Here is a 99,486-nt window from a genome sequence, read left to right as displayed (position 1 = left end):
TGATGGCCTCAGACACCAGCACCACACACGGAGGTCTTCGTCGTGATCAACCCGACGCGCCGCTCAACCGTCAACAACGTCCATGGTCACTACAACTAGCGCCCGGTGACCGGCTGCGGGCTGGCTGCGTGGTCTGCCCGGCGTCGCGGGGATGTCATGAAGGGTCGTTCCTGTCGTCTGGCGAGGTGAACGACTCTTTCATGACATCGCGGATGGGCGGATCAGCGTTGCCCCGCCTTTGCCGGGGGCATGACTGACTCGAGGCTGGTCAGGCGCCGCTCGCCGCGGGGTGCAGGCCGCGGCGGTCGAAGACCAGCTCGCGGGCCGTGCCGAGGGCCGTCGCGATCGCGCCCGCCAGGACCGCGTCCTCGCCGAGCTGGCCCGCCACGATGTCCGGGACCACCGGGATCGTCGCGGCCAGCGCGCGGCGCATCGGCTCGGCCAGGAGGTCGGCGTTGCCGCCGATACCGCCGCCCAGCACGATCAGGCGGGGGTCCAGGACCGCCGTCACCGCCGAGACGACGTACGCGAGCTTCTCCGCTTCCTCCTCGACCACGGCGAGCGCCCGCGAATCTCCCGCGCGGGCCAGCCGGAAGACGTCCTTCGCCGTACGCGCCTTCGCCAGGCCCCGCGCGCGGGCCGCGTCGACCACGGCCTGGCCCGCGGCCGCCGTTTCGACCGGGCCGGGGCGGCGGGCGGCCGCTCCTGCCGGCAGCGGGCCGTAGGGCAGGTCCGCGATCTCGCCCGCCGCGCCGTGCGCGCCGCGGAACAGCTTGCCGTCGACCAGCAGGCCCATGCCGATGCCGGTGCCGATCGTCAGACACACCAGGACGTCGACGCCGAGTGCCGCGCCGAGGGCGTGCTCGCCGACCGCGCACAGGTTCGCGTCGTTCTCCACCACCACGTCCGAGCCGGCGACGGCCAGCGCCGCGACGAGCTCGTGCAGCAGCCCGCGCCGCTCCCAGCCCGGCAGGTTGGGGGCGCGGTGCACCGTCCCGGACGCCGGGTCCGGGACGCCGGGCGTGCCCACGACCGTCGACACGACTTCGTGCGGCCGCAGCCCGGCCGCGGCGACCGCGCGTTCGACGGATTCGCTCACCGTGCGCACCAGCGCGCTCGCCGAGCGGCACCGGTTGGGCTCGTCGAGCCGGGTGACGATGCTGCCTTCGAGGTCGGCCACGGCGATCCGGATCGCGCGCCGCCCGATGTCGACGCCGACGACGTGCCCGGCGTCCGGCGCGGCTTGGTAGACGACGGCCGCGCGCCCCGGCCCGGACAGGCTGCGTCCAGTGGTCCGGACCAGTCCGTGCTGCTCGAGGTCGAGCAGCGCCTGTCCCACCGTGGGTTTCGAAAGTCCCGTGTCCGCCGCGATCTGCGGCCGCGTCGCCTCGCCGTGGCCGCGCAACCGATCCAGGACCAGGCGCTGGTTCAGCGCCCGCATGTTCGCCGGGGTTCCCACCTGCGGCCCGTTTTGCCCCACTGAATCCTCCTGTGTTGCCGCAAGTTTATCCACGGAACCCTTTCGACTCCGCTCGTTCTATGTTAAGAAACTTTACTAACTACTAGCCGGAGGCACGCCGTGAGTTCACCCACCCGTTCCGGGGCGCCGCAGCCGGCCCTTGAGCGCAAGATCGGCCCCCTGCAGGCCACCGCGATCAACATGACCCAGATGTGCGGTATCGGCCCGTTCGTCACGATCCCCGCCATGGTCGCCACCATGGGCGGCCCGCAGGCGATGTTCGGCTGGATCATCGGGGCGATCGTCGCGCTGGCCGACGGGCTCATCTGGGCCGAACTCGGCGCCGCCATGCCGGGCGCCGGCGGCACCTACCTCTACCTGCGCGAAGCGTTCCAGTACCGCACCGGCCGGCTGATGCCGTTCCTGTTCGTGTGGAGCGCGGTGCTGTTCATCCCGCTGATCATGTCGACCGGCATCATCGGCCTGGTCCAGTACCTCGGCTACCTGGTCCCCGGCGTCACCGGCGACGCGGGCACGACGCCGCTGGGCAAGATCATCGGCGTCGGCATCACGCTCGTCATCGTCGCCGCGCTGTTCCGCAAGATCGGCCAGATCGGCAAGCTCACGACGGTGCTGTTCGTGGTCATGCTGATCGCGGTGCTCACCACCGTCGTCGCCGCGTTCACGCACTTCAGCGGCGCGCAGGCGTTCGCCTTCACCCCGGGCGCGTTCAGCTCGGCCGGTGAGGGCACCTTCTGGGGCGGCCTCGGCGCCGGCCTGATCATCGCGATCTACGACTACCTCGGCTACAACACCACCGCCTACCTCGGCGGCGAGGTGCGCGAGCCGGGCCGGACGCTCCCGCGGTCGATCCTCTTCTCCATCGTCGGCATCATGAGCCTCTACTTCCTGCTGCAGGTGGGCGTTCTCGGCTCGGTTCCCCTCGAAGAACTCAAGACCGCCACCTCGGTCGCCTCCACGGTGCTCGAACAGGCGTGGGGCACCGTGACGGCGAAGGTCGTCACCGTCTTCATCGTCGTCGCGGCCATCGGCTCGGTGTTCGCCGGCCTGCTCGGCGGCTCGCGCGTGCCGTTCGAAGCCGCGCGCGACAAGGTGTTCCTGCCGATGTTCGGCAAGCTGCACCCGAAGCTGAACCTGCCGACCGCGGGCGTGCTCACCATGGGCGCCATCACGATCATCGGCTCGCTGTTCACGCTGACCGACGTCATCAACGCCGCCGTCGCCACCCTGGTCATCATCCAGTCGCTGGCCCAGGTCGTGGCCATCTGGACGCTGCGCCGCCGCCAGCCGGGCCTGAAGCGGCCGTACCGGCAGTGGCTCTACCCGCTGCCGACACTGCTCGCGCTCGTCGGCTGGGTGTACATCTACGTTTCCGCGTCGTGGCTGTCCATCGGGCTGTCGCTGGGCTGGATGGTGCTCGGCGCGCTCGCGTACCTCGTCTACGCCAAGGCCGAGAACACGTGGCCGTTCGGGCCCAAGGAGATCAAAGAGGCGTTCGCCGCCGACCCGGAAGGGGCCAGGGCATGACCCGGAAACTCGCGGCGGTGGCCGCGCTCCTGCTCGTCCCCGGCGTGCTCGCCGTCGCCGGACCGGCCGCCGCGCAGGACACGCAGGCACTCTCGGAACCGCACGGGCTCACCACCATCGGCACCCAGGGCTGGCAGGTGCTGAGCACCGCGAACGTCAAGGACGGCGGCGAAAAGGTCTCCACGCCCGGGTACGCCACCCGCGGCTGGCTGCCGGTGCGGCCGGACGACGCCGGCGCGCCCGGCACCGAGATCACCGCGCTGGTGCAGAACGGCAAGTGCCCGGACGTCTTCTACTCCGACAACCTGCGCAAGTGCTTCGGGTACGTCGGCAAGCTCGGCCCGGTCGTCACGAAACCGTTCGCCGACCCGTGGTGGTACCGCACCGACTTCACCCCGGCGATCCGGGCGGGCCAGCACGCGAAGCTGACCATCCCCGGTATCGTCGGCGAGGGCGACGTCTGGGTGAACGGGAAGCTGGTCGCCGGCAAGGACATCGTCAGCGGTGCCTTCGCCGGGCACACCTTCGACGTCACGAAGCTGGTGAAGCCGGGCCGCAACACCCTGGCGATCAAGGTCTACCCGAACGACCCGCTGAAGATGTACACCCTCGACCAGGTCGACTGGGGTCAGATCCCGCCGGACAACAACACCGGCATCCAGTTCCCGCCGACGCTGCAGGTGTCCGACGCGCTGAGCGGCGACAACGCCCACGTCGTGCAGGACAACGCGCCCGACCTGTCCAGCTCGAAGCTGACGGTCAAGGTCGACGTCACCAACGACGCGGATGCGCCGCAGGCCGGGGACGTGGCCGCGACGATCTCGGCGCCGTCGGGTGCGCCGGTCGTCGTCAGGCAGCGCGTGACGATCCCCGCGCACACCAAGCGCACGGTGGCGTTCGCGCCGGTGACGATCGCGCACCCGCGCGTGTGGTGGCCGTATTCGATGGGTGACCAGCCGCTGTACACGCTGACCACCGCGGTCTCGCAGGACGGCGTGCTTTCGACGTCGTCGAAGAGCACCTTCGGCATCCGCACGGTGACCTCGCGCCTGGTCGGGAAGTCCGCGGCGCTGCCGGAAGGCGCGCGGCAGTTCACGATCAACGGCAAGGACTTCGTGTTCCGCGGCGGCGGTTTCGCGCCCGATCTGTTCCTGCGCTACGACGCCGCCGACACCGCGCACCAGATCGCGCTGATCAAGAACCTGGGCCTCTCCGGCGTCCGGCTCGAGGGCCACGACATGCCGCAGGACTTCTACGACCAGGCCGACCGCGCCGGGCTGCTGGTCATCGGCGGGTTCCTGTGCTGCGACGCCTGGCAGCCCGAGGACGCTTCGAAACTGACGGAGCGCGACTACCGGATCATGCACGACTCGGCGTACACGATCGCGCAAATGGAGCGGAACCACCCGAGCGTCTTCAACTACGGCTGGAGCGACAACGAACCGGTGCCGCGCCAGGAGTCCGAGACGCTGAAGGCGTTCAAGGAAGCCGACTTCCAGGTCCCGGTGATCGCTTCGGCGGAGTACAAGAGCACGCCGACGCTCGGCCAATCGGGGGAGAAGGAAGGGCCGTACGACTGGGTTCCGCCGTCCTACTGGTACGACGGCTCGCATTTCGACGCTTCCGATGACAGCCGCACCAACGCCGGTGGCGCGTGGGGCTTCGCGAGCGAGCAGAGCGCCGGGCACACCGTGCCGACACTGGACTCGATCAAGCGGTTCCTCTCGCCCGCCGAGCAGGCGAAGCTCTGGCAGGACCCGGCGTACAACCAGTACCACGCGAACTTCGAGCCGGGACACGGCGGTTACGCGTTCGGCACGTTGTACACATTGGACCAGTCGATCAGGCAGCGGTACGGGAAGTGGACCTCGCTCAAGTCCTATGTGGACCTGGCGCAGATCGCGAACTACGAGAACACGCGGTCGCAGTTCGAGGCGTTCCTGCACCACTCGACGGACAAGAACAGCCCCTCGACCGGCGTCGTCTACTGGCAGCTGAACAAGGGCTGGCCGACGCTGCTGTGGTCGCTCTACAACGACGACGGCGACCAGGCGGGCGCGTTCTTCGGCGCCAAGAAGGCGAACAAGCCGCTGCACGCGCTTTACGGCTACGACAACGGATCCGTGACGCTCGACAACCTCGGCGCCGGTACGCAGTCGGGGCTTTCGGTGCAGGCCCGGGTGCTCGACACCGCGGGCAAGGTCCTCGACGACCAGACGGCTTCCGGGCTTTCGGTCGCTTCGCAGGGCGTGCGCACCGGGGTCCTGAAGCCGAAGGTGCCCGCCGAGACGAAGGCGCCGGCTCCCGCGAAGGTGTACTTCGTCGAGCTGCAGGTGAAGCAGGGCGGGAAGGTCGTCGACCGGAACGTCTACTGGCTTTCGACGCAGAAGGACGTCGTCGACTGGGGCAAGACGCTCGGCAACCCGCAGGCGACGCTGTCGCAGTACAGCGACCTGCAGGCGTTGCAGAACCTGCCGAAGTCGCAGGTCGGCGCGGTGGCGTCGACACGGCGCAGTGGCGGCGATCTCGTCACCACGGTGACCGTGACCAACACGGCGAAGACGCCGGGCGCGGCGTTCTTCCTGCGGGCCGACGTCCGCCGCGGGACGCCCGACGGCCGTGAGGCGGCGGGGGACAACCAGCTCGCGAACGCGACCTGGGACGACAACGACATCACGCTGTGGCCGGGCCAGTCGCAGACGCTGACCGTCACCTACCCGGCGTCGGACCTGCGGGGTGCGGCGCCGGTGATCAGCGTCGACGGGCTGAACACGGGCCGGATCGTGGTGCGGGGGAGCGGCGCGTGAGCGGGGATCGGATACTCGGCATCGACTTCGGCGGCACGAAGGTGGCGCTGGGGCTCGCCGGCCGCGACGGCACCCTGCTGGCCACGCGCCGGCTGGACACCGACGCGCACGCGGGCGCCGAACAGGTGGTGGTGCGCGCGCTCGCCGCGGCCCGGTCGCTGCTGGCCGAGTCGGGGGCCGCGCCGGCCGCCATCGGCGTCGTCAGCCCGGGGATCGTGCTGCCGGACCGGATCCTGCTCGCGCCGAACGTGCCGGGCTGGGAGCAGCTGCGCCTGGCGGAGCTGGTGGCCGCGGAGTTCCCGGACGTGCCGATCTCGGTGGGCACGGACGCGAAGGCGGCGGCGCTGGCGGAATGGCGCTGGGGCGCGCTGGCCGGCGCCGACCCGGCGGTGTTCCTGTCCCTGGGCACGGGCATCGCGGCGGCGGTGCTGGTCGGCGGCCGGGTGCTGACCGGGGCCAACGGAGCTGCCGGCGAGATCGGGTACAACCTGCTCTCGCCGCAGGACACCGAGGGTTTCGCGAGCGGAGCGGCGCCGCTCGAGGAAGCCGTCGGTGGGCGTGGGCTGGGCGGCCGGGCGAGCGAACTGCTCGGCCGCCCGGTCACCGCCGGGGAGCTGTTCGCACTGGCCAAGGAGAACGTCGAGGCCAAGGAACTGGTCACGGCGGCGCTCGACGAGCTCTCGATGCACGTGGCCAACCTGGCGATTTCCCTGGACCCCCAACGCATCGCCGTCGGCGGCGGCCTGGTCCGCTCGGCGGACGTCCTGTTCCCGGCGTTGGCGGACCGGCTGGCGCACGCGGTCCCGTTCCCGCCGGAACTGGTGTCGGCGCGGTTCGACCAGGACGCGTCCCTGCTGGGCGCGGTGGCGCTGGCGCTGGGCGAGTAGCCGTCCGGGTGACGCGCCGGTGCCCCGACCCGGCGCGCCACCCGGCACCACGTAACAGCGGCCGGGTTCCTCGCGACCTTCCCGGGCAGGACAGCCCGAGGGAACCATGGACGCGATCAACGAATCGATCTTCCCCGGCATCGTGCTGACCCTGTTCCTCCTGCACGGCTTCGTCACGTCGTGGCTGGACGTCGGCAAGAAGACGATCAAGGCGGCCCGCGCGGCGAAGGAGATCGGCGACCGGATCACCAGCACCCCGCGCGGCCGGCTGGGGGCCGCGCTCGTGGTGAGCGCGCTGGTGCTCGTCCTGGAAGCGGCGTGGGCGTTCGCCGCCGTCGTGATGGGCAACATCCTCTACTACGCCTACTACAAGGCGCCTGCCGAGTTCCCGGACCCGCAGCGGAACTTCCTCAGCCTGCCGCCGCACGAGCTCTTGTACCGGATCGACTGGCTCGGCTACAGCTTCTTCAGCTCGATCTACGCGCCGCTGCTGCTGGTGCTGCTCGTCCTGACCGTGGCGTGGCCGGCGTGGATCGGCAATCTCGGCGTGTGGATCGCGAACCTGCCCATGGTCGTGCTGGTGGTGACCACGGCGTTCGCGGTCTTCATCGAGCTGGTCCTCGACGTCCGGTTCGGTGGTGCGCCGATCGCGGCCGTCTTCGCGCTCGCTTCGCTCGCCGCGTTCTCGGCCGCGGCCCGGCTTCGCGGGCAGTGGTCGGTGCTGCTCGGCAGCCCGGCCTAAGCCGCCGCCAGTTCCTCGGTCCGCCGGAACGCCGCCGGCGAAAGCTGGAACCACACGAGGACCGCGCTCAGCGCCTGCACCGCGGCCACCACCACCCAGACGCCCCGCAGGCTCCAGTGCGCCGCCACCAGCCCGCCGGTCAGCGCGCCCAGCGGCGTCAACCCCCAGGCCAGCGCCCGGTGGCTGGTCAGCACCCGGCCCAGGAGCGGGGCCGGGGTGAAGCGCTGGCGGCTGGACTGCGAACAGACGTTCCAGACCAGCACCGTCGAGGTCAGGAACACCAGCACCACGCCGATCAGGGGCGGCCACGGCGGCAGCACCGCCAGCAGCAGCGGGGCCACCGCGCCCAGGCTCTGCGCCAGCCGCATCGACCACGAGTAGCCGAGGCGGTCGACGATCCGCTGGACCACGAACGACGACACCACCCAGCCGACGGCGAGGCAGGCCAGCAGCAGGCCGTAGCCGACCGAGCCGACGTGGAGGATCTGCGTCGCGTACAGCACGAACATGGAGTTGCCGGCACTGGCGGCGAACGAGCCCAGCGCGACGTTCAGCGTGATCGACCGCAGCAGCGGCGTCCGCACCAGGTGGGTGAGCCCGGCCGACAGGTCGCGCAGCGGGTGGGTGCGCGCGGCGACCACGGTCGTCGACGGGATGCGCCGGGTCAGCAGCAGCGCCAGCAGCGCGAACGCCGCCGCCAGCCACGCGGGCGCCCCGGCGCCGACGGCGACCAGGAAGCCGGTCAGCGGCGGCACGACGAACTGGACCACGCCCCGGTCGATCACGGTCAGCCGCGCGTTGGCGTGGGCGAGGCGGTCCGGGGTGACCAGCTCGGGCACGAGCGCGCCGCTGGCCCCGTCGCCGAGCACCTGCGCCGTGGTGACGACGAAGGCGACGACGAGCAGCACGGGCAGGCTCAGCAACCCGGCCGACGCCACGGCCCCGAGCACGAGCGCCGCCCCGACCTGCACGGCGTAGGCCCAGGCGAGCACGGCGGTCCGCCGCACGCGGTCGATGAGCACCCCGGCGAACAGCGACAGCAGCAGCCACGGCGCCTGCCCGGCGACGTTCACCAGCGAGATCTCGCGCGGATCGGTGGTGACGGACACGGCGAGCAGCGGCAGCGCGGCCAGCATCAGCCCTTCGGCGGACGAACCGGACACCGCGACAGCCTGCAACCGGATCCATCTGCTCGCCATGATCACCACCCTGCCGAAGGCGGGCCGGTGACCCAAGCGATTTACCGGCGGCGCCCCCGCCCGAGGCGGTTCGCCAGCGGCGCCGACCCGATCCCGTGCAGCACCACGCTGCCCAGCACGCACACCACGGTGATGGTCAGCACGATGTCCTCGTCCCCCGTGGCCAGGCCGTTGAGCGCGAGCAGCCCGAAGACGATCGACGTCGTCCCGCGGGGGCCGAGCGCGCCGATCAGGAAGCGGTCGCGGCCCGACAGGTCCGTGCGGAGCAGGGAGAGCACGACCGGGCCGATGCGCAGCACGGTGAGCGCGGCGAGGCAGAACACGACGACCTGCCAGCTCAGCCCGAACTGGACGACCAGCACGCTGATCGCGCCGACCACGAACCACATACCCATGGTCAGCAGGCCGGTGACCTCTTCCAGCAGCTGCAGCTCGGCGGTGGGATCGGTCAGGATGTCGCGGGCCCGCTCCGGGACCTTGCGGATGTAGGAGGCGGCGCTGCCGCGGAAGACGTAGCGGAACGCGATCCCGCAGACGAACGACGCCACGAAGCCGTTGCCGCCGACGGCGACGGTCGCCGCGTAGGCCAGCAGCGGGGTCGTCAGGACGGCGACCCGGCGGCCCTGCGCCGACGTCCAGCCCGCGCGGGCGGCCAGGAACAGCAGGAGCCCGATCACCGCGCCGGCCGCGGCGCCCATGACGATGGCCTTGATGGCGAACGGCAGTGCCGTGGCCAGCGCGTCCTCCGCGGTGTTCTGCTGGTTGTCCGTCCGCGCCAGGATCAGCGCGAACAGGAACACCGGCGAAACCAGCCCGTCGTTGTAGCCGCTTTCGATGTTGAGCACCCCGCGCACCGGCGCCGGCAGGTTGCGGTCGCGGACCACGCGTTCGGCCGCGGCGAAGTCGCTCGGGATCACGATGCACGCGATCAGCAGGAGCAGCGGCCACGACAGGTCCGGCAGGAGCACGGCGCCGAGCAGCACCGCCAGCGCGATGCTCAGCGGCATGGCGATGAGCAGGACGCGCGCGACGAGGCCGGGGGAGCGGCCCCACAGCCGGCCACCGCGGACCTCGGTGGCGTCGACGAACAGCAGCATCGCGAGGATCAGCTCGGCGACGTGCTGGGCGATCTCGGTGTTGAACACCTCGACCAGGGCGTCCGGCGCCACGGTCAGCGCGGCCGCGGCCCCGCACCCCACCATGAGCACCGGGGCGGCGATGTTCCACCGGTCCAGCCGCGCCGCCAGCAGCGAGCGGAGCAGGAAGGCGGCGGAAAGCACCAGGAGTGCGGGGATGAACATCGGTCCGGCTCCCCGGCTCGCTCGTCAGGACGCCGCCAGCCTACCGTCCGATGTGGAGGGACGCGTGGCTCACCGCCGCGGGGTCTCCGTGTGCCGGTCGACGAGGGTGGTGGCGATGTCCGCGAGCTTGACGTTGAGGTCCTGGGACGTCCGGCGCAGCACTTGGAACGCCTGCTCGGCCGTGAGGCCCTGCCGGGCCATCAGGATGCCCTTCGCCTGGCCGATGACGTCGCGGGATTCGATCGCGCGGCGCAGGTGGGTGTGCTGCAGTTCGGCGACCTCGGCGGTCCGGGTGCGGGCGAGCGCGAGCGAGCCGTGCGTGGCGAGCAGGAGAGCGCGGTGGCGGTCGTCCTCGGTGATGCCCTCGCGGTGGCTGTAGACGTTGAGCGCGCCCCGGACCGCCGCCGGTTCGCCGGCCGGCTGCAGGGCGGTGGACAGGACCGAGCCGAAGCCGTGGCGGGTGGCCACGGCGGCGAACTGCGGCCACGGCGTACCGCCCGAAAGGTCCTGGACGAGGGAGTAGCCGGGGCCTTCGGGCCGGGCCGCGTCGACGCAGGGGCCGCCGCCGGCTTCGTACTGGACGCGGTCGAGCTCAAGGGCGACGGCGTCGGTCTCGATCGGCGTGAAGAACCGGCCCGCCTGTTCCCGCAGGGTGATGCTGACCAGCTCCGAGTGCGGGATGACCACGACGGCGGCCGAGGCGACCTGCCGCAGCGCCTGCTCGACGGTGGCGGCGTCCAGCAGGACGCGGGTGAGCGCGGCGAGCTGGTCGCCGAGATCGTCGGCGGGCCGCTCCGGCGACGGCCGGGCCGCGAGGGCGGCGTCGGTCGTCGGGTACACCGGCAGCAGGGCCGCCGGGATCGCGGCGCGCACGATCCGGGCCACCGGCTGGGCGCGGTCGAGCACCGCCGCGGAACGGACGCCCTGCTCGAGGTGGCGTTCCGCGAACCGGCCCAGCGTCCGCGCGCCGTCGGCCGACAGCCCGGTCACCTCGCGCAGGTCCAGGACGATGAACCGGGGTGGTGGCAGGGCGGCGGTGTCGTCGGCGAGGTCCTGCGCGAACTTCTCGGCCTCGGGGCCGACGAACTCGCCGCTCAGGCGCAGGACCAGCGCCGATTCGAGGGTGCGCAGGCTGACCCGCAGCTCGTCGTGCGACATCACGGTCCCCTCGTGCTCCGGCTTCCGGTCTCGGCGAAGGGGTACCCGCGCCCGCCGGGGCGGCAAACGGCGCTCAGGGGACCACCAGGACCGGCCAGTGGCCCGCCCGGATCAGCTTCGTCGCGACCGAACCCGCGAACCGGTGCCCGGCCTTCTGGGAGGCGCCGACGACCACCGTGTCGGCCTGGCAGCGGTCCGCGGTGTCGCGAAGCGTCGCGTACGGGTCGCCGAACGACGTCACGAACGTGACGGGCACCCCCAGCTCCTCGGCGGCCTCGCGCATCTGGCCGCGCAGCTCCGCGGAGAGGTGGGTGGTCGTGTCGTGGTCGATCAGGGTCGCGACCGCCGGCCGCAGCGGCAGCAGGGGAGCGTGGCTGCCGACGAAGGCGACGATCAGCCTGCTGCCCTGGCGGCGGGCCATGCCGAAGGCGAACGCCGCCGCGCGCATGGCCGTGTCGGAACCGTCCACCCCGGCCAGGATGGCCCGCGCCGCCGGGTCGCGGCGCGGGCCGAAGTGCTCCACGGTGGATTGGAACGCCCCCTCCATCGGGTCCGTCCCTACCGCTTGGCCGGTTCCGGCGCGGCCGGTTCGCCGGTCTCCGCCAGGTCGATCGTGGTGCGCAGGGTGATCGGCTTCAGCAGCAGCGCCGCGACGACGCCGACGACCGCGACGGCCGCCGAAATCAGGAAGATGTGCGCGGTCGCGTCGCCGTACACCGTGTGCACGACCGTCTGGACCTGCGGCGGCAGCGCCTTGAGGTTCAGCGCGCTGGTCCCGCCGGTCGAGGCCTGCCCGGCCGGCACGTGCAGCGCCGCGGCCAGGTCGGCGGAGACGCGGTTGGCGAGGACGGCGCCGAGCACCGAGACACCGATGGTGCCGCCGAGGGACCGGAAGAACGTCACCGACGCGCTCGCCGCGCCGAGGTCGCGCAGCGGGACGTCGTTCTGCACGGCCAGCACGAGGTTCTGCATGGTCATGCCCACGCCGATGCCGACCACGGCCATCGCGATCCCGATGAGCCACAGCGGCGTGGCGTGGTCGACCGTGCCCAGCCCGAGGAACCCGAGGACCAGGATGATCGTGCCGGCCACGATGTACGGCTTGATCTTGCCGGTGCGGCTGATCAGCCGTCCGGAGACGGTCGAGGACACCAGCACGCCCGCCATCAGCGGCATGGTCAGCAGGCCGGCTTCGGTGGGCGTGTAGCCGCGGCCGATCTGGAAGTACTGGCCGAGGAAGACCGCGCCGCCGAACATCGCCATGCCGACCGCGAGGCTCGCCAGGATCGCCAGCGCGGGCGTGCGCTGGACGACGATCTTCAGCGGCACGACGGGTTCGCGGACCTTCTTCTCCACCAGCACGGCGAGCGCGAGGAGCACGAGCCCGCCCGCGACCATGACGGCGGTCGGCCAGGAGAGCCAGTCGAACGAGTTGCCGACGAAGGAAACCCAGATCAGCAGCACGCTCACGCCCGCCGCGATCAGCCCGGCGCCGAGGTAGTCGACCTGCACGTCGTCGCGGCGCACGGTCTCCAGCTTGAGCGTCCGCTGCAGCACGACGAAGGCGAGCACGGCGATCGGGACGCCGACGAAGAAGCACCAGCGCCAGCCCAGCCACGGCACGTCCACGATCAGGCCGCCCAGCAGCGGCCCGCCGACCGTGGCGACCGCCATCACGGCGCCGAGGTAGCCGTTGTACCGGCCGCGCTCGCGCGGCGGGATGATCGCCGCGATCACCACCTGGACCAGCGCCTGCAGGCCGCCGACGCCGATGCCCTGGAACGCGCGCGCCGCGATCAGCTGCCCGGTGTCCTGGCTGAACCCGCTGATCATCGAACCGGCCACGAAGATCACGATGGCGACCTGGACCAGCGTCTTCTTGTTGAACAGGTCGGCGAGCTTGCCCCAGATCGGGGTGGTGGCCGTCGCCGCGAGCAGCGTGGCCGTGACGACCCAGGTGTACTGCGTCTGGGTGCCGTTCAGCGAGCCGATGATCAGCGGCAGCGACGTCGACACGACGGTCGAGCTGATCATGGCCACGAACAGGGCCAGCAGCAGGCCGGACAGCGATTCGAGCACTTCGCGGTGCCGCATCGCCCCGGACGGGTCGGTGGGTTCGGACTTCATGGCATCCCTTCACACGATCCGGGCAAGTATTGCTCATTGGGCAAACTTGCACAATGAGCAACTTATTCCCGTCGCTAGGCTGCCCGCATGGACATCCCGGGCTCGCTGCGCGACCGCAAGAAGGCGGCGACGCGGCAGTCGCTGCACGAGGCGGCGCTGCGCCTGGCGATGGCGCACGGGCTCGACGGCGTGACGGTCGAGGACATCGCCGACGCCGTGGGCGTGTCGCGCCGGACGTTCTCCAACTACTTCGCGAACAAGGAGGACGCGGTCCTGCACGCCGACCGCGAGCGCACGCGAGAGCTGGTTTCGCTGGTCGAGGGCCGGCCGGCCGGAGAGGAGCCGTGGCCGGCGCTGCGCGCGGCGAGCCGTGCCCTGAACCGCGCGGGGGCCGTGCCCGACCGCGAGTGGGTGGCGCAGCTGCGCCTGCTGCGGCGGCACCCGTCACTGCTCGCCCGGCAGGCGGGGGACCAGATCACCCTGGAACGGGACCTGGCGGCCGTGCTGGTGGCGCGCGGGCCCGGCCTGGACGAGGGGACGGCCCGCCTGATGGCGGCGACGTTCCTCGCCGCGCTGCGCACCGGGGCCGTGCTGTGGCTGGAAAGCGCGGACGACCGCCCGCTGGCCGAGCTGGTGGACGACCTGCTGGGCCGCGTCCACTTCGGCTGAACCGGGCCCGGCCCCCGGTGGCCGGAGGCCGGGCGGGGCTCAGGGCAGCGGCAGGGGCGGGTAGATCCGCAGCCGCTGGACCGGCATGTCGTAGCTGCCCGGTCCGGCGATCGGGGGCACGAGCACGGCCTCGCCCCGGAGGGTGACCTCGACGGCGGTGCCGGGATCGGCTTCGAGGGTGGCGACCGCCTTGTCGTCCCACGGCTGACCCGGCGCGCTGGAGGGCAGCTGGTACCCGGTCACCTTGCGCAGCTCCGAAGCGGGCGGGTCGGCGTACCCGTCGTTGCGCAGGACGTACCCGCCGGTGCGGGCGGCGACCGCTCCCGGGCGCAGCGGCATGCCGCCCGCGGTGAGCACGTGCAGGGCGGGCCCGCCGCGCTTCCACGGGTCGCCGAGGTCGGCCTGGCGGTCGGCGAGGGTCTGCTTGAGGACGTTCAGGCGGTGGTCGAGGCAGATTTCGAGGCCGAACGTCGCTTTCGCGTCGATTTCGAACAACCGCTCCCGGACGAACGCCGCTTCCGAGTAGGCCTTTTTCACCAATGGGTCGGTGGAGCTCCCGACGGCGGACTGGGCCGGTATTCCGTCCATGTCGGAGGCCAGCTTCTTTTCGATGCGCCCGGCCTCGCCGCCGCCGGTACCGCCGCGCAGGTACAAAACGCTGTTGTAGTAGATCGGCGCGTTCTCGCCCATCATCTTCGAATGCCACAGCACCGAGCCCGGAACGATCAGCCAGTGCTTGAGCCGCGCGGTCCGGAACATCTTTTCCAGCGCGTCCCAGAGCGGCGGGAACTCCTCCGCCGGGTAGGTGTGGCTCGTCGCGGGGTCGGCGGGCCGGAGGTAGAACTCGGGCGCCACGAACACCTTCAGCGTGTCGGGGTCGTCGCCGCCCAGGTTCGCGAGCGCGATGTTGACCACCGCGGCCAGCCGCCGCAGCCGGATGAACCAGTCCGTGCTTTCGGGCGCTTTCGGCACGGTGATGTCGGCCACCGGGTCGCACAGCTTGCCGGGCGGCAACCCCGCCAGCGGCTTCACCGCCTGGCCGAGGCGGTGGGTGGCGGTCGGTACTTCGTAGGCGATGTAGCGGAAACGGGTGTACGGCACGGTTCGGCCTTCCCCTCGGGCGGTGGACCGGCGGCCGACGTTACCCCCTTTCCCGTTCCCCGGCTTTCGGCCGAACGGGTACGCGCAATTCCCGGTGGTGCCACCGGCGGAATTGCGCTGGACCGGAAGGTCGAGCAGATCTTTTCGCCGGGACGCGGAAAATGGTTCGTGCGCCGGTGCCCGGCGGGGTTACCTTGCCGCCGTGGCCGACATCAACGGGAACTGCGACGAGAAGTTCGACAAGGTCCGCGAGGCGCTGGGGGCCTCGCTGGACGACGGCGACGTGGGCGCTTCGGTCGCCGTCGTCGTCGACGGGGAGCCGGTGGTCGACCTGTGGGGCGGCCACCTCGACGCGGCGCGCACCACGGCGTGGGACCGCGACACGATCACGAACGTCTGGTCCACCACCAAGACGATGACGGCGCTGTGCGCGCTGGTCCTGGCCGACCGCGGCGAGCTGGACCTGGACGCGCCGGTCGCGGCGTACTGGCCCGAATTCGCCGCCGCGGGCAAGGAAACCGTGCTGGTGCGGCACCTGCTCGGGCACACCGCCGGCCTGCCCGACTTCGAGGGGCCGATCGCCGTCGAAGACCTCTACGACTGGCCTGCCGTGACGGCGCGGCTGGCGGCGCAGGCTCCGCGGTGGGCGCCGGGCAGCGCGGGCGGGTACCACTCCGTCACGTTCGGGTTCCTCATCGGCGAAGTCGTCCGCCGCGTCACCGGTCGCAGCCTCGGCACTTTCTTCGCCGAGGAGGTCGCCGGCCCGGCGGGCGCCGACTTCCACATCGGACTGGGTGCCGAGCACGACCACCGGGTCGCGCCGCTGCTCGCCGATCCGTCGGGCGACAAGCCGCCGGGTTTCCTGCTCGGGGTGTCGGATTCGCACCCGGTGGCCTGGCGGCGCGCGGAACTGCCCGCCGTCAACGGTTACGGCAACGCGCGGTCGGTGGCCGTCCTGCAGTCGGCACTCGCGTGCGGGGGAGTGGCCGGCGGCGTCCGGCTCCTGTCGGCGGCCGGCGCCGAGCGCGTTTTCGAGGAGCAGTTCCACGGCGTGGACCGCGTGCTCGGCACCCCGATGCGCTACGGACTGGGCTACCGCCTGGAAGGCCGCACGTGCTCGTGGGGCGGCTGGGGTGGTTCGGTGGTGCTCGCCGACGCCGACCTCCGGATGACGGTGGCGTACGTGATGAACCAGGTCCGCTGGGAGGACGGGTACGCCCGCGGGCTCGGGCTCGTGATGGCCGCCTACGACGCGATGCTGGCTTAGCGGCCGAGCCGCACGGTGTTTTTGTGATATCCTCATGGCGTCCGGACACTCGGTTCCCGAATTCCCGCCCCGACGATTCTTCTGCTCGGCGATGTGAAGGGGAATGTCCATGAGCGACATCGTTCTGGCCCAGACAACCAACATCAACCCCGGCCTGGCGGCCATCGGGTACGGACTCGGCGCGATCGGCCCGGGAATCGGCGTCGGCCTGATTTTCGCGGCCGTCATCAATGGTACCGCGCGGCAGCCGGAAGCGCGCGGGAAACTGCAGACGATGGGTTATTCGACGTTCGTGCTCTCCGAAGTGCTCGCGTTGATCGGCGTCGTCATCTATTTCATCACGTATTCGAAGTGAGCCCGCGGGCGGCCGGTAGCCGCTCGGCTGCGGGTTTTCCGCGCCCTCGTAAGCGAAGCGGCGTTCGACCTTCCCGGTGCGGTCCGGGATTGCGGTGCACCGCTCAGGAATTGCGGTAGGCCGACGGGCGGGCGCCGGTGTGCCGCAGGAAGGCGGCCGGCAGCGGACCGGGGCCGGCGAACCCGCACCGGGCGGCGATCCGGTCGAGCGCGAGGTCCGTGCCGCGCAGCAGCCGCTTCGCCTCCTCGACCCGCAGCCGGGTGAGGTACCGGTGCGGCGTCTCGCCGGTCGCCGCCTTGAACACCCGGACGAGGTGGATCTCGGCGGCCAAGTCGGCCAGGGTGACCGGTTCGGCCAGCCGCGCTCGCCGGGAAGACGCGCACCCGCGCGTCTTCCCGGGCGGGCGCCTGCTCCGCGCGCCGGCGTGCGTGCCGGGTGAGGAGGTGCGTGGTCAGGAAGGCGGCGGCGGATTCGGCTTCCTCGAGCAGGGCGTCCCCGGCGGCCAGCGACGCGGCCACCCTACCGCTCCCGCGGCACACCGGCGCAGGGCTGGAGGTCGAACCGGGCGGAGTCGAACACCACGATCCGAGGCTATCGGCGAATCCGGGTCGATTCGCGGACGACCAGTTCCGGGGTGAACACCACCGCCTGGCGTTCGACCGTCGTGTCCGCCGTCTCCGCCAGCAGGAGTTCCGCTGCCGTGCGGCCGAGGCGGCGGGCCGGCTGGCGGACCGACGTGAGGGGGACCGCCGCGGCGCCGGCGAACTCGATGTCGTCGTAGCCGACGATCGCCATCTCCTCGGGGACGCGGACGCCCGCGCCCACCATGGCCTGCAGCACGCCGAGGGCGAGGAGGTCGTTCGCGCAGAAGACCGCCGTGGGCCGGGGGCTCGTGCCGAGCAGGCGCGCGCCCGCGTCGCGGCCCGAGGTGACGTCCAGGCCGATCGCCTCCAGCACCGTCAGCTCCGCCGCCGAGCCGGCGAGGGCCGTGCGGACGCCCTGTTCGCGGTCGCGGCACTGGGCGAGGATCGCCGGGCCGTTGACGAACGCGATCCGCCGGTGGCCGGTCTCCAGCAGGTGCCGGGCCGCGAGCGCGCCGCCCGCGATGTCGTCCACCGCCACCGAACTCGCCTCCGACGCCGGTGCCTTGCGGTCGACGAAGACGTACGGCGTGCCGCTGCGCCGGAACGCGCGCAGGGCTTCCCCCGACGTGGCGACCGGGCTCAGCAGCACCCCGCGGACCCGCTGTTCGGCGAACATCGCGAGGTACGACGCCTCGAGGTCGGAGCGCTGGCCGCTGTTGCAGGTGATGATGTTGAGGCCCTCGGCGTGCGCGGCCTGCTCGGCCCCGCGGGCGACGTCGACGAAGAACGGGTTCCCGAGGTCGAGCACCAGCAGCCCCATGATGCGGCTGCGCCCGGCACGCAGCTGCCGCGCCGACTCGTCCCGGACGTAGCCGAGCTCTTCGATCACCGACAGCACCCGGTTGCGCGTGGCCGTGGCCACCACTTCCGGCCGGTTGACCACATTGGACACCGTGCCGATCGAGACGCCCGCGCGCTTGGCGACGTCCTTGATGCCGACCACCGCACCCCCTCGCTGAGAAGGCGTGAGCCTACCACGATCTGAAACGTTTCAGAGGCTGATTCCCGCCGATAGTCGGATGATCGCGCGGCTAGGCTCCCTGCCGGGTGAACCTGCCGCTGGGAGGAGTCCGGGTGCGGATCTTCACGATCGTCGTGTCACTGGTGCTGGCGTGGGTGCTCTCCGGGGCCGTCGCCTCGGCTTCGCCTGTCGTGGAGGGGGACACCGACGACCCGGTGACCGCCGCGCCCGCCGTGACGCGGCCCGATACCGCGCACTGCACCGTCACCCTCGCCGACGCCTTCCGCTCCAACGCCGCCGACGGCACGCCGCGGTTCTACGAGGGCACGCTCGCGCCGCCCAAGGCCTGCCCGGGGCCGTGGGCGAAGGTCGTCATGGACCAGACCGTCACCGTGAGCGGGCGGCAGTACGACCGGATCGGCGATCTGCGGATCGGCGGGACCGAGGTCTGGTGGGGGACGACCGAGGAGCCCAGTGGTGAGGGCCGGCGCGCGATCACCTACCACTTCGACAAGGACCTCACGCCCTACACCGCGCTGCTGCGCACGCCGCAGCCCTTCCACGGCGGCATCGAGAACTACAACTCGCCGATCTACACCGGCGTCTACGCCCAGACCGTGACGCTCACCTACTACCAGGCCGACCCCAGGCACCCCGCGCCCGAGGTCGCCGACCACGTCGCCGGGTTCGGGCACGCCGACGCGACCCCCGCGGCGCCCACCGTGCACTTCACCGCGAAAGACCTGCCGCGCAACATCACCCGCGCCTACCTCGAGGTCACCCTCGAAGGCCACGCCTGCGACGAGCAGTGGTTCGACGACGTCCCCGACGAGGTCTCGGCGAAGTACCCCGCCGCCGGGTTGTGCGGCAAGGGGCCGTACCGCGAAGCGAACTTCGCGATCGACGGGACGCCCGCCGGCAGCGCGTTCACCTTCCCGCACATCTACTCCGGCGGGATCGTGCCGCAGCTGTGGCGGCCGATCGTGGCGATCGACACCTTCAGCCTGCACGCCGAAACCTACGACGTGACGCCGTTCGTCGGCCGGCTCGTGGACGGCGGGACGCATGACTTCTCCTTCTCCTTCCCTGACATCGGCGGCGAGTTCACCGTCGTCCCGACGCTACTGCTCCACACCGACAAAAACGCGGCGCGCACGTCCGGCGCCGTCACCCAGCACGACGTGGCCGCGGCGCCGGACCGCCGGACCGCGGTGAAGGACATCGACGGCGGCGTGAACGTCACCGTCACCGCGAAGCGCCACGACGTGACCGCGGGCTACGTCGACACCTCCGCCGGCCGCGTGTACACGCGCGTCGAGCGCACCCGCGACTACCGCAACAGCGACGACGTCACCGGCGGCGGCTTCACCCAGCACGTCGTGCAGGCCGACGCGGGGCAGCAGACCTCGGTGTCCACAGTGGACGGCCGGGTCCGGTCCGCCGCCCGGCACACGTGGTCCTACCCGCTGACCACCGACGCCACCGCGAACATCACCGACGACCAGAACCTGCGGATCTCCGGCGCGGCCGAGATGACCAAGGTGCTCGGCGACCTCACCGGCGACGGCCGGAGCTGGCGGCCGGTGCGCGCGTCGCGGGAGTGGCTGAGCTCCTCGGGCGTGCTGGCCCGGACGAACGGCGTCAACACCGAGGCCGACGGGCGCTCGAAGACGTCGTTCGCCGGCGCCGACGACTCCGGCCGCCCGTACTTCCACTACGCCGCGAGCGAGCACGGGCTGATCACCGCGAACCGGGAGGTCCGGGGGTGAGTCCCGTCTCGCCGTCGGTCACCCGATCGGGCTAGTGCGGTACTGTCGGGTGCATGGGGAGTCTCCGCTCACGGGTACTGGGCTGGGTCGGCCGCCGGTACCTCGCCCGGCAGTCGAAAAAGGGTTTCGACCTCGAGAAGATGTCGTCGCTCCTGCCCGATTCGGCGCTGCTGCCGCTCAAGCGCGACGGGCTCGACCCGGTCGCCGAGCTGGCCGCGCGCCGGTCCGAGGCGCCGATCGGCAAGCTCGACCTGCCCTTCGGGATGAACGCCTGGCTGGTCACGGGTTACGACGAGGCGAAGGCCGTCCTCGGCAAGGTCTCCGGGTTCTCCAGCGACTTCGGCAACCTCGTCGGCAACGCCGGGGTGACCGCCGACCAGAACCCGGGCGGCCTCGGCTTCGCGGACCCGCCGGTGCACACGCGGCTGCGGAAGCTGCTCACGCCCGAGTTCACCATGCGCCGGCTCGGCAGGCTGGCGCCGCGGATCGACGAGATCGTCGCCGAGCAGCTCGACGCCATGGCCAAGACGGAAGGGCCGGTCGACCTGTGGCAGGCGTTCGCGCTGCCGATCCCGTCGCTGACCATCTGCGAGCTGCTCGGCGTGTCCTATGAGGACCGCGCCGAGTTCCAGCGGCTGAGCACCGCCCGCTTCGACCTCTTCGGCGGCGCCGGCGCGTCGCTCGGCGCGATGTCGGAGTCGCTGACCTACCTGCTCGACATCGTCAAGAAGCAGCGCGAAGAGCCCGGCGACGGCCTGCTCGGCATGCTGATCAAGGAACACGGCGACGAGATCGACGACCGCGAGCTGGCCGGCCTCGCCGACGGCGTCCTCACCGGCGGCCTCGAAACGACCGCGAGCATGCTGGCGCTCGGCGCGCTGGTGCTGCTGCGCGACGAGAAGGCCCTCGAAGCCGTCCGCGGTGACGACGAGTCCGTGCACCGCTTCGTCGAGGAGCTGCTGCGCTACCTGACCGTGGTGCAGATGGCGTTCCCGCGCTTCGCCAAGCAGGACATGGAAATCGCCGGCGTCCACATCGCCGAGGGTGACATCGTGCTGGTGTCGCTGTCGGCCGCGGACCGCGACCCGAAGCTGGGCGCGGGCATGGAGGAGTTCGACGCCACCCGCGAGCCGACGTCCCACCTGGCGTTCAGCTACGGCATCCACCGCTGCATCGGCGCGGAGCTGGCCCGCATGGAGCTGCGCACGGCGTACCCGGCGCTGGTCAAGCGGTTCCCGAACCTGCGGCTCGCGGTGCCGGAGCAGGACCTTTCGTTCCGCCAGGTGTCCATTGTGTACGGCCTGGACGAGCTGCCGGTCCTGGTCGACTGAGCCTCAGTGCGGGATGGCCCGCCGCGGCCGACGCGGTCGCGGTGCGCTTCGATGACCATCGCGACCTCGAGGGCGGTGTCCGTGGTGGCGAGCTCCGCGAGGTAGCCGACCTCGGCGGCCAGGATCGCCAGGTCCGCCGAGAAGTAGACGCCCATCAGCGGGTTCACGAACAGCTCGCTGCCCGCGGTGCGGGTGGTGGAGTGCACGTCCCCGAACTCGCCCCGCAGCGCGGCGGCGATCTGCCCCTGCACGATGCTCGGCCGGTCCGGGGTCGCGCGGTTCGCGTCCGCGACGGCGTCCAGGTAGGCCGCGGCTTCGGGGGAGGCCGACGGGATCGACAGCGCGCCCAGGTACCCGCCGGCCCGGTCGAGGGCGGCGAGGTTCTCCAGCACGTGGGCGTGGCAGACGCCGTGGAAGGCGTCGATGCCGAAGCCGAGGCTGACGACGACGCGGTCGGGGCCCTCGAGCGCGGCCACCGCGGCGAGGCTCGCCATGTCCTCTTCGGGCGTGCCGAGCCCGGACTCGTCCCCGCGCAGCAGGATGTCCGTGCCGCCGTCGACGAGCACCACCGCGTCCACGCCGAGCAGGCCGGCGAGATCCTCGTACGCCGCCCGCAGCGGCCGGGCACCGACGCGCGGGAAGGCGTGGACGACCGCGGGCCACCCCTGGGTGCCGAGCCAGCGGGCGAGCGTCCGCTCGGGGAAGTACGCGTCGTCGCCCGCGCTGCCGGGGTGCACCCGCGCGACGCCCGGGGCCGCCCAGTCGTCGAGGTCGAGGCGGTTCAGGTCGCTGAACGCCAGGTTCGCGAAGTGCACGTCCTTGCCCTGGCCGCGCAGCGCGACCGCCAGCGGGATGCCGGCGTAGACGTCGAAACCGCCGCCGGCGCCCGAGACGAGCACGCTGCGCGCGGAGCCGAGACGGCTGAAGAGGGGTGGTTCGGCGAGGGTGTGCACCACGCCATGCTACGGGGCCGCCGCGCTGTCCACTGTGGACTCAGCGCACCCCGCGCGGCCGGAACTGGATGCTGATCCGCGGCCCGACCGCGCGGCTCGTCTTCGGGATCGCGTGTTCCCACGTGCGCTGGCACGAGCCGCCCATGACGATCAGGTCGCCGTGGCCGAGGGCGTAGCGGTGGGACTCGCCGCCGCCGCGGGGGCGCAGGGCCAGCTGGCGGGCCGCGCCGACCGAGACGATCGCGACCATCGTGTCTTCCGTGCTGCCGCGGCCGATCGTGTCGCCGTGCCAGGCGACGCTGTCGCGGCCGTCGCGGTAGTAGCACAGGCCCGCCGTGCGGAACGGCTCGCCGAGTTCGCCCGCGTAGTGCTCGCTCAGCGCGGCGCGCGCCTCGGCCAGCACGGGGTGGGGGAGCGGAGCCGCTTCGCCGTAGAAGCACAGCAGGCGGGGCACGTCGACGAGCCGGTCGTACATCCGGCGCCGCTCGGCCTGCCACGGGACGCCGGTGACGAGGTCGGTGAACACCTCGCCGGCGCCCTCGAGCCAGCCGGGCTGGACGTCGATCCACGCGCCCGAGCCGAGTTCGGTCCGTCGTGGTGCTAGCGCGTGCAGCGTGACGGGACCGGATTCGCCGAACAGCGATGCCTGCAGTGCCGGGGTCGTCATGGGTCCGACCGTACACGATGTTCGAACAGATGTTCTACTTTGGCGGGATCTGCGACAAGGATTCCGGCGAAGTCATGACGGCGCTCGCGGCCCGGTGACGACGGCTCCGTCCTGCCTTGCCGCGTCGTCAGCCCGGCGTCGCCGGGATCGGGATGTCGTGAAAGGGTCGTTCATGTCGTCTGACGAGGTGAACGACCCTTTCATGACATCGTGGATGTTCGAACAGATGTTGTACGTGAACCTTCGGCCGGACCGCGACCCGTCAGCGCACGAACTCGTACACCAGCTTCTGGATCCCGTTGCCGTAGGACGCGCTGTCGATCAGCTTCAGGTTCTGCTTGTCCTTGTCGGTCTCGCTGAACAGCCGCTTGCCGGCGCCGAGCAGCACCGGGAACACCAGCAGGTGCAGGCGGTCGATCAGGCCCGCGTCGGCCAGCGACCGGTTCAGGGTGGCGCTGCCGTTGACGATGATCGGGCCGCCTTCGGTCTCCTTGAGCGCGGCGACGTCGTCCAGCGACCGCAGGATCGTCGTCTCGCCCCAGTTGTCCACCAGGTCCGCCTCCTGGAGCGTGGTCGACACGACGTACTTCGGCATCGCGTTGTAGCCGGCGAACTCGACGGTCATGGTGGGCCAGATCGGCGCGAAGGCCTCGTAGCTGACGCGGCCGAGCAGGAGCGCGGTGGACTCCTCCTGCTCGGTGCCCTTGATCTCGTACGCGGCGGGCTCGAACTCCACGTCCTTGAAGGTCCAGCCCGCGTTGCGGTAGCCGGACTCGCCGCCGGGCGCTTCGACGACGCCGTCGAGCGAGACGAACGAGGTGGAGATCAGGGTGCGCATGGGTGCTCCTCGGAGAATCGGTGGTGCCTTCACGAGTCTGTCGAACGGGCACGGCCGGATTCGACACGGCCCCGGAAACTCTTGTCCGTGACGGCGCGGGCTCGTACAGTCACACCACCGCCGCCTCGAGTGACCCAGGAGGTCGACGGTGCGCAGAATTCACGGTGCGGGTGTGGTCGTGGCGGTCGCGGCAGGGCTCGCGATCCTCGCCCCCGCGGCGAACGCCCAGGTCGGGACGGGTCCGTGGACCCCGGAGTCGCCGGGCTACTCGGAGCAGGAACGCGGGTGCGGCCAGGTCTCCGGCCTCACCTTCCAGCTCACCTGCTCGACGGCCAGTGGTGACCAGCGCGCGGAACGCCGCTACACCACCTACACCGGCGGCACCCACCAGTTCGAAGGCTCGTTCAAGATCACCAGCATGACCGGCTCCCGGATCAGTCTCAAGCAGACCTTCCGCGACGGCTCGAACGCCGGGCCGTACTTCATGCTGGCCGTCGAGAAGGGCGGCCGGCTGTACGCGGTGGAGGGCGGGGCGACGCTCGGCAGCGGCGCGACCGTCGGCACGTCGGTGCGCGTCAACACGATCAACCAGGTCGGCAGCTCGCACAAGGTGTACCTCAACGGCTCGCTGAAGCAGACGATCTCCAGCGCGAGCGGCAGCTACTACGACAAGTTCGGCAGCTACCGCACCGCCAGCGGCGCGGGGCCGATCACCGTGCAGTGGAGCGGCGTGAAGTTCTGGCGCAAGTGACGCGACGGCGGCGCTCCCGGATCACGCCGGGGGCGCCGCCCACGCGTCGAGGTCGTCCCAGGCGGACAGCCGCAGCCCGCTGGTGAACCGCCGCGGTGTCCCGGTGACCGGGTCGTCGAAGGCGAGCACCTTCGCCAGCAGCTGCAACGGCTTCGTGAAGTCCCCGAGCGGTTTTTCCCGCAGTTCCGGGTAGAAGTCGTCGCCGAGGATGGGGACGCCGAGCCCGCTGAGGTGGACGCGCAGCTGGTGCGTCCGGCCGGTCGACGGCCGCAGCCGGTACCGCCCCAGCCCGTCGCGGTGTTCGAGCAGCTCGACGTGCGTCTCGGCGTTCGGCTCGCCCGGCTCCTCGCGCGCGGCGAGCACCCCGCGTTCCTTGACGATCCGGCTGCGCACGGTTCGTGGTAGCTCCAAGGCGGCGCGGAAAGGCGCGATCGCCTCGTATTCCTTGTGGACCTTCCGGTCGCGGAACAGCGTCTGGTACTTCCCGCGCAGCTCCGGCGTGATCACGAACATCACCAGGCCGGCGGTGACCCGGTCGAGCCGGTGCGCGGGGGACAGGTGCGGCAGGTCCAGCTCGCGCCGCAGCCGCACGAGCGCCGTCTCGAGGATGTGCTGCCCGCGCGGGATGGTCGCCAGGAAGTGTGGCTTGTCGACGACCAGCAGGTGCTCGTCGCGGTGCACGACGCGGACGTCGAACGGGACCGGCACCTCGTCGGGCAGGTCGCGGTGGAACCAGATGAACGAGCCGGGCTCGAACGGCGTGTCGACGCCGAGCGGGCCGTCGAGGCCGTGGATGCGCTCCTCGCGCAGCATTTCCTCGATGCGGGAGGGCGCCACACGGGGCAGCCGGTCGACGAGGTGCGCCAGCAGGGTCGGCCACTCGCCCTCGGCGGGGAGCTTGAGCCGGGCGGGGTCCAGCCCGTGGCGCGGCGGGATCGGCGGCCGGAGCTTGCGTCTCATCGTCCCCCGACTCTAGCTAACTCTCCGGCGACGTCCGGTAGCGCGCGAGGTAGCGGGCGGTCGCCTCGGCGTTCTCCGCCTCGGCGGCTTCGGCCCGGAGGCGGCGCCCGGTGTTGTGCGGGAAGCCCTGCCTGCCGAGCCGGTGCTCGATGCTCTCCTCCATGTACGCGCAGGAGTAGAAGTACGCGACGAGCGCGGCCATGAGGACCAGCGAGAGCCGCAGCCAGATCGAGCCGGGCAGCAGCAGCCACACCGCGCACAGCGGCAGGATGCCGACCGAGCGCTGGAGCACGTACCGCGCGCGCCAATGCTTCGACGTCGCATCGTGCAGCACCCAGTCGTTGAGGCGCTCGGGGAGCCGCACGCCCACCGCGTAACCGAACCAGCGGAGCACACTCGGTCGTTCCATGAGTTGGATAGTACACTAATGCTTAGTGCGCTAATCATTAGCGCGATCGACGACACAGTAGGATCGGCGCCATGATCGACCTGGGTGAGGACCCCCTGAAGCTGGACCGGCAGGTGTGCTTCGCGCTGTCGGTGGCTTCGCGCAGCGTGATCGCGATCTACCGGCCGCTGCTCGAGCCGTACGGCCTGACCCATCCGCAGTACCTGGTGATGCTCGCGCTGTGGGAACGCTCGCCGCGTTCGGTGAAGGACCTGGGCGCGTCGTTGCGGCACGAGCCCGCGACGCTTTCGCCGCTGCTGAAGCGGCTGGAGGCGCTGGGGTACGTGACGCGCGCCCGCAGCCGGGAGGACGAGCGGCAGCTGACCGTCGAGCTGACGGAGCAGGGCCGCGCGCTGCGGGCGGAGGCGGAGAAGATCCCGTACCAGGTCGTCGAGAAGCTGGGGATGGACCTGCCCGAGCTGGAGGCGCTGCACGCGGCGCTGAGCCGGGTCATCGCCGCGACCGGCTGAGGAATTCCCGGCCGCCCGGCGCGTTGCCCCTGGAGAGCCTTCCGGGAGGAACCGTGCTGAAGATCAGGCTGGGCGTCGCGCCGTCGGCGGGAACGGGACCCGGCGAGTTCGCCGGGCTGGCGCGGCGGCTGGAGGACGCCGGCGTCGACTCGCTCTGGCTGTCCGAACTCGTCTATTCGCCCGAAGTCGATCCCATGATCGGCATGACGCACGCGCTCGCCACGACGGCGAAGCTCAAGGTCGGCACCGGCGTGGCGATCCTGCCCGGCCGGCACCCGGTGCTCGTCGCGAAGCAGCTGCTCACCCTGGCCGGTCTTGCGCCCAAGCGGGTGCTCCCGGTCTTCGGGCTGCGCCCGGCCCGCGCCGCCGAGCACGACCTCTTCCCGGTGCCCGCCGGGCGGCGCGCCGCGGTGTTCGACGAGTCGCTGACCCTGCTGCGGCGGCTGCTCGAAGAGGACGACGTCTCGTTCGACGGCGAGTTCTTCCAGGTCGACGGCGTCCACCTCGGGCCGCGCCCGGCCAAGCGGCTGGACGTCTGGCTCGGGGGAGCGGCGCCGGCCGCGCTGCGCCGGGCCGGGCGGCTCGCCGACGGGTGGCTCGGCAGCTTCCACACGCCGGCCCAGGCGCGGGCCGCCCGCATCGCGATCCAGGAGGCGGCAGCGGAAGCCGGGCGCGAGATCGAAGCCGACCACTTCGGGCTCAGCCTGGCGGTGGCCGACAAGGGCGTGCCGGACCAGCTGCTGGCCGCGGCGGCGAAGCGGCAGCCGGGCGTGCCGGTCGAGGATCTGGTCGCGACCAGCTGGTCCGAGGCGCGCCGGCTGGTGGAGCAGCACATCGAAGCGGGCCTGACGAAGTTCGTCATCCGGCCCGGACACGGCGACTTCGAGGAGTTCCTGGCGCACTTCCAGGCGGACCTGATGCCCCTGCAGAACTGACTGTACCTACTGGTATGTACACTCGGCTGCGTGGACACGAGGGAGCGCCTCATCGAGAGCACCCGCACCCTGTTGTGGGAGCGCGGGTACGTCGGGACCAGCCCGAAGACCATCCAGCAGCTCGCCGGCGCCGGCCAGGGCAGCATGTACCACCACTTCTCCGGCAAGGAGGAGCTGGCACGCGCGGCCATCGACCGCACCGCCGAGGAGCTGCGCGCGGCCGCCGAAGCGCAGTTGTCCGGGCCCGGCACCGGGCGCGAACGCATCGCGGCGTACCTCCGCCGTGAGCGCGACGTCCTGCGGGGCTGCCCGGTCGGGCGGCTGACACAGGACCCGGACGTCATGGCCGCGCCCGCGCTCCGGGCGCCGGTCGAAGAGACGTTCTCCTGGCTGCGCACCCGGCTCGCCGAAGTCGTCGCGGAGGACGACGGCGGGCTCGACCCGGCGGCCACCGCGGCCGCCATCGTCGCGACCCTGCAGGGCGGCTACGTCCTCGCCAGGGCCGCGGACCGCACCGAGCCGTTCGAGCAGGCGATCGAGGGGATCCTCGCGCTGCTGAAGACCCGCTGAAGGGGAATGCCGTGCCGACCGAACCGCTGAGCCGCGTGATCGTCCTCGACCAGGAACTGCCGGCCCCGCTGGCGACTTCGCGGGTCGAGATCCGGCGGATCACCATCGCCCCCGGCCACGCCGCCGGGCTGCACGTCCACAACGGACCCGTCTTCGGCAGCATCGAAACGGGCTCGGCCGTCTACCAGATCGAGGGCGGCCCGGAGACCGTGCTCGGGCCGGGAGACGTCTTCTACGAGCCGGAAGGCGTCCGGATCGCCCGGTTCGACGCGCGCGACGACGGCGTGACGTTCCTCGGCTACTTCCTGCTCGCCGACGGGATGACCGCCGAACTCGTCTTCCCCGACGCTTAGAACTCCAGCTGCTCGGTCTTGCGCGGCATCAGCAGCAGCGCCAGCACCGACAGCACCGCCACCGCCAGCAGGCCGACGAACACGTACTGCGTCGCGTCGTTCAGCGCGCCCCGGACGAACGTCGCGACCGGGGAGTCGGCGTGGCCGCCCAGCACCAGGCTCGTCGCGTCCACCGACGGCGGCAGCTTGCCCGCGACCTCCGCAGGCGGGTTCGCGAACCGCGAGGCCAGCGTGGCGTTGGCGATCGCGCCGAACACCGCGGCGCCGACCGCGCTGCCCAGCGAGCGGCTGAACAGGTTCGTCGCGGTGACCACGCCGCGGCGGTCCCAGCCGACGACGGACTGGATCGCCACCAGCGTCGGGCTCGCGGCCAGGCCGAGGCCGATGCCGAGGACGAACGCCGCGATCGCGGCCGACCAGATCGACGACGTCGCGCCGAGCGTGGCCACCAGCACGCCGCCGGCGATGATGAACACGCTGCCGATCAGCGCCGTGTCGCGGAAGCCGATGCGCAGGTAGATCTTGCCCGCCAGGGACGCCGAGATCGGCCAGCCGACCGTCAGCGCCGCCACCGCGAACCCGGCCACCAGCGCGCCCGCGCCGAGCACGCCCTGCGCGTACGTCGGCAGGTACGACGTCAGGCCCATCAGGACCGCGCCGACCACGACCGCGACCAGGTTGCCGCCGACCAGGATCCGCCGGGTGAACACCCACAGCGGCAGCACCGGCTCGGCCGCGCGCTTCTCCACCAGCACGAACGCCACCAGCAGCGCCGCGCCCACGACGAAGATCGCCACGCTCGGCAGCGAGCCCCACGCCCACGCGACGCCGCCTTCCAGCAGGCCCAGGATCACCAGCGAGCAGCCGATGGTGAGCAGCGCGGCGCCGGTGTAGTCGACCTTGTGCGGCTTGCGCTCGACGCGCTCGGCGAAGTTGCGGTGCAGCATCAGCGCGGCGATCGCGCCGAGCGGCAGGTTGATGAAGAAGATCCACCGCCAGTCCAGGTACTCGGCGAACACGCCGCCGAGGGTCGGGCCGACCACCGACGCGACGCCCCAGACGCTGGCGACGTAGCCCTGGACCCTGGCGCGTTCCTCCACCGTGTAGAGGTCGCCGATGATCGTCATCGACATCGGCTGGATCGCACCGGCGCCGATGCCCTGCACCGCGCGGGCGGCGATCAGCACCGGCATGCTCCACGCGGCGCCGCACAGCACCGAGCCGACGAGGAACGCCGCGATCCCGAAGAACATCACCGGGCGGCGGCCGAGGACGTCGGCGAACTTGCCGTAGAGCGGCACCGTGACGGCCTGGGTCAGCAGGTAGATCGAGAACAGCCACGGGAATTGCGAAAACCCGCCGAGGTCGCGCACCACCGACGGCACCGCGGTCGCGATGATCGTGCTGTCCAGCGCGACCAGCGCGGTGCTGAGCATGACGGCGACCAGCACCGGGCCGCGTTCCGAACGGAAGCCGACCCCCTTGACGCTGGTGGCGGCGGTTGTCGTCATCGGCGGGCTGCTCCTCGGGGCGGTCATGTCCGGGGTCAACTACTTTGCAGTCCTAAGCATTCCACCGGGAGGCACCGCACCCCAGCGAATTTCCGTCGCCGCGCTCATCGCGCAAGATGGGAGGGGTGAGCGACTGGATCCGGCCGATCGGGCGGGGCTGGGTGGTCCGCGACGCGGTCCCCGGCCCCGACGTCGACGAGTTCGCCGAGCCCGACCGGGTGATCGACGCGCTGGCCGCGCCCGGGGCCGGCGACACCCTGCTGGCCGTGCAGCACCCCGCGCGCACGCCCGCGGCGCTGGCGCGGGGCCTCGACCTGGCCGCCGCCGTCCCGGTCGCCCGCGCGGCGCTCGAACGGCTCCGCAAGCGGTCGTACCGGCCGGTGCGCGAAGTCGTCGCGCCGTACCGGATCGAAGGGCCCGACGGCGTCGCGCTCGGCCTGCTCTGCCTGGTCGACCCGGCCGCGGTGACCGACGACGGCACCGCGCGGGTCCGGCACACCGAGGACGTCTACCCCGACGTCGTGACCGAGCGGGCGGCCGTGCTCGCCGGGCTCGGCTGCGCGACCAGCGCGGCCCTGCTCGTCCCGGCCGCCGGCGGCGACCTGCTGACCGCCGAGGTCGCCCGCGCGTGCGGCGCGCTCGGCCTGCCCGATCTGTCCACTTCGGACGCCGCCGGGCGGCGGCACGACCTGTGGGTGGTCCCCGCCGGACCGCTGCAGCACCGCCTGCTCGCCGCGGCCGGCGCCGCGGAACTGCTGGTCGCCGACGGCAACCACCGCGTGGCCGCGGCCGCGGCGGCCGGGCACGGCGGCCTGCTCGCCCTGGTCACCGCGGGCCCGGAACTGCGGATCGGCGCGATCCACCGGGTCCTCACCGGCACCGGCTTCGGCCCGGAGGACCTGGTGTCCCGCTGGTCGGCGGCGGGCCTCGACGTGCGCTACGACGAGCACGCCGTCCCGGTCACCGGCGAGGCGGTGGTGCGCGCGGGCACGGCGGTGCTGCGCGTCGTGCTGCCGAAGCCCGACGTGCCGGCCCCGGTGATCGACCACGAGATCGTCGAGCGGGTGCTGTTCGCCGAGGCGCTCGGGATCGACCCGGACGGACCGTGCATGCACCCGCTGCCGGAAGGCCGCCCGGTGCCAGCGGACGCCGACGCGGTGGTGCTGCTGGCCCCGGTCAGCCACGCGGACGTCCTCGCGGTGCACGCGGCGGGGCGGCGGATGCCGCGCAAGGCCACGTACTTCACGCCGAAGCCGCGCAGTGGGCTCGTGCTCGCGGAGCTTTAGCGCTGCGTGAAGTGGTCACCGGGCTTTCGCGCCGAGCGCCCCAAGGTGGCCGGTCGGCTGCGGCTGCGCTCGCGTCTTGAATGACTCATTAAGGTCTTCGGAGGTCCTGAATGACTCATTCAAGACACCGCAGGGCCGCCCGGCGCCACTCGACGCGGCCGCCATTGGGGCGCTTGCCGCGGAGCTTCAGCGGGCGTCCCACCAGTCCAGGACACGCGTCGCGAAGAACGTCAGCCACTTCGACGGCTCGCCGGCCGGGACGTCCACCGGGAACCACACGCGCCCGGTGTCGGTCCGCTGCTGCAGCCACGTCCCGTCCGGCTGCCGGGCCGCGCGGATCAGCTCGATCGCCGCCGCCATCCGCTCGTCGCGCCGTCCGGCGTCGCGAAAGTACGAAGCCGCGTTGAGGACGTCGTAGTGCCAGCGCATCGGGTAGCCGAACTCACGCACCCACGGCGCCAGCTCCGCCCCCGTCGACAACCGCCGGAACAGCCCGCGTTCCAGCAGGTACTCCTCGCCGCCGCGGCGGGCTTCGCGCGTTTCCGCCGTGCCTCCGGTCGCCTTCTCGTGCGCCAGCAAGCCTTTGAGGGAATTGAGTGTCGAGTGGACGGACGAGCGCGTCGAGCCCTCGACCCACTCGCAGTTCCAGCCGCCGTCCGGGAGGCGGTGGGTGGCGAACCAGTCCGCGATCCCGGCGACGTCCGCGCCGAGCCACACCCCGTTGGCCAGGGTCCAGGCGTTGATGCAGCAGTCGACTTCGCCGTCCCAGTAGGGCAGGTCGTCGTACTCCCAGCGGCAGTTCGCGGCCAGCCGCCCGGCCGTGTCACCCAGTACCGCGGCGTCGAGACCCCACTCGCGCAGGGCGTTCAACGACCACGTCGTCGCCGTCCACGGCTGGGGCTCGTCGCCGCGGAAGCCGGCCGGGAAGAACGCGCCGCCCGCCCAGCGGCCGTCCGGGTCCTGCGCCGCGAGCAGCCGCGCGCCGAACCCCTCCGACGCGACCCGGGCGCGCGTCGCTTCCCAGACTTCCGGTGGGGCGCCCGCGAGGTCCCGCTCGACTTGCCAGCGCAGGGCCGGGTCCGAGTCGAGCAGCCACGCGAGCACGTCCACTAGGCCCCCGTGACGCCGTCGATCGCTTCCCGGATGAAGTCCGCGTGGCCGTTGTGCCGGGCGTATTCGTGGATCATGTGCAGCATCACCAGCCGCAGCGACACGTCCTCGCCCCAGCGCGGCTGGTGGCCGGTGACGTCGAGGGACTCGGCCGCTTCTTCGATCTTGCGCGAGTGCTCCACTTCTTCCTGCCACGCCGCGAAGGCTTCCGCGCGCGTGGAGGAACTCGCGTCGTAGGCGGCCTGGAAGTCGCCTTCGGCCGACCACCGCAGGGGGATGTCTTCGGCGTTGATCACCCGCCGGAACCACGTGCGCTCCACTTCGGCCATGTGCCGGACGAGCCCGAGCAGCGACAGCGTCGACGGCGGGCTGGCGGCGCGGCGGAGGTCCTCGTCGGACAGTCCGTCGCACTTCATCGCGAGGGTGGCGCGGTGGAAGTCGAGGAACGTGCGGAGCATTTCGCGCTCGCCCCCGGTCAGGGGCGGTGCGGGGCGTTCGGTGGTCACGAGTCAGTGTGTATCACGCCCAGAAATGTCGTACCCGTGTTTTAAGCTCGCGCAGTGGACTTGCCCGTGATGCCGCCGGTGCGGCCGATGCTCGCGAAAGCCGTGCACGAGGTGCCTCGTGACCCGGGGCTGCTGTACGAGCCCAAGTGGGACGGCTTCCGCTGCGTCGTGTTCCGCGACGGCGACGAGGTCGAGCTGGGGTCGCGCAACGACCGCCCGCTGACCCGCTACTTCCCGGAGCTGGTCGAGCTGCTGGCCGCCGCGCTGCCGCCCCGCTGCGTCGTGGACGGCGAGATCGTGCTGGTCACGCCCGCGGGGCTCGACTTCGAGGCGCTGCAGCTGCGGCTGCACCCGGCGGCCTCGCGCGTGCGCAAGCTCGCCGAGGAGACGCCGGCCAGCTTCGTCGCGTTCGACCTGCTCGCCCTCGGCGACACCGACCTCACCGAGGTGCCCTTCCGCGAGCGGCGCAAGCAGCTGGAAAGCATCCTCCGCACCGACGCCGAAGGCCTCCAGCGCGTCCACCTGACCCCGCTGAGCGACGACCCGGCCCAGGCCGAGGACTGGTTCACCCGGTTCGAGGGCGCGGGTTTCGACGGGGTCATGGCCAAGCCCGCGGACCTGCCGTACGAGCAGGACAAGCGGGTGATGCTGAAGGTCAAGCACGAGCGCACGGCCGACTGCGTCGTGACCGGGTTCCGCTGGCACAAGGACGGCGCCGGGGTCGGCTCGCTGCTGCTGGGGCTGTTCGACGACGAAGGGGTGCTGCACCACGTCGGGGTGGCGAGCAGCTTCACCAAGGTGCGGCGGGCGGAGCTGGTCGACGAGCTGGCGCCGCTGCGGGAGAACGCGCTGGAAGGGCACCCGTGGCGGTCGTGGGCCGAGTACGAGCCCCCGGCCGGCAGGCAGCCGGGCGCGATGAGCCGCTGGGCACCGCAGAAGGACCTCTCCTGGGAGCCGCTGCGGCCCGAGTGGGTGGCGGAGGTCCGCTACGAGCACCTGCAGGGTGGCCGGTTCCGCCACGGCGGGCGGCTGGTCCGGTTCCGGCCCGACCGCACCCCGGAGTCCTGCACGTACGCCCAGCTCGACGAGGCGCCGCCCGCCGAGCTCGCCAAGCTGTTCGGGGAGGCGCGATGAGCGAGGCCGTGCTGCTCGACGTCGACGGCGTCGAGGTCAAGATCAGCAGCCCGGACAAGGTCTACTTCCCGGAGCGCGGCGAGACGAAGCTCGACCTCGTCGAGTACTACCGCGCGATCTCGGAGCCGCTGCTGGCCCGGCTCGGCGGGCGCCCGCTGCTGCTGGAGCGCTACCCGGACGGCGCGGGTGGCAAGAACTGGTTCCAGAAGCGCGTGCCCAAGGGCGCACCGCCGTGGCTGAGCACCACCGTCGTCTCGACGCCGAACGGCACGACGAGCGACGCGCTGGTGGCGAAGGACCTCGCGCACATCCTGTGGGCGGTGAACCTCGGCTGCCTCGGCTTCCACGTCTGGCCGTACCGCGCGGGCACCCCGGAGGTCACCGACGAGCTGCGCGTCGACCTCGACCCGTCGCCCGGCATCGGCTTCGACGAGCTGCGCGAGGCGGCGGTGCTGACCCGGGAGTTCCTGGCCGAGCACGGCATCGAAGGCCACCTGAAGACGTCGGGTTCGCGGGGCCTGCACCTGTACGTGCTGCTCGAACCGCGCTGGGACAGCTTCCAGGTGCGCGCCGCGGCGGTCGCGCTGGCCCGGGCGCTCGAACGCCGTCACCCGGAGAAGATCACCGCGCAGTGGTGGAAGGAGGAACGCGGCTCGCGCGTGTTCGTCGACTTCAACCAGAACGCGCCGCACAAGACCGTGTTCGGCGCCTGGTGCGTGCGGCCGCGGGTGGGCGGCCAGGTGTCGACGCCGATCGGCTGGGACGAACTGGACACGGTGGAGCCGGACACGCTCACCTTGAGCACGGTGCCCGCCCGGGTGGCCGGACGCGGCGACCCGTGGGCCGGCGCGGGGGAGCGGCCGCAGTCGATCGAGCCGCTGCTCGCGATGTCCGAAGCGGACATGGCGAACGGCCTGATGGACGCGCCGTGGCCGCCGGTCTACCCGAAGATGCCCAACGAGCCGCCGCGGGTGGCGCCGAGCCGCGCGAAGAAGGCGTGAAGTGGCCACCGTCGCGGAGTGCCCGGCCGACGACGGGTTGCTGCTCGCCTTGATGACGGCGATGACGGCCGAGCTGATCGTGGTCTACGACCTGCCCCCGGACGCCCAGCCCCGCCCGCTGGGCCCGGCCAGCCGGTACCTCCTGGCCCGCGACGGGCCCCGCGCGATCGGCTGCTGCGCGGTCGAACCGGTCGAGCCGGGCCTGTCCGAGCTGAAGCGCATGTTCGTCGCCCCGGACGCGCGCGGCACCGGCGTCTCGGGCGCGCTGGTCGCGGAGTCCGAACGCCTCGCCCGCCACCAGGGTGCGCACCGCCTCCGCCTGGAAACCGGAGTCCGCCAGCCGGCGGCGATGCGCTTGTACGAGCGGGCGGGGTACCGGCGGGTGCCGAACTTCCCGCCGCACGAAAGCGACCCCGAGTCGGTCTGCTACGAGAAGGCGCTCAGCTAGGGCTGTGGTCCTGGGGCTTCGGCCGACGCGGCGGCAACGGCCCGGCGGAGCAGGGCCAGCCCCTGCTCACCGGCGGGATCCCCGATCGCGGCCGCGAGCTGGTACCACTCGGCCGCCTGCGCCACGTCGCCGACGAGGGCGTAGAGACCTGCGGTGTGCGCGAAGGCCCGGGTGTGCCGCTGGAGCGAGGCCTGCTCGGCCCACTTGATGGCTTCCCCGAGGTTTTCGCGCCCCAGCTCGTAGCTGCTCAAAGCCAGCATCGCTTCCGGCTGCCCACCGCGAGCAGCGTGCTGGTACAGCTTCACCGCGGCGGCGACGTCGCCCTGTTTCTCCAGCCACACCCCGAGGTTCGTGGTGGCCAGCAGGTTGCCGCCGGCCGCGGCCCGCTTCCACCAGAGTGCCGCTTCGGCGGGTTTTTCCTGACCCAGCAGGATGTTGCCGCAGTCGTAGGCCGCTTCGGCGCTGCCGGCTTCCGCGGCCCGGGTGAACCACGACATCGCGCGGTCCGGGTCGTTCCGGGCCAACGCCCGACGGGCCAGTAGCGACATCGCCGGTACGTCGCCGTGTTCGGCGGCGCGGGTGTACCACAGCTCGGCTTGGGATTCGTCCTGCTCGGCGTCCGCCGCGCGGCCCAGTTCCACCATGGCGTCCGGGTCGCCCAGGTCGGCCGCCAGCCGCAGGAACTCCTTCATCCCTTCGGTGTCCCCGGCGTAGCGGCGGAAGACCGCGAGGTTGACGAGGGCGTCGACGTCCGACTGCGCCGCGGCGAGGGTGAACCACTTCTCCGCCGCGGCCGGGTCGTCTTCCTCCAGCGCCAGCTCGCCGAGCACGACGAGGGCGTCGACCTCGCCGGCCTCCGCGGCGCGGGTGTACCACTCCTTCGCTTCGGTCTTCTGCCGGTCCTTCACGAGCTGAGCCGCGAGGTGGGTCATGGCCACCGGCAGGCCCGCCGCCGCACCCCGCCGGAGGACCGCTTCGGACTCCGCCTGCTTTCCGCGGCGGCGAAGGATCTTCGACAGGTTGACCACGCAGCCGCCCATGACGAGGTCTTCCAGGCCCGCCGCGCGTGGCTCGGCCTCGAGCTGCGCTTCGATCACTCGCCGGTACCACTTTTCGGCTTCGGTGTAGCGGCCGCTCGTGTGCAGCAGCGACCCCAGCGCGGCCATCGCCGCCGGCTCGCCGTCCACTGCCGCCGTGCGGTACCAGTGCTCGGCGCCGGTCGCGTCCCCGCGGGCGAACAGCCGGATCGCGGTGATGGTCATCGCGCTGCGGAAGCCCTTTTCCGCTGCTTCCCGGTACAGCCGGTCGGCCTCCGCGTCGTCGTCGGCCTGGCCGGCGAGCCAGGCCAGTGCTTCGCCGTCGCCGTCTTCGGCGGCTTCGCGGAACGCCGCCTCCGCGCGGCTTTCTTCCCCCAGCTTCAGCAGGACGGTGGCGAGCCGGGTGCGCGCGTGGGGAGTCTTCAGCTCGGCCGCGATCGCGAACCATTTCGCGGCCTCCCGCAGTTCGTCCTTTTCTTCGTGGACGAACGCGACGCAGAAGGCCGCGAAGGGCTGCCCGAGCCGGAAGGATTCGCGGAACATGCCGAGCGCCTCGTCCAGCCGGCCGGCCCGGCGGTACAGCTCCCCGAGCCTGGAGAACGCCCGCGGTTCGCCGTGTTCGGCAGCGGCCCGGAAACGCTCTTCCGCCGCCGCGGCGTTCCCCGCCTCTTCGTCGACGCAACCCAGGCGGTAAACGGCTTCGGGGTCGCCGAGGCCGGCCGCGCGGTGCCACCACGCCAGCGCCGTCTCGCGCTCGGCGCGCTTGTCGTGCACGACGCCGAGGTTGACCATCGCCGAGGTGTGCCCGCGGGCGGCCGCCTCCTGCCACCACTTCTCGGCTTCGCCGGCGCGCTCGTCGTGGTGGCAGAGCACGCCGAACGCCGTCATCCCCGCCAGGTGCCCGTCTTCGGCCGCGGCGCGGAACGCGCGCTCCGCGACGTCCCGCCTGCCGCGCAGGTACGCCGTGACGCCCACGGCGTACGCCCGGTCGGGAGCCGGGTCGTCGAGCACCGCGTCCCACACCGCGTCCGGCACTTCGCGGCCGTGGCCGGGCGGGCCGCCGCGGTCGGCGTGGTCGACCAGGTAGTCCATGGCCATCAGCGTCCCGTCCCGGTACGGCTGCAGGCACGAACTCGCCTGGAGGACGGGCCGGCTCGCCCAAGCGGCCGCCTCCCCGGCCGGTGGCAGGTCGCCGCGGTCCCGCCAGGCCGGATCGACGAACTCGCGCGCCAAGGCGGCCAGCAGCTCGAGCGGCAGCGGCTCCTGCACACCGGCCCGGCGGCATTCGACGGCGGCCGTGATCAGCGCGCTCCCCACCTGGAACAACGGTCCTTCGCCGACCGTCCAGCGGGCGACCATGGCCGTCCCCGCGGCCAGGTACTCGGCGAACCCTTCCCGCGCCGCCAGGGCCTGGGCGATCCGCCGGTCGCGCCGGGCGAGCTGCCGGGCGCGCTCGCGCTCGCCGTCCGTCAGCTCGCGGGCGACCGGGATCCGGCGTTCGTCGGTGATCTGGTCCAGCAGGTCAGCCGCGGCGAGCGGGATGCCGCCCGCGGCCGGCTCGCCGGCGGCGAGCCGGGACGCCTGGGTGAACCGGGCGAGTTCGTCGTCGCGCAGGGTCGCGAGGACCACGACCGCCGGGTCGAGCCGTTGCAGCAGCGCGAGGTCGAGGCCGCCCGGCACCAGGAAGCGTTCGAGGTCGTCGAGGAAGACGACGCAGTCGCCGGGCACCAGGTCCAGCTCGGCCAGCTCGCGCAACCGGGGGCCGTCCGCGGGGATCAGCAGCGGCCGGTCCGGGAACACCCGCCGCAGCGCTTCGGCCGCGGTCCTGGTCTTGCCCGCGGCGGCGGGGCCGTGCAGCAGCACCGCGCCGCCCCGCCGCAGCTGCTCGTCGAGCGCGTGCTCGAGGTCCCGGGGCAGGTGGGGCGGGGCGTGGCGGTCGGCGCCCGACGGCGACGCGATCGCCCGCTTCACGCGCAGCTGCCCGAGGGTGGTGTGCCGCGGGGTCGGCAGCGCACCGGACACCAGGTGCAGGGCGCGGCCCGAGAGCCCCGGCGGCTTCCGGCGCGGCCCCCGGATGCCCTGGCCGGCCCACACCGCGACCGCCACCACCGGGGTGCCGATGGCGAAGACCCAGCTGAACGCCTCGACGACGTCGCGCGTCTTCGCCGACCACGAACCGATGAACGGCGTTCCCCAGACGACGACCGACACCGACGCCGCGAGCAGCACCACGGCGCCCGCGAGCCACCCCCACCGTCTCTTCACCGCGCCGGCTAGACGCCCAAGTCGAGTGCCAGCTGGGCGCGGTCCTCGCCGTCCGCGGGCGCGCCGGACAGCGTCGCGACGCAGCCCGGGCAGGGGGTGAGCTCCGCCGTCGTCAGGTCGACCGGTTTCCAGCTGCGGGATTCGCGCTCGCCGCAGGCCGAGCGGCGGTAGCGGAGGTCGCCGGAGCGGGTCATCAGGTGGGCCAGGGGGACGTCTTCGGGCAGCACGCCGACCCGGTACCAGCGGGGTGTGCTCACCGCGGTGGTCGTCATGGCCGACAGTGTCCGTCGGCCCGGGCGGGTCGGGAGCGCATTTGCCGGTCGTCGGCGTGTCAGGCCTGGTCGGGGAGGTAGCGGAGGATGTGCAGCAGGCCGCGCTCGTCGACGACCGACGGGTCCGGGGCCACGCAACGCTCCAGGTCGGCCAGCACGGCGTCGGCGTCGAGGCCGGCGCCGATCAGCACCAGCTCGGTCCGGCGCGGCTCACGCGCGGGCCACGGCGACCGCGCCAGCTGCACGAAACCGCCGACCGTGTGCAGGTGGAAGCGCGCGTCGATCCCGAAGTCGGCCTGGCCCTTCATGCGGTAGAGCCCGGCCGGGCGGCGCTCCAGGAAGTCCACGAACGCGCGCGGTGCCAGCGGCGTCTCGGCCGTGAACGTCACCGTCTGGTAGCTCGCGTGCAGGTGCTCGGCGTGGTCGTGGTCGTCCTCGCGCAGGTCGTCGAACGACAGCTGGCCGACGCGCTCGCCGCGGGGTTCGGGGTCGAAGAACAGCCTCGGGTCGACACGGCCGTGCTCGGTGACCAGCAGGGGACGGCCCGGCGCCAGCTCTTCGACGACCGCCGTGAGCTTCGCGAGCGCTTCGGCGGACACCCGGTCGGCCTTGTTCAGCACCACGAGGTCGGCCAGGCGCAGGTGGTCGGCCAGCTCGGGGTGGCGCTCGCGGGCGGCTTCGAACTCGGCCGCGTCCACGACCTCGGCGAGCCCGCCGTAGCGGATGTCCGGGTTCTCGCTGGCGATCATCAGCCGGATGAGGTCGCGGGGTTCGGCGATGCCGCTGGCCTCGACCACGATGACGTCGATGCCCGCCTCGGCCGAGGAGAGCCGCGTGAGCATCGCGTCGAGCCCGCTCGCGTCGACGGCGCAGCACAGGCAGCCGTTGCCGAGCGAAACCATGGTGTCGACCTGGCCGGCGACGGCGAGCGCGTCGACGTTCACCTGGCCGAAGTCGTTGACCACGACGCCGACCCGGGCACCCTCGCGGTTGGCGAGCAGGTGGTTGAGCAACGTTGTCTTGCCCGCGCCGAGGAACCCGGCGACGAGGACCACGGGAATCCGGCTCACGCACGCGACTCTAACGTCGCGCGCGAGCGCGCTGATACACGGGGGACCGCGGCCCGGAAAGGCCGTTCGGCGAAAGCCCACGAAAAGACGAAAGGCCGCCACGGGGAAAGGATCACGGTGCCCGTGGTGTCCGCAGTGATCGATTGACCGGAAATGCGCTGCGCCATGTCCGAATGACGCTTGGTAGCAGTTTTTTCTCCGGGGTTTTCCCTGGCCGAAGCCGCATTCGGGGATTGCCGGGATGGAATTCACGATCGGGGGAGTGCGACGCCCGGATCGTGGAGTACTCTCCCCCGCCTGGCCGGAGGTGCCGGGGGCGGCGGTACCTCCAGGACCGGCTCGTCATCGGCGACCATCGGAGGAACGGTGAACCTTTTCGTCGGGGTGCAGATCACGATTCCGGAGAGTAGGGAGACGCGGTGACCGTTGCACCTGAGCGGGTGACGGCAGCGCTGCCGCTTTACCCCCAGCGCGTCTCGGAGGAACAGAGCGTCAATTCCGCGGAAGCGGAAGAATTCCTGGACCGGGTGTACGCCGAAGGTGCCGCGGAAGAAGGCACGCGGTTCGAAACGCGCCTCGCCGAGGTCCGCGCGGAAATCGCCGAAACGGGCACCTACCGCCACACCGCGGCCGAGCTGGCGTACGGCGCGCGCCTCGCGTGGCGCAACTCGGCCCGCTGCATCGGCAGGCTGTACTGGCGCAGCCTCCGCGTCCGCGACCGGCGGCGGGTCACCGACCCCGCGGCGATCGCCGGCGAGTGCGTCGCCCACCTGCGCCAGGCCACCCGAGGCGGGCGGATCCGCCCGACGGTCACCGTCTTCGCGCCGGACGCGCCCGGCAAACCGGGGCCGCGCATCCACAATGAGCAGCTGATCCGCTACGCCGGGTACCGCCTCGACGACGGCTCGGTCCTCGGCGACCCCCGGTACACCGGGTTCACCGAACGGGTGCGAAGACTCGGCTGGCGCCCGCCGGAGCGGCGGGGGTCCTTCGACGTCCTCCCGCTGCTGGTCGAGGCGCTGCCGGGGGAGCCGCGGCTGTTCACGCTGCCGCCGGACGCCGTGCTGGAGGTCCCGCTCACGCACCCCGACCACCGCTGGTTCGCCGGTCTCGGCCTGCGCTGGCACGCGGTGCCGGCGATCAGCGACATGCCGCTGGAGATCGGCGGTGTCACCTACCCCGCGGCGCCGTTCAACGGCTGGTACCTCGGCACCGAGATCGGCGCCCGGAACCTGGCCGACGAGCAGCGCTACGACCTGCTGCCGGTCGTCGCCGAGCTGATGGGCCTGCCGACGTCGTCCGAGCGCACGCTGTGGCGCGACCGGGCGCTGGTCGAGCTGACCCTGGCGGTCCAGCACTCGTTCGACGCCGCCGGCGTGACCATCGCCGACCACCACACGGAGTCGCGGCGGTTCCTGGCCCACCTCGAACGCGAGGAGCGGGCGGGCCGCCGGTGCCCGGCCGACTGGAGCTGGATCGTGCCGCCGGTCTCCGGTGGCCAGACCGCGGTGTTCCACCGCTACTACGACGAGCCCGATCCCGCGCTGCGCCCGGCGTTCTTGCCGCCCGCGAACACGGGCGAGTGAACGAGGGACCCGCGAGCCCACGAAGAGCAACGCAGGTGCGCCCGTATGGCGGATCGTGACCGGCCCGCGCCGCGGTCCGGTCCGCCAGGGCCGACAATGGAACGATGTCCCTGGTCCTCGTCGCCTACGCCGGGCGCCACGGCGGAACCCGGCAGATCGCCGAGGTGATCGCCGCCGAGCTCGGCGGCACCGGCCTGACCGTGGACGTGCGCGACGCCGCCGACGTCGCGGGGGTGGAGGACTACGCCGCGGTCGTCGTCGGCAGTGCCCTGTACTACGGCCGGTGGCGGCCTGAGGCGGTCCGGTTGCTGGAGCGCAACGCCCGGGCGCTGGCCGAGCGCCCGGTCTGGCTGTTCCACAGCGGACCGTGCGGGCCGGACGCCGCCGGGCGGCAGGTCAGCCTGCCGCCGAACGTCGCGCTGCTGGCCGCGCGCATCGACGCCGAGCGCACCGCGACCTTCGGCGGCCGTCTCGACCCGGCGACCGTGCGCGGCATCATCCCGCGCCTGTTCGCGGCCGGGCGGCGCGCCGGCGACTTCCGCGACTGGGACCGGATCAAGGCCTGGGCGCGCGACGTCGGCCGCCGGGTCCGCACCCGCGTCGCGCTCTGACCCTTGCCCGCGCCCGGCGGTGGGTGCTACACCGTGCCTGCGGTCTTCCGGTGAAAAACCGACGGGACGGGGCAAACGTGACGGAACGCCAGGCGGCATCGGCGCCAGCCAAGAAAGCGCTTACATCCGATCAGCGCAACGCCTTCCTCGCGGCGCTGCTCGGCTGGAGCATGGACTCCTTCGACTACTTCCTCGTCGTCTTCGTCCTGGCGGACATCGCCAAGGACAAGTCGTTCGGCGCGACGGCGACGCAGCTGGCCTTCATCACCACCGCCACGCTGGTGATGCGCCCGGTCGGCGCGCTGCTGTTCGGCCTGTGGGCCGACCGGGTCGGACGGCGGATCCCGCTGATGGCCGACGTCCTGCTGTACTCGGTGGCCGGCCTGCTCTGCGCGTTCGCCCCGAACTACACCGTGCTGCTGGTCCTGCGGTTCGTCTACGGCATCGGCATGGGCGGCGAGTGGGGTCTCGGCGCGGCGCTGGCGATGGAGAAGATCCCGGTGGCCCGCCGCGGGTTCTTCTCGGGCCTGCTGCAGGTCGGCTACTCGATCGGCTACCTGCTCGCCGCGCTCGCGTACCTGCTGTTCCACTCGCTGCTCGACCTCGAATGGCGCTGGATCTTCGTGCTGAGCATCTTCCCGGCGCTGATCAGCCTGCTGATCCGGGCCCGCGTGCGCGAGTCGGAGGTCTGGGAGGTCGCGCGGGAGAAGCTGCGGGTCACGCGGACGTCGGTCAAGGACATCCTGCTGAACCCGAAGGTGATCCGCCGCTTCGGCTACCTGATCCTGCTGATGACGGCGTTCAACTGGATGAGCCACGGCACCCAGGACGTCTACCCGAGCTTCCTGAAGGCCCACGAGAACGGCGGCGCCGGGCTCAGCGCCTCGACCAGCACGTGGATCGCCGTGCTGTACAACGTCGGCGCCATCATCGGCGGCCTGACCTTCGGCACGCTGTCCGAACGCCTGGGCCGCCGCCGCACGATCGTCACGGCGGCGGTGCTCGGCCTGCCGGTGATCCCGATCTTCGCGTTCGACCACGGCGCGGGGCTGCTCGCGCTCGGCTCGTTCCTGATGCAGATCATGGTGCAGGGCGCGTGGGGCGTGATCCCGGCGCACCTGACCGAGATGTCGCCGGACGCCATCCGCGGCTTCTACCCGGGGGTGACCTACCAGCTGGGCAACCTGCTGGCCGCGCTGAACCTGCCGATCCAGCAGGCCATCGCGGAGGCGCACGGGTACACCTCGGCGCTCCTGTGGACGGTGGTCCCCGGCCTGGTCGCGGTGGCGGTGCTGACGGCGCTCGGCAAGGAGGCCAAGGGGATCAGGTTCGGTGAGTCGGCGGTGGCCACGGCTCCGGCGGCGAAGTAGCGCCGGCCGCCCGCAGCCGGGTCAGGATCCCGAGCCACTCGAGCGCGTCGGCCACGGTGGGGTGCAGCGGCAGGAGCGGGCCCAGCCGGAGGGTCTCGATCGCCCGGAGCACCACCGCGGGACAGCCGGCGAGGGCGAACGGGATCCCGGCGCGGTGGGCGCGGCCGGCCACCTCGTGCAGCAGCGCGACGCCGCGGGCGGAACAGTGGCGCACCCCGCCCAGGTCGAGGACGAGACCCCGCGGGGCCAGCCCGATCTCTTCGGCGAGCCGGTCGCGCAGCCGGTCGCCGCAGGCCAGGTCGATGTCCCCGGTGACGGCGACGACGGTGGCTTCGGCGGTCGCGGTGAGCACCAGCGACGCGGCGGGCGGCGGTGCCGGCCGGCTCTCGTAGTAGCGGTCCAGCAGCGCGTCGATGTCGAGCTTGGCGGGGTAGGGCACGGAATCGACCTGACGGGCCCACTCCCGCAGCGCCGCGACCAGTGCGCGGTGCCGTTCGTCATCGGGGCGGGTCATGTTCGTTACATCGCTTCCCGGGGCCCCGGTGCAACACCCGGGCTCAGGGTGTGACGAGCCCCGCTTCGTAGGCGAAGATCGTGAGCTGGACGCGGTTGCTGACGTCGAGCTTCGCGAACGTGCGCGTGATGTGCGTTTTCACCGTCGCTTCGCTGACGAACAGCTCCGCCCCGATCTCCGCGTTCGGCTTGCCCCGCGCGACCGCCGTGACGATCTGGCGTTCGCGCTCGCTCAGCAGACCCAGCTTCGCCTGAGCGAGCGCCCGGCGCGGGCTCACGCGCGTCGCGACGAACTGGCCGATCAGCTGTTTCGTCGTGCGCGGTGACAGCATCGCGTCGCCGTTCGCGACCACCCGGACGCCCTCGATGATCTCCTGCGGCGAGCCTTCCTTGAGCAGGAACCCGCTGGCGCCGGCCGCGAGTGCTTCGAAGACGTACTCGTCGAGGTCGAACGTCGTCAGGATCAGCACCCGCGGCGGGCGCGGCTGGGCGAGCACCGCCGCCGTCGCCGCGAGGCCGTCCATCCGGCGCATCCGGATGTCCATCAGGACGACGTCGGGTGCGTGCCGCGCGACCTGCTGCGCCGCTTCGTCGCCGTCACCCGCCTCCGCGACGACGGTGATGTCGGGCGCGCTGCCGAGGATCATGGTCAGGCCGGTGCGGACCAGCGGGTCGTCGTCGACGAGCAGAACGCGGACGCTCACCCGCACATGCTAGGGGGCCGGGGCGGCGGCCGGTGCCCAGGGCAGCCAGGCGCGCAGCGCGAACACCCGCTCGCCGGCCGGCCCGGCCGTGAGCGAGCCGCCCAGCAGGGCGACGCGCTCGCCGACACCGGTGAGCCCGGTGCCCGAACCCGGCGAGGCCACCGGGTGCGGCGGCAGCGCGTTGACGACCTCGAGCACCAGGCCGGGGCCGGGCCCGCCGCGCACGGTCACCTCCGCCGGCGCGCCCGGCGCGTGCCGGAGCACGTTGGTGAGCGCTTCCTGGAGGATCCGGTAGGCGGCCGTGCCGAGCGGGGCCGGGGCCGTCGCGGCCTGGTCGAGCAGGATCGTCACGTTGGCGGTGAGCCCGGCCTGCCGGGCGCCGGCGATCAGGCCGGGGATGTCGGCCAGCGTCGGCTGCGGCGGTTCGGCCGGGCCGCCGGCTTCGCGGCCGGCGAACCCGGGCCCGCGCAGCACGCCGATCACCTGGCGCAGGTCGTCGAGCGACTGCCGGGCGGTGGTCCGCACGGTCTTGGCCGCCGCCGCGGTGTCCGGTGCGGTGGTGGCGGTGACTTCGAGGGCGCCCGCCTGCAGCGAAAGCAGGGACAGCCGGTGCCCGAGGACGTCGTGCATCTCGCGGGCGATGCGGGCCTGCTCCTCGCGGCGCGCCATCTGCTCGCGCAGCGCCTCCTGCTCGGCGATCCGACGGCGTGTCTCGGCCAGGCTGTGCCGCACCACCCCGACGGTGACCGGGACCGCGGTGAACACGAGGGCGGTCAGGACGACGCCGGTCAGCTTGCCCGCCGTCGATCCGGTCGACATCCAGGCCCCGGCGATCGTCACTTCGGAGAAGCGGCTCGCGTCCCGCCACACCGCGAGCGCGGTCGCCGCGGCGACGAGCACCGACGCGCCCCACCGCCGCCACCCGACGTGGTGAGCGGTGAACGCGGCGAGGGCGATCAGCGCGGCCAGCGAATCGCCGGGCAGCAGCAACGGCGGCACGAGCGCGATCCCGGTGACGAGCAGCGGCCACCGGTGCCGCCAGACCAGCATGACGGACGCGCCGATCCCGGCGAACCAGGCGAGCACGCCCAGCACCGTGATCAGCGTGGCCGACGTACCCGGCAGGGCGCTGGCCAAGGCGGCGTAGATCGTGCTGCTCAGCACGCCGGTCGCGACCGCGAGCACGGTGTACACCACCCGAAGCACGGACCCCATGCGGTGAGCCTACGAGGCGCCCGGGGGACGTCCATCAGCTGTTCGGCTTCTCCGGGGCCCGCCGGTTGACGACTTTCGTCGTACCGGGTCGAGGCTCGCGGACGACGCGGCGCCACCCGGGGCGCTGGTTTCCTGCTCGCCGTCAAGCGAAGGCGAAAGGACACGACCCCGATGACCGACTACACCCCGATCCAGCAGCAGTACCCGGCTCCGCAGGCCGCGCCGCCCCGCAACGGCCTCGGCACGGCGGGCTTCGTCCTCGGCCTGGTCGGGCTGGTGTTCTCGCCGATCCCGATCGTCGGCGTGATCGCGTGGCCGCTGGTGGTGCTCGGGCTCGTCCTGTCCGCGGTCGGCCTGGCCAGGGTGCGGGCGGGCAAAGCCACCAACAAGGGGCTCGCGATCGCCGGCATCGTCGTGTCGGTGCTCGGCCTCGTCGTCAGCATCCTGTGGGTGGTGGTGCTGGGCAAGGCGATCGGCGACGTCAACGAGCAGGCGACCCAGCACCACACGATCGTCTACTCGGTGACCGGCGACGCGAAGACCGCGGACGTCGACTACAGCACGTTCGACCAGGCGGGCTCGGTGAAGACCGAAACCGGCGCGACCGTGCCGTGGACGAAGACCGTCGAGGCCACCGGCGTCCTCATCGGCGCGTTCACCGTGAGCACCGGGGAAGCGGGCGGCACGGTGACGTGCAAGGTCGTCGTGGACGGCCAGGAGGTCAAGACGGCGACCGCCTCCGGCGAGTTCGCGCTCGCCAGCTGCTCGGGTTTCTGACGGCGACGGAACGAGGGGACCCGGCCCGGGTCCCCTCTTCCCCGTGTCAGCTGCAGTGCTCGAACTGGCTGTCGTAGGACTGGCCGTCGGCCGCGCCGCCCCACTTCACGCACTTGTCCGCCGCGGCCGCGGAAACCGGGCCGGCGAAGTAGGAGAACGCCCCGGAGTCGGTGACCCGCGCCGAGCCCTGGACCTCCAGGTAGGCCGAGGTCTGCGTGGCCTTCCCGGCGTTGGCGCTCTTCATCGCGCTGACGCAGTTCTTGCCGGTAGCGGCGTTGTAGGACAGGTAGGCCGTGCCCGCCGTGCCGAGCGGTGCCGAATCGATGACGCCGTAACCGAGTCCGCAGGCCGGCGCGCCCAGCGCGGCGTCGGTCACCGTGGCGTAGCGGATCGTGTCGTTCGCGTGGAACTCCGGCCCCGCTTCGAACAGCACGCCGACCGAGGACTGGGACAGCTGCACCATGTCGGAGTACGCCGCGTCCTGGCCCCACACGAGCAGGCTGCCCGCGGTGCCGGTCCAGTTCGCGCCCTCGTCGAAGGACGAGTGCACCCGCAGCTCCTTGCGACGGTCGCAAGTGGACGGTGCGGCGAACACGACCCGGTTGTACTTGCCGCCGGTGTCGGTGGCGCTCATCCGGGCCGTCGAACCCTGGACGGTCGGCGCGACGAGGTCGGTGGCGAAGGCGAACTTGGCGCTGAAGCTCGCGCCGCCGTCGGAGCTGATCGCGAAGGCGCGGTTGCGCGTCCCGCCTTCCAGGCACTTGTTGCCGTCGTTGGCCTGGTTGCGGGCGGCGGCGTACACGCGGCCGTCGAGCAGCTCGGTGACGCTGATTTCCTGCGGGTTGATCGCGCTGGTGGGGGAGTCGGTCGCGCCGCGGTGCCAGGTGCTGCCCTGGTCGTCGCTGTAGACCAGCGCGCCGGTGTTCGTGCCGCTGATGGTCCAGCTGACCCCGGCGACGAGCCGCCCGGCGTGCGCGCCGCGCGTGAGCACGATCCCGTGCGACGGCCCGGTGGCGAGCCAGCCCGGGGGGCTCGCGAACCCGAGTTCGCTGGTCAGCACGCGCGGCGCGCCCCACGTCTTGCCGTTGTCCTCGCTGATCGACACGCGCGGCACGCGGCCGCACGACGGGTTCGTGTAGCACTGCATGGTGGACAGCAGCACGATCCGGTTGCTGCCCGGGATGACGATCGGCGCCGGGTTGCCCTTGGTGTCGCCGTTGGCCTTGATGACGGTCTGCAGCGCGCTCCACGTCTTGCCGCCGTCGGTGGAGCGCTTCATGACGAGGTCGATTTCGCCGAGGTCGTTGCAGAAGCTGGCGCCGCCGTTGCGGCCCTCGGCGAAGGCGAGCAGGTCGCCGTTGTTCGCCTTGACGACGGTGGGGATGCGGTAGCAGTCGTGGCCTTCGGTGTTTTTGTTGAACACCAAGGTGCTGCTGACATCGGCCTGCGCGGTGGCGGTGCCGACGGCGGCCACGGCGGCGCACCCCAGCAGCCCGGCCAGGAGGCCTCTGGCGATCCGGGTGAGGTTCACGGTTTCTCCCTGTTCGTTCTACGTCCTACGTCTCGGCGGTAGCGTCGGCGCGGTCCGTACAAGACCCGTACAACCCGGCGTATAACGAACTATTCATGGCCGGGAGGGAAATTCCTGGTGAACGCGGGTGGGGAGTTGCTGTCGATCGAACGGCGATATATCGTGTGAGTGTCGGCGATAGGGCTACCTGAGGAGAGCGCATGTCAGCGGGAGCGGGACGGATGTTCGGCGGCTTCGGTGGTGGGCACTTCGGGCACGGGCCGGGTGGGCACGGGATGCCGGGGCTGCACGACGTGCCGGGGCACGAGGACTGGGACGGCGGACCGGAGCTGGCGCGCGGGGGCCCGCCGGGCGGGTTCCCGCCGCACCCGCCCCAGCCGCCGCAGCCACCGGGCTTTCCCGGGTTCCCGGGCGGCCCCGGCTCGTTCGGCGGCCCGGGCGGCTGGGGCGGTGGCGGCCCGTGGCAGCGGGTCCGGGAGTTCCGCGGCGGGCGGCCGCCGGCGCGTCCGGTGCGCCCGGCCGTGCTGGCGCTGCTCGCCGAGGAGCCGATGCACGGCTACCAGCTGATGCAGGAGATCCGCCGCCGCACGAACGAGCGGTGGCGCCCGAGTCCCGGCTCGGTGTACCCGATCCTGCAGCAGCTGGAGGACGAAGGCCTGGTCCACACGGTCGAGACGGGCGGCCGCCGCGTCGCCGAGCTGACCGATGCGGGCCGTGAGCACGTCGCCGGGCGGGAGGCGGAGTTCGCCGAGCTGTGGGGCGAGCCCGAGGAGGAGCCGAACGCCGATCGCTTCGCGACGCTGTGGCACGCACTGGGCGAGCTGTCCGGCGCGGCGGCCCAGGTGGGGCACAGCGGCACCGAGGCGCAGGTGGCGGAGGTGAAGAAGATCCTCGCCGACGCCCGGCGCCGGGTCTACGCGGTGCTCGCCGACGCAGGCCTGGAAGACGAAGAAGCCTGACGCCGGGGTCGTGACTGGTAAGTCGGTTAGGGCCAATGGTCATTTGGCTACCTACGGCGCGGGGAGTCGGCGGCGGCCGGGAACGCACCCAATGTGGCGTTCGGTGCGTCAGACGCACCGAACGCCACATTGGGTGCATCCAGACCCGGCACACCGGCCACGGCGGTGAGTTGGCTGGTCCTGCCCCGACTGACGCGCGGGTCGTGAGTGTTCAGTCGGGTTCTAACCCGACTGAACACTCACGACCCGCGGCGCCGGCTCCTAGGCTCACCTCCCATGGAGGAAAAGGACTTCGCGGCGCACCTGACGGCGACCATGACCGGCAGCGCGCTCACCATGCTGATCGGCGTCGGCCACCGCACCGGGCTCTTCGAGGCCGCCGCGCGGGGGCCCGCCACCAGCGCCGGGCTGGCCGAACGCGCCGGGCTGCACGAGCGTTACGTCCGGGAGTGGCTCGGCGCCATGGTCACCGGCGGCATCTTCACCCACGACGCCGGCGAATACGCCTTCCCGCCCGAACACGCGAAGTTCCTGCTCGGGGAAACGGCGTCGAACCTGATGCCGTCCCTGCTCACCCTGAGCGCCTTCACCGGCATCCTCCCCGAGCTGGAACGCGCGTTCGCCGAAGGTGGCGGCGTCCCGCGGGAAGCGTACGGGCCCTACCTCGAGACCCTCGGCGCGAAAACCGGCGACAGCTGGAAGCACATCTACCGCGAACACCTCGTCGACGGCTTCTTCGGCGCGGTGCCCGGCCTGAACGAGCGGCTCACCGCCGGGGTGCGCGTGCTCGACCTCGGCTGCGGCACCGGGAACGCCGTCGCCGTCGCCGCGCGGGCGTTCCCCGCGTCGCGGTTCACCGGGCTCGACATCAACCCCGGTGTCGTCGAGCAGGCCCGGGAACTCGCCCGCGACCTGCCGAACGCCGAGTTCGCCGTCGGGGACGCCGCCGAGCTGGCCGCCGATCCGCCGTACGACGTGATCACCGCGTTCGACGCCGTCCACGACCAGGACCGGCCGGACGTCGTGCTGCGGCGGGTCCGGGAAGCCTTGGCCGGCGACGGCCTGTTCTTCATGGTGGACACGAACTTCTCCAGCGACGTCGCCAAGAACGTCGGCAACCCGCTGGCCGCGCTGTGCTACTCGATCAGCCTGATGTACTGCACGACGACGTCGCTGGCCGAAGGCGGCGCCGCGCTGGGTGCCATGTGGGGCACCGAAAAGGCCCGGGAAATGCTCGCGGACGCGGGGTTCCGGCACGTCGAAGTGCTCGAATCCCCGCGTCCGCAGAACTGCGTTTACGCCTGCCGGCCCTGAACTACTGCTGGTACGGTGCCGCCGCGGCCTTGGCGGCGGTGATCAGCGCGCCCTTGTTCTTCGGCCAGAACGTGCTGTCGACGCAGGTGTACTTCGGCAGGAAGCCGCCGCAGGTGCCGCTCGAGCCGCCGACTTCGAACGTCACGCTGGCGACGCCGAGTTCGCCGTAGGTGAAGTCGTCGGTGGTGCCGGTCGTGTCGTAGCCGACGGTTTCCTCGTTGGTGCCGACGAGGTAGCCGTTGGACGCCGAGTACTTGGCGCCGAGCTTGCGGTACTGCGCGTCGTTCGGCGAGGTGGCCTGGGTGAAGCCCCACGGGATGATGATGTCGTTGCCGTAGCTGTGCAGCGTGATCATCGTGCCCTTGGCGGTGGCCGGCGCGGGGTCGTTGTTCCCGGTGCCGCGCTGGTCCGGGAAGATCGCGCGGGCCAGCTTCTCCAGCGCCTGCACCTCGGGCTCGGACCCCGCGCTCACGCCCTGGTAGGTCTCCGAGCACGCGGAGTTCGAGTCGCCGCCCCACTTGAACGTCGAGTTGCGGTTGAGGTCGACGCCGATGTTCGTGCCGGTGCAGCCGCCGCGGGAGTTGTTCGCGTTCTTGCGCTGCAGCTTGGGTGAGTTCCCGCCGGAGGCGACGATGTCGACGCCGTCGGGGTTGGCGATCGGCACCACCCACACCTCGGTCGTGTCCAAAATGGACTTCGCGGTGGCGTCGGTCGCGTAGCCGTCGGCGAGGTAGTCGATCCAGCGCCAGGCGAGCTCGCCGGTGGACAGCTCGCGCGCGTGGATCTGGGCCATCAGGAAGAACTTCGGCTTCGGCGACGTCGTCGACAGCGTGCAGTCGCCGGCCTGCTTCTTCGTCAGGCAGAGCGCCTGGACGTCGTGGCCGCCCTGGCCCTTGGTCTTCTTCCACGACTGGCCGATCGTGTACTTCGTGGCCAGGTCCGGGTGCGTGGAAGCGACCTGCGCGAGGTGGTTCTCGTGCGCGGTGACCGTCCGGTACCCGCCGTAGTAGGTGTCGGCCGCCAGCGCGTTCCCCTGCGCCGGGAGTTCTTTGTAGACGGTGTCGAAGAACGACGGCCGGAAGCCGCGCGCCCGCAGCTGGTTCGCGACGCCCTGGCCGCCGACGACGTAGACCGCACCGGCGTCGCCTTCCTCGACGTCGAAACCGGCTTCGGTCAGCGCCTGCGCCTGGGCGGCGGTCGCCGGCACGCGCCAGAAGACCGGCGTGTCCGCCGGCTGCGCGGTGGCGGTGCCGCCGAGCAGGGTGGTGAGCAGGACCCCGGTCGCCGCGAGGGCGAGCCGGGACAGGGACCTTGACGCCATCGGGGGAGCTCCTCACGCCGCACGGATGGAGGTCCGGCGGGAACCCTTGGTCACCGCACCGGCACGCACAGTGTGTCGGTGCGGGCAAACCCGGCACACCCCCGAAAGTCGCGAGTCAGGAGATCCGCCCGGCGCGCGGCGGGGCCGCACTTTCACGTGAAAGTGCGGCCCCGTCCGGAACGAGCTACTTCTTCAGGCCGTGCTCGATGGCCTCGATGATCCGCGGCCGCAGCTCGGCCGCCGAGATGATCGCGTCCACCGAGCCGACCTCGACCGCGCGCTGGATGCTGTGGACGCGGTCGAACTCCGCGGCCACTTCGCTGACCTTCTCCGCGCGGACCGACGACTGGAGCTCGGCCAGCTGGGCGTTGAGCGCCGCCCGCTCGGCGCTGCCCGCCGCCGCGGCCCGGGCCTGCAGCTCGGCCACCCGCGGGTCGTTCGCCGTGCGGTTGTTGACTTCGCCGGCGAACACCACCGCGGCCGCCGGGGCGCCGCCCAGCACCGACGCGAACGAACCTTCGAGGGCCAGCACGGTCATGTTCGGGTTGAGCGTCTTGGAGAACACCACGAACGCGCCGCCGTGGTACCGCGAAATCACGGTGAACACGATCGGGCCCTCGAAGTTGACGATCGCCCGGCCGATCTCCGCGCCGTACTCCAGCTGCAGCTTGCGCAGGGACTCCGGCGAGCCGTCGAAGCCCGACAGGTTCGCCAGCACCACCAGCGGCCGGTTGCCCGACGCCGCGTTGATCGCGCGGGCCGTCTTCTTCGACGAGCGCGGGAAGAGCGTGCCCGCGGTGTAGGTGTCCGGGCCGTCGGTGGGCGGGAAGCCGCGGCGGGGCACCGACCGCGACTCGATGCCGATCAGGCAGACCGGCCGGCCGCCGATGTGCACGTCCTGCACCGCCGAGGTTTCCGCGTCCGCCATGCCCGCCCAGCGCTCCAGCACCGGGTGGTCCTGGTCGGACAGCGCGCGCATCACGGTGCGGATGTCGAACGGCTTCTTGCGGTCCGGGTTGTGCTCGGCCGAGAAGATCTCCCCGACGGTCGTGAAGTCGCTGCCGACGACGGCGTGCGGGAACGTCGAGACGTCGCGGCTGACGGGGTCGGTGGTGGCCACCTTCCGCGGCCCGGACTCGCCCGGCGCGATGTAGGTGTGCTCGTAGTGCGCCATCAGGACGTCACGCGCGGCAGGCAGGTTCGGCGCCCAGTACTGCGCCTGGCCGTTCGGGCCCATCACGCGGTCGTAGCCGCCGATGCCGAAGTTGTCCTCGGCCGACACGCCGCCGGAGAAGTCCAGCGCCTGCTTGCCGGTGAGCACCATCGCCGAGTCCGGCGTCATCACCAGGATGCCCTTGGTGTGCATGAGCATCGTCGCTTCGGCGTTCCAGTACGGCTGGGCGCCGACGTTGATGCCGTTGACCACGATGTTGATCTCGCCGCCGTCCTGGGTGAACGTGACGATCCGCTTGAGCGCCGCGGCGACCCAGTCCATGTTCTCGGTGCCCGAGGACATCGAGATCCGCGCGCCCGAGGAGAGGGCGAGCCACTCCAGCGGGACGCGCATCCGCTCGGCCAGGTCGAGCGCCGCGATGACGCGGGAGCACTCCGGCTCCGACAGCGCGCCCAGCGACTTCGTCGGGTCGCCGAGGAGCACGACCCGCGTGACGCCTTCGGGGTGCCGCTCGGTCGGCGTGGTGACGACGCCCGCCACGAGCGCGGCGGTGTTCTTGCCCTTCGGCCGGTCCACCGGGACCAGCGCGCCGGAGGAGTCGAGGTCGTGTTCGGTGAACGTGCCGCCGGGGCCGGCGAGCAGGTCGGTCAGCTCGTACGGGTACACCGTCCCGCGCCGCGCGGCCCGCAGCACCTTCAGGCGGTACTCGTCCAGCGGCTTCACCGGCTCGGTCGACGGGTGGTCGACGTGCAGCCGCGCGCCGTGGCCGGGGTCGAAGGTGATCCGGACGGCGAGCTCGGTCAGCTTGCCCGCGTCGGTGCGCCGCCGCGCCAGGAACTGGACCTCCTCCAGCCCGGCGCCCACCGACGTCGGCAGGATGCGCTGGACCAGCGTGTTCAGCTCGTCGGTGGTGAGCTCGGTCGGCGGCCAGACGTACATCATGATCCGGTTGGTGTCGAACCGCTTGTTCTGCGGCCGCTGCGCCTGGATGTTCCGGATCGCGTCGAGGCAGGCGGTGACGGCGTCCTCGAGCGCGGGCAGCGCGACCAGGCGGCCGTCGGCCTCGCGCAACGGCGTCAGGTCGCGGACCTGGCCCATCGCGATCAGCCGCTCGTCGGCCGGGTTGGTCTTCGCGACGGCCTTGAAGAGGTAGATCTCCTCGTCCGCCGACGGCAGCCGGGTGAGGTCGAACTCGCGCAGGCGCTGCAGCTGCAGGCGCTGCGCGATCTGCGGGTGCAGGCCGCGGATCAGCCGGTCTTCGGCGAAGGCCTCGCCGTCGCGCTCGAAGGTGAAGTGGTGGTGCATCACCGCGCCGCCGGTGCCGGCCACGGTGACGACGACCCGCCGCACGCTCGCGGGCACCGGGTGCTCGGCCAGCAGCTCGCCGAGCCGCGCGGCGGCCGCGTCGACGTCCGGCTGGTCCTCCCAGCGCAGGTACAGGTCGGCGACGGCGCCTTCGGTCGCGACCTCGCCGAGCGCGTCGAGGGCCGCGGGCAGGGCGGGGAAGTCGACGGCGGTGGTGACCAGCGGCAGCACGCCGTCGGCGGTGTCCAGCCGGGCGGTCAGCCACCGGGAGCCGCCGGCGTCGCGCACCGCGACCCCGGACAGCCGCCGGTTGCCGTAGTAGCGGCGGGTCAGCACTTCCAGCAGTGGCGCGTGGTCGCGGCCCGGGCGCCCGATCCGCTGGCCGACCAGCCGGACGAGGGGCTGGGAGCCGGTGATCATCGCCTGGATCCGGTCGGCGCGGTCCGGCGCGTCCGGGTGCTGGTCGAGGTAGCGCAGCTCGGTGCGGACGGCGGCGTACACCTCGGCGCGGTGGCGGCGCAGCAGCGGCTGGGCGAACCAGCGGAACACGACACCGCGGGCGAGGTCGGACACCGCGGGGAAGCGCACCTGCGTGGCCTCGACGAGGTGCTCCAGGGTGAGCCCGGCGCGCTCGCTCAGCGCCTCCGCCGGCGGGGCGCCGGTCAGCCACTGCCGCAGCAGCTCCGAAACGACGGCGACGTCGGCCGCCATCCGCTGCTGCGCCAGGAAGATCCGGAAGACCGCGGCCTCCAGCTCCGGCGTGCGGTCGAGGTCGGTGACGCCGTAGTGGGCGAGCACCTGGCGCAGCCGGGCCTGGAAGCCTTCGGTGACGCCGGCGCGTTCGACGTCGAGGCTCTGCAGGTAGCTGTGGAAGAACTCGCGCGAGCTGTGCACGGCGCTGTTCGCCTCGGTGTCGAGCTCGCCGCCCGGGGTGTTGCGGCTCAGCTCGGACAGGTCGGCGAAGACGGTGAGCAGGTCGAGCTCGCCTTCGACCGGGCGGTTGCCCAGTTCGGTGCGCGCCTCCAGGTAGGCCGCGACGAGCCGCTTGCGCTCGGCCGGGTCGACGTCGAAGCCGAGCAGCAGGCTCTTCAGGTCCTGCAGGCCGCGCTCGACGCGCTCGGCCGCGGAAACGCCGTCGGGCACGGACGGGAGTTCGATCTCGACGGTCTCGGTCTCTTCGGCCGCCTCGTCCTCGGCGCCGTCGGACAGCGGTTCCAGGCGCATCAGCGGGGCGCCGGTCTCGACCTGGCTGCCGACGGACACCGGGCATTCGCGGACGCGGGCGCGGAACGGCGCGCGCAGCACCGTCTCCATCTTCATGCTCTCCAGCACGAGGATCGGCGCGTTCGCCTCGACCTCGTCGCCGACGGACAGCGGCGTCGCGACGACCAGCGCGGGCGCCGGCGAGCGGACGACGCCGCCTTCGTCGCGGCTGACGCGGTGGGTGACGCCGTCGACCTCGACCAGGTGGATCGGGCCGTGGGTGGCCGACACCAGGCGGAACCGGCGCCCGTTGACCCGGATCTGGCCGCTGTGGGCGTCGAAGCGGTCGATCTCGACCTCGGCGTGGTGCACGTCCGACGCGCCCGCCGAGACGCCGACGCGGAAGCGCTTGCGCCCGGCGCGGGCCACGCTGACGCGGTAGCCGACGCCGCGGAGCTTGAGGTCGAGCGGGCGGCCGCTTTCGTGCTGCACCTGCGGGCGGCCGCCGTGCGCGGTCGAGAGCAGGCGCTGGACCGAGATCTCTTCCTCGTCCTGGTAGGCCTCGATGGCGGCCGCGGCGAGCGCGATCGCGGAGTGCCGGTGGGTGACCAGGCGGCCTTCGGCGCGGACGCGGTCGATCCAGCCGGTGTCGGCGCTGGCGTCGATCACCTCGGGCTGGTCGAGCAGTTCGAGCACGAAGCTCTTGTTGGTGGCGCCGCCTTCGATGATGACGGTGGTCTCGGCCATCGCGCGGCGCAGGCGGCCGAGTGCCTCGTCGCGGTCGCGGCCGTAGGCGATGATCTTGGCGATCATCGAGTCGAAGTCGGCCGGGATGGTGTCGCCTTCGCTGACACCGGTGTCGACGCGGATGCCGGGGCCGGCGGGCAGGGCGAGGCGCGCGATGCGGCCGGGGGAGGGCGCGAAGTCGCGGTCGGGGTCTTCGGCGTTGAGGCGGGCTTCGACCGCGTGGCCGAGCTCGGCGGGCTGGGTGCCTTCGAGCTTGCCGCCGCCCGCGACGTGCAGCTGCAGCTTGACCAGGTCGGTGCCGGTGGTGATCTCGGTGATCGGGTGCTCGACCTGCAGGCGGGTGTTGACCTCGAGGAAGGCGAACAGCTTCTCGCCAGGGTGGTACAGGAATTCGACGGTGCACGCGCCGCGGTAGCCGACCTTGACCGCGAGCCGCTCGGCCGACGCCTTCAGCTCGGCGGTCTGCTCCGGCGCGAGGACCGGGGAGGCGGACTCTTCGATGATCTTCTGGTTGCGGCGCTGCACCGAGCAGTCGCGGACGCCGAGCGCCCACGCCGTCTCGCCGTCGGAGATCACCTGGACCTCGACGTGCCGGGCGCCGGTGACCAGGCGCTCCAGGAACACGACGCCGGAGCCGAACGCGCGCAGGGCTTCCTGGCTGGTGCGCTCGTAGGCCTCGGCGAGGTCTTCGGCGGAGGCCACCATGCGGATGCCGCGCCCGCCGCCGCCGGCGGTGGCCTTGAGCATCAGGGGGTAGCCGATCCGGTCGCCGGCTTCCAGCGCGGCTTCGAGGGTCGCGACCTCGCCGCGGCTCCACGGCGCGACCGGCACGCCGACCTCTTCGGCGATCAGCTTCGCGCCGATCTTGTCCCCGAGCTTGCGCATCGCGTCGGCGCTCGGCCCGACGAAGGTGACACCGACCTTTTCGCACAGTTCGGCGAAGGCCGGGTCCTCGGCGACGAAGCCCCAGCCGACCCACGCGGCGTCGGCCTTCGTCTCGACGAGCGCCTGCTCGAGCTTGGCGAGGTCGAGGTAGGGCCGGGCCGAAGCCGGACCGAGGTCGTAGGCCAGGTCGGCCTCACGGACGAACGTGGCGGTGCGGTCCGCGTCGGTGTAGAGGGCCACCGTCTCGATCCGCGTCCCGGTTTCCGCCGACAGGTCCCGGACGGCGTGGATGAGCCGCATCGCGGCCTCTCCGCGGTTGACGATGGCGACACGACTGAACACCGGCTGAGCCTCCCAAGTACCCACGCACAGAAGGCGACGCACCTGTCCTGGAGCGTCGCCTGCACCTGTCTACACCCTGCTGGATTACCGCGGGGTAGACCAATGTCCGCCATGGCGCATGCCAAGGCGGCTGCGTTGTGGGAACCCCACAAAAAGCGACCCGCGCCACACTGCCGGGACCGCGTTTCTCGCGAGGGCTGCCACAAAGCACGGTGCGCAGCCTACGGCGGGTCCGACCCGGAAAACATCCGGATCCGCGAAAGTAGGGGCCCCGGTCAGGAAGCCAGCAGGGCGGCCGGATCGAGGACCTGGCCCAGCTCCCGGCGTTCGGCGTCCGACAACGGAACGGCGGCGACCTCGCACCGCCCGTCCGGCCCCGGCGCGGTGGTGATCGCCAGCACCGGGCGCCCGTCGACCTCGCGCAGCGTCACGCGGCCACCGCACGAGAGGTCGACCGTGACGCCCGGCTGTTCACGGTGCCGGCCCAGCCAGCGGCCGACGAAGTCGAAGGTCATCGCGGTCTCCCCTCGGTACGCGCTCCCCGTGGAAATCAGGTGTCCGTTGTTAATGCCCCGGATACACCCGGTTCACACGTCCGCGTCCCCGCCGGTCTGCGGGCACGTGGTCCCGCCGGGCTGAAGGGGACCTAGTGTCGTGCGTCCGAGGTCCGTTGACAGCGGCCCACCGATGCGCCCCAATGTGGCGTTGGTTGCGTTGGACGCACCGAACGCCACATTGGGTGCGTTGGACGCACCGAACGCCACATTGGGGCGCTCGCCCCGAACGTGGAAGGCAACTTGCGACGCGCGACGCTAGCTCAGCGCGAGCCGGTTCACGCGTCCGCGTCGCCGCCGGTCTGCGGGCAGCGGACGGGCCGGCACCCCCCGACTGGGTGCCGGCCCGTCCCGTCTCGGCGGTGGCTCACCGCAGGGGCGCCTCCAGCACGTACCGCTTCGCCAGGCCCTCGCCGCAGTCCACTTCGACCGTGCGCCGGACGCACGGCGTGCCGTCGTCGCCGCGCAGGGCGTAGCCGACCGCCGTCGAGTCCGGGACCTCGCGGACCTCGGCGGGCACGCGGCCACCCGCCGAGAGGCGGCGCAGCAGGCGCTGCAGCCGCGCGTCCAGTGCTTCGTCCACAGTGGACGGCTCACGGACCGGCTCGCGCGCGGACGGCGGTGCCGCGGGCGCGCCGGCGGTCAGCCGGTCGACCTCGCGGGTCGCGTCGACGATCGTCGTCACGGTGCCGCCGCCGTCGATGCTGACCCGCACTTCGCCGAGGCCGGGCGTGACGACCGGCCGGCCGTCGACCAGCTGCGTGAACACCACGTGGGTCTCGCGCACGCGCGGTTCCGCGATCTCCTCGGGCGTGCCGCCCGCGTGGTACTGGTGGCGCACTTTGTCCGCGACGAGGTCGACGCGGTCGGCCAGGCCGAACGTCTCGACGGCGTCCTGGGCGATCCGGACCGCTTCGGCCGCGCTCGGCGCGTCCCGGCCGCTGCCGTCGGCCTCGGCGAACGTGATCTCGCGAACGCCGCGGTGGTCCACGCTCAGCCGCGGGCCGCCCTGGTCGGCGCCCAGCACGACGCCGTGCGGGCCCATCGCCTCCGGCAGCCCGCCGCCCAGCCGGACGCCGTAGTGCCCGGCCAGCTCACCCAGCTGCGCCGGCGAGAGCCGCCGCGGCGCGAACCGGGCCGTCTGCGCGGCACCGGGCAGCTCCAGGCGGGCCTCGCGGATGCTGCGGGCGGCGTCGTACCACGTCCACCACCACCAGTTCTTCGACGCGGCGGTGGTCCAGAAGGTCCCTTCGTTCCACAGCCGGTCCTGCGCCTCGGCCTGCGTCGCCCCGCACGCGACGGCCGACGGGGCCTGGTGGTGGTCGATGTCCCAGGACGCGTCCAGCCACGCCTTGCTGAACTTGTGGCCGTTGCCGTTCCACTTGTTGAAGAAGTACGCGCCGTAGTTCGGGCTGTCCACGCTGGTGGACTCGAACCCGAAGATCATCCGCAGGCCGAGGTTCGCCGCGTCCCACGTGCGGATCGGGCTGTTGCCGTCGCCGATGCGCAGCGAGAGGCACGTCGAGAAGAACAGGTAGCGGGCGACCTCGTTGCCCAGCCGCATGTCGGCCGAGCTCGCCCAGGCCGAGCCGCCCCAGGTGCCGCCCATCGGCATCCAGAACACGCCGTTGCCGTCCATGGTCCCGTGCCCGGAGTGGTACTCGGCGACGCAGGCGTCGAAGCCGTACGTGCCCTGCCAGTCGTCGTACTGCTCGCCGTAGATCCAGGACAGCACGCCGCCGTCGGTGTACCAGAAGTTCGGCGCGGTGAACTGTTTGACGTAATTGTAGAAACCGCCGGCGTCCTCGTGGGTGTAGGAGAGGTCGGTGATTCCCGGCGGGAAGTCTTCGATCGAGCAGACGCCGTACCGGTTCGCGCCGCGGTCGGCCGCGATCCCGGTCGCGGCGAACGGATCGGCCGAGGTCAGCGTCCGCGCCGCGGCGGGCACCCCCGGTGGTGCCGTGCCGGCGCCGTCCTTCAGCAAAGCCATGGTTCCTCCCCGCGGACCGAACGGATTCGTGCGGTGCGAAGCTACCGCCGAATCCGGTGAAAGCTTTCGGATACATCTTTTTGCCACACCTTCAGCGCAATTTTTTCAGCGCTGCACCGATTCCGTGGGCGATTCCCGCCCGGCGCCGCCACCCGGTCAGCCGGAACCGGCCACAGTGGACAGCCCGGCCCTGCGGTGTCTTGAATGACTCATTCAGGACCTCCGAAGACCTGAATGAGTCATTCAAGACGTCGGCGAAGCCGCCGCCGGGCAGACCGCCGCGACTTTGCCGGGACCCTGGCCCGGAGGGAGGTGCGCGCGGCCGCGCGGTGCGGCCAGGATGGCGGGATGGAACTGGGGCAGCTGGCCGCGTCGGCACGGGACCTGTTCTCCGCGAAGCTCGTCTACGGCGAGCCCGTCGAGCGGGACGGCGTCGTCGTCATCCCGGCCGCGGCGGTGTTCGGCGGCGGGGGCGGTGGTGGCGGCGACACCGGCGCGCTGCCGGTGCGGGAAGGCGCCGGGTTCGGGGTGTTCGCCCGGCCCGCGGGCGCGTTCGTCGTCCGGGGCGGCGGCGTGACGTGGGTGCCGGCGACCGACGTCACGCGGCTGGGGCTGGCCGCCGCCGTCACCGTCGTCGCGCTCGCGAAGATCCTCACCCGGCGCGCCAGGTCCTGACCGGACGCGGGCGTCCCGCGCCGAAAGTTCACCGCCGGTTCTCGTTCGCGTTCGCGTTCGCGGCCTAGCGTCGGGTCGTCTTTCGATGCGGAGGTACGCATGAGTTCTGGGGACCTGAGCCGCCGCGCGCTGCTGCGCGCGAGCGGCGTGGCGGCGGCCGGGGCGGCGATGGGGATGCTGCCCGGCGTCGCGTTCGCCGACCAGCCGGGCGGCGCCGGCAGCCAGACCCGGACCGTCACCGGCACGCTGAAGCCGGACGTCCCGGACTGGTACTACCTGCCCGTCGACGTCCCGCGCGGGGTGCGGCAGATCGACGTCGTCTACTCCTACGACAAGCCCCCGGTCCCGGCCGGCACCCGCGGGAACGCCTGCGACATCGGGATGTTCGGGCCGGAGGGCCACGAACTGGGCAACGCCCGCGGTTTCCGCGGCTGGTCCGGCGGCTTCCGCGACCGGTTCTCGATCAGCGCGTCCGAGGCCACGCCCGGCTACCTCGCCGGTCCGATCAAGCCGGGCCGCTGGCACGTCATCCTCGGCCCGTACACCGTCGCGCCGCAGGGCTTGAACTACCAGGTGGACATCACGCTCACCTTCGGGCCGGACGCCGCGCCGTTCGTCCCGAAGCCCGCGCCGGAGACCGCGCCCGCCCGGGAGCGCGGCCGCGCCTGGTACCGCGGCGACGGCCACCTCCACACCGTCCACTCCGATGGCCGCCGCACGCCGGAGCAGCTGGTCGCCGACGCGCGCGCCGCCGGCCTCGACTTCATCGTCTCGACCGACCACAACACGTCCAGCTCGCAGCTGGTCTGGGGGCAGTACGCCACCGACGACCTGCTGATCCTCAACGGCGAAGAGGTGACGACGCGGTCCGGCCACTGGCCCGCCATCGGCCTGCCCGCGGGCACGTGGATCGACTGGCGTTACCGCGCGGCCGACCCCCAGGACTTCCGCCGGTTCACCGACCAGGTGCACCGCGCGGGCGGCCTGGTCACCGCGGCGCACCCGTTCGCGAACTGCTTCGGCTGCACCTACGAGTTCGCGTACGAGATCGCCGACCTCGTCGAGGTCTGGAACGGCCCGTGGACCCAGGACGACGAAGCCAGCGTCATCCACTGGGACGGCCTGCTGCGCGGTGGCCGGTTCATCCCGGCGATCGGGGACTCCGACGCGCACAACCCGGACCAGCGGGTCGCGCTGCCGCACACGGTCGTGCTCGCCGACCGGCTGCGCCGCAAGGAGCTCCTGGCCGGGCTGAAGGCCGGGCGTTCGTGGCTGGCCGAGTCGGCCGCGGTCCAGCTGGACTTCACGGCGTCCGGCGGCGGCCGGACCGCGGGCATCGGCGACCGGCTGCCGCTCGGCACCGGGGAGCCGGTGACGGTGCGAGCCGTGGTCGGCGGCGTGCCCGGCACGACGGTCACCTTCCTCGACCAGCTCGGCCCGGAGCACACCGAGACGGTCGGCGACGCCGGCGCGGCCACGGTCACCTGGACGACGTACCCGCGGTACTCGCGGTGGGTGCGCGTCGAGGTCCGCCGCCCGTCCGGTGGTCCGAACACGACGGTGCCGAACGCGATGGTGGCGCTGTCGAACCCGATCTTCCTCGGCGCCTGAACCTCCACCCGGCGTGCCGCGTCCTGCTTTTGGCAGACTGGTGCGAACGGGTGAAGGCGAGGCAGGGTGCGCGGGTGTGGCCTGAAGGTGGCGATCTTCCTGGGGGCGGTCGTGGTGCTGACCGCGGGGATCGTCGTGGCGGTGGTGCTGACGCGCAGCCCGGTGCGGACGCCGGGCTGCACGGTGGCGCAGCCGGGGCAGAACGGCTACACGTTCACGCCGGAGCAGATGAACAACGCGGCGACGATCTCGGCCGTCGGCACGAAGCTGGGCCTGCCCCCGCACGCGGCGACCGTCGCGCTGGCCACGGCGTTGCAGGAGTCGAAGCTGCGCAACCTCGAGGGCGGTGACCGCGACTCGGTCGGGCTGTTCCAGCAGCGGCCCAGCCAGGGCTGGGGCACGGTGGCGCAGCTGCGCGACCCCGTCTACGCGGCGACGGCGTTCTACGAGAAGCTCGACAAGCTGCCCGGCTGGGAGACGCTGCCGATCACCGAGGCCGCCCAGGAGATCCAGCGGTCGGGGGTGCCGGACGCCTACGCCCAGTGGGAGTCGCAGGCCCGCGCGATGGCGGCGGCGTTCACCGGCCAGTTCCCGGCCACGCTGACCTGCCGCAACCTGACCCTCGCGGCCCCGGCCGACCTCGCCGCGACGGCCACCGCGGAGCTGGGCACGGCGAAGCTGAGCGGTGCCCACCCGGCCGCGCAGGGCTGGACGTACGCGAGCTGGCTGGTCGGCCGGGCGGAGGCGCTGGGCGTGGACAAGGTGAGCTTCGCCGGCCAGACGTGGACGGCGGAGTCCGGCGCCTGGACCCAGGACTCCGCCGCCGGCACGGACCTCTCCCTGCACCAGGCCCCGCCACCCCAGCCCAGCGAGTAGCCGTCACTTTCGTAGGGAAAGTGATGTGGAGGGGCACACTCCGGATCACTTTCGTAGGGAAAGTGCGGCCTTTGGCCGGACCGGGCGCGTGGCCTCGGCCCAGCGGGCCGCCGGGCCCATCGCCCAGCCCGCGGCGAGGAAGAGCGCGCCCAGCAGCAGCCAGCCCGGCAGGCCCCAGCCGATCACCACGGTGGACAGCAGCACCGGCCCGATCGCGCGAGCCACCGACACCCCCGTGCCGAAGAAGCCCTGGTACTGGCCCTGCTGGTCGGGCGGCGCCAGCGCGAAGCCGATCTCCCACGAGCCCGCCGACTGCAGCATCTCGCCGGCCACCTGCACCAGCGCCCCCACGACCAGCACCGCGAACGCGATCCACGGCGACGTCCCCGACGCCGACACCGCGAAGGCCACGCAAGAGGCCAGCAGCAGTACCCCGGACCGGCGGACCATCCGCGCCGCCGAGCCGATGCTCGCCAGCCGACCGGCCACCCGGACCTGCAGCAGCACCACCACGACGGTGTTGAGCACGAACAGCGCGGACACCGTCCAGCCCGGCGCGGCCGTGCGTTCGACGATCCACAGCGGAATCGCGACGCTCAGCAACGGCATACGCAGCAACAGGATCGCGTTGAGCAGCGTCACCAGCGCGTACGGGCGGTCGCGCAGCACGGCCAGCTTCGGCTCGCCGGTGCGCGGCGCCGACGGGGCCACGGCGGGCAGCGCGAGCAGGAGTCCCGCGGTGACCGCGAAACACGCGGCGTCGAGCACGAAGACCGTCAGGTACGCCGACGCTGTGTCGGCCGACAGCGCGAGCCCGCCCAGGCCGGCGCCGACGGCGAGCCCGGCGTTGCCCGCGGACTGCAGCCGTGCCCGGATGCGCGTCCGGCGTTCGGGGTCGGCGAGCGCGGCCAGCAGGGCCTGGCGGGCGGCGGCCAGGCCGGTCTGGCAGCTGCCGTAGAGGCAGGCGGCGAGCACGAACAGCACCGGCGAGCGGACCAGCAGGAACGTCAGGATCGACGCGCCGGTGGCCAGCGCCAGGAGCACGGCCGAGCCGCGCGCGCCGTGCCGGTCGGCGAGGTGCCCGAGCGGGACGCCGGCGACCGAGCCGACCGCCCAGCCGAGGGTGAGGCCGAGCCCGACCTGCGCCGGGGTCAGGCCGGCGATCCGGGTGAAGAACAGCACCGAGCACGTCAGGAACGCGCCGTCGCCGAGCGAGCCGGCCAGCTGGGCGGCGGCGAGCAACCGGTCCGGGGTCTTCGTCATGGAACTGACGGTAGAGCGAGCTTTGGCTCGATCCCAGATCCAATTATGACCTCGTGCGTTGGGCCAATGTAGGGTCGGGCGATGGACTTCCACGTCAGCCTGGCCGGGCGTGGCGACCTCAGCGTCCGGATCTACCGCCAGCTGCGCGACGCCGTCCTCGACGGCAGGCTGCGGGCGGGGGAGCGGCTCCCGCCGACCCGCGAACTGGCCCGGCGGCTGGCCGTCTCCCGCAACACCGTCGCGGTGGCCTACGACCGCCTCACCGCCGACGGCTTCCTGACCGGCCGCGTCGGCGCCGGGACATACGTGTCCGATTCGCTGCCGGCACCTCGACGTCGTTCGGCACCCTCGGCGGCGGGACCGCGCCCGAAGCCGGTCTGGCGCGCGCTGCCGCCCGCGGTCGCCGCCTTCGCCGAGGCGCCGCGGTTCGACTTCCGCGTCGGCATCCCCGACGCCGGGCTGTTCCCGCTCGAAACGTGGCGGCGCTTCCTGGCGCGCGAACTCCGGGCCGGCGTCGCCCACTACGCCGACCCAGGAGGCCACCCGGCCCTGCGCTCGGCGATCGCCCGGCACGCGGGCGTTTCGCGTTCGGTGCGCGCGGCGGCGGACGACGTCCTCGTCACCCAAGGCGCGCAGCAGGCATTGGACCTGCTGTGCCGCGTGCTGCTGTCGCCGGGCGACCGCGTCGCCGTCGAAGAGCCCGGCTACCGGCTGGCGAAGCTGCTGTTCGCCTCGCACGGCGCCGAAGTCGTCGGCGTGCCGGTGGACGGCGAGGGCCTCGACGTCTCGGCGCTGCCGCCGCGCACGAAGCTGGTGTACGTGACGCCGTCCCACCAGTTCCCGCTCGGCACCCCGATGTCCCTGCCCCGCCGCGCGGCCCTGCTGGCGTGGGCGTCGCGCGCGGACGCGCTCGTGGTCGAGGACGACTACGACAGCGAGTTCCGGTTTTCGGACCGGCCGCTGGAGCCGTTGCAGAGCCTGGACCGCGACGGGCGGGTGGCGTACGTGGGGTCGTTCTCGAAGACGCTGCTCCCGATGCTGCGCCTGGGTTTCCTGGTGGCACCGGCGTCGCTGCGGGAAGCGTTGTGCCACGCTCGGCAGCTTTCGGACTGGCACGGCGACCTGGCCGCGCAGGCGGCGCTGGCCCGGTTCGTCGACGAGGGCTTGTTCGCGCGGCACCTGCGGCGGGCGACGAAGGTGTACGCGGAACGGCACGAGCGCCTGGTGTCCACTTTGGACCGCCGGTTCGCGGACCGCCTGCGGGTGGTCCCGTCGGCGGCGGGCCTGCACCTGTGCGCGCTGGCGGACACCGACCTGGAGCCGATCGCCGCCCGCGCGTCCGCCGCGGGGGTGGCGGTGCAGACGCTTTCCGATCTGTGCGGCGGTTTTCCGCAACCCGGGTTGGTGCTCGGTTACGGCTCGATCCCGGTGGAGAGGATCGACGACGGGCTCGCGGCACTGGACGGGGCTTGGGGCTCCGCGTAGTGGTCCGTGCGCCGCCGTGCCGCGATCAGCAGGCCGCCCGCGCCGGTCGCCGCCGCCGTCGCGACCACCACCAGCCACCCGTGCCGGAAGTCCGCCAGGTCCGGTGTCCCGGCGAACACCGCCACCAGCACCGCCGTCCCCAGTACCGTGCCGACCTGCCGCAGCGTCGTGACCATCGACGACCCCGCACCCCACCTCGACGGCGGCAGGACCGTGCCCACCACGCCCGACAGGCTCGGCAGGATCAACCCCACGCCCACACCCGTCAGCAGCTGGCCGGGCAGCATCGACGCCGCGTAGTCCGGGGTCGCGTCCATGCGCAGCACCCAGATCAGCGCCCCCGCGCCGAACGACACCGCGCCGAGGGCGACCACCGGGCCCGGGCCGAAGCGGTGGACGAAGCGGCCGCCGAGGATGGACACCGGGACCACCATCAGCGGGCCCGGGGCCAGTGACAGGCCCGCGACCAGGATCGAGTCGTGCCAGATCGAGGTCAGGAACAGCACGTTGCCGAACAGCATCGCCGCGAAGCCGGCCGCGAACACGCCCGTCGTCGCGCACGCCAGCCACAGCGTCGGGACGCGCAGGGCGGGCAGGTCCAGCACCGGCACGGCGTGGCGCGCCGAACGCCACGGGACCCACGCCAGTGCGAGCGCCGCCACCGCGAACGCCGTCAGGACGCCGGCCGACCCCCAGCCGTCGTCCGGGGCGGTGACCAGCGCGTAGGCGAGGGCGCCCACGCCCACCAGCAGGCCGGCCGCGCCGAGCAGGTCCGGGACGCCGGTCGAGGTGTCGCGCGACTCACGCAGCACCCGCGGGCCCGCCAGCAGCGTCAGGGCGCAGATCGGCAGGTTCACCAGGAACACCCAGCGCCAGGACGCCTCGACGAGCAGGCCGCCGACCGGCGGGCCGAGCGCCGCGGCCGCCGCGCCCACCGACGCCCAGACACCCACCGCCAGCGGCCGCCGGTGCGGCGGGAACGCCGTCAGCAGCAGCGCCAGCGACGTCGGCATCACGAGCGCCGCGCCGACCGCCTGCACCGCGCGGAACAGGACGAGCACCGGGATCGACGGCGCCGCCGCGCAGGCGGCCGAGGCCAGCGTGAACACCGCGACCCCGGCGAGGAACAGCCGCTTGCGGCCGTAGCGGTCGGCCAGCCGCCCGGCCGGGGCGAGGCACGCGGCGAACAGCACCGTGTAGCCGTTGAGCACCCACGACAACGTCGCCAGGTCGTCGCCGGGGAACGCGGCCCGGATGCCGGGGAAGGCGATGGTGACGATGAACGTGTCGAGGCTGGCGAGGAACGCCGCCGTCGAGACGACCAGCAGCACGAGGCCGGGCTTCGGCGCGGTGTCGGTCATGTCCCTCCTAGGTTCGAAAAAGCAACCTAGCCGGAGAACGTGAGTTTCAACAAGAGACTGACCTGTTCGGAGCGACCCAGCTCACGCGGCGGCGGCCTGCTCCTCGGCCCGCGCCTTGAGCGCCGCGAGGGTGTACTCGATCGACTCGGCGTTGTACCCGGGCCGGTCGGCGCGGCCGGTGACCCGCGGGCCCATGAACTTCCGCACGATCCAGCTGCCGATCCGGTACCAGTTCTCGGTCACCACGCAACCGCCCGGCGCCGGCGTCAGCACGTACTCCCAGCGCGAAACCCGCGAACCGAACGGCGTCCGCACGTCGAAGGCGAACCGGCGCTCCGGCTCGAACACGACCACCCGCACCCGCGTCCACCACCGCAGGGCGCCGTTTTCGTTGCGGCCGCGGAACCGCGCGCCGAGCGCCGGGCCGGTGCCGTCGAGCCAGCGGCCGCCGACGTTCTCCGGGCTCAGCTCGCCCATCCGCGGCAGGTCGGTGACCCAGGACCACACCGTGCCCGCGCCGGCCGGGACGGTCACGCTGCGCGAAATCGTCGGTTCCACCCCCCGACGGTGACAGCGCTCCCGGCGCCCGGGCAAGGCATCCCGGCGTTGTCCGCAGCCCAGGAGAGCCCGCCTTGAAAAAACCCCGCGCCGAACCGGGTTGCGGTCCGGACATTCTGGGTACCTGGCGCGCGGAGGACTCTTGACACGGAGGGTGCGGTGGTCAGCGTGATCCCGATCGAGGTCGTGGGGATGGCCGTTCCGGTGCCGGGGGAGGCGCCCCTGATGTTGCTCCGGGAACCCGACGGCGCCCGCCGCTGGCTCGCCATCATGATCGGCTACGGCGAGGCCGAAGCACTGGTGCGGGCGCGGGAACAGATCGCGCAGCCGCGCCCGGGCACGATCGAGCTGCTCGGCGACGTGCTCGCGGCGTTCGGGCAGGGCGTCGCCGCGGTCGAGCTGACCGAGGTGCGCGACGGCATCTTCTACGCCGACCTCGTGCTCGCCTCCGGCACCCGCGTGTCGGCCCGCCCCAGCGACGCGGTCGCGCTCGGCCTGCGCCAGGGCGCGCCGATCCGGGTCGCCGAAGAGGTGCTCGACGTCGCGTCCGTGCAGCTCGAGGTCGAGCAGGAGGCCGAAGGGCCGGCCGCCGACGTGCTCGACACCGAGGCCGAGGTCGCCCGGTTCCGCGCCGAGCTCGACGGCCTGCGGCCCGAGGACTTCGACGACCTCTGAGCGCTCGCGCCCGCCCCGCCGGTAGATTTCCCGGCGGGAGGGACGCCGATGCCGGACTTCGCCTTGGCCGCCGAGCCGTACCGCCGTGAGCTGCTGGCGCACTGCTACCGCATGCTCGGCTCGGTGCACGAGGCGGAGGACCTGGTGCAGGAAACGCTGGTTCGCGCCTGGAAGGCGTGGCCGCGCTACGACCCGGCGCGCGCTTCGGTGCGCACCTGGCTCTACCGCATCGCGACCAACGCGTGCCTGACCGCGCTGGAAGGCCGGGCGCGGCGGCCGCTGCCGTCGGGCCTCGGGCGCCCGAGCGACGACCCGGCCGCGCCGCTGACGCCGTCGTTCGAGATCCCGTGGCTGCAGCCGTTCCCGGACGCGCGCTCGGACGACCCCGGCCGGGGCACGCTCCGGCTGGCGCTGCTGGCGGCGATGCAGCAGCTCCCGCCGAAGCAGCGCGCGGTGCTGATCCTGCGGGACGTCCTGGAGTTCAGCGCCGCGGAGGTGGCCGGGTTCCTCGGCACCACCCCGGCGGCGGTCAACAGCGCGCTGCAACGGGCGCGCGCGGGCCTCGGCGGGGTGACGGTGGAGGAGGTCGCCGAACCGGCCGACGCGGCGGTCGCCGCGGTCCTCGACCGGTACGTGGCGGCGTTCGAACGCGCCGACGTCGCCGGGCTGGTCGAGCTGCTGGCCGACGACGTCGTCATGGAGATGCCGCCGGTGCCGCTGTGGTTCCGCGGCCGCGCGGACTACGGCCGGTTCCTCGAGCGGCTGTTCGCGATGCGCGGCCCGGACTGGCGGATGACGCGCACGACGGCCAACGGCCAGCCCGCGCTGGTCGCGTACTGCCGCGACGACGCCGGGGTGTACCGGCTGCACACCCTGCAGGTGTTCACCGTGGCGAAAGCGGGCGTGGCGCACAACGTCGTGTTCGCCGATCCTGCCGTGCTGGCGTTGTTCGACCTGCCCGCGGCTCAGCCGGCCGCGCGGGCCTCCGACGGCCGGCCGTAGGCGCCGCCGTCGTTGCTGCGCTGCAGCAGGCCTTCGTCGATCAGGTAGCGGCGCAGGGTGGCGTGGTCGTCGTGGACCATCACGAGCTTCTCGCGCACGTCCTGCTCGGTGTAGAGGCGGCCGGGCTCGAACCGCTCGGCCAGCGTGGCGAGCAGCAGCTGCCGCCGCTTGCCCGAATGCGGGATCGCGACGAGCCTGCCGTGCCGGAACAGCCCGTCGAGCGGGTCGGCCGGGCCCTTCGCGAGCGCCTCGCGGAAGACGCCCGGCACCGCGCGGTAGTGGTCGCCGTCCGCCGTCACGAGGCCCGCGTCGGTCAGCCGTCTGACGAGCTTGGCCGGGACCTCGCCCGCCGCGAGCCCCTCGGGCGCGGCGCAGATGCGGGCGAACAGCAGGAGCCGTTCGGGGTCCGAGAGAGCGGAGACCAGTGCTTCCGGAGCGGCCATGCCCGGAAGGTACCGGAAACCCCGCGCCTCGCGCCGCAGAACTCCGTGTACCGCAAGGCGAATCCCGCCGGCGTCGCCGCGTCCTCCGGTCTGCCGCGCACGCTTGACCCGCACCGCGGCGGCCGACGGGCCGCGCGGTAGGTTCCGCTGCGTGCCCCGTCCGACCGCGCCGGTGACCGTGCCCGAGGACGTCCTGCGCGTCTCGATCGTCGAGCGGCTCTTCGCCCGCGCCGACGACCCCCGGCCGCTGTACACCCACCAGGACCACACCCACGCCGCCGAGCACACGCTGACCTGGGCCGAGTTCGCCGCCAGGGTGCGGGTCGTCGCGGGGGAGCTGCGGCGGGCCGCCGAGCCGGGGGAGCGGGTCGCGGTCCTCGCCGGCCAGGAGCTGGCCTACCCGCTCGCGTTCTTCGGCGCGCTCGCCGCCGGGCTCGTCGCGGTCCCGCTGATGCCGCCGTCGAACGCCGCGCAGGCCGAGCGGCTCGCCGGGGTGCTGGCCGATTCCGGCGCGCGCGTGTGGCTGACGTCGTCGGCCGTGGCGGGACGGCTGCCCGCGCACGACCCCGTCGTCGTCGTGGACGAGCTGACCGGGCCGGGCGCCGATCCGGTGTTCGCCGGCCCGGAGACGCCCGCCTACCTGCAGTACACGTCGGGGTCGACGCGCGAACCGGCGGGCGCCGTCATCCCGCACCGGGCGATCGTCGCCGCCTGCTGGCAGGGCGGCCGGGCGTACGCCGTCGACGAAGGCACGACCTGCGCGGGCTGGATCCCGTTCTTCCACGACATGGGCCTGATCCAGCTGCTGTGCCTGCCGGTCTTCGCCGGCGGCCGCGCGGTGTTCATGTCGCCGGCGGAGTTCGTGCACCGCCCCGCGAGGTGGCTGCGGCAGCTGGCCGACTACCCCGCCGTCTTCACCGCGGCCCCGAACTTCGCCTACGACCTCGCGGCCGACGCCGGCGCCGAGGACGGCCTCGACCTCTCGGACGTGCGGGTCGCGCTCAACGGCGCCGAACCCGTCCGCCCGGCCACGGGGGAGCGCTTCCTCGCGGTCTTCGGCCCGCACGGGTTCCGGCGCGAGGCGTACCGGCCGTCCTACGGGCTCGCCGAAGCCACCGTGTACGTCGCGAGCGCCGGGCCGGAAGGGCCGCGCGGCGCCGTTTTCGACCGCGAGGCCCTCGCGCAGGGGCACGCCGTCGAAACCGTCGACGGGCAGGAGCTGGTGTCCGTCGGTCGGCCGGTCGGGCAGCGGGTGCGGATCGTCCACGACGGACACGAGCAGCCCGACGGCGCCGTCGGCGAGATCTGGGTCCACGGCCCGAACGTCGCGACCGGGTACTGGGGCCGCGGCGACGCCTCGGCGTTCGGCGCCACCCTCGACGGGCTCGATGGCTGGCTGCGCACGGGCGACCTCGGCGTCGTGCACCGCGGCGACCTCTACGTCACCGGGCGGCTCAAGGACCTCATCGTCATCGACGGCCGCAACTTCCACCCGCAGGACATCGAGGCCGCGGCCGGGGAAGCCCACCCGGCCGTCCGGCGCGACCGCGTCGCCGCGTTCGGCGTGACCGACGACGACGGCGAGGGCGCGGTGGTGGTCGCCGAATGGGCCCGCGGCGCCGAAGCCGACGTCAAGGAAGTGACCCGGGCCGTGCTGCGCGCGGTGTCCGCCGAGCACGGGCTCACCCTCCGCAGGGTGCATCTGGTCCCTTCCGGTGGACTTCCGCGCACCTCCAGCGGGAAGGTCGCCCGGTCGGCCGCGAAGGCACGTTATGGTGGCGACCGTGGGTGATCACCGCGCCGAGGTCACGAAGGTCGTCAGCGAGACCTTCCGGCTGGACCCGGCCCTCGTCGAGCCCGACGCGCCACTGGAGGAGCTGGGCATCGACTCGAAAGGCCGGATCAAGCTGCTGGCGGCGCTGGAGGTCTACTACGGCGTGACGATCGAGCTGGACCAGCTCGACCGGTTCACCGACGTGGGATCGGTGGCCGCCGTGCTCGCGGAAGCCCTGGGAACTGGCGGAGCTACAGGAGAGGCGCTGAAATGAGCGGCGGGGGGTACACCGCGACGACCGAGGCGTTGTCGACGGCCTCGAAGACGATCGGTGACCTGGCGGAACACCTGCTCGACGACAACCCGGACCTGCAGAATTCGCAGGTGACCGCGGAGAAGTTCGGCCGGGCGCACGGCACCCACGCGACGAAGTACACCGCGGGCGCGCAAGCGCTGTGGGCCGCGGTCTCCGGCTACAGCAGCACGCTGGGGTCGTTCGGCACCAACCTCGGCACCGCCGGGTCGAGCTACAGCGCCAACGAAGACAACCAGTCCGGCGCGATCACCAACGCCGGGGGCAGTCTCTGATGGCCGACGAGAAGAAGAAGTGGTCCGACGTCAAGGCGCTGCTGGACGATCCCAGCGTGCCCGCCGCGCAGAAGAGCGCGCTGATCAGCAGCTGGCTGCGGGAAAACCCGCCACCGCCGCCGTTCCTGGCAGACCAGGAACCCGACGAGATCAAGCAGAAGCGGCAGGAAGCCGAGAAGTACGCGACCGCGTACAACGCCAACCCGCTCTTCGCGGGGCAGTCGGTCGACGAGGCCTTCGACAAGGCCAAGCAGAGCGGCGACCAGAACTCCTACAACGAAGACCAGGAAAAGAAGGCCGTCGACGAGGGCAAGGGCAAGCTCGACGGCACCCAGCCGCCCGCCGCCGGTGACGACGGCACCACGAGCGGGACGAAGACGTCCGACGAGATCTTCGACGCCGCCGCGCCCGCGCTGAAGCTGTTCGAGACGTTCGGCTCGCTGCTGGCGAAGATCCCGGACGACTGCCGCGGCAACACCCGCGCGCTCGACCTCGACAAGGACATCCGCGCGCCGTTCGACGAGCAGCGCGGCATCAGCTTCGCGGACTTCGTCGCCGACGCCGCGCACTTCAAGCGCGGTTCGGAGACGGTGGACCGCACGGTGCAGGACACCGGCTCGCAGCTGGGCACGCTCTACCAGACGTGGAGCGGCGCGGGCGCCGACGCGGCGTCCGACACCTACAACGACAAGATCCAGCCCAAGGCCGCCAAGCTGGCCCAGACGCTCGGCAACGCGAGCGAGGCCACGAAGAACACCGCCACGACGGTGTTCCAGCTGTGCAAGGGCAAGGCCGACGCCGTCATCGGGATGTACACCGACCTGGTCGGCAAGGCCGACTACACGATGGCGCAGAAGGTCGTCGCGGTCGCCAGCGGCGAGCACGGCAACGAGGAGGACCTGGCCCAGATCGCGGGCTGGATGGACCTCAACTTCGGCACCAACCTGGTCAAGACGCTCAACGACCAGGGTTGCTGCGACGGCGACGAGATCAAGAAGCACGGCCAGGACCTGGCCAAGCAGTGGATCCAGAACCAGTTCAACCCCGACATGTGGGACCGGCTGTACAAGGGCTTCGAGAAGACCTGCAAGGACACGAAGGACCTCGTCGACCAGGCCTACGACGCCCTCGACAAGGTCATGGGCGGGATCAAGAACGAGTTCGAGGGCATGTCGCTGCCCGGCGGTTCGGGCACGGGTGGGCCTGGTGCGACCGGTGGCACCGGCGGCGGGCCGGGTGGCTCGGGTTCCGGTTCCGGGTCGGGCGGCGGTTTCGGTTCGGGTGACGGCGCGGGTGGCTCGGGCGGTGGGGCCGGATCCGGCTCGGGCGGCGGTTTCGGCTCAGGTGACGGCGCGGGTGGTTCGGGTGGCGGCTCCGGGTCCGGCTCGGGCGGTGGGGCCGGGTCGGGCTCCGGCGGCGGGTTCGGTTCGGGCGACGGCGCGGGTGGCTCGGGTGGCGGGTCGGGCGGTGGCTCGGGTTCGGGCTCCGGTGGCACGGTGCCGCCGATCCCCGACACGGGCTCGGGGTCCGGTGTGCCGGGCGGCGGCTCGGGAACCGATCTGCCCAGCGGCGCGGAGGGCTCAGGCGGTGGTTCGGGGAGCGGCTCCGGGGGCGGCGGGCCGATCCCGTCCATCCCCGACGGCTCCTCCGGTGGCGGCGGTTCCGCCGGCGGCGGCTCCGGCTCGGGCGGCGGCCAGGACGACGGAGCGGCCCAGGCGGAGGCGGCCAAGCAGCAGGCGGCCCAGGCCGCGGAGGAAGCCAAGCAGAAGGCCGCGGACGCGCTGAAGCAGTTCAGCGGTCCCGGGATCCAGACGGAGTCCGGCGAAGGCGCGGGCGGCCTGGGCGGCGGCTCGGGCTCCGGCGACACTTCGCCGTCGTCGTCCGCGGGTGGTCAGGACGCCGCCGAAGCGGCCAAGCAAAAGGCGGCGGACGCGCTGAAGCAGTTCAGCGGCCCCGGCATCGAGACGGAGTCCGGCGACGGTGCCGGTGGCGATTCAGGCGCGGACGACGGCAAGGAGGCGGCCGAGAAAGCGGCGGAGGACGCCAAGAACAAGGCGGCCGACGCGCTCAAGGGCCTCGACGGCGACCCGATCAAGACCGAGCCGGGCGACACGGGTCTGGACACCGACGGCGACGGCAAGCCGGACAGCCTCCTCGGCGACAAGGACGGCAAGGGCGACGACGACCCCGACGTCCTCAAGGTCAAGCAGGGCGACAAGACCTTCGAGATGACCGAGCCGGACCGCGACGGCAAGATGGACATCAAGGTCGGCGACGGACCCGGCGACCCGAAGGACTTCAAGCTCGACTGGTCGGACGGCGGCAAGTCCACCGACGGTCCACAAGGGACGGACGACGACTGCTACCGCCCCGGCCCGGACGGCAAGATCCACATCCAGGACGGCGACCTGAAGATCACCGCCGAGCGGCCCGACGGCGCGGACGGCCCGACGGTCGTCACCGTCGACGACGGCACCGGCAAGCCGACGACCTACACCCTCGGCGAGGACGGCAAGCCCTCGGACGCGCTCGGCGACACGCCGTCGAAGAAGCTCGACGACGACCTGCCCACCCACCGCGGCACCCTCGACGACCTCAAACCGCACGGCGGCGACGGCGACGGCGCACACGGCGGCGGCGGGCACGGCGGCGACAGCGGCGGCGGCCACGGCGGCGGCGGGCACGGTGGCGGGGGCAGCCCGTCGCCCGCCGGGATCGGCGGCGGCTCGCACGGCGTCACCGGCGCGGGCTTCGACGCGGGCGGCCCGGGGCTCGGCGATTCGCCGGTGTCCGGCGGCGCCCACACCGGCATCGGGGCCGCGCAGCCGCAGCCCGCGGCGGCGTTCGCGCCCGCGGCCGCCGGGGCGAACGGGGCTCCCGGCTCGTCGATGAGCGGCATGCCGGGCATGGGGGCCATGGGCGGTCACGGCGCCGGCGGCGGAGACACCGAACGCAAGTCGCCCGCCTACCGGATCGAAGGCGCCGTCTTCGACAACCTCGGCGAGCCCGGGCGCCGGATCATCGGTTCCCTCAACGACGACGAAGACCCGCCGTCCGCCCGCCGGACCTGGTAAGGAGACGCATGAGCGACATCGCCGGGATGAAGGCGGAGCTGGACGCTCTCGTCCGCGAGCAGGCCGATCGGCGTGCCCTGCGCGAACAGCAGGGCGAGGAGATCAAGGCCCGCTCGCAGGAGTACATGACCAAGCAGGTCCAGGCGGCCGAGCGGTACGTGCAGCACATCCGCGAAGTCGCGCAGCGCAAGACGAAGTCCGGCTGGAGCACCGACCGGTCGCACGCCGAGCCGGCGTCGGCCTTCGACGCGGAGGAGTACCCCGGCCCCGGCGGGTTCGCGCCGCCGCCGGGCCCGGCCCCGCGGCCGGTCCGGGACGAGCCGCGGCCCGCGCGCCGCCCCCGTGCGGCCGTCGAGGAAGACGAGGACTTCAACAACCCCTGGTGACCGGCGACCAGACGTCGACGGCGATCTCGCGGAACCGCTCGGTGAACGGCCCACGCAGCAGCTGCCGGAGTTCCGCTTCGAACTCCGGCAGCCGGTCACCGAACAGGTGGGGTGCCGCGCTGGACAACGAGAAGACGCTCGCGACGACCTCGTCCGCGGTGCGGGTGACCGCCCGGCCGGGGACCTCGAACCGCCGCGGCCCGGTGAACCCCGCGGCGCGGTAGATCTCCGCTTCACCGCCGGCGGTCCCCTCCGGCAACGAACCCCGGCCCGCGCGCCGCACCGGGCCGAGGTACTTGCGGATCAGCTCGGTGATTTCGGCCCGTGGCACCGATCCTTCGGCGCCTTCGTGCGTCGTCGCGTGGACGTGGGCGAGGACGCCGCCCGGTGCCAGCATCCCGCGCGCCGCCGCGGCCACGCGCGGCCGGTCCAGCCAGTGGAACGACTGGGCGAACGTCACCAGCCGGAACTCCCCGAGCCCGGCCGGCAGCTCTTCGGCGCGCCGGTGCACCCACCGGCAGTTCCCGGGGCCGCGCCGCGCGGCTTCGCGGAGCATGTCCGCGTCCGCGTCGAGCCCGACCGCTTCGGCGAAGTACGGCGCCAGCACCACGGTCAGCGAGCCCGGACCGCAGCCGACGTCGAGCAGCCGCCCGGAGCCGTCCAGCCCCAGCTCGGCGGCGAACGCCGTGCCGAGCGCCGCCGGGTACGGGAGCCGGCCGCGGACGTAGTGCGGGGCGCTGCCGGCGTACAGGGTCGCGTCCCACTCCCAGGTCACCCGCCGAGCGTAGGCCACCGGGTCCCGGATACTCGGTGCCATGGACGCGAATTGGTGGCGGGACGCCGTGGTTTACGAAGTCTACGTACGCAGCTTCGCCGACTCGAACGGCGACGGCACCGGCGACCTCGCCGGGCTGCGCTCCCGGCTGGGGTACCTGGCCGAGCTCGGGATCGACGCCGTGTGGACCACGCCGTGGTACCGCTCGCCGATGGTCGACGGCGGGTACGACGTCGAAGACCACCGCGAAGCCGACCCGCTGTTCGGCAGCGACCACGACGTGCCGGAACTGGTCGCCGAAGCGCACCGGCTCGGGCTGCGGGTGCTCATCGACGTCGTGCCGAACCACACCTCCGACCGCCACCGCTGGTTCCGGGCCGCGCTGGCCGCCGGGCCCGGCTCACCCGAACGCGCGCGCTACCACTTCCGGCCCGGCCGCGGCCGCGGTGGCGAGCTGCCGCCGACCGACTGGCGCAGCGTCTTCGGCGGCCCCGCCTGGACCCGCGCGGCCGACGGCGAGTGGTTCCTGCACCTGTTCGCGCCGGAGCAGCCCGACCTGAACTGGGACCACCCCGAGGTCCGGGCCGAATTCGAAGACCTGCTGCGGTTCTGGTTCGCCCGCGGCGTCGACGGCGTCCGCATCGACGTCGCGCACGGCCTGCTCAAGGACCCGGCGTTCCCCGACCTCGGCGCCGATGAGGAGGAGATCGCGCAGCCGCCGGACCGCAGCGGGCACCCGCACTGGGACCTCGACGGCGTCCACGACATCTACCGCGCGTGGCGGAAGGTGGCCGGCGAGTTCGGCCCGGACCGGGTGTTCGTCGCCGAGGCGTGGGTCGACCGGCCGGACCGCCTCGCCCGGTACGTCCGCCCCGACGAGCTGCACACCGCGTTCAACTTCGACTTCCTGCGCTGCGACTGGGACGCCGCCGCGCTGCGCGAGGTGATCGACCGGACGCTCGAAGCCCTCGGCGCGGTCGGCGCGCCCGCGACCTGGGTGCTGTCCAACCACGACGTCGTCCGGCACGTGACGCGCTTCGGCGACCCGCGCCGGGCCCGCGCCGCGGCGCTGCTCATGCTCGCCCTGCCCGGCGGCGCCTACCTGTACCAGGGCGAGGAGCTGGGGCTGGAGGAGGTCGAGGACCTGCCCGAGGAGGTGCTCGCCGACCCGACGTGGGAGCGTTCCGGCCACACCCGGCGCGGCCGCGACGGCTGCCGCGTGCCGCTGCCGTGGTCGGGTTCGGCGCCGCCGTTCGGCTTCACCGCCGGAGACGCGCCGACGTGGCTGCCCCAGCCCGCCCACTGGGCGGAGCTGACCGCCGAGGCGCAGGCGGCGGACCCGGGTTCGATGCTCGGCCTGTACCGCGCGGCCCTCGCCACGCGCCGGGAGCACCCCGCGCTGGGCGACGGGACGCTGACGTGGCGGCCCGCCCCGGACGGCGTGCTGTCCTTCACGCGCGAGCCGGGGTTCGGCTGCGTCGTGAACCTGTCGGCGGAACCGTACGAGCTGCCCGGCGACGTCCGGGTGCTGCTCGCGAGCGGCCCGCTCGACGACGGCCGCGTGCCGCCGGACGGCGCGGTGTGGCTCGCCAGGAGTTGAACGGGCACCACCGGAAAGAGTGGGGTGTGAAGGCGGGTGCGGCGGGGTAACCGGTCGCGTCCGACGTACCCGACCGAGCCGGAGGTCCCCCGATGCCCGTGCGCACCGCCGCCCCGCCCGCCACCGACGTCGTCGGCCTGGCGCTGGAAGTCCTCGCGGCCCAAGGGTTGAACCGGACGACCGCGCACGCGGCCCTCGTGGCGATGGCGCGGGAGCGCGGCCTGTCGCTCACGCGCTGCGCGGAACTCGTCGTGGCCGCCGTCGACGGGCAGGTGGGCTGATGGCCGTGGCCGGCGGGTTTTCGAGGAGCGGGAACGGCGAAGCGGCGTCGGTCGGCGGGGGCGTGCTGCTCGCGGTCGGGCTGGTGGTCGCGTTCTTCGGCTGGTTGTCGTGGTGGACGGCGGCAGGGATCGCGCTGGCCGCCGCCGGTGCGCTGTGGCTCACGGTCGCGGGCCGGCGCGAGTAACCCGCCGGTTCCGGGGAAAGCCTGCCGCAACCGAGTGAAGGAGGCTTTCCGTGCCGGACCACGAAGAAGACGTCATCGAGCTGCTGCAGCGCCAGCACCGGGAGATCCGCGAGCTGTTCGCCGGGCTGGAAACGGCCGAAGGCGAGCTGCGCCATGACCTGTTCCGCGACCTCGTGCGGCTGCTCGCGGTGCACGAAACGGCTGAGGAACTGGTGGTGCACCCCGAAATCCGCGACCTCGAGCCGGCGGCCGGGCCGGTCGTCGAGGCGCGGCTCGGGGAGGAGCACCGGGCCAAGGAGCTGCTGACGACGCTGCAGAAGATGGGGCCCGAGGCCGACGGCTTCGACACGCTGCTCGTGCAGCTGCGCGCCGACGTGCTCGCACACGCCGAGCACGAAGAGCGCGAGGAGTTCCCGCTGCTGCGCGCCCACCGGCCGCCGGAACGGCTGCGCGCGATGGCCGCGACCGCGAAGCTGGCCGAAGCCGTGGGGCCGACCCGGCCGCACCCCGGCGTCGAAAGCGCGACGGCGAACCTGCTGCTCGGCCCGCCGGCGGCGATCATGGACCGGGCGCGCGACCTCATCCGCGGCGCGCTGAGCTGACCCCGGACTGGGTACTCCGTCGGCATGGCAGCCGCCCCGAGCCGCAAACTGCGGCGTTACCAGGAGATGCGCGACTTCGAGCGCACCGCGGAGCCGTCCGGCGGGACTTCGGCCGCGCCGGCCGGGCACCGGTTCGTCGTGCAGCGCCACCGCGCGCGCCGGCTGCACTACGACTTCCGGCTCGAGCTCGACGGCGTCCTGGTCAGCTGGGCGGTGCCGAAGGGACCGACGCTGGACCCGAAGGCCCGCCGGCTGGCCGTGCACGTCGAAGACCACCCGGTCGAGTACGCCGACTTCGAAGGCGTGATCCCGCACGGCGAATACGGCGGCGGGGACGTCATCGTCTGGGACCGCGGCGAGTGGCGGCCGGTCGACGCCGACCCCGCGAAGGCGATCGAGGACGGCACCCTGCACTTCGACCTCGACGGCGAGAAGCTGGCCGGCCGGTTCGTCCTCGTCCGCACGAACCGCGGCGAGAAGGACCAGTGGTTCCTGCTGCACAAGCAGGACGAGCACGCCCGGACCGGCTGGGACGCCGAAGACCACCCGCGGTCGGTGAAGAGCGGCCGCACCAACGACGAGGTGGCGGCCGCGCCCGACGCGCTGTGGCACGGGGACCGGCCGGCGGGCGAGGCCGAGGAGGCGGTCGGGTTCCCGGCCGCGACCGACGAGGAGCTGGCCGCGCTCGACGCGCTCGGCGCGAAGGGCAAGTGGTCGGTCGGGGGCCGGGAGCTGGCGCTGACGAACCTGGACAAGGTCCTCTTCCCGGCCGCGGGCGAGCCGGTGACGAAGCGGGACCTGATCCGCTACTACGTCACCGTCGGGCCGGTGATGCTGCCGTACCTGGCCGGCCGCCCGCTCAACACGCAACGCTTCCCGCAGGGCGTCACCGAACCCGGGTTCTGGCAGAAAGAAGTCCCGCGGCACGCGCCCGAGTGGCTGACGACCTGGCACAACGAGCGCGCCGAGCCGGGGGAGAGTCGGCGCTACGTCGTCGCGGACAGCGTCGCGACCCTGGCGTGGCTGGCGAACTACGGCGCCCTGGAGCTGCACGCCTGGACGTCCCGCGCCGCCGACGTCGACCACCCGACGTGGGTGCTGTTCGACATCGACCCCGGCACGGAGACGACGTTCGCCGAGGTCCTGGAGCTGGCGCGGCTGCACCGCACGGCGCTGGAGCACTTCGGCCTCACCGGGCGGCCGAAGGTGACCGGGCAGCGCGGGATCCAGGTGTGGGTGCCGATCGCGCCGCACTGCACCTACGAGCAGACCCGCGCGTGGGCCGAGACGGTGTCGAAGACGATCGGGCGGGTGCTCCCGGACCTGGTCAGCTGGGCGTGGACGAAGGACAAGCGCCGCGGCCGCGCCCGGTTGGATTACACGCAGAACGTGTCGAACAAGACGCTGGTCGCGCCGTACAGCGTGCGGCCGCGACCGGGCGCGCCGGTCTCGGTGCCGCTGGAGTGGGACGAGCTGGACGACCCGGAGCTGGCCCCGGACCGCTGGACGATCCGGGACGTCCCGGCCCGGCTGGCCGAGCGCGGCGACCCGTTCGCGGCGCTGGTCGGGCTGGAGCAGCGGCTGCCCGGTCTGTAGCCAGACGTCTTGAAGGACTCATTCAAGACCTCCGGTGACCGGGCTCCGGCGAGTGGCGCCGGGCGGCCCTGCGGTGTCTTGAATGAGTCATTCAGGACCTCCGAAGACCTGAATGAGTCATTCAAGACGTCGGCGAAGCCGCCGCCGGGCAGACCGCCGCGACTTTGCCGGGGCCGGGCGGATCAGGCGTGGACCGTCTCCAGCCGCCGGGGCTGCAGCCGGTCCAGGTCGGGGCGGGACAGGCAGGGGCGGCCGCCCGGGTGCTCGCTCGTCGCCGCGGCCGCCGCGACGGCCAGGCTCGCCGCCGTCTCCAGTGGGTGGCGGCGGGTGAGGGCCGCGGTCAGGGCCGCGACCAGCGCGTCCCCGGCGCCGGCCGGGTCGACGACGTCGGTCTCGACGTGCGGCACGAACCAGGTGCCCTCCGGCCCGGCGAAGAGGTTCCCTTCCGCGCCCACCTCCAGCACGACCAGCGACGGCCCGCGCCGCCGGAGCGCGGCGGCGGCCCGCACGGCTGCGGCGACGCCGGGGACTGGCTGCCCGGTGAGGCGCTCGGCGTCGTGGCGGTCCGCGCGCACGACGTCGGCGAGGGCGAGCAGGTCCGGGGTCAGCTCGTCGTCCCGCGGCGCGCCGTCCAGCACCACGCGGGTGCCCGCGGTGTGCGCCAGCCGCGCCGCCAGCAACGCGACCGCGGCGGGCTGCCGCAGCTGCACGATGAGGGAGCCGGCGGCCGAGATGGGCGCCGACGCGGCGAAGACGTCGGCCTCGGTGAGCAGGGTCCCGGCCGGGACGTCGCCCAGCCGCGCGGTTTGGGTGCCGGGGCGGCGGACGACGTACGACGTGCCGATCCGGCCGGCTCTGGCCTGCGCGAGCAGCGCGTCACCCGCGCTGTCCCGGCCGACGACGCCGAGCAGCGCCACCGACGTCCCGAGCTGGCTCAGCGCGAGGGCCTGGTTGGCGCCCTTCCCGCCGAGCAGTTCCTGGCGGTCGCGGGCGATCTGCCCCGCGACCACGACCTCGCTGAACATCACCGGTACCGCCGGTCGGTCATGGTGCCCTCCTCGGGTCCACTGTGCGGCTACCCGCCCGCGCGTGGGCGGAAAACCGCTCGTTCGGGTTGTCCGGCGCCCCGGTGCGTCCGGCCGATGGATGTGAGGGCGGACGTCTTGCGGTAATCAGGAAGCGGACACGAACGGAGGTGTCGGTGACCGAGACGTTGTCGAACGCGGCCGACCGGTGGAAGCCGCTCACCGAGCTGCTGCACGCGCTGCTCGAACGGATCGCCGTCGAGGTGCCGGGCTGCCTCGGCGCGGCGCTGACCGTCAGCCAGGGCGACCGGTCGCCGCGGGTGCTGGCGACCGCGGGCGTCGCCGAGCGCCTCGTGCCCGCGCACCTGACCCACGGCGGCCCGGTCGCCATCGCGGCCGCCACCGGCGAACCGGTCACGACGGACGACCTCTTCGGTGACCCGCGCTGGCCGGGGCTGACGCGGGACACCCTCTTCTCGGACGTCCGGTACGAGGCGGTCCGTGGCGCGGTCGCGCTCCCGGGGGACTGGGACGACAACGGGACGTTCGTGCTGTCGGCGACGCTCGACCGCGCGCCCGGCGCCGGCCCGCTCGCGATCCTGCGGCGGTACGCGAAGCTCACCGAAATGACGCTGGTGGTGGCCGAGACCGCCACCGCGGGCGACCCCGGCCAGATGCTGGAACTGCTGGCTTCCCGCGCCGCGATCGAACAGGCGAAGGGCGCGATCATGGCCGTCCGCCGGTGTCCGCCCGAGGAGGCCTGGCAGACGCTGCGCCGGGCGAGCCAGGAGTTCAACGTCAAGGTCCGCGAGCTGGCCGTCGCCCTGGTGGAGCACGTCGGCGGCGGGGTCGCGGCGCAACCCGAGGGCACGCCCGAGATCCGGCCGGGCGAGCCGGCCCACCACGCGGCCGAACGGCTCTGGGCGGCGTTCGCCGCGAAATAGGGCGTTTCCCATCCGGGCGTTTGGGTACCAAGACCCCGTCGTTGATCACCCGTCGCGTCGCCGGCCCGCCCGGCGCGGAAGGCCTGCCGAACCCGTGTCCCCCACCCCACCGGTCCCGACCCGGTCCGCGCCCCTCACGGCGCGCCGGACGGCGTACCGCCCCGGTCTCCTCGTGCTGACCTTCGCCGGCGAGATCGACGCGCTGACCCTCCCGATCCTCGAGCGCGAGCTGGGCTCGGCCCCACCGGGAACGACGGTGGCGGACCTGACGCACGTGGCCTTCGTCGGCCTGGCCGGCGCCCGCGCCCTGGCGGCGGCCGCGGCCCGCGCCGATGCCGATGGCCGCCGGTTCTGCGTGGTCGCGAACAGCCGCACGCTGGCCCGGCTGTTCCGGGTCACCGGGCTGGCGGCGGGTGTCCCGATGTTCGCGTCCCTGTCCGACGCACTGCGCGAGCTGCTGGCCACGGGCATGCACGGCGCGACGGGCTGAGCGCGGCCGCTCGCTTCGGCGAGGCACCCGGCCAGGGCGCGGCTGGCTGAGCGCGGCCGCTCGCTTTGGCGAGGCGTCCGGCGGCGGAGCGGTGGCCCGGCGCGCCGCGGACCTCAGCGAGGCAAGCGCACGGCCGAACCCCAGCCGGGGCAGCCGCCCGCTTCAGCGAGGCACCTGGCCACGGTGCGACCGGTTGAGCGCGGCCGCTCGCTTTGGCGAGGCAACCTGGCCACGGCGCGACCGGCTGAGCGCATCCGGCGGAGCGGTGGCCCGGCGCGCCGCGGGCCTCAGCGAGGCAAGCGCACGGCCCGAACCCCCGCTGCCCGCCTCAGCGAGGCACCCAGCGCGCGACCAGCACCCCCACGTCCCGCCGCAGCTCGTCGCCATGGCCCAGAACCGCGCGAGCAAGCCGCCGGGCGATCTCCGGCGGCAGCTCGCCCGCCCCAGCCCCCAGCTGCTCCGCGATCCGAGCCCGCCCGAACGCCTCCCCGCCCGCGTCCCGCGCGTCGCCGACCCCGCGCGAACACAGCACGATCAGATCCCCAGGCTCCAGCCGCGCCTCCGCCACCGAAGCACCAGCCCCGAACCCAGGCGCCGCGGCACCCGCCACCGGCAGCACCTCGCCGTCGCGGACCAGCAGCGGTGCGGGATGCCCGGCCGCCAGCCAGCGCACCACTCCAGTGCGCACGTCCACCTCCGCCAGCACCCCGGTGACACCGGACCGCTCCCCGAGTTCGGCGCCGACCGCCGCGAACTGACCGGCCAGGGCGGTCCCGTCGTGGCGGGCGGTCCGATACGCGGCGAGGGCCGTCACCACGTCGGTGTGCGCGCTCGCGTCGAACAGCGCGAGCTGCGCCCGCTTCTCCGAGAGTGCGTAATCGAACACCGTGCCGCGGAGGTCGTACGCCGGCTGGACGCTCGCACCCACGACGACGCTCTCCGTGGCGCCGGTGAGCGGCGGCAGGCTCTGCCACAGCAGCTCGGCGGGGGAGCTGCGGTGCCGCCGTCGTCGCCGTGCGTCGAGGCCGTCGCCGTACTGGGTCGTCACGGTGACGAGGTGGCCGAGCAGCGTCGCCAGCCAGCGGCACTGCTCCCGCAACGCCGCGTCGTCCAGGTCGGCGCCGTCCGCCGGGACGATCTTCAGCACGCCGAGGCGTTCCACGCCGTCGAGCAGGATCGTCCACAGCACCGGCGCGGACCCGTCGCGCGTCACGGTGGTGCCGGCGTGGCGGAACACCTCGCCGGCCGGCGTGGTCTCGATGTCCAGCTCGTCCGCGCCCGGCCGCAGCGGCACGAGCGTCCGCTGGTCGTAATCGGTCAGGTAGACGTCGATCGCCAGGTCGAGCGCGCGGCCCGCTTCGGCGACGACGGCCGGGAGCCGCTCGGGCGGGGCCCGGTGCGCGCCTTCGAGCAGGTCGACCAGCGCCCGCAGCGGGCCGCGCAGCAGTTTCCCGTCGCGCGCGGCGTGGCTGTAGGGCGCGCGGGCCGGGCCGGTCAGCTCGTCGAGCCGCTCGTTGACGGCGTGGGCGAGCATGTCGCGGTCCACCCGCGGCAGCGTGGTCAGGCCGTTGAGGTAGGCGTCCAGCTCCAGCAGGCCGAGGCTGCCGCCGAGCGCGAAGTACCGAAACCACAGCTGTTCGAGCGTCAGCTCGCTCCGCGTGAAGCACGCGGCGAGCCGGCGCCGCTGCTCCTCTTCGGGCAGGAAGCGCATCCGCGGTCATCCCTCCGTCGGGGCGAGAAGCTCCGCGGCGGTCTCGGCCGGGGTGTGGCCGCGGGCGCGCGCCAGCGCCAGCAGGCGGTCGAAGGCGGTGTCCTCGTCGAGACCGTCGCGGCCCATCAGGAAGCCCTTCGCCGTGGTGACCCGGTCGCGGTCGCGGAGGGTCTCCTTGAACCGGTCGCTGTAGCGCGCGGCTCGCACGTACGCCCGCGCGTTCGCGACCAGCACCGCGGCGCGCTCGGCGAAAGTCACCAGCGCCCGTTCGTCGACCGGCCCGAACGCGCCGGGAGCCGTCGCGTAGACCTTGATGGCGCCGTGGCAGCCGTCCTCGGTGGTCATCGGGGCCGTGAGCACCGAGCGCAGCCCCGAGCCGGCCGCCGCGGCGCACCAGCGCGGCCAGCGCCGTTCGGTGGTGACGTCGTCGATCCGCACCGGCGCGCACTCGTGCAGCGCGGCGACGCACGGACCTTCGCCCAGGTCGTACTGCAGGGCGTCGGCGGCGCTCACGAGCGGCGCCGACGCGCTGGTCGTGGCCAGGCCACCGGCGTCGTCGACGAGCGTGACCCCGGCCCCCGCGGCGGCGCGGATCGTCGACCCCGCCAGCGAAACGATCAGGTCCAGCACCGAATCCACGGTCTCGCGCGAGAGCAGCAGCCCCGACATCCGCGCGGTGACCACGGCGAGCTCGCCGTCCAGCGGCAGCTCGCCCGCAGCGGCCTCACCCAGCGACATGACGGCTGATTACCAATCCGCGGGCATCGGCAAACGCGAAACGGGTACCCGGGTCTCCCGTGCCCGACCGGGAGGAGCCCCGATGGAACCCACCGCGACGTCCTCGCCGCTGTTCGACGAGGTCACCGGTGCGCTGGAAGCCCTGAGCGCCGTCCTGCGGGAGGAAGACGACTTCAGGATCCTGCTGCGGCACGTGTGCCTGCAGGTGCGCCACGCCGTGCCCGGGGTGGACGAAGCGTCGATCACGCTGGTGACCGGGGAGCGGCCGCACACCGCGACCGCGACGAGCGACGTCGTGGGCGAGCTCGACGCCGACCAGTACCGCCTGGGCGACGGCCCGTGCCTCGAGGCGGTCCGCAGCGGCAAGATCGTCCGCACGGCGGTGTCCGACGCGGTCGAGCGCTGGCCGGCTTTCGCCCGCGGGGCGAGCGAGGCGGGCTTCGCCAGCTTCCTCGCCGCGCCGCTGGTGGCGGACGAGCAGTTCTCCGGCGCGGTCAACTGCTACGGGCGGCAGGGCGACGGCTTCGCGGAGATCGAAGCGCAGCGGCTCGAGCTCTACACCGCGGCGGTCGAGGCGATCCTGCGCGTGTACCACCGGTACCTGCTGGCGCGGGACACGGCGGAGCACCTGCGGGCGGCGCTGACCTCCCGCGCGGTGATCGACCAGGCCAAGGGCATGCTGATGGCGATCCGCCAGATCGACGCCGACGACGCCTTCGCCCTGCTGGTGGACCAGTCACAGCGCGAGAACACGAAACTGCGCGAGGTCGCGGAGCGCTTCGTGGCCCGCGTGGTGTCCGGCGGCGTCGCGCCCTGACCGGTACCTTGGGGGAGTGGCGGGCAGCCGGATCACGGTGCGGGTGGGCGAACGGCAGCTGACGCTTTCCAACCTGGAGAAGGTCCTCTACCCGCGCCACGGCTTCACCAAGGGCGAGGTCCTCGACTACTACACGCGGATCGCGCCGCTGCTGCTGCCGCACATCCGCGACCGGGCGATGACGTTCGTGCGCTTCCCCGACGGCGTCGACGGCGGCTCCTTCTTCGAAAAGGACGTCTCGCGGCACGCCCCGGAGTGGGTCCGCACCGCGCGCCTGACCGTCGGCGGCCGGGGCGGCGATCCCGAGGTCGTCGCCTACCCGCTGCTCAACGACCTGCCCGAGCTCGTCTGGGCGGCCAACCTCGCCGCGCTCGAACTGCACGTCCACCAGTGGACCGTGGGCCCCGATGACGAGCGGAGCACGCCGGACCGGCTGGTGTTCGACCTCGATCCCGGGCCCGGCGCGACGGTCGTCGACTGCTCCCGGGTCGCCGAGCGCCTCCACGACGTCCTCACCGGACACGGGTTCACGCCGGTGGCGAAAACCAGCGGGGCCAAGGGCATGCAGGTCTACGCGGGCGTGGAGACCGACGACCCCGCCGCGCCGTCGCGGTACGCGAAAGCGCTGGCGGAGCGGCTCGCGGCCGAGACACCGGACCTCGTCGTGGCTCGTATGACGAAAACCTGCGCCCCGGCAAGGTTTTCATCGACTGGAGCCAGAACAACCCGTTCAAGACCACGGTGGCGCCGTACTCCCTGCGCGGGCGCGACGAGCCGACGGTGTCGACCCCGGTCACCTGGGACGAGGTGCGCGCGTGCCGGCACGTCGCGCACCTGAGGTTCACCGCCGACGAGGTCCTGACCCGGGTCGCGGAGACCGGAGATCTTTTCGCGGATCTGGACCGCACCCGGGTCCCCATTCCTGCGTTCGGCTGAATTTCGGAAACCGCAATTCCCCGCCTTGCACGGCCCCGTTCCCGCCGCGGGCCGGCGGTGAATAGCGGAAGCGTCATCCCGACCAGGCGCTCTTGATCGTCCTCTGTGGACCGGTGCACGTGCAGACGGGCGTGTCGCTGCACGGCGAAGGTGGGCGTGCGGATCGTGTTGTGCGGCATGGTGGACGAAGTGGGTACGGTCTACGCGTAAACCGTCAGCATGAGCCGCCCGGAGCCGGTCATGAAGATCCAGAAACCGCCGCGGCTTTCGCGAGCCTTCGGCCGCAGTTCGCCCGGGGCGTTGTGCGAGCCGTTCTCGGTCACCACGACGTTCGCCGGTGACCGGTGCGCGGTCCTCGCCGTGGCGGGAGACATCGATATGGCGACGGTGGCCATTTTTGTCGAATGCGCGGAAACCGCGCTGGCGGCGGGCGGGGCGCTCGTCGTCGACCTCGGCGAAGTGGCCTTCTGCTCCGGGGCCGGGCTTCGCGCGCTGCGCCGGGTGCAGTGGCACGCCGACGAAGCGGCGGTCCCGGTGGCGTGGGTGGTGCGCACCCCGCCGCTGTGGCGGTTGCTGCGGGGAACCGGCGTCGCCGGCTTCGCGTGCTACCGGGACCGGGCCGACGCGCTGGCCGCGCTCGGCTGAGCCGGGTTCTCCCCGGCCGCGCAGGGTGCGCGGCCGGTTTTCGGCGCGAGAGAAGGGAAACGGGTGTCCGGCCTGATCGACACCGATCTCGAGTTCTGGTTCCAGCGCGGCCTGCGCGCGTATCTGGGCGAGGTGGCCAGGGCACTCGGCTTCGGCCTCGAGTCCTGCACCGTGGACGTGGACGTCCCGGTGTCGGCCTACGTCGCGGTGGACTGGCGGCTGCGCCGGTTCCCCGAACGCGACGTCGCCCTGCTCTGGGACGAGGTGCACGGCTGGGCGGTCGCGGTCGAGGCCGCGTGCGGGGAGGAGATGATCGTGCTGGCCTACCTCGGCGGCGCGGACATCCTGCCGCCGCCGCGCGTGCTCGTGGCGTTCCTGACCGCGCTGCGGACCGGTGCGCTGGAACCGGACGGGCCGGGGTCGCCGGTGCTGCGCCGCGCCGGCAGCCACCAGGAGCTCCTGCCGCTGCTGCCGGCCCGGTGACCGCGCGGGCCGCCGGGCCGCCACACTGGACGGTGGCGGGGGAGGTGGCGATGGGGACGGTCCCGGACGCGGTGGCGCCGATGCTGGCGGTCGACGGGCCGCTGCCGGACGACGACCACCACGGCTACGAGTGGAAGTGGGACGGTTTCCGCGGCTGCGCCCGGATCGCGGCCACCGGCGAGGCTCGGATCACCAGCCGCAGCGGCAGCGACCACACCCACCGCTACCCGGAGCTGCGCGACGTCTTCGGACCGGCGCTCGGCGGCCACGCAGCGGTGCTGGACGGTGAGGTCGTCGCGCTGAACGCGGCCGGCCGCCCGGAGTTCGAGCTGATGCAGCGCCGCGCGATGCACGAGCCGACGCCGAAGCTGCGGGCCGAGGTCCCGGTCGTCTACTTCGCGTTCGACCTGCTGCGCGTCGGGAACGAGTCGCTGCTGGACCGGCCGTACGAGCAGCGGCGGCAGCTCCTCGCGGAGCTGGTCCGCCCTGAAGCCGGCGGGCTGGTGGTGCCGCCCTGGTACACGCGCGCCGACATCGCCCCGGACCAGCTCCTGGCGACGGCGGCCGAGCACGGCATCGAGGGCGTCGTCGCGAAGCGCCTGGACGCGCCGTACCTGCCGGGCACGCGCTCGCCGTCGTGGACGAAGCACGCGTTGACGCGGACGCGCGAAGTGGTCATCGGCGGCTGGCGCCCAGGAGCCGGGCGCCGTGAGGGCACGTTCGGCGCGCTCCTGCTCGGCGCGTACGACGGCGACGGCGCCCTGGTGTACCTGGGCGACGTCGGCACGGGGTTCACCGACGACGCGCTCGACCACCTGCGCGCCGTCCTGGCGCCGCTGGCCCGCGCGGGGAGCCCGTTCGCGGCCGAGGTACCCCGCGACCGGGCCCGCGGCGCCCGGTGGGTCGAGCCGTCGCTGGTCGGCGAGGTCGTCTACCGGCGGCTGACGCCGGACCTGCGGCTGCGCCACACTTCCTGGCGCGGCCTGCGCCCCGATCGGGTGCCGGACGAGGTGCGGATCCCGTGACGGCCCGGAATTGTCGGGGCCCGCGGTGTCTTGAATGAGTCATTCACGACCTCCGAAGACCCTGTTGGCTTATTCGGGACACCGACCCCCAGGGCCGTGAAGGAGCTCTCTCGCGACGAGGGCCAAGGTCCGCGAAGGCCTCCTTACCGGGCATAAGAGCCGGTAAGGAGGCCTTCACGGCTTTCGAAGCCTCGTCACCGGCGCATCCACCCCGAATAAGCCAACAGCATCCTCCGAAGACCTGAATGAGTCATTCAGGACGTCGGCGAAGCCGCCCGGCGCGACCTTGCCGGGGCCCCTGGCGTCCGGCGAGGTGAACGACTCGTTCATGGCATTGCGAGCTGTCGATGTGATCGCCGTCACGGCCGGTCACATCGGTCGCACCCGCGGAGTCGTGGGGGTGAAAGGCGCCGGAACCCCGGCGCCGCGACCTCCCCGAGGAGTTCCGATGTCGACTGCCTCCCTGATCGTCACCCTGGCCGCCGCCGCGTTCGTGGGGTTCTCCGCGGTCTCGGTATTCGCCCGCGCGAAGTGGGTCGTCGAGCCGATCACCGAATACGGCGTACCCGAGGCGTGGTGGCCGTGGCTCGGCGCGGCCAAGGCAGCAGGCGCGGCCGGGCTGGTCGCCGGGCTGTTCGTGCCGTGGATCGGTGTCGCGGCGGCGATCGGCCTGGTGCTGTACTTCGCCGGTGCGGTCGTCACCGTGCTGCGCGCCCGGGCGTACGCGCACGTGGTCTTCCCGCTGATCTACGTGGCGCCCGTGGTCGCGTCGCTCGCGCTGCTCGCCTGATCGGCGAGCCAGGTGAGCGCGGCGGCGGCGTGGTCGAGCACGGAGAGGTGCCCGTCGCCGGGGGTGAGCCGGAGTTCGGCGCGGGGACACCGCGCGGCGAGCCACCGGCTGTGCGCGGCGGGCACCATCCGGTCGTCTTCGCCGTGCACCAGCAGCAGCGGCGCGGTGATGGCGGCCGGGTCGGCGCCCCACGGCGCGACGTAGGCGAGGTCGTCGTCGATCAGCCCGACGGCCCCGAGCGCGGGCTGGACGACGCTGTCGAGCCAGGACCACGACCCCTTCAACACGGCGAAGTCGGCGTCGGTGAAGACGGCGGGATCGAACTCGGCGGCGGCTTCGTACGCCTCCTTGGCGGCCCGGCCGGCGACGGCGGCGCGCAGGGCGCCCGGGTCGGTCATGCCCGCGAACCAGTCTTCGCCGTGGAACGGCGCCACGGCGGCGAGACCGGCGGCGGCGAGGACGCGATCGGGCAGCAGCGCCGCGCACGCGAGCGCGTGGGAGCTGCCGCCGGAGTGGCCCAGGACGGCGAAGCGCCCGACGCCGAGCGCGTCGGCGACCGCGGTCGCGTACCCGGCCGCGTCCCCGACCGTCCGGCCCGGCACCGGCGTCGAGCCGCCGTAACCGGGCCGGTCGTAGGAGATCCAGCGGATCCCGAGCTCCTCGCCGAGCGGGAGCAGCGGCCCGGGCGGCGCCCCGAGGTTGGGCGTGCCGTGGTGCCAGAGGACGGTGAGCCGCCCCGGACCGCCGCTGTCGTAGACGCGCAGGCGCCCGCCGGGCAGCGTCAGGTCGTGTTCGGCGAACGCGGTCACCGGGCGAGCCGCTCGGCCAGCCACGCCAGCGAAAGCGGGTAGCGGTAGTCGATCGCCGCGTGGCCGGCGTCGAACAGCTCGAAGCGCACCCGGTCGTCCGGCAGGCCAGCCTCGGCGATCGCCGCCCGGAAGGCCTCCGCGCCGAGGTCGAGGTAGTACTCGTCGCTCGTGCCCGCGTCGATCCACACCGCGCGCAGCGCGCGGATCGCCGCCGCGTGGTCCGGCACCATCCGGACCGGGTCCCAGGCCAGCCAGCGCGCCCAGACCTCCGGCCGCACCGCGCCGGTCCGCGGGTCGCACGGCAGCTCCGGCGTCCCGTCCTCCCGCGCCGAGAAGCACGCCGAGACGCCGAGCAGCTGCAGCAGGGTCGCGTCCTCCGGCTTGGTGAACGCCGGGCGGGCGCGGAAGTCCGCCCACCACTTGAGGATGTCCTGGTCGTAGGCGCGCAGCGCGCGGGCCGCCTTGCCGAAGTCCTGGACGTAGCTCAGCTCGTACAGCGAGTCGCCGGCGTGCGTCGCCAGCGCGCCGAACAGGTCGGGGCGCAGCATCGGCGTGATCATCGCGCCGAACCCGCCCGACGACTTGCCGGCGATCGCGCGGGATTCCGGGACCGGCAGGGTGCGGTACCGCGCGTCCACCCACGGCACGATCTCGTCGCACAGGTACGAGTGGTAGCGGCCGGTGCCCGGCGAGTCGACGAACTGGGAGCCGCCGTACGCGGTCCACGCGTCGACGTACACGACCACGCAGCCCGGGGTGCCGCCGGCGAAGACCGCGTCGGCGGTCTCGAGGAAGGTCTGCCGGAACGGCGTGCGGTTGGCCCACATCGCCACGTGCCCGGTGTAGCCCTGGATGACGTACACCGCCGGGTACCGCTCGTCGCCGTCGTCGTAGCCCGGCGGGACGTACACCCACAGCGGCCGTTCGTGCGGGTCGCCGAGCGGGTTGCCGCGCAGCAGCTCGGAGTCCACGGTGTGCCGGTCGAGCCGGCCGGCGAGGTCGCCTTCCCAGGGCAGCATGGCGCCAGTCAACCAGAAGCACCCGCTTGCAGCGGCTAAGCGATACCTCTTTTCCGCGCGTAGCGTTGAGCCGTTCCGCCCCGACCTCCGTGTTACGGGCACGGTGGTGGGTCAGGGGAATGCGGGGAAGAGCATGAAACATCCGGGGCCGTTGTACACGTTGCTCGCCGGCGTCGCGCTCGCCGGCGGGATCGGGATCGTCAACCTGGCGACCGGGACCGGCGCCGCGCCGGTCGCCGGGGCCGCGAGCGCGGCGGGTGCCGCGAGCAGCACCGCACCGCCCCCGGCCGCGACGACGTCGGAAGCGCCGAAGCCCGCGGCGCCCGCACGGGCGGACTACGCCGGGCGGGTGACCGGCGGTGGCGCATCGGTCGCGGTGTCGGTGCGCGACGGCCACGCCATCGCCTACCTCTGCGACGGCAAGAAGGTCGAAGCGTGGCTGCAAGGCGCGACAACCGGCGGGAAGCTGGACCTGAAGGGCGCCAAGAACGCCGCCCTGACGGGGAGTTTCGACGCCACGGCGGCCACCGGCACGGTGACCGCGTCCGGAAGGACGTGGCAGTTCACCGCGCCGGTGGCGAAGAAGCCCGCCGGGCTCTACCGCGCGACGCCGAAGGTCAAGGGCCGTCAGGCGAAGGCGGGCTGGATCGTGCTGCCCGACGGCAGCCAGGTCGGCATCCTGGCCGCGGGCGACGACGCGACGGCCGCCCCGCCGCTCGACCCGGCCCGCGGCACCGCGACCGTCGACGGCGCCGCCGTGCCCGCCGAGGCGATCAGCGGCCTGGCCGGGACCGGTGACTTCGGATGACCACGGCCGGGCACCGCACCGCGGTCGCGCTCCTGGTCCCGCTGTTCGCCGGCGCCGTCGTGGCGGTGGTGCTCGGCGTCTACGGCAGCCTGCACACGCCGACCGGCGTCGCGGTGAACGTCGCCGGGTTCTCCAGCCCGCAGTCGGTGAAGGCGTGGCTGGCCACGGTGGTCGTCGTGCTCGCGATCGTCCAGCTGCTGTCGGCGCTTTCGCTGTACGGCAAGCTCGGCGCGACCCCTGCGTGGATGGGCGCCGTGCACCGCTGGTCGGGCCGGATCGCGTTCCTCGTGTCGATCCCGGTGGCGCTGCACTGCCTCTACGCGCTCGGGTTCCAGTCGTTCGACACCCGCGTGCTGCTGCATTCGCTGCTGGGCTGCTTCTTCTACGGCGTGTTCGTCGCGAAGATGTTGCTACTGCGCAAGGACGGCGCGCCCGGCTGGGCGCTGCCGGTGCTCGGCGGGCTGGTCTTCACCGGGCTGGTCGGGCTGTGGCTGAGCGCGTCGCTGTGGTTCTTCACCCAGTCCGGCTTGACCTTCTAGGCGGAGGACGAAAGTGCGTGACGACGACACGGACCCGGTGCTGGCGCGCCGGACGGCGCTGACGGTATTGGGCGCGGGCCTGGTGGCCGGCTGCAGTACCTACGGCGGCACTCAGGCCCCGCCGCCCTCGGCGGCTCCTGGGGGCACGTCGCTCGGCGCGGCCGCCGACATCCCCGTCGGCGGCGGCAAGGTGTTCGCGGACCGGCAGGTGGTGGTGACCCAGCCGGTGGCCGGCACCTTCGCGGCCTTCTCCGCCGTCTGCACCCACCAGGGCTGCACGGTGGACACCGTCGCGAACGGCACGATCGACTGCCCGTGCCACGGCAGCAAGTTCAAGATCGCCGACGGCTCGGTCGCCAACGGCCCGGCGGCCCAGCCGCTGCCGAAGAAGGCGGTCACGGTCACCGGCGGCAAGATCACCCTCGCCTAGGTGTAGGCCTTCACGACGACCCGGCCGTCAACCATCCACATCGGACTCGACGTGTCCACGTCACGGGCCTCGCCGTCCCCGCACGCGTACCCGCCACTCGCGACGGCGAGGCACTGCACGCCGTCCGCGAGCGCGAGCAGGAAGGGATCGGCCGTCCCACCGGCTTGCGGCGGCGACGGCAGGCCATCGGCGTAGGTCAGCAGCACCGCCCCGGTCGCCGACGTCGGACAGACGACCCGCGGCTCCGGCCCGGCGAAGCACGGGTCGTAGGTGGTCCCGCCGCCGGCGCACCGGTAGGCGTCGTGACGGCCGGACACCGCCGACACCGCGTCGCACCGCCCGGCCACGCGAGTCGTCGCGGCCGCGGGCTTGGGCCGGTACTCGACGGTTGGGGTGAACTGCCGCGCGCGGCCGGTCGTGATCGGGACGTCGAAGGCGGGCCCCGCCGCGGCCGCCCCGCGGGCCACGTCCTCGATCCCGGCGGCGAGGAACCAGCGCACGGTCTCGCCGCCGTCGAGGTGACACGGCCCGAGCGCCGCCCAGACCCCGGCGGCCACGGGTGCGTCCGCGGCATAGCGCGCACTCGCGACGGCGGCGGCGCAGGTCAGGACGTCCGGCGCGGCCCGGTCCGCCTCACCGAACAGCGCGGCGACGCGCTGGGCCGCCGCGGCAAGCGTGGCACCGAGGGCGGCGCCGGGATCGGCTTGGCCGCGCAGTGTCGCCGGGAGGTGGTTGAACGGGACTTCGTAGGTGACCGTGGTCCCCGGCCACAGCAGATCCCGCGGTTGCGGCGGCCTGGTCCGCGCGCCGGATTCCGGCCAGCCCGGCGGGACGGCGATCCGGTACGGAACGCGCGCGTTCGAGGTCAGGGTGATCCCCGCGTGCCCGGCGTTGGCGGTCACGCAGACCCACACCGGAGGTTGCGGCTGCCCGGGGACGGCGTTGGCGGTGTTGTCAGGACTGGCTGCACGCGCGGGCTTGGTTGTCGAGCCGCCGGAACTTACGGTGTGCCCGACGCCGCCGGAAATCGCCGCATTGCCGCCGTCGCTGGGTGCGCTGCCGGATCCGGCGGCCTGCCGGGGACCGGTGGCCGCGTGTCCGGGACCGGTCGAACTCGCGACCGAGCCCGCGGCGACAGTCACCCCACCAAAACTCGCCGCACGCCCCGCACACTCCGGCCGCGCCACCAAACCCGGCACCACATCGCGACCAAGCGCCGCGAGGTCAAGCACCCCACCCCAGAACCGCCCCGGCCGCGGCAAGTCCGCCACGATGCTCCGCGTAGCAGTGTCGTACGCGGCCGGCAGCAGCCGGGTGCCCTCCGCCGTGATGACGACCGCCGCGAATCCCGGTGGCGGTGCCGGCGCCGCGATCCGCACCCGCGGCGCACCCCCGGTGAACCCGATGTCCGCTCCGCCACCAGCCCGGTGCGTCAACGGCGTCGCCACACCCGGTTCCGGGGCCGGGCGCACCACCGCGGGCGCGCCGGTGACCTCGATGCCGGCGACCGTCCCGCCCGGACGCGCCGGAAACCGTTGCTGCACCAGGGTTCCCGTCCCGCCGAGCAGCAACGCGACCACGGCCGCGGTGAGTGCGAGCCGGGCCGGGCGGTCGTTCTTGGCCATCGCGCCTCCCGGGAACCTCCTGTTCTTCGCGAGTCACCGCACCCGCCGTGGTCGTTAGCCGCCGTGGCTCAACCGTGACCCGGGCAAAGCGGTCGCCGCGGGGCGCTCGCTCTGGCACCATCGGGCGGGTGAGCCCGGTCGAGATCGCCTGCGACGAGTCGGGCTCCGAGGGCGAAAACCTGCTCGGCGGCGAAACCGACGTCTTCGCCCACGCGGGAGTGCGGCTGACCCCGGCCGCCGCCGCGGAGTGCGTGCGGGAGATCAGGGCGCGGATCGGCTCCCCGGCCGAGGAGTACAAGGCCAACCACCTGCTGCGCGCCAAGCACCGCGCCGTCCTCGAGTGGCTGCTCGACCCCGGTGGCCCGCTCGCGGGCCGCGGCCACGTGCACCTGACCGACAAGACGCTCTTCGCCGTCCGGGCCGCGGTCGAACTTCTGGCCGGACCGGGCACGAGCGACCTGGCCCGCACCCTCTACCGCGCGGGCCCCACGGCGTTCGGCGCCGAACGCTGGGAGTACTTCCTGACCGCGTTCACCAGCGTCCTGCGGCTCAACCCCCGGCGCGGCGTGACGACGTCGCCGGAGCGGTTCTTCGCGCTGGTCGACGACCTCGCCGCGACCCCGGGCGAAGTCGGCGGGATCGTCGCCCGCTTCCGCGGCGGCCGTGAGCGCGTGGCCGCCTACCGCGCCCGGCTGGCGAGCGACCCGGGTCTGGTGCCGGTGCTGGACCCGCTGGTGCCCGCGGTGATCCACACGGTCCGCCACTGGAGTGCGGACGGCACCCCGGTCGCCCTGGTCCACGACGAGCAGCTCGCGCTCACCCCCGAACGCGTGCTCCAGCTCAAGGCCACCCTCGGCCCCCGGCTGGCCGGCGTCCGGTTCGTCGACTCCCGCGCCGACGCCCGGGTCCAGATCGCCGACTTCCTCGCCGGCGTCGCCCGCCGCATCGCCTCCGACGAGCTGAACGGCCGCGGCGACGCCCGGCTGACCGGCCTCCTGAAGTCCTTTGTGGACGCCGGCTCCGTCTGGGACGACGCCTGATCGCTGACTATAGTCAGGGAATGGATCGGGAGCTGATCGACGGCGTCCGGCGGTTCAACCGCACGGTCACCCAGCGGATCGGCGCGCTCGACGACGCCTTCCTCGCCCGGGACCGGCCGCTCGGCCAGGCGCGGGTGCTGTGGGAGATCGGCGCGGCCGGCCTGGACGTGCGTGAACTGCGCGAACGGCTCGACCTCGACTCCGGCTACCTGAGCCGGCTGCTGCGCGGGCTCGAACACGACGGCCTGGTGCGGGTCGAGCCGAGTGACGGCGATGGGCGGGTGCGGACCGCTCGGCTGACCGAGGCCGGGGTGGCCGAACGCGCCGTCCTCGACCGGCTGTCCGACGACGCGGCCGCGGCGATCCTCGGGCCGCTGTCCGGCGGACAGCGGGCCCGGCTTGTGGCCGCGATGGGCGAGGTCGAGCGGCTGCTGACGGCGTCGGCCGTCGAGGTCGGGGTGTGCCCGCCGGTGCGGCCCGCGGCCCGGTTCTGCCTGCGTGCCTACTTCGCCGAGCTGGCCGAGCGGTTCGACGGCGGGTTCGACCCCGAGCTCAGCATCCCTGCCGCCGACGCCGAGATGACGCCGCCGTCCGGCGTGCTGCTGGTCGCCACGCTGCACGCCGAACCGGTCGGGTGCGGTGCGCTGAAGTTCCACGGCGACGCGCCGGCCGAGGTCAAGCGGATGTGGGTGGCGCCGTCGGCGCGCGGCCTCGGGCTGGGCCGGCGGCTGCTCGCCGAGCTGGAGGCGCACGCCGCCGCGCACGGCGTCCGGACGCTGCGGCTGGAGACCAACCGCGCGCTCGCCGAGGCGATCGGGCTCTACCGCGCGGCCGGCTACCGGGAGGTTCCGGCGTTCAACGACGAGCACTACGCCGATCACTGGTTCGAGAAGCACCTCGCCGGGCCACGTACCCTGGCTTAGTGCGGACCCGCCCCACCCTCTCCTGGACGTCGGCGGACGCGCCGCTGCCGCGGACGTCCAGCCTCGACGAGCTGACCGACGTCGTCGCGCGCGGCCGCGTCGCCGTGCTGAGCGGCGCCGGGCTGTCCACCGAGTCCGGGATCCCCGACTACCGCGGCGAAACCGGCAGCCTGCGCCGCCACACGCCGATGACCTACGACGAGTTCGTCACCAGCGCCGAGGGACGGCAGCGGTACTGGGCGCGCAGCCACCTCGGCTGGCGCACGATCGCCCGCGCCGACCCCAACGACGGCCACCGTGCGGTGACGGCCCTGTACGAAGGCGGGTACGTCGACGGCGTTATCACGCAGAACGTCGACGGCCTGCACCAGGCGGCGGGCACGGCGGACGCGATCGAACTGCACGGCAGCCTCGACCGCGTGATCTGCCTCGATTGCCGCCGCACGAGCCCGCGCGCGGAGCTGGACCGCCGGCTCCGGGCGGCGAACGCCGCGTTCGACGGCGCGGCCACCCGCATCAACCCCGACGGCGACGTCGAACTGCCCGACGACGTCGTCCGCCGTTTCACGACCGTGCCGTGCGCGGACTGCGTTTCCGGGGTGCTCAAGCCGGACGTGGTGTTCTTCGGCGAGAACGTCCCGCGCCCGCGCGTCGAGCAGTGCTATCGCCTGGTTGACGCCGCCGACGCGCTGCTGGTGCTCGGCTCGTCCCTGACGGTGATGTCCGGTCTCCGGTTCGTCCGCCACGCGGCGAAGGCGGGCAAGCCGGTGGTGATCGTCAACCGTGGCGAAACGCGCGGTGACCGCTACGCGTCCGTCCGGGTCGACCGGCCGCTGGGCGGGGCGCTCACCGAGCTGGCCGCCCGGCTGGGCTGCGCGGATCCCGGCCGAACCGCCTGAGCACCCGGTCCTGGCGCGCGTCGCCGGACTCCCCGGGCAGCGGCGCGGCGAAGACCCGCGGGTTCAGGTCGAGCCCGGCGAAGATGGCGTCGTGGTCGTCGTCGAGCCACGCGACGAGACCGGGGTCGAGCGTTTCGTCGCGGCCGAGGGCGCGGGCGAGGTCCCAGGTGTGCACGGTGCTGTCGGCCGTGCGGACCGCCAGTGCCCGCCGCCCGGTCAGCTCGCCCAGCGGGTAGTCGACGACCCGGTCCAGCGCGCCCGCCTCGGAGAACGCTTCCGCGCACGCCCGCACCGACGCGGTGAACGCCGTGACAGGGTCGTCCCCGAGCGCGTCGGCGTCGCGGGCGGCCAGGAACTCGTCGCGGCCGGCGCCGCCGAGGAGCCCGACGTAGCTGAGGTTGCCGCGGGTCATGTGGTTCACCAGCGCGCGCACGTCCCACTCGGGGCACGGGGTCGGCGCGTCCCAGCCGCCGGCCGCCACCGCGCGGAGGTGGTGTTCGAAACCGTTGCTGGCGAGCAGGTACCGGTCCAGGAGCATGGCCGCCAGTCTGGCCCGGGCCCGCGCACGGTGCTCGCGGGTTTCGGACGACGTGGACGAGCCCGGTCCGGGTGGGTGGGGGAACCCGCCCGGACCGGGCTCTGGCGACGGACCTCCACAGCCGGTCGTCGCCTGCAAGACGCGGCGGCGGCCGGCAGCGTTACAGTGCCGTTCGCACTGATCCGGCCACAGCCACGGCCGAACAGCTCTCGTGCGACGGTTGCGTGCCGCTCGGGGGCGGCCTGCTTTTGGCCGGATCAGCGCGGGGACTGCAACCCGTTCCACGACCAGTGCGGCATCGGCAGCTCGGCGGGGACGTCGTCGGCCGGGCCGGGGTAGGCGAGCACCTCGGCCACCGCCCACTCCATGTAGGCCCGCAGCGCGGCGCGGAACTCCGGATCGGCGGGCAGGCCGGCGTCGTCCGCGGCCTG

General features: G+C 72.9%; 93 protein-coding genes and 2 pseudogenes (1 of these 95 running past the window's edge). 54 read left to right on the top strand and 41 right to left on the bottom strand.

What is annotated here, in order from left to right; genetic code table 11:
• Positions 1–268: 268 nt before the first annotated feature.
• Positions 269–1,441, bottom strand: a complete 1,173-nt coding sequence (locus EIY87_RS11625; protein ID WP_191984057.1) for an ROK family transcriptional regulator — start codon at positions 1,439–1,441, stop codon at positions 269–271.
• A 138-nt stretch (positions 1,442–1,579) separates the two neighbouring features.
• Between EIY87_RS11625 and EIY87_RS11620 the strand changes: the two genes are divergently transcribed.
• From EIY87_RS11620 to EIY87_RS11605, 4 genes are all read left to right on the top strand, one after another.
• Positions 1,580–3,007 carry an APC family permease gene (locus EIY87_RS11620; RefSeq protein WP_125307701.1) on the top strand — a complete coding sequence of 476 codons (1,428 nt, stop codon included), beginning with the start codon at positions 1,580–1,582 and terminating at the stop codon, positions 3,005–3,007.
• Positions 3,004–5,814 carry a glycosyl hydrolase 2 galactose-binding domain-containing protein gene (locus EIY87_RS11615; RefSeq protein WP_125307700.1) on the top strand — a complete coding sequence of 937 codons (2,811 nt, stop codon included), beginning with the start codon at positions 3,004–3,006 and terminating at the stop codon, positions 5,812–5,814. Before EIY87_RS11620 ends, EIY87_RS11615 begins: the two co-directional genes overlap by 4 nt.
• Positions 5,811–6,701, top strand: a complete 891-nt coding sequence (locus tag EIY87_RS11610) for an ROK family protein (RefSeq protein WP_125307699.1) — start codon at positions 5,811–5,813, stop codon at positions 6,699–6,701. Before EIY87_RS11615 ends, EIY87_RS11610 begins: the two co-directional genes overlap by 4 nt.
• A 106-nt stretch (positions 6,702–6,807) precedes the next feature.
• On the top strand, positions 6,808–7,443 hold the full coding sequence (locus EIY87_RS11605; RefSeq protein ID WP_125307698.1) for a hypothetical protein: 636 nt from the start codon (positions 6,808–6,810) through the stop codon (positions 7,441–7,443).
• Here EIY87_RS11605 and EIY87_RS11600 read toward each other — a convergent pair.
• The 5 genes from EIY87_RS11600 to EIY87_RS11580 all read right to left on the bottom strand — a co-directional run bounded on the left by EIY87_RS11600 (position 7,440) and on the right by EIY87_RS11580 (position 13,228).
• Positions 7,440–8,642, bottom strand: coding sequence for an MFS transporter (locus EIY87_RS11600; protein ID WP_125307697.1), 1,203 nt, complete (start codon positions 8,640–8,642; stop codon positions 7,440–7,442). The genes EIY87_RS11605 and EIY87_RS11600 overlap by 4 nt on opposite strands.
• 41 nt (positions 8,643–8,683) lie before the next feature.
• Positions 8,684–9,943 (bottom strand): cation:proton antiporter domain-containing protein, encoded by a 1,260-nt coding sequence (locus EIY87_RS11595; protein WP_125307696.1) that lies wholly within the window; start codon positions 9,941–9,943, stop codon positions 8,684–8,686.
• A 69-nt stretch (positions 9,944–10,012) separates the two neighbouring features.
• Entirely contained in the window at positions 10,013–11,101 is a 1,089-nt protein-coding gene (locus EIY87_RS11590; protein WP_225439825.1) for an ANTAR domain-containing protein, read from the bottom strand.
• A 73-nt stretch (positions 11,102–11,174) separates the two neighbouring features.
• Entirely contained in the window at positions 11,175–11,648 is a 474-nt protein-coding gene (locus EIY87_RS11585; RefSeq protein WP_125307695.1) for a universal stress protein, read from the bottom strand.
• Positions 11,649–11,659: 11 nt separating this feature from the next.
• Positions 11,660–13,228 (bottom strand): MDR family MFS transporter, encoded by a 1,569-nt coding sequence (locus EIY87_RS11580; RefSeq protein WP_125307694.1) that lies wholly within the window; start codon positions 13,226–13,228, stop codon positions 11,660–11,662.
• Between the two features lie 87 nt (positions 13,229–13,315).
• Between EIY87_RS11580 and EIY87_RS11575 the strand changes: the two genes are divergently transcribed.
• Positions 13,316–13,897: a TetR/AcrR family transcriptional regulator gene (locus EIY87_RS11575; protein WP_125307693.1), complete on the top strand. Its 582-nt coding sequence runs from the start codon at positions 13,316–13,318 to the stop codon at positions 13,895–13,897.
• A 39-nt stretch (positions 13,898–13,936) separates the two neighbouring features.
• Here EIY87_RS11575 and EIY87_RS11570 read toward each other — a convergent pair whose 3' ends face one another.
• Positions 13,937–14,998, bottom strand: a complete 1,062-nt coding sequence (locus tag EIY87_RS11570; protein ID WP_125307692.1) for a hypothetical protein — start codon at positions 14,996–14,998, stop codon at positions 13,937–13,939.
• 202 nt (positions 14,999–15,200) lie between these two features.
• Here EIY87_RS11570 and EIY87_RS11565 point away from each other — a divergent pair, with 202 nt between their 5' ends.
• On the top strand, positions 15,201–16,265 hold the full coding sequence (locus tag EIY87_RS11565; protein ID WP_125307691.1) for a serine hydrolase domain-containing protein: 1,065 nt from the start codon (positions 15,201–15,203) through the stop codon (positions 16,263–16,265).
• A gap of 109 nt (positions 16,266–16,374) precedes the next feature.
• Positions 16,375–16,620 (top strand): ATP synthase subunit c family protein, encoded by a 246-nt coding sequence (locus EIY87_RS11560; RefSeq protein ID WP_125307690.1) that lies wholly within the window; start codon positions 16,375–16,377, stop codon positions 16,618–16,620.
• Between the two features lie 103 nt (positions 16,621–16,723).
• On the opposite strand, the gene EIY87_RS48320 is transcribed toward EIY87_RS11560, so the two are convergent.
• Positions 16,724–16,951 carry a helix-turn-helix domain-containing protein gene (locus tag EIY87_RS48320; protein ID WP_225439824.1) on the bottom strand — a complete coding sequence of 76 codons (228 nt, stop codon included), beginning with the start codon at positions 16,949–16,951 and terminating at the stop codon, positions 16,724–16,726.
• A 260-nt stretch (positions 16,952–17,211) separates the two neighbouring features.
• On the bottom strand, positions 17,212–18,207 hold the full coding sequence (locus EIY87_RS11550; RefSeq protein ID WP_125307689.1) for a LacI family DNA-binding transcriptional regulator: 996 nt from the start codon (positions 18,205–18,207) through the stop codon (positions 17,212–17,214).
• Between the two features lie 131 nt (positions 18,208–18,338).
• Between EIY87_RS11550 and EIY87_RS11545 the strand changes: the two genes are divergently transcribed.
• Positions 18,339–19,994 (top strand): peptide-N4-asparagine amidase, encoded by a 1,656-nt coding sequence (locus EIY87_RS11545; protein ID WP_125307688.1) that lies wholly within the window; start codon positions 18,339–18,341, stop codon positions 19,992–19,994.
• Positions 19,995–20,047: 53 nt separating this feature from the next.
• Positions 20,048–21,325: a cytochrome P450 gene (locus tag EIY87_RS11540; RefSeq protein WP_191984054.1), complete on the top strand. Its 1,278-nt coding sequence runs from the start codon at positions 20,048–20,050 to the stop codon at positions 21,323–21,325.
• 119 nt (positions 21,326–21,444) lie between these two features.
• Here the strand turns inward: EIY87_RS11540 and EIY87_RS11535 are convergent.
• From EIY87_RS11535 to EIY87_RS11525, 3 genes and pseudogenes are all read right to left on the bottom strand, one after another.
• A pseudogene (locus EIY87_RS11535) lies at positions 21,445–21,903 on the bottom strand (DUF1152 domain-containing protein); the annotation flags it as partial.
• Between the two features lie 415 nt (positions 21,904–22,318).
• Positions 22,319–22,945, bottom strand: coding sequence for an alpha-ketoglutarate-dependent dioxygenase AlkB (locus tag EIY87_RS11530; protein ID WP_125307687.1), 627 nt, complete (start codon positions 22,943–22,945; stop codon positions 22,319–22,321).
• Between the two features lie 262 nt (positions 22,946–23,207).
• A complete protein-coding gene (locus tag EIY87_RS11525; RefSeq protein WP_125307686.1) occupies positions 23,208–23,783 on the bottom strand; it encodes a dihydrofolate reductase family protein in 576 nt (191 codons plus the stop codon).
• Positions 23,784–23,931: 148 nt separating this feature from the next.
• Here EIY87_RS11525 and EIY87_RS11520 point away from each other — a divergent pair, with 148 nt between their 5' ends.
• Positions 23,932–24,534, top strand: coding sequence for a hypothetical protein (locus EIY87_RS11520; protein WP_125307685.1), 603 nt, complete (start codon positions 23,932–23,934; stop codon positions 24,532–24,534).
• A gap of 21 nt (positions 24,535–24,555) precedes the next feature.
• Here EIY87_RS11520 and EIY87_RS11515 read toward each other — a convergent pair whose 3' ends face one another.
• Both EIY87_RS11515 and EIY87_RS11510 read right to left on the bottom strand, forming a co-directional pair.
• The gene (locus EIY87_RS11515) at positions 24,556–25,494 is read right to left on the bottom strand and encodes an RluA family pseudouridine synthase (protein WP_125307684.1); all 939 of its coding nucleotides are present in this window, start codon (positions 25,492–25,494) and stop codon (positions 24,556–24,558) included.
• 16 nt (positions 25,495–25,510) lie between these two features.
• Positions 25,511–25,903 (bottom strand): DUF5313 domain-containing protein, encoded by a 393-nt coding sequence (locus EIY87_RS11510; RefSeq protein ID WP_225439823.1) that lies wholly within the window; start codon positions 25,901–25,903, stop codon positions 25,511–25,513.
• Between the two features lie 71 nt (positions 25,904–25,974).
• Here EIY87_RS11510 and EIY87_RS11505 point away from each other — a divergent pair, with 71 nt between their 5' ends.
• Genes EIY87_RS11505 through EIY87_RS11490 form a run of 4 tightly spaced genes read left to right on the top strand, consistent with a single transcriptional unit; the run spans position 25,975 to position 28,270 of the window.
• On the top strand, positions 25,975–26,412 hold the full coding sequence (locus EIY87_RS11505; protein WP_125307683.1) for a MarR family winged helix-turn-helix transcriptional regulator: 438 nt from the start codon (positions 25,975–25,977) through the stop codon (positions 26,410–26,412).
• 53 nt (positions 26,413–26,465) lie between these two features.
• Complete coding sequence (locus tag EIY87_RS11500) at positions 26,466–27,347, top strand: TIGR03854 family LLM class F420-dependent oxidoreductase (protein WP_125307682.1); 882 nt, start codon at positions 26,466–26,468, stop codon at positions 27,345–27,347.
• A 30-nt stretch (positions 27,348–27,377) separates the two neighbouring features.
• Positions 27,378–27,917 carry a TetR/AcrR family transcriptional regulator gene (locus EIY87_RS11495; RefSeq protein ID WP_125307681.1) on the top strand — a complete coding sequence of 180 codons (540 nt, stop codon included), beginning with the start codon at positions 27,378–27,380 and terminating at the stop codon, positions 27,915–27,917.
• 11 nt (positions 27,918–27,928) lie between these two features.
• The gene (locus EIY87_RS11490) at positions 27,929–28,270 is read left to right on the top strand and encodes a cupin domain-containing protein (RefSeq protein ID WP_225439822.1); all 342 of its coding nucleotides are present in this window, start codon (positions 27,929–27,931) and stop codon (positions 28,268–28,270) included.
• Here EIY87_RS11490 and EIY87_RS11485 read toward each other — a convergent pair.
• Positions 28,267–29,781 (bottom strand): MDR family MFS transporter, encoded by a 1,515-nt coding sequence (locus EIY87_RS11485; RefSeq protein WP_125307680.1) that lies wholly within the window; start codon positions 29,779–29,781, stop codon positions 28,267–28,269. The two genes, EIY87_RS11490 and EIY87_RS11485, sit on opposite strands and share 4 nt — an antisense overlap.
• 125 nt (positions 29,782–29,906) lie before the next feature.
• Here EIY87_RS11485 and EIY87_RS11480 point away from each other — a divergent pair, with 125 nt between their 5' ends.
• Positions 29,907–31,067 (top strand): DUF1015 family protein, encoded by a 1,161-nt coding sequence (locus EIY87_RS11480; RefSeq protein ID WP_125307679.1) that lies wholly within the window; start codon positions 29,907–29,909, stop codon positions 31,065–31,067.
• A gap of 186 nt (positions 31,068–31,253) precedes the next feature.
• Here the strand turns inward: EIY87_RS11480 and EIY87_RS11475 are convergent, their stop codons facing one another.
• Both EIY87_RS11475 and EIY87_RS11470 read right to left on the bottom strand, forming a co-directional pair.
• Entirely contained in the window at positions 31,254–32,177 is a 924-nt protein-coding gene (locus EIY87_RS11475) for a squalene cyclase (protein WP_125307678.1), read from the bottom strand.
• Positions 32,177–32,683 (bottom strand): DinB family protein, encoded by a 507-nt coding sequence (locus EIY87_RS11470; protein ID WP_125307677.1) that lies wholly within the window; start codon positions 32,681–32,683, stop codon positions 32,177–32,179. The genes EIY87_RS11475 and EIY87_RS11470 overlap by 1 nt, the downstream gene beginning before the upstream one ends.
• Positions 32,684–32,737: 54 nt before the next feature.
• On the opposite strand from EIY87_RS11470, the gene EIY87_RS11465 reads away from it, so the two are divergent.
• Genes EIY87_RS11465 through EIY87_RS11455 form a run of 3 tightly spaced genes read left to right on the top strand, consistent with a single transcriptional unit; the run spans position 32,738 to position 35,266 of the window.
• Positions 32,738–33,817 (top strand): ATP-dependent DNA ligase, encoded by a 1,080-nt coding sequence (locus EIY87_RS11465; protein ID WP_191984053.1) that lies wholly within the window; start codon positions 32,738–32,740, stop codon positions 33,815–33,817.
• Positions 33,814–34,818 carry a non-homologous end-joining DNA ligase gene (ligD, locus tag EIY87_RS11460; protein ID WP_125307676.1) on the top strand — a complete coding sequence of 335 codons (1,005 nt, stop codon included), beginning with the start codon at positions 33,814–33,816 and terminating at the stop codon, positions 34,816–34,818. Before EIY87_RS11465 ends, ligD (EIY87_RS11460) begins: the two co-directional genes overlap by 4 nt.
• A gap of 1 nt (position 34,819) precedes the next feature.
• Complete coding sequence (locus tag EIY87_RS11455; protein WP_125307675.1) at positions 34,820–35,266, top strand: GNAT family N-acetyltransferase; 447 nt, start codon at positions 34,820–34,822, stop codon at positions 35,264–35,266.
• Here the strand turns inward: EIY87_RS11455 and EIY87_RS11450 are convergent.
• From EIY87_RS11450 to EIY87_RS11440, 3 genes are read right to left on the bottom strand one after another with little or no spacing between them, the layout of a single operon-like run.
• Complete coding sequence (locus EIY87_RS11450) at positions 35,263–38,568, bottom strand: tetratricopeptide repeat protein (RefSeq protein ID WP_125307674.1); 3,306 nt, start codon at positions 38,566–38,568, stop codon at positions 35,263–35,265. The genes EIY87_RS11455 and EIY87_RS11450 overlap by 4 nt on opposite strands.
• Positions 38,569–38,576: 8 nt before the next feature.
• Positions 38,577–38,840: a hypothetical protein gene (locus EIY87_RS11445; RefSeq protein WP_125307673.1), complete on the bottom strand. Its 264-nt coding sequence runs from the start codon at positions 38,838–38,840 to the stop codon at positions 38,577–38,579.
• A gap of 59 nt (positions 38,841–38,899) precedes the next feature.
• On the bottom strand, positions 38,900–39,910 hold the full coding sequence (locus EIY87_RS11440; protein WP_125307672.1) for a CobW family GTP-binding protein: 1,011 nt from the start codon (positions 39,908–39,910) through the stop codon (positions 38,900–38,902).
• Between the two features lie 440 nt (positions 39,911–40,350).
• On the opposite strand from EIY87_RS11440, the gene EIY87_RS11435 reads away from it, so the two are divergent.
• The 3 genes from EIY87_RS11435 (at position 40,351) to EIY87_RS11425 (ending at position 43,477) form a co-directional block, all read left to right on the top strand.
• Positions 40,351–41,496 carry a nitric oxide synthase oxygenase gene (locus EIY87_RS11435; protein ID WP_125307716.1) on the top strand — a complete coding sequence of 382 codons (1,146 nt, stop codon included), beginning with the start codon at positions 40,351–40,353 and terminating at the stop codon, positions 41,494–41,496.
• Between the two features lie 104 nt (positions 41,497–41,600).
• Complete coding sequence (locus EIY87_RS11430; protein WP_125307671.1) at positions 41,601–42,107, top strand: flavodoxin domain-containing protein; 507 nt, start codon at positions 41,601–41,603, stop codon at positions 42,105–42,107.
• A gap of 77 nt (positions 42,108–42,184) precedes the next feature.
• Entirely contained in the window at positions 42,185–43,477 is a 1,293-nt protein-coding gene (locus EIY87_RS11425; protein ID WP_125307670.1) for an MFS transporter, read from the top strand.
• On the opposite strand, the gene EIY87_RS11420 is transcribed toward EIY87_RS11425, so the two are convergent.
• Genes EIY87_RS11420 through EIY87_RS11410 form a run of 3 tightly spaced genes read right to left on the bottom strand, consistent with a single transcriptional unit; the run spans position 43,431 to position 45,909 of the window.
• Positions 43,431–43,991: an STAS domain-containing protein gene (locus tag EIY87_RS11420; protein ID WP_125307669.1), complete on the bottom strand. Its 561-nt coding sequence runs from the start codon at positions 43,989–43,991 to the stop codon at positions 43,431–43,433. The genes EIY87_RS11425 and EIY87_RS11420 overlap by 47 nt on opposite strands.
• A 43-nt stretch (positions 43,992–44,034) precedes the next feature.
• Positions 44,035–44,694, bottom strand: coding sequence for a response regulator transcription factor (locus EIY87_RS11415; protein WP_125307668.1), 660 nt, complete (start codon positions 44,692–44,694; stop codon positions 44,035–44,037).
• A 9-nt stretch (positions 44,695–44,703) separates the two neighbouring features.
• Entirely contained in the window at positions 44,704–45,909 is a 1,206-nt protein-coding gene (locus EIY87_RS11410) for a sensor histidine kinase (RefSeq protein ID WP_191984052.1), read from the bottom strand.
• 171 nt (positions 45,910–46,080) lie between these two features.
• Here EIY87_RS11410 and EIY87_RS11405 point away from each other — a divergent pair, with 171 nt between their 5' ends.
• A complete protein-coding gene (locus EIY87_RS11405; RefSeq protein WP_125307667.1) occupies positions 46,081–46,686 on the top strand; it encodes an MmpS family transport accessory protein in 606 nt (201 codons plus the stop codon).
• Between the two features lie 46 nt (positions 46,687–46,732).
• Here the strand turns inward: EIY87_RS11405 and EIY87_RS11400 are convergent, their stop codons facing one another.
• Positions 46,733–48,217: a sialidase family protein gene (locus EIY87_RS11400; protein WP_125307666.1), complete on the bottom strand. Its 1,485-nt coding sequence runs from the start codon at positions 48,215–48,217 to the stop codon at positions 46,733–46,735.
• Positions 48,218–48,417: 200 nt separating this feature from the next.
• Between EIY87_RS11400 and EIY87_RS11395 the strand changes: the two genes are divergently transcribed.
• A complete protein-coding gene (locus EIY87_RS11395) occupies positions 48,418–49,176 on the top strand; it encodes a PadR family transcriptional regulator (RefSeq protein ID WP_125307665.1) in 759 nt (252 codons plus the stop codon).
• Between the two features lie 276 nt (positions 49,177–49,452).
• The gene (locus EIY87_RS11390) at positions 49,453–50,490 is read left to right on the top strand and encodes a class I SAM-dependent methyltransferase (RefSeq protein WP_125307664.1); all 1,038 of its coding nucleotides are present in this window, start codon (positions 49,453–49,455) and stop codon (positions 50,488–50,490) included.
• Position 50,491: 1 nt separating this feature from the next.
• On the opposite strand, the gene EIY87_RS11385 is transcribed toward EIY87_RS11390, so the two are convergent.
• The 4 genes from EIY87_RS11385 to EIY87_RS11370 form a co-directional block, all read right to left on the bottom strand.
• Positions 50,492–51,811, bottom strand: a complete 1,320-nt coding sequence (locus tag EIY87_RS11385) for a M14 family zinc carboxypeptidase (RefSeq protein ID WP_125307663.1) — start codon at positions 51,809–51,811, stop codon at positions 50,492–50,494.
• A 184-nt stretch (positions 51,812–51,995) separates the two neighbouring features.
• A complete protein-coding gene (locus EIY87_RS11380; RefSeq protein ID WP_125307662.1) occupies positions 51,996–57,467 on the bottom strand; it encodes an ATP-binding protein in 5,472 nt (1,823 codons plus the stop codon).
• A gap of 275 nt (positions 57,468–57,742) precedes the next feature.
• Positions 57,743–57,982, bottom strand: coding sequence for a hypothetical protein (locus tag EIY87_RS11375; RefSeq protein WP_125307661.1), 240 nt, complete (start codon positions 57,980–57,982; stop codon positions 57,743–57,745).
• 406 nt (positions 57,983–58,388) lie between these two features.
• Positions 58,389–60,011: a DUF6345 domain-containing protein gene (locus EIY87_RS11370; RefSeq protein ID WP_125307660.1), complete on the bottom strand. Its 1,623-nt coding sequence runs from the start codon at positions 60,009–60,011 to the stop codon at positions 58,389–58,391.
• 348 nt (positions 60,012–60,359) lie between these two features.
• Between EIY87_RS11370 and EIY87_RS11365 the strand changes: the two genes are divergently transcribed.
• The 3 genes from EIY87_RS11365 to EIY87_RS11355 all read left to right on the top strand — a co-directional run bounded on the left by EIY87_RS11365 (position 60,360) and on the right by EIY87_RS11355 (position 63,173).
• A complete protein-coding gene (locus EIY87_RS11365; RefSeq protein ID WP_125307659.1) occupies positions 60,360–60,686 on the top strand; it encodes a hypothetical protein in 327 nt (108 codons plus the stop codon).
• 99 nt (positions 60,687–60,785) lie between these two features.
• Entirely contained in the window at positions 60,786–62,297 is a 1,512-nt protein-coding gene (locus EIY87_RS11360; RefSeq protein WP_125307658.1) for a CehA/McbA family metallohydrolase, read from the top strand.
• A gap of 87 nt (positions 62,298–62,384) precedes the next feature.
• Positions 62,385–63,173, top strand: a complete 789-nt coding sequence (locus EIY87_RS11355; protein WP_225439821.1) for a hypothetical protein — start codon at positions 62,385–62,387, stop codon at positions 63,171–63,173.
• Between the two features lie 45 nt (positions 63,174–63,218).
• On the opposite strand, the gene EIY87_RS11350 is transcribed toward EIY87_RS11355, so the two are convergent.
• Positions 63,219–64,436: an MFS transporter gene (locus tag EIY87_RS11350; RefSeq protein ID WP_125307657.1), complete on the bottom strand. Its 1,218-nt coding sequence runs from the start codon at positions 64,434–64,436 to the stop codon at positions 63,219–63,221.
• Between the two features lie 81 nt (positions 64,437–64,517).
• On the opposite strand from EIY87_RS11350, the gene pdxR reads away from it, so the two are divergent.
• Positions 64,518–65,921, top strand: coding sequence for a MocR-like pyridoxine biosynthesis transcription factor PdxR (pdxR, locus tag EIY87_RS11345; RefSeq protein ID WP_125307656.1), 1,404 nt, complete (start codon positions 64,518–64,520; stop codon positions 65,919–65,921).
• Here pdxR and EIY87_RS11340 read toward each other — a convergent pair.
• Together EIY87_RS11340 and EIY87_RS11335 are read right to left on the bottom strand one after the other, a co-directional pair.
• Positions 65,849–67,282, bottom strand: coding sequence for an MFS transporter (locus EIY87_RS11340; RefSeq protein ID WP_125307655.1), 1,434 nt, complete (start codon positions 67,280–67,282; stop codon positions 65,849–65,851). The genes pdxR and EIY87_RS11340 overlap by 73 nt on opposite strands.
• 81 nt (positions 67,283–67,363) lie before the next feature.
• Positions 67,364–67,840, bottom strand: coding sequence for an SRPBCC family protein (locus EIY87_RS11335; protein WP_191984051.1), 477 nt, complete (start codon positions 67,838–67,840; stop codon positions 67,364–67,366).
• 159 nt (positions 67,841–67,999) lie between these two features.
• Here EIY87_RS11335 and EIY87_RS11330 point away from each other — a divergent pair, with 159 nt between their 5' ends.
• Together EIY87_RS11330 and EIY87_RS11325 are read left to right on the top strand one after the other, a co-directional pair.
• On the top strand, positions 68,000–68,515 hold the full coding sequence (locus tag EIY87_RS11330; RefSeq protein ID WP_125307654.1) for a bifunctional nuclease family protein: 516 nt from the start codon (positions 68,000–68,002) through the stop codon (positions 68,513–68,515).
• A 48-nt stretch (positions 68,516–68,563) separates the two neighbouring features.
• On the top strand, positions 68,564–69,517 hold the full coding sequence (locus EIY87_RS11325; RefSeq protein ID WP_125307653.1) for a sigma-70 family RNA polymerase sigma factor: 954 nt from the start codon (positions 68,564–68,566) through the stop codon (positions 69,515–69,517).
• Here the strand turns inward: EIY87_RS11325 and EIY87_RS11320 are convergent.
• Positions 69,481–69,960 carry a DUF2087 domain-containing protein gene (locus EIY87_RS11320; protein WP_191984050.1) on the bottom strand — a complete coding sequence of 160 codons (480 nt, stop codon included), beginning with the start codon at positions 69,958–69,960 and terminating at the stop codon, positions 69,481–69,483. The two genes, EIY87_RS11325 and EIY87_RS11320, sit on opposite strands and share 37 nt — an antisense overlap.
• A 151-nt stretch (positions 69,961–70,111) precedes the next feature.
• On the opposite strand from EIY87_RS11320, the gene EIY87_RS11315 reads away from it, so the two are divergent.
• From EIY87_RS11315 to EIY87_RS11295, 5 genes are read left to right on the top strand one after another with little or no spacing between them, the layout of a single operon-like run.
• Entirely contained in the window at positions 70,112–71,752 is a 1,641-nt protein-coding gene (locus EIY87_RS11315) for a fatty acyl-AMP ligase (RefSeq protein WP_125307652.1), read from the top strand.
• Entirely contained in the window at positions 71,745–72,008 is a 264-nt protein-coding gene (locus EIY87_RS11310; RefSeq protein ID WP_191984048.1) for an acyl carrier protein, read from the top strand. The genes EIY87_RS11315 and EIY87_RS11310 overlap by 8 nt, the downstream gene beginning before the upstream one ends.
• Positions 72,005–72,322 (top strand): hypothetical protein, encoded by a 318-nt coding sequence (locus tag EIY87_RS11305; RefSeq protein ID WP_125307651.1) that lies wholly within the window; start codon positions 72,005–72,007, stop codon positions 72,320–72,322. Before EIY87_RS11310 ends, EIY87_RS11305 begins: the two co-directional genes overlap by 4 nt.
• The gene (locus EIY87_RS11300; protein ID WP_125307650.1) at positions 72,322–75,396 is read left to right on the top strand and encodes a WXG100 family type VII secretion target; all 3,075 of its coding nucleotides are present in this window, start codon (positions 72,322–72,324) and stop codon (positions 75,394–75,396) included. Before EIY87_RS11305 ends, EIY87_RS11300 begins: the two co-directional genes overlap by 1 nt.
• 8 nt (positions 75,397–75,404) lie before the next feature.
• On the top strand, positions 75,405–75,782 hold the full coding sequence (locus EIY87_RS11295; RefSeq protein ID WP_125307649.1) for a hypothetical protein: 378 nt from the start codon (positions 75,405–75,407) through the stop codon (positions 75,780–75,782).
• On the opposite strand, the gene EIY87_RS11290 is transcribed toward EIY87_RS11295, so the two are convergent.
• Positions 75,766–76,557, bottom strand: coding sequence for a class I SAM-dependent methyltransferase (locus EIY87_RS11290; protein ID WP_225439820.1), 792 nt, complete (start codon positions 76,555–76,557; stop codon positions 75,766–75,768). The two genes, EIY87_RS11295 and EIY87_RS11290, sit on opposite strands and share 17 nt — an antisense overlap.
• A 40-nt stretch (positions 76,558–76,597) precedes the next feature.
• Between EIY87_RS11290 and EIY87_RS11285 the strand changes: the two genes are divergently transcribed.
• The 5 genes from EIY87_RS11285 (at position 76,598) to ligD (EIY87_RS11265) (ending at position 80,821) form a co-directional block, all read left to right on the top strand.
• Complete coding sequence (locus EIY87_RS11285) at positions 76,598–78,157, top strand: glycoside hydrolase family 13 protein (RefSeq protein WP_125307647.1); 1,560 nt, start codon at positions 76,598–76,600, stop codon at positions 78,155–78,157.
• Positions 78,158–78,249: 92 nt separating this feature from the next.
• Positions 78,250–78,438: a hypothetical protein gene (locus EIY87_RS11280; RefSeq protein ID WP_125307646.1), complete on the top strand. Its 189-nt coding sequence runs from the start codon at positions 78,250–78,252 to the stop codon at positions 78,436–78,438.
• On the top strand, positions 78,438–78,623 hold the full coding sequence (locus EIY87_RS11275; protein ID WP_125307645.1) for a hypothetical protein: 186 nt from the start codon (positions 78,438–78,440) through the stop codon (positions 78,621–78,623). Before EIY87_RS11280 ends, EIY87_RS11275 begins: the two co-directional genes overlap by 1 nt.
• Positions 78,624–78,673: 50 nt before the next feature.
• The gene (locus tag EIY87_RS11270; RefSeq protein ID WP_125307644.1) at positions 78,674–79,225 is read left to right on the top strand and encodes a hemerythrin domain-containing protein; all 552 of its coding nucleotides are present in this window, start codon (positions 78,674–78,676) and stop codon (positions 79,223–79,225) included.
• A gap of 24 nt (positions 79,226–79,249) precedes the next feature.
• Positions 79,250–80,821: a non-homologous end-joining DNA ligase gene (ligD, locus tag EIY87_RS11265; RefSeq protein ID WP_125307643.1), complete on the top strand. Its 1,572-nt coding sequence runs from the start codon at positions 79,250–79,252 to the stop codon at positions 80,819–80,821.
• Positions 80,822–81,003: 182 nt separating this feature from the next.
• On the opposite strand, the gene EIY87_RS11260 is transcribed toward ligD (EIY87_RS11265), so the two are convergent.
• The gene (locus tag EIY87_RS11260) at positions 81,004–81,846 is read right to left on the bottom strand and encodes a PfkB family carbohydrate kinase (protein WP_125307642.1); all 843 of its coding nucleotides are present in this window, start codon (positions 81,844–81,846) and stop codon (positions 81,004–81,006) included.
• Positions 81,847–82,022: 176 nt separating this feature from the next.
• Here EIY87_RS11260 and EIY87_RS11255 point away from each other — a divergent pair, with 176 nt between their 5' ends.
• Both EIY87_RS11255 and EIY87_RS11250 read left to right on the top strand, forming a co-directional pair.
• Entirely contained in the window at positions 82,023–82,790 is a 768-nt protein-coding gene (locus EIY87_RS11255; protein WP_125307641.1) for an ANTAR domain-containing protein, read from the top strand.
• A 94-nt stretch (positions 82,791–82,884) separates the two neighbouring features.
• A complete protein-coding gene (locus EIY87_RS11250; RefSeq protein WP_125307640.1) occupies positions 82,885–83,280 on the top strand; it encodes an STAS domain-containing protein in 396 nt (131 codons plus the stop codon).
• A 328-nt stretch (positions 83,281–83,608) separates the two neighbouring features.
• Here EIY87_RS11250 and EIY87_RS11245 read toward each other — a convergent pair whose 3' ends face one another.
• Complete coding sequence (locus EIY87_RS11245; RefSeq protein ID WP_125307639.1) at positions 83,609–84,991, bottom strand: PP2C family protein-serine/threonine phosphatase; 1,383 nt, start codon at positions 84,989–84,991, stop codon at positions 83,609–83,611.
• A gap of 6 nt (positions 84,992–84,997) precedes the next feature.
• Positions 84,998–85,729: a GAF and ANTAR domain-containing protein gene (locus tag EIY87_RS11240; RefSeq protein ID WP_125307638.1), complete on the bottom strand. Its 732-nt coding sequence runs from the start codon at positions 85,727–85,729 to the stop codon at positions 84,998–85,000.
• 82 nt (positions 85,730–85,811) lie between these two features.
• On the opposite strand from EIY87_RS11240, the gene EIY87_RS11235 reads away from it, so the two are divergent.
• From EIY87_RS11235 to EIY87_RS11210, 6 genes and pseudogenes are all read left to right on the top strand, one after another.
• On the top strand, positions 85,812–86,546 hold the full coding sequence (locus EIY87_RS11235) for a GAF and ANTAR domain-containing protein (RefSeq protein ID WP_125307637.1): 735 nt from the start codon (positions 85,812–85,814) through the stop codon (positions 86,544–86,546).
• 16 nt (positions 86,547–86,562) lie between these two features.
• Positions 86,563–87,482 (top strand): annotated as a pseudogene (ligD, locus tag EIY87_RS11230) (non-homologous end-joining DNA ligase).
• A gap of 240 nt (positions 87,483–87,722) precedes the next feature.
• The gene (locus EIY87_RS11225) at positions 87,723–88,127 is read left to right on the top strand and encodes an STAS domain-containing protein (RefSeq protein WP_158641300.1); all 405 of its coding nucleotides are present in this window, start codon (positions 87,723–87,725) and stop codon (positions 88,125–88,127) included.
• A 63-nt stretch (positions 88,128–88,190) separates the two neighbouring features.
• Complete coding sequence (locus tag EIY87_RS11220; RefSeq protein ID WP_125307635.1) at positions 88,191–88,610, top strand: DUF6292 family protein; 420 nt, start codon at positions 88,191–88,193, stop codon at positions 88,608–88,610.
• A 50-nt stretch (positions 88,611–88,660) separates the two neighbouring features.
• Positions 88,661–89,635, top strand: a complete 975-nt coding sequence (gene ligD, locus EIY87_RS11215) for a non-homologous end-joining DNA ligase (protein ID WP_191984047.1) — start codon at positions 88,661–88,663, stop codon at positions 89,633–89,635.
• A gap of 448 nt (positions 89,636–90,083) precedes the next feature.
• Positions 90,084–90,425, top strand: coding sequence for a DoxX family protein (locus EIY87_RS11210; protein ID WP_125307634.1), 342 nt, complete (start codon positions 90,084–90,086; stop codon positions 90,423–90,425).
• Here EIY87_RS11210 and EIY87_RS11205 read toward each other — a convergent pair.
• Both EIY87_RS11205 and EIY87_RS11200 read right to left on the bottom strand, forming a co-directional pair.
• On the bottom strand, positions 90,383–91,234 hold the full coding sequence (locus tag EIY87_RS11205; RefSeq protein WP_125307633.1) for an alpha/beta fold hydrolase: 852 nt from the start codon (positions 91,232–91,234) through the stop codon (positions 90,383–90,385). The genes EIY87_RS11210 and EIY87_RS11205 overlap by 43 nt on opposite strands.
• On the bottom strand, positions 91,231–92,253 hold the full coding sequence (locus tag EIY87_RS11200; protein WP_125307632.1) for an alpha/beta hydrolase: 1,023 nt from the start codon (positions 92,251–92,253) through the stop codon (positions 91,231–91,233). The genes EIY87_RS11205 and EIY87_RS11200 overlap by 4 nt, the downstream gene beginning before the upstream one ends.
• A 133-nt stretch (positions 92,254–92,386) precedes the next feature.
• On the opposite strand from EIY87_RS11200, the gene EIY87_RS11195 reads away from it, so the two are divergent.
• From EIY87_RS11195 to EIY87_RS11185, 3 genes are read left to right on the top strand one after another with little or no spacing between them, the layout of a single operon-like run.
• Positions 92,387–93,061 (top strand): hypothetical protein, encoded by a 675-nt coding sequence (locus EIY87_RS11195; protein ID WP_125307631.1) that lies wholly within the window; start codon positions 92,387–92,389, stop codon positions 93,059–93,061.
• Positions 93,058–93,600 (top strand): DUF6529 family protein, encoded by a 543-nt coding sequence (locus EIY87_RS11190; RefSeq protein WP_125307630.1) that lies wholly within the window; start codon positions 93,058–93,060, stop codon positions 93,598–93,600. The genes EIY87_RS11195 and EIY87_RS11190 overlap by 4 nt, the downstream gene beginning before the upstream one ends.
• Before the next feature lie 13 nt (positions 93,601–93,613).
• Complete coding sequence (locus tag EIY87_RS11185; RefSeq protein WP_125307629.1) at positions 93,614–94,030, top strand: Rieske (2Fe-2S) protein; 417 nt, start codon at positions 93,614–93,616, stop codon at positions 94,028–94,030.
• Here EIY87_RS11185 and EIY87_RS11180 read toward each other — a convergent pair.
• The gene (locus EIY87_RS11180; RefSeq protein WP_125307628.1) at positions 94,027–95,655 is read right to left on the bottom strand and encodes a hypothetical protein; all 1,629 of its coding nucleotides are present in this window, start codon (positions 95,653–95,655) and stop codon (positions 94,027–94,029) included. The two genes, EIY87_RS11185 and EIY87_RS11180, sit on opposite strands and share 4 nt — an antisense overlap.
• Before the next feature lie 128 nt (positions 95,656–95,783).
• Between EIY87_RS11180 and EIY87_RS47610 the strand changes: the two genes are divergently transcribed.
• The 3 genes from EIY87_RS47610 to EIY87_RS11165 are packed head-to-tail and all read left to right on the top strand — an operon-like array spanning position 95,784 to position 98,517.
• Complete coding sequence (locus EIY87_RS47610; protein WP_158641299.1) at positions 95,784–96,695, top strand: DUF3800 domain-containing protein; 912 nt, start codon at positions 95,784–95,786, stop codon at positions 96,693–96,695.
• A gap of 20 nt (positions 96,696–96,715) precedes the next feature.
• Positions 96,716–97,618 carry a MarR family winged helix-turn-helix transcriptional regulator gene (locus EIY87_RS11170; RefSeq protein ID WP_125307627.1) on the top strand — a complete coding sequence of 301 codons (903 nt, stop codon included), beginning with the start codon at positions 96,716–96,718 and terminating at the stop codon, positions 97,616–97,618.
• Positions 97,618–98,517, top strand: a complete 900-nt coding sequence (locus EIY87_RS11165) for an NAD-dependent protein deacetylase (RefSeq protein WP_125307626.1) — start codon at positions 97,618–97,620, stop codon at positions 98,515–98,517. The genes EIY87_RS11170 and EIY87_RS11165 overlap by 1 nt, the downstream gene beginning before the upstream one ends.
• On the opposite strand, the gene EIY87_RS11160 is transcribed toward EIY87_RS11165, so the two are convergent.
• Both EIY87_RS11160 and EIY87_RS11155 read right to left on the bottom strand, forming a co-directional pair.
• Positions 98,465–99,055: a TIGR03086 family metal-binding protein gene (locus EIY87_RS11160; RefSeq protein ID WP_125307625.1), complete on the bottom strand. Its 591-nt coding sequence runs from the start codon at positions 99,053–99,055 to the stop codon at positions 98,465–98,467. The two genes, EIY87_RS11165 and EIY87_RS11160, sit on opposite strands and share 53 nt — an antisense overlap.
• 257 nt (positions 99,056–99,312) lie before the next feature.
• Positions 99,313–99,486, bottom strand: partial view of a group II truncated hemoglobin gene (locus EIY87_RS11155; protein ID WP_125307624.1) — the 3' portion only. It continues 285 nt past the right edge of the window; 174 of the gene's 459 nt are visible here — the last part of the coding sequence; its start codon lies beyond the right edge, outside the window — the gene reads right to left on this strand; the stop codon is at positions 99,313–99,315.

Source organism: Amycolatopsis eburnea (genome assembly GCF_003937945.1).
Lineage (GTDB): Bacteria > Actinomycetota > Actinomycetes > Mycobacteriales > Pseudonocardiaceae > Amycolatopsis > Amycolatopsis eburnea.
This window is presented reverse-complemented; position numbering and strand designations above follow the sequence as displayed.

Bases quoted from the DNA above. Each gene is read 5' to 3' on its own strand.
- EIY87_RS11625 (WP_191984057.1), bottom strand. From the start codon at position 1,441: ATGCGGGCGCTGAACCAGCGCCTGGTCCTGGATCGGTTGCGCGGCCAC.
- EIY87_RS11615 (WP_125307700.1), top strand. From the start codon at position 3,004: ATGACCCGGAAACTCGCGGCGGTGGCCGCGCTCCTGCTCGTCCCCGGC.
- EIY87_RS11605 (WP_125307698.1), top strand. From the start codon at position 6,808: ATGGACGCGATCAACGAATCGATCTTCCCCGGCATCGTGCTGACCCTG.
- EIY87_RS11600 (WP_125307697.1), bottom strand. From the start codon at position 8,642: ATGGCGAGCAGATGGATCCGGTTGCAGGCTGTCGCGGTGTCCGGTTCG.
- EIY87_RS11595 (WP_125307696.1), bottom strand. From the start codon at position 9,943: ATGTTCATCCCCGCACTCCTGGTGCTTTCCGCCGCCTTCCTGCTCCGC.
- EIY87_RS11590 (WP_225439825.1), bottom strand. From the start codon at position 11,101: ATGTCGCACGACGAGCTGCGGGTCAGCCTGCGCACCCTCGAATCGGCG.
- EIY87_RS11585 (WP_125307695.1), bottom strand. From the start codon at position 11,648: ATGGAGGGGGCGTTCCAATCCACCGTGGAGCACTTCGGCCCGCGCCGC.
- EIY87_RS11580 (WP_125307694.1), bottom strand. From the start codon at position 13,228: ATGAAGTCCGAACCCACCGACCCGTCCGGGGCGATGCGGCACCGCGAA.
- EIY87_RS11575 (WP_125307693.1), top strand. From the start codon at position 13,316: ATGGACATCCCGGGCTCGCTGCGCGACCGCAAGAAGGCGGCGACGCGG.
- EIY87_RS11560 (WP_125307690.1), top strand. From the start codon at position 16,375: ATGAGCGACATCGTTCTGGCCCAGACAACCAACATCAACCCCGGCCTG.
- EIY87_RS11540 (WP_191984054.1), top strand. From the start codon at position 20,048: ATGGGGAGTCTCCGCTCACGGGTACTGGGCTGGGTCGGCCGCCGGTAC.
- EIY87_RS11530 (WP_125307687.1), bottom strand. From the start codon at position 22,945: ATGACGACCCCGGCACTGCAGGCATCGCTGTTCGGCGAATCCGGTCCC.
- EIY87_RS11525 (WP_125307686.1), bottom strand. From the start codon at position 23,783: ATGCGCACCCTGATCTCCACCTCGTTCGTCTCGCTCGACGGCGTCGTC.
- EIY87_RS11515 (WP_125307684.1), bottom strand. From the start codon at position 25,494: ATGAGACGCAAGCTCCGGCCGCCGATCCCGCCGCGCCACGGGCTGGAC.
- EIY87_RS11510 (WP_225439823.1), bottom strand. From the start codon at position 25,903: ATGGAACGACCGAGTGTGCTCCGCTGGTTCGGTTACGCGGTGGGCGTG.
- EIY87_RS11505 (WP_125307683.1), top strand. From the start codon at position 25,975: ATGATCGACCTGGGTGAGGACCCCCTGAAGCTGGACCGGCAGGTGTGC.
- EIY87_RS11485 (WP_125307680.1), bottom strand. From the start codon at position 29,781: ATGACGACAACCGCCGCCACCAGCGTCAAGGGGGTCGGCTTCCGTTCG.
- ligD (WP_125307676.1), top strand. From the start codon at position 33,814: ATGAGCGAGGCCGTGCTGCTCGACGTCGACGGCGTCGAGGTCAAGATC.
- EIY87_RS11445 (WP_125307673.1), bottom strand. From the start codon at position 38,840: ATGACGACCACCGCGGTGAGCACACCCCGCTGGTACCGGGTCGGCGTG.
- EIY87_RS11430 (WP_125307671.1), top strand. From the start codon at position 41,601: ATGTCCCTGGTCCTCGTCGCCTACGCCGGGCGCCACGGCGGAACCCGG.
- EIY87_RS11420 (WP_125307669.1), bottom strand. From the start codon at position 43,991: ATGACCCGCCCCGATGACGAACGGCACCGCGCACTGGTCGCGGCGCTG.
- EIY87_RS11410 (WP_191984052.1), bottom strand. From the start codon at position 45,909: ATGGGGTCCGTGCTTCGGGTGGTGTACACCGTGCTCGCGGTCGCGACC.
- EIY87_RS11405 (WP_125307667.1), top strand. From the start codon at position 46,081: ATGACCGACTACACCCCGATCCAGCAGCAGTACCCGGCTCCGCAGGCC.
- EIY87_RS11395 (WP_125307665.1), top strand. From the start codon at position 48,418: ATGTCAGCGGGAGCGGGACGGATGTTCGGCGGCTTCGGTGGTGGGCAC.
- EIY87_RS11390 (WP_125307664.1), top strand. From the start codon at position 49,453: ATGGAGGAAAAGGACTTCGCGGCGCACCTGACGGCGACCATGACCGGC.
- EIY87_RS11385 (WP_125307663.1), bottom strand. From the start codon at position 51,811: ATGGCGTCAAGGTCCCTGTCCCGGCTCGCCCTCGCGGCGACCGGGGTC.
- EIY87_RS11375 (WP_125307661.1), bottom strand. From the start codon at position 57,982: ATGACCTTCGACTTCGTCGGCCGCTGGCTGGGCCGGCACCGTGAACAG.
- EIY87_RS11370 (WP_125307660.1), bottom strand. From the start codon at position 60,011: ATGGCTTTGCTGAAGGACGGCGCCGGCACGGCACCACCGGGGGTGCCC.
- EIY87_RS11365 (WP_125307659.1), top strand. From the start codon at position 60,360: ATGGAACTGGGGCAGCTGGCCGCGTCGGCACGGGACCTGTTCTCCGCG.
- EIY87_RS11360 (WP_125307658.1), top strand. From the start codon at position 60,786: ATGAGTTCTGGGGACCTGAGCCGCCGCGCGCTGCTGCGCGCGAGCGGC.
- EIY87_RS11350 (WP_125307657.1), bottom strand. From the start codon at position 64,436: ATGACGAAGACCCCGGACCGGTTGCTCGCCGCCGCCCAGCTGGCCGGC.
- pdxR (WP_125307656.1), top strand. From the start codon at position 64,518: ATGGACTTCCACGTCAGCCTGGCCGGGCGTGGCGACCTCAGCGTCCGG.
- EIY87_RS11340 (WP_125307655.1), bottom strand. From the start codon at position 67,282: ATGACCGACACCGCGCCGAAGCCCGGCCTCGTGCTGCTGGTCGTCTCG.
- EIY87_RS11325 (WP_125307653.1), top strand. From the start codon at position 68,564: ATGCCGGACTTCGCCTTGGCCGCCGAGCCGTACCGCCGTGAGCTGCTG.
- EIY87_RS11320 (WP_191984050.1), bottom strand. From the start codon at position 69,960: ATGGCCGCTCCGGAAGCACTGGTCTCCGCTCTCTCGGACCCCGAACGG.
- EIY87_RS11305 (WP_125307651.1), top strand. From the start codon at position 72,005: ATGAGCGGCGGGGGGTACACCGCGACGACCGAGGCGTTGTCGACGGCC.
- EIY87_RS11300 (WP_125307650.1), top strand. From the start codon at position 72,322: ATGGCCGACGAGAAGAAGAAGTGGTCCGACGTCAAGGCGCTGCTGGAC.
- EIY87_RS11295 (WP_125307649.1), top strand. From the start codon at position 75,405: ATGAGCGACATCGCCGGGATGAAGGCGGAGCTGGACGCTCTCGTCCGC.
- EIY87_RS11285 (WP_125307647.1), top strand. From the start codon at position 76,598: ATGGACGCGAATTGGTGGCGGGACGCCGTGGTTTACGAAGTCTACGTA.
- EIY87_RS11280 (WP_125307646.1), top strand. From the start codon at position 78,250: ATGCCCGTGCGCACCGCCGCCCCGCCCGCCACCGACGTCGTCGGCCTG.
- EIY87_RS11275 (WP_125307645.1), top strand. From the start codon at position 78,438: ATGGCCGTGGCCGGCGGGTTTTCGAGGAGCGGGAACGGCGAAGCGGCG.
- ligD (WP_125307643.1), top strand. From the start codon at position 79,250: ATGGCAGCCGCCCCGAGCCGCAAACTGCGGCGTTACCAGGAGATGCGC.
- EIY87_RS11260 (WP_125307642.1), bottom strand. From the start codon at position 81,846: ATGTTCAGCGAGGTCGTGGTCGCGGGGCAGATCGCCCGCGACCGCCAG.
- EIY87_RS11245 (WP_125307639.1), bottom strand. From the start codon at position 84,991: ATGCGCTTCCTGCCCGAAGAGGAGCAGCGGCGCCGGCTCGCCGCGTGC.
- EIY87_RS11240 (WP_125307638.1), bottom strand. From the start codon at position 85,729: ATGTCGCTGGGTGAGGCCGCTGCGGGCGAGCTGCCGCTGGACGGCGAG.
- EIY87_RS11235 (WP_125307637.1), top strand. From the start codon at position 85,812: ATGGAACCCACCGCGACGTCCTCGCCGCTGTTCGACGAGGTCACCGGT.
- EIY87_RS11225 (WP_158641300.1), top strand. From the start codon at position 87,723: ATGAAGATCCAGAAACCGCCGCGGCTTTCGCGAGCCTTCGGCCGCAGT.
- ligD (WP_191984047.1), top strand. From the start codon at position 88,661: ATGGGGACGGTCCCGGACGCGGTGGCGCCGATGCTGGCGGTCGACGGG.
- EIY87_RS11210 (WP_125307634.1), top strand. From the start codon at position 90,084: ATGTCGACTGCCTCCCTGATCGTCACCCTGGCCGCCGCCGCGTTCGTG.
- EIY87_RS11200 (WP_125307632.1), bottom strand. From the start codon at position 92,253: ATGCTGCCCTGGGAAGGCGACCTCGCCGGCCGGCTCGACCGGCACACC.
- EIY87_RS11195 (WP_125307631.1), top strand. From the start codon at position 92,387: ATGAAACATCCGGGGCCGTTGTACACGTTGCTCGCCGGCGTCGCGCTC.
- EIY87_RS11190 (WP_125307630.1), top strand. From the start codon at position 93,058: ATGACCACGGCCGGGCACCGCACCGCGGTCGCGCTCCTGGTCCCGCTG.
- EIY87_RS11180 (WP_125307628.1), bottom strand. From the start codon at position 95,655: ATGGCCAAGAACGACCGCCCGGCCCGGCTCGCACTCACCGCGGCCGTG.
- EIY87_RS11170 (WP_125307627.1), top strand. From the start codon at position 96,716: ATGGATCGGGAGCTGATCGACGGCGTCCGGCGGTTCAACCGCACGGTC.
- EIY87_RS11160 (WP_125307625.1), bottom strand. From the start codon at position 99,055: ATGCTCCTGGACCGGTACCTGCTCGCCAGCAACGGTTTCGAACACCAC.